Annotated in this window: 97 protein-coding genes (1 of these 97 only partly in view); 40 read left to right on the forward strand and 57 right to left on the reverse strand. The window is 72.2% G+C overall.

Annotated elements, in window-relative coordinates; translation table 11 throughout:
- The first annotated feature begins 634 nt into the window (after positions 1-634).
- The gene (locus ACIBG4_RS28875) at positions 635-2,554 is read left to right on the forward strand and encodes an exo-alpha-sialidase (RefSeq protein ID WP_397204494.1); all 1,920 of its coding nucleotides are present in this window, start codon (positions 635-637) and stop codon (positions 2,552-2,554) included.
- A 103-nt stretch (positions 2,555-2,657) separates the two neighbouring features.
- Here ACIBG4_RS28875 and ACIBG4_RS28880 read toward each other — a convergent pair whose 3' ends face one another.
- Entirely contained in the window at positions 2,658-3,590 is a 933-nt protein-coding gene (locus tag ACIBG4_RS28880; protein WP_397204495.1) for a dihydrodipicolinate synthase family protein, read from the reverse strand.
- Positions 3,591-3,771: 181 nt separating this feature from the next.
- On the opposite strand from ACIBG4_RS28880, the gene ACIBG4_RS28885 reads away from it, so the two are divergent.
- Positions 3,772-4,461 carry a FadR/GntR family transcriptional regulator gene (locus tag ACIBG4_RS28885; protein ID WP_397204496.1) on the forward strand — a complete coding sequence of 230 codons (690 nt, stop codon included), beginning with the start codon at positions 3,772-3,774 and terminating at the stop codon, positions 4,459-4,461.
- Positions 4,462-4,546: 85 nt separating this feature from the next.
- On the opposite strand, the gene ACIBG4_RS28890 is transcribed toward ACIBG4_RS28885, so the two are convergent.
- Together ACIBG4_RS28890 and ACIBG4_RS28895 are read right to left on the reverse strand one after the other, a co-directional pair.
- Positions 4,547-5,527, reverse strand: a complete 981-nt coding sequence (locus ACIBG4_RS28890) for a hypothetical protein (RefSeq protein ID WP_397204497.1) — start codon at positions 5,525-5,527, stop codon at positions 4,547-4,549.
- Between the two features lie 74 nt (positions 5,528-5,601).
- Positions 5,602-6,924: a hypothetical protein gene (locus ACIBG4_RS28895; RefSeq protein ID WP_397204498.1), complete on the reverse strand. Its 1,323-nt coding sequence runs from the start codon at positions 6,922-6,924 to the stop codon at positions 5,602-5,604.
- A 244-nt stretch (positions 6,925-7,168) separates the two neighbouring features.
- On the opposite strand from ACIBG4_RS28895, the gene ACIBG4_RS28900 reads away from it, so the two are divergent.
- Together ACIBG4_RS28900 and ACIBG4_RS28905 are read left to right on the forward strand one after the other, a co-directional pair.
- Positions 7,169-7,684, forward strand: coding sequence for a hypothetical protein (locus tag ACIBG4_RS28900; protein WP_397204499.1), 516 nt, complete (start codon positions 7,169-7,171; stop codon positions 7,682-7,684).
- A 285-nt stretch (positions 7,685-7,969) separates the two neighbouring features.
- Positions 7,970-9,127 carry a hypothetical protein gene (locus tag ACIBG4_RS28905; protein WP_397204500.1) on the forward strand — a complete coding sequence of 386 codons (1,158 nt, stop codon included), beginning with the start codon at positions 7,970-7,972 and terminating at the stop codon, positions 9,125-9,127.
- 52 nt (positions 9,128-9,179) lie between these two features.
- On the opposite strand, the gene ACIBG4_RS28910 is transcribed toward ACIBG4_RS28905, so the two are convergent.
- Complete coding sequence (locus ACIBG4_RS28910; RefSeq protein ID WP_397204501.1) at positions 9,180-10,112, reverse strand: hypothetical protein; 933 nt, start codon at positions 10,110-10,112, stop codon at positions 9,180-9,182.
- Between the two features lie 196 nt (positions 10,113-10,308).
- On the opposite strand from ACIBG4_RS28910, the gene ACIBG4_RS28915 reads away from it, so the two are divergent.
- Complete coding sequence (locus ACIBG4_RS28915; protein WP_397204502.1) at positions 10,309-11,064, forward strand: glycosyltransferase; 756 nt, start codon at positions 10,309-10,311, stop codon at positions 11,062-11,064.
- A gap of 6 nt (positions 11,065-11,070) precedes the next feature.
- On the opposite strand, the gene ACIBG4_RS28920 is transcribed toward ACIBG4_RS28915, so the two are convergent.
- Positions 11,071-11,718 carry a TetR/AcrR family transcriptional regulator gene (locus ACIBG4_RS28920; RefSeq protein WP_397204503.1) on the reverse strand — a complete coding sequence of 216 codons (648 nt, stop codon included), beginning with the start codon at positions 11,716-11,718 and terminating at the stop codon, positions 11,071-11,073.
- Positions 11,719-11,870: 152 nt separating this feature from the next.
- On the opposite strand from ACIBG4_RS28920, the gene ACIBG4_RS28925 reads away from it, so the two are divergent.
- Positions 11,871-12,902 (forward strand): medium chain dehydrogenase/reductase family protein, encoded by a 1,032-nt coding sequence (locus tag ACIBG4_RS28925; RefSeq protein ID WP_397204504.1) that lies wholly within the window; start codon positions 11,871-11,873, stop codon positions 12,900-12,902.
- Here the strand turns inward: ACIBG4_RS28925 and ACIBG4_RS28930 are convergent.
- Positions 12,892-13,527 (reverse strand): TetR/AcrR family transcriptional regulator, encoded by a 636-nt coding sequence (locus ACIBG4_RS28930; RefSeq protein ID WP_397204505.1) that lies wholly within the window; start codon positions 13,525-13,527, stop codon positions 12,892-12,894. The two genes, ACIBG4_RS28925 and ACIBG4_RS28930, sit on opposite strands and share 11 nt — an antisense overlap.
- Before the next feature lie 83 nt (positions 13,528-13,610).
- Here ACIBG4_RS28930 and ACIBG4_RS28935 point away from each other — a divergent pair, with 83 nt between their 5' ends.
- Positions 13,611-14,813 carry a cytochrome P450 gene (locus ACIBG4_RS28935; RefSeq protein WP_397204506.1) on the forward strand — a complete coding sequence of 401 codons (1,203 nt, stop codon included), beginning with the start codon at positions 13,611-13,613 and terminating at the stop codon, positions 14,811-14,813.
- A gap of 16 nt (positions 14,814-14,829) precedes the next feature.
- Here ACIBG4_RS28935 and ACIBG4_RS28940 read toward each other — a convergent pair whose 3' ends face one another.
- Positions 14,830-16,101: a M1 family metallopeptidase gene (locus tag ACIBG4_RS28940; RefSeq protein WP_397204630.1), complete on the reverse strand. Its 1,272-nt coding sequence runs from the start codon at positions 16,099-16,101 to the stop codon at positions 14,830-14,832.
- Positions 16,098-19,940 (reverse strand): Pls/PosA family non-ribosomal peptide synthetase, encoded by a 3,843-nt coding sequence (locus ACIBG4_RS28945; RefSeq protein ID WP_397204507.1) that lies wholly within the window; start codon positions 19,938-19,940, stop codon positions 16,098-16,100. The genes ACIBG4_RS28940 and ACIBG4_RS28945 overlap by 4 nt, the downstream gene beginning before the upstream one ends.
- A 123-nt stretch (positions 19,941-20,063) precedes the next feature.
- On the opposite strand from ACIBG4_RS28945, the gene ACIBG4_RS28950 reads away from it, so the two are divergent.
- Complete coding sequence (locus ACIBG4_RS28950) at positions 20,064-21,302, forward strand: FAD-dependent oxidoreductase (RefSeq protein ID WP_397204508.1); 1,239 nt, start codon at positions 20,064-20,066, stop codon at positions 21,300-21,302.
- A gap of 114 nt (positions 21,303-21,416) precedes the next feature.
- Here ACIBG4_RS28950 and ACIBG4_RS28955 read toward each other — a convergent pair whose 3' ends face one another.
- Entirely contained in the window at positions 21,417-22,259 is an 843-nt protein-coding gene (locus ACIBG4_RS28955) for an oxidoreductase (protein WP_397204509.1), read from the reverse strand.
- A gap of 67 nt (positions 22,260-22,326) precedes the next feature.
- Between ACIBG4_RS28955 and ACIBG4_RS28960 the strand changes: the two genes are divergently transcribed.
- Positions 22,327-22,998, forward strand: a complete 672-nt coding sequence (locus tag ACIBG4_RS28960; RefSeq protein ID WP_397204510.1) for a DNA-binding response regulator — start codon at positions 22,327-22,329, stop codon at positions 22,996-22,998.
- A 16-nt stretch (positions 22,999-23,014) separates the two neighbouring features.
- On the opposite strand, the gene ACIBG4_RS28965 is transcribed toward ACIBG4_RS28960, so the two are convergent.
- The 5 genes from ACIBG4_RS28965 to ACIBG4_RS28985 all read right to left on the reverse strand — a co-directional run bounded on the left by ACIBG4_RS28965 (position 23,015) and on the right by ACIBG4_RS28985 (position 26,063).
- Entirely contained in the window at positions 23,015-23,401 is a 387-nt protein-coding gene (locus tag ACIBG4_RS28965) for a DoxX family protein (protein WP_397204511.1), read from the reverse strand.
- 8 nt (positions 23,402-23,409) lie between these two features.
- A complete protein-coding gene (locus ACIBG4_RS28970) occupies positions 23,410-24,270 on the reverse strand; it encodes an NAD(P)H-binding protein (protein ID WP_397204512.1) in 861 nt (286 codons plus the stop codon).
- A gap of 93 nt (positions 24,271-24,363) precedes the next feature.
- On the reverse strand, positions 24,364-24,789 hold the full coding sequence (locus ACIBG4_RS28975; protein WP_397204513.1) for a hypothetical protein: 426 nt from the start codon (positions 24,787-24,789) through the stop codon (positions 24,364-24,366).
- Between the two features lie 5 nt (positions 24,790-24,794).
- Complete coding sequence (locus ACIBG4_RS28980) at positions 24,795-25,037, reverse strand: hypothetical protein (RefSeq protein WP_397204514.1); 243 nt, start codon at positions 25,035-25,037, stop codon at positions 24,795-24,797.
- A gap of 132 nt (positions 25,038-25,169) precedes the next feature.
- Entirely contained in the window at positions 25,170-26,063 is an 894-nt protein-coding gene (locus tag ACIBG4_RS28985) for an LLM class flavin-dependent oxidoreductase (RefSeq protein WP_397204515.1), read from the reverse strand.
- A gap of 85 nt (positions 26,064-26,148) precedes the next feature.
- Between ACIBG4_RS28985 and ACIBG4_RS28990 the strand changes: the two genes are divergently transcribed.
- Entirely contained in the window at positions 26,149-26,634 is a 486-nt protein-coding gene (locus ACIBG4_RS28990) for an SRPBCC domain-containing protein (RefSeq protein ID WP_310713603.1), read from the forward strand.
- Here the strand turns inward: ACIBG4_RS28990 and ACIBG4_RS28995 are convergent.
- The 7 genes from ACIBG4_RS28995 to ACIBG4_RS29025 all read right to left on the reverse strand — a co-directional run bounded on the left by ACIBG4_RS28995 (position 26,622) and on the right by ACIBG4_RS29025 (position 32,432).
- A complete protein-coding gene (locus tag ACIBG4_RS28995) occupies positions 26,622-26,993 on the reverse strand; it encodes a metalloregulator ArsR/SmtB family transcription factor (protein ID WP_310713601.1) in 372 nt (123 codons plus the stop codon). The genes ACIBG4_RS28990 and ACIBG4_RS28995 overlap by 13 nt on opposite strands.
- Positions 26,994-27,152: 159 nt before the next feature.
- Complete coding sequence (locus ACIBG4_RS29000; protein ID WP_397204516.1) at positions 27,153-28,352, reverse strand: cytochrome P450; 1,200 nt, start codon at positions 28,350-28,352, stop codon at positions 27,153-27,155.
- Positions 28,352-29,416: a methyltransferase gene (locus ACIBG4_RS29005; protein ID WP_397204517.1), complete on the reverse strand. Its 1,065-nt coding sequence runs from the start codon at positions 29,414-29,416 to the stop codon at positions 28,352-28,354. The genes ACIBG4_RS29000 and ACIBG4_RS29005 overlap by 1 nt, the downstream gene beginning before the upstream one ends.
- Positions 29,417-29,450: 34 nt before the next feature.
- Positions 29,451-30,467 carry a Rieske 2Fe-2S domain-containing protein gene (locus ACIBG4_RS29010; RefSeq protein ID WP_397204518.1) on the reverse strand — a complete coding sequence of 339 codons (1,017 nt, stop codon included), beginning with the start codon at positions 30,465-30,467 and terminating at the stop codon, positions 29,451-29,453.
- A 46-nt stretch (positions 30,468-30,513) separates the two neighbouring features.
- Complete coding sequence (locus ACIBG4_RS29015) at positions 30,514-31,404, reverse strand: helix-turn-helix domain-containing protein (protein ID WP_310713592.1); 891 nt, start codon at positions 31,402-31,404, stop codon at positions 30,514-30,516.
- A 76-nt stretch (positions 31,405-31,480) separates the two neighbouring features.
- Positions 31,481-31,969 carry an ester cyclase gene (locus ACIBG4_RS29020; protein WP_310713590.1) on the reverse strand — a complete coding sequence of 163 codons (489 nt, stop codon included), beginning with the start codon at positions 31,967-31,969 and terminating at the stop codon, positions 31,481-31,483.
- A 19-nt stretch (positions 31,970-31,988) separates the two neighbouring features.
- On the reverse strand, positions 31,989-32,432 hold the full coding sequence (locus tag ACIBG4_RS29025; RefSeq protein ID WP_310713587.1) for an ester cyclase: 444 nt from the start codon (positions 32,430-32,432) through the stop codon (positions 31,989-31,991).
- A 168-nt stretch (positions 32,433-32,600) separates the two neighbouring features.
- Between ACIBG4_RS29025 and ACIBG4_RS29030 the strand changes: the two genes are divergently transcribed.
- Entirely contained in the window at positions 32,601-33,605 is a 1,005-nt protein-coding gene (locus tag ACIBG4_RS29030; protein ID WP_310713585.1) for a Rieske 2Fe-2S domain-containing protein, read from the forward strand.
- Positions 33,606-33,660: 55 nt separating this feature from the next.
- Here ACIBG4_RS29030 and ACIBG4_RS29035 read toward each other — a convergent pair whose 3' ends face one another.
- From ACIBG4_RS29035 to ACIBG4_RS29045, 3 genes are all read right to left on the reverse strand, one after another.
- On the reverse strand, positions 33,661-34,230 hold the full coding sequence (locus ACIBG4_RS29035) for a DUF5655 domain-containing protein (RefSeq protein ID WP_397204519.1): 570 nt from the start codon (positions 34,228-34,230) through the stop codon (positions 33,661-33,663).
- 40 nt (positions 34,231-34,270) lie between these two features.
- Complete coding sequence (locus tag ACIBG4_RS29040) at positions 34,271-35,782, reverse strand: MFS transporter (RefSeq protein ID WP_310713581.1); 1,512 nt, start codon at positions 35,780-35,782, stop codon at positions 34,271-34,273.
- A 147-nt stretch (positions 35,783-35,929) separates the two neighbouring features.
- Positions 35,930-36,301 (reverse strand): VOC family protein, encoded by a 372-nt coding sequence (locus tag ACIBG4_RS29045; protein ID WP_310713579.1) that lies wholly within the window; start codon positions 36,299-36,301, stop codon positions 35,930-35,932.
- 148 nt (positions 36,302-36,449) lie between these two features.
- On the opposite strand from ACIBG4_RS29045, the gene ACIBG4_RS29050 reads away from it, so the two are divergent.
- The gene (locus tag ACIBG4_RS29050; RefSeq protein WP_397204520.1) at positions 36,450-37,739 is read left to right on the forward strand and encodes an FAD-dependent monooxygenase; all 1,290 of its coding nucleotides are present in this window, start codon (positions 36,450-36,452) and stop codon (positions 37,737-37,739) included.
- 21 nt (positions 37,740-37,760) lie between these two features.
- Here ACIBG4_RS29050 and ACIBG4_RS29055 read toward each other — a convergent pair whose 3' ends face one another.
- The 8 genes from ACIBG4_RS29055 to ACIBG4_RS29090 all read right to left on the reverse strand — a co-directional run bounded on the left by ACIBG4_RS29055 (position 37,761) and on the right by ACIBG4_RS29090 (position 46,868).
- Complete coding sequence (locus tag ACIBG4_RS29055; RefSeq protein ID WP_397204521.1) at positions 37,761-38,351, reverse strand: hypothetical protein; 591 nt, start codon at positions 38,349-38,351, stop codon at positions 37,761-37,763.
- 26 nt (positions 38,352-38,377) lie between these two features.
- Complete coding sequence (locus ACIBG4_RS29060; protein WP_397204522.1) at positions 38,378-39,829, reverse strand: alpha/beta fold hydrolase; 1,452 nt, start codon at positions 39,827-39,829, stop codon at positions 38,378-38,380.
- A gap of 11 nt (positions 39,830-39,840) precedes the next feature.
- On the reverse strand, positions 39,841-41,274 hold the full coding sequence (locus ACIBG4_RS29065; RefSeq protein ID WP_310713570.1) for an alpha/beta fold hydrolase: 1,434 nt from the start codon (positions 41,272-41,274) through the stop codon (positions 39,841-39,843).
- Positions 41,271-42,362, reverse strand: coding sequence for a class I SAM-dependent methyltransferase (locus tag ACIBG4_RS29070; RefSeq protein ID WP_310713568.1), 1,092 nt, complete (start codon positions 42,360-42,362; stop codon positions 41,271-41,273). The genes ACIBG4_RS29065 and ACIBG4_RS29070 overlap by 4 nt, the downstream gene beginning before the upstream one ends.
- Positions 42,363-42,523: 161 nt before the next feature.
- On the reverse strand, positions 42,524-43,792 hold the full coding sequence (locus tag ACIBG4_RS29075; RefSeq protein WP_355435416.1) for a cytochrome P450: 1,269 nt from the start codon (positions 43,790-43,792) through the stop codon (positions 42,524-42,526).
- 51 nt (positions 43,793-43,843) lie between these two features.
- On the reverse strand, positions 43,844-44,857 hold the full coding sequence (locus ACIBG4_RS29080) for an SRPBCC domain-containing protein (RefSeq protein ID WP_355435419.1): 1,014 nt from the start codon (positions 44,855-44,857) through the stop codon (positions 43,844-43,846).
- Positions 44,858-44,904: 47 nt separating this feature from the next.
- Positions 44,905-45,546 carry a DUF6073 family protein gene (locus ACIBG4_RS29085; RefSeq protein ID WP_310713562.1) on the reverse strand — a complete coding sequence of 214 codons (642 nt, stop codon included), beginning with the start codon at positions 45,544-45,546 and terminating at the stop codon, positions 44,905-44,907.
- Positions 45,547-45,596: 50 nt separating this feature from the next.
- Positions 45,597-46,868, reverse strand: coding sequence for a HEAT repeat domain-containing protein (locus ACIBG4_RS29090; RefSeq protein ID WP_310713559.1), 1,272 nt, complete (start codon positions 46,866-46,868; stop codon positions 45,597-45,599).
- A gap of 352 nt (positions 46,869-47,220) precedes the next feature.
- On the opposite strand from ACIBG4_RS29090, the gene ACIBG4_RS29095 reads away from it, so the two are divergent.
- Positions 47,221-48,384, forward strand: coding sequence for a KR domain-containing protein (locus tag ACIBG4_RS29095; protein WP_397204523.1), 1,164 nt, complete (start codon positions 47,221-47,223; stop codon positions 48,382-48,384).
- Positions 48,381-49,214: an SRPBCC domain-containing protein gene (locus ACIBG4_RS29100; protein WP_397204524.1), complete on the forward strand. Its 834-nt coding sequence runs from the start codon at positions 48,381-48,383 to the stop codon at positions 49,212-49,214. The genes ACIBG4_RS29095 and ACIBG4_RS29100 overlap by 4 nt, the downstream gene beginning before the upstream one ends.
- Positions 49,215-49,220: 6 nt before the next feature.
- On the opposite strand, the gene ACIBG4_RS29105 is transcribed toward ACIBG4_RS29100, so the two are convergent.
- Positions 49,221-51,620, reverse strand: a complete 2,400-nt coding sequence (locus tag ACIBG4_RS29105) for an AarF/UbiB family protein (RefSeq protein ID WP_397204525.1) — start codon at positions 51,618-51,620, stop codon at positions 49,221-49,223.
- 338 nt (positions 51,621-51,958) lie between these two features.
- Here ACIBG4_RS29105 and ACIBG4_RS29110 point away from each other — a divergent pair, with 338 nt between their 5' ends.
- From ACIBG4_RS29110 to ACIBG4_RS29120, 3 genes are read left to right on the forward strand one after another with little or no spacing between them, the layout of a single operon-like run.
- The gene (locus ACIBG4_RS29110) at positions 51,959-52,246 is read left to right on the forward strand and encodes a hypothetical protein (protein ID WP_397204526.1); all 288 of its coding nucleotides are present in this window, start codon (positions 51,959-51,961) and stop codon (positions 52,244-52,246) included.
- Entirely contained in the window at positions 52,243-53,469 is a 1,227-nt protein-coding gene (locus tag ACIBG4_RS29115) for an AarF/UbiB family protein (protein WP_355435437.1), read from the forward strand. Before ACIBG4_RS29110 ends, ACIBG4_RS29115 begins: the two co-directional genes overlap by 4 nt.
- 58 nt (positions 53,470-53,527) lie before the next feature.
- Positions 53,528-54,250, forward strand: a complete 723-nt coding sequence (locus ACIBG4_RS29120) for a winged helix-turn-helix transcriptional regulator (protein ID WP_397204527.1) — start codon at positions 53,528-53,530, stop codon at positions 54,248-54,250.
- Here the strand turns inward: ACIBG4_RS29120 and ACIBG4_RS29125 are convergent.
- Positions 54,219-55,151, reverse strand: coding sequence for a hypothetical protein (locus tag ACIBG4_RS29125; protein WP_310713546.1), 933 nt, complete (start codon positions 55,149-55,151; stop codon positions 54,219-54,221). The two genes, ACIBG4_RS29120 and ACIBG4_RS29125, sit on opposite strands and share 32 nt — an antisense overlap.
- A gap of 603 nt (positions 55,152-55,754) precedes the next feature.
- Positions 55,755-56,165, reverse strand: coding sequence for an SRPBCC domain-containing protein (locus tag ACIBG4_RS29130; RefSeq protein WP_310713544.1), 411 nt, complete (start codon positions 56,163-56,165; stop codon positions 55,755-55,757).
- Between the two features lie 621 nt (positions 56,166-56,786).
- Here ACIBG4_RS29130 and ACIBG4_RS29135 point away from each other — a divergent pair.
- The 8 genes from ACIBG4_RS29135 to ACIBG4_RS29170 are packed head-to-tail and all read left to right on the forward strand — an operon-like array spanning position 56,787 to position 68,093.
- Positions 56,787-57,638: a DUF1702 family protein gene (locus ACIBG4_RS29135; RefSeq protein ID WP_397204528.1), complete on the forward strand. Its 852-nt coding sequence runs from the start codon at positions 56,787-56,789 to the stop codon at positions 57,636-57,638.
- Positions 57,635-59,539 (forward strand): FG-GAP repeat domain-containing protein, encoded by a 1,905-nt coding sequence (locus ACIBG4_RS29140; protein WP_397204529.1) that lies wholly within the window; start codon positions 57,635-57,637, stop codon positions 59,537-59,539. Before ACIBG4_RS29135 ends, ACIBG4_RS29140 begins: the two co-directional genes overlap by 4 nt.
- Positions 59,536-60,456: an enediyne biosynthesis protein UnbU gene (locus tag ACIBG4_RS29145; RefSeq protein WP_397204530.1), complete on the forward strand. Its 921-nt coding sequence runs from the start codon at positions 59,536-59,538 to the stop codon at positions 60,454-60,456. Before ACIBG4_RS29140 ends, ACIBG4_RS29145 begins: the two co-directional genes overlap by 4 nt.
- 5 nt (positions 60,457-60,461) lie before the next feature.
- Positions 60,462-65,723: an SDR family NAD(P)-dependent oxidoreductase gene (locus ACIBG4_RS29150; RefSeq protein ID WP_397204531.1), complete on the forward strand. Its 5,262-nt coding sequence runs from the start codon at positions 60,462-60,464 to the stop codon at positions 65,721-65,723.
- A complete protein-coding gene (locus ACIBG4_RS29155; protein ID WP_397204532.1) occupies positions 65,720-66,160 on the forward strand; it encodes an acyl-CoA thioesterase in 441 nt (146 codons plus the stop codon). The genes ACIBG4_RS29150 and ACIBG4_RS29155 overlap by 4 nt, the downstream gene beginning before the upstream one ends.
- 39 nt (positions 66,161-66,199) lie before the next feature.
- The gene (locus tag ACIBG4_RS29160) at positions 66,200-66,742 is read left to right on the forward strand and encodes a hypothetical protein (protein WP_397204533.1); all 543 of its coding nucleotides are present in this window, start codon (positions 66,200-66,202) and stop codon (positions 66,740-66,742) included.
- Entirely contained in the window at positions 66,739-67,248 is a 510-nt protein-coding gene (locus tag ACIBG4_RS29165) for a hypothetical protein (protein WP_397204534.1), read from the forward strand. The genes ACIBG4_RS29160 and ACIBG4_RS29165 overlap by 4 nt, the downstream gene beginning before the upstream one ends.
- Positions 67,245-68,093: a hypothetical protein gene (locus ACIBG4_RS29170; protein ID WP_397204535.1), complete on the forward strand. Its 849-nt coding sequence runs from the start codon at positions 67,245-67,247 to the stop codon at positions 68,091-68,093. Before ACIBG4_RS29165 ends, ACIBG4_RS29170 begins: the two co-directional genes overlap by 4 nt.
- Positions 68,094-68,398: 305 nt before the next feature.
- On the opposite strand, the gene ACIBG4_RS29175 is transcribed toward ACIBG4_RS29170, so the two are convergent.
- Complete coding sequence (locus ACIBG4_RS29175; protein ID WP_397204536.1) at positions 68,399-68,866, reverse strand: hypothetical protein; 468 nt, start codon at positions 68,864-68,866, stop codon at positions 68,399-68,401.
- Positions 68,867-69,138: 272 nt separating this feature from the next.
- The gene (locus tag ACIBG4_RS29180) at positions 69,139-69,723 is read right to left on the reverse strand and encodes a TetR/AcrR family transcriptional regulator (RefSeq protein ID WP_397204537.1); all 585 of its coding nucleotides are present in this window, start codon (positions 69,721-69,723) and stop codon (positions 69,139-69,141) included.
- 75 nt (positions 69,724-69,798) lie between these two features.
- Between ACIBG4_RS29180 and ACIBG4_RS29185 the strand changes: the two genes are divergently transcribed.
- Positions 69,799-70,215: a VOC family protein gene (locus ACIBG4_RS29185; protein ID WP_397204538.1), complete on the forward strand. Its 417-nt coding sequence runs from the start codon at positions 69,799-69,801 to the stop codon at positions 70,213-70,215.
- Here ACIBG4_RS29185 and ACIBG4_RS29190 read toward each other — a convergent pair.
- The 5 genes from ACIBG4_RS29190 to ACIBG4_RS29210 form a co-directional block, all read right to left on the reverse strand.
- A complete protein-coding gene (locus ACIBG4_RS29190; RefSeq protein WP_397204539.1) occupies positions 70,212-72,167 on the reverse strand; it encodes an ABC transporter ATP-binding protein in 1,956 nt (651 codons plus the stop codon). The two genes, ACIBG4_RS29185 and ACIBG4_RS29190, sit on opposite strands and share 4 nt — an antisense overlap.
- A complete protein-coding gene (locus tag ACIBG4_RS29195) occupies positions 72,164-73,900 on the reverse strand; it encodes an ABC transporter ATP-binding protein (protein ID WP_397204631.1) in 1,737 nt (578 codons plus the stop codon). Before ACIBG4_RS29195 ends, ACIBG4_RS29190 begins: the two co-directional genes overlap by 4 nt.
- Complete coding sequence (locus ACIBG4_RS29200; RefSeq protein WP_397204540.1) at positions 73,900-74,496, reverse strand: TetR/AcrR family transcriptional regulator; 597 nt, start codon at positions 74,494-74,496, stop codon at positions 73,900-73,902. The genes ACIBG4_RS29195 and ACIBG4_RS29200 overlap by 1 nt, the downstream gene beginning before the upstream one ends.
- Positions 74,497-74,894: 398 nt before the next feature.
- A complete protein-coding gene (locus ACIBG4_RS29205) occupies positions 74,895-75,659 on the reverse strand; it encodes an SDR family NAD(P)-dependent oxidoreductase (protein WP_397204541.1) in 765 nt (254 codons plus the stop codon).
- Between the two features lie 24 nt (positions 75,660-75,683).
- A complete protein-coding gene (locus ACIBG4_RS29210) occupies positions 75,684-76,766 on the reverse strand; it encodes an alanine racemase (protein WP_397204542.1) in 1,083 nt (360 codons plus the stop codon).
- Between the two features lie 269 nt (positions 76,767-77,035).
- Here ACIBG4_RS29210 and ACIBG4_RS29215 point away from each other — a divergent pair, with 269 nt between their 5' ends.
- A complete protein-coding gene (locus ACIBG4_RS29215) occupies positions 77,036-77,977 on the forward strand; it encodes a zinc-binding dehydrogenase (RefSeq protein WP_397204543.1) in 942 nt (313 codons plus the stop codon).
- Positions 77,978-78,057: 80 nt separating this feature from the next.
- Here ACIBG4_RS29215 and ACIBG4_RS29220 read toward each other — a convergent pair whose 3' ends face one another.
- The 7 genes from ACIBG4_RS29220 to ACIBG4_RS29250 form a co-directional block, all read right to left on the reverse strand.
- The gene (locus tag ACIBG4_RS29220) at positions 78,058-78,897 is read right to left on the reverse strand and encodes an SMP-30/gluconolactonase/LRE family protein (protein ID WP_397204544.1); all 840 of its coding nucleotides are present in this window, start codon (positions 78,895-78,897) and stop codon (positions 78,058-78,060) included.
- A 40-nt stretch (positions 78,898-78,937) separates the two neighbouring features.
- Complete coding sequence (locus tag ACIBG4_RS29225; RefSeq protein WP_397204545.1) at positions 78,938-79,696, reverse strand: IclR family transcriptional regulator; 759 nt, start codon at positions 79,694-79,696, stop codon at positions 78,938-78,940.
- Positions 79,697-79,811: 115 nt separating this feature from the next.
- On the reverse strand, positions 79,812-81,404 hold the full coding sequence (locus tag ACIBG4_RS29230; RefSeq protein ID WP_397204546.1) for a glycoside hydrolase family 43 protein: 1,593 nt from the start codon (positions 81,402-81,404) through the stop codon (positions 79,812-79,814).
- A complete protein-coding gene (locus ACIBG4_RS29235; protein ID WP_397204547.1) occupies positions 81,401-83,728 on the reverse strand; it encodes a beta-glucosidase in 2,328 nt (775 codons plus the stop codon). Before ACIBG4_RS29235 ends, ACIBG4_RS29230 begins: the two co-directional genes overlap by 4 nt.
- Before the next feature lie 21 nt (positions 83,729-83,749).
- Positions 83,750-84,595: a carbohydrate ABC transporter permease gene (locus tag ACIBG4_RS29240; RefSeq protein ID WP_310713489.1), complete on the reverse strand. Its 846-nt coding sequence runs from the start codon at positions 84,593-84,595 to the stop codon at positions 83,750-83,752.
- Positions 84,592-85,554 (reverse strand): carbohydrate ABC transporter permease, encoded by a 963-nt coding sequence (locus ACIBG4_RS29245; RefSeq protein WP_397204548.1) that lies wholly within the window; start codon positions 85,552-85,554, stop codon positions 84,592-84,594. Before ACIBG4_RS29245 ends, ACIBG4_RS29240 begins: the two co-directional genes overlap by 4 nt.
- Positions 85,555-85,561: 7 nt before the next feature.
- A complete protein-coding gene (locus tag ACIBG4_RS29250; protein WP_397204549.1) occupies positions 85,562-86,836 on the reverse strand; it encodes an ABC transporter substrate-binding protein in 1,275 nt (424 codons plus the stop codon).
- A 270-nt stretch (positions 86,837-87,106) separates the two neighbouring features.
- Here ACIBG4_RS29250 and ACIBG4_RS29255 point away from each other — a divergent pair, with 270 nt between their 5' ends.
- Both ACIBG4_RS29255 and ACIBG4_RS29260 read left to right on the forward strand, forming a co-directional pair.
- A complete protein-coding gene (locus ACIBG4_RS29255) occupies positions 87,107-88,144 on the forward strand; it encodes a LacI family DNA-binding transcriptional regulator (protein WP_397204550.1) in 1,038 nt (345 codons plus the stop codon).
- Between the two features lie 196 nt (positions 88,145-88,340).
- Positions 88,341-89,615, forward strand: coding sequence for a hypothetical protein (locus ACIBG4_RS29260; protein WP_397204551.1), 1,275 nt, complete (start codon positions 88,341-88,343; stop codon positions 89,613-89,615).
- A gap of 114 nt (positions 89,616-89,729) precedes the next feature.
- On the opposite strand, the gene ACIBG4_RS29265 is transcribed toward ACIBG4_RS29260, so the two are convergent.
- Both ACIBG4_RS29265 and ACIBG4_RS29270 read right to left on the reverse strand, forming a co-directional pair.
- Positions 89,730-91,004, reverse strand: coding sequence for a phytase (locus ACIBG4_RS29265; protein ID WP_397204552.1), 1,275 nt, complete (start codon positions 91,002-91,004; stop codon positions 89,730-89,732).
- A gap of 122 nt (positions 91,005-91,126) precedes the next feature.
- A complete protein-coding gene (locus tag ACIBG4_RS29270) occupies positions 91,127-92,293 on the reverse strand; it encodes an ABC transporter substrate-binding protein (protein WP_397204553.1) in 1,167 nt (388 codons plus the stop codon).
- 305 nt (positions 92,294-92,598) lie between these two features.
- Here ACIBG4_RS29270 and ACIBG4_RS29275 point away from each other — a divergent pair, with 305 nt between their 5' ends.
- Genes ACIBG4_RS29275 through ACIBG4_RS29305 form a run of 7 tightly spaced genes read left to right on the forward strand, consistent with a single transcriptional unit; the run spans position 92,599 to position 99,517 of the window.
- Positions 92,599-93,579, forward strand: a complete 981-nt coding sequence (locus tag ACIBG4_RS29275) for an inorganic phosphate transporter (protein ID WP_397204632.1) — start codon at positions 92,599-92,601, stop codon at positions 93,577-93,579.
- On the forward strand, positions 93,576-94,235 hold the full coding sequence (locus ACIBG4_RS29280) for a DUF47 domain-containing protein (RefSeq protein ID WP_397204554.1): 660 nt from the start codon (positions 93,576-93,578) through the stop codon (positions 94,233-94,235). Before ACIBG4_RS29275 ends, ACIBG4_RS29280 begins: the two co-directional genes overlap by 4 nt.
- 29 nt (positions 94,236-94,264) lie before the next feature.
- Entirely contained in the window at positions 94,265-96,088 is a 1,824-nt protein-coding gene (locus ACIBG4_RS29285) for an ABC transporter permease (protein ID WP_397204555.1), read from the forward strand.
- Positions 96,089-97,189, forward strand: a complete 1,101-nt coding sequence (locus ACIBG4_RS29290; RefSeq protein WP_397204556.1) for an ABC transporter ATP-binding protein — start codon at positions 96,089-96,091, stop codon at positions 97,187-97,189.
- On the forward strand, positions 97,186-97,950 hold the full coding sequence (locus ACIBG4_RS29295) for an HAD family hydrolase (RefSeq protein ID WP_397204557.1): 765 nt from the start codon (positions 97,186-97,188) through the stop codon (positions 97,948-97,950). The genes ACIBG4_RS29290 and ACIBG4_RS29295 overlap by 4 nt, the downstream gene beginning before the upstream one ends.
- Positions 97,941-98,744 carry an inositol monophosphatase family protein gene (locus ACIBG4_RS29300; RefSeq protein ID WP_397204558.1) on the forward strand — a complete coding sequence of 268 codons (804 nt, stop codon included), beginning with the start codon at positions 97,941-97,943 and terminating at the stop codon, positions 98,742-98,744. Before ACIBG4_RS29295 ends, ACIBG4_RS29300 begins: the two co-directional genes overlap by 10 nt.
- The gene (locus tag ACIBG4_RS29305) at positions 98,741-99,517 is read left to right on the forward strand and encodes an HAD family hydrolase (protein ID WP_397204559.1); all 777 of its coding nucleotides are present in this window, start codon (positions 98,741-98,743) and stop codon (positions 99,515-99,517) included. Before ACIBG4_RS29300 ends, ACIBG4_RS29305 begins: the two co-directional genes overlap by 4 nt.
- 179 nt (positions 99,518-99,696) lie before the next feature.
- Here the strand turns inward: ACIBG4_RS29305 and ACIBG4_RS29310 are convergent, their stop codons facing one another.
- Entirely contained in the window at positions 99,697-100,860 is a 1,164-nt protein-coding gene (locus ACIBG4_RS29310; RefSeq protein WP_397204560.1) for an NAD(P)/FAD-dependent oxidoreductase, read from the reverse strand.
- 337 nt (positions 100,861-101,197) lie between these two features.
- Between ACIBG4_RS29310 and ACIBG4_RS29315 the strand changes: the two genes are divergently transcribed.
- The gene (locus ACIBG4_RS29315; RefSeq protein WP_397204561.1) at positions 101,198-101,725 is read left to right on the forward strand and encodes an RICIN domain-containing protein; all 528 of its coding nucleotides are present in this window, start codon (positions 101,198-101,200) and stop codon (positions 101,723-101,725) included.
- 160 nt (positions 101,726-101,885) lie between these two features.
- Entirely contained in the window at positions 101,886-102,131 is a 246-nt protein-coding gene (locus ACIBG4_RS29320; protein ID WP_397204562.1) for a hypothetical protein, read from the forward strand.
- A 221-nt stretch (positions 102,132-102,352) separates the two neighbouring features.
- Here ACIBG4_RS29320 and ACIBG4_RS29325 read toward each other — a convergent pair whose 3' ends face one another.
- Positions 102,353-102,964 carry an RICIN domain-containing protein gene (locus ACIBG4_RS29325; RefSeq protein ID WP_397204563.1) on the reverse strand — a complete coding sequence of 204 codons (612 nt, stop codon included), beginning with the start codon at positions 102,962-102,964 and terminating at the stop codon, positions 102,353-102,355.
- Between the two features lie 278 nt (positions 102,965-103,242).
- Here ACIBG4_RS29325 and ACIBG4_RS29330 point away from each other — a divergent pair, with 278 nt between their 5' ends.
- Together ACIBG4_RS29330 and ACIBG4_RS29335 are read left to right on the forward strand one after the other, a co-directional pair.
- Positions 103,243-104,610: an SWIM zinc finger family protein gene (locus ACIBG4_RS29330; RefSeq protein ID WP_355435552.1), complete on the forward strand. Its 1,368-nt coding sequence runs from the start codon at positions 103,243-103,245 to the stop codon at positions 104,608-104,610.
- Positions 104,611-104,676: 66 nt separating this feature from the next.
- Entirely contained in the window at positions 104,677-106,365 is a 1,689-nt protein-coding gene (locus ACIBG4_RS29335) for an acyltransferase (protein WP_397204564.1), read from the forward strand.
- 7 nt (positions 106,366-106,372) lie between these two features.
- Here the strand turns inward: ACIBG4_RS29335 and ACIBG4_RS29340 are convergent, their stop codons facing one another.
- The 4 genes from ACIBG4_RS29340 to ACIBG4_RS29355 form a co-directional block, all read right to left on the reverse strand.
- Positions 106,373-107,290 (reverse strand): DUF72 domain-containing protein, encoded by a 918-nt coding sequence (locus tag ACIBG4_RS29340; RefSeq protein WP_397204565.1) that lies wholly within the window; start codon positions 107,288-107,290, stop codon positions 106,373-106,375.
- Between the two features lie 24 nt (positions 107,291-107,314).
- Positions 107,315-109,948, reverse strand: a complete 2,634-nt coding sequence (locus tag ACIBG4_RS29345; RefSeq protein ID WP_397204566.1) for a DUF6493 family protein — start codon at positions 109,946-109,948, stop codon at positions 107,315-107,317.
- 69 nt (positions 109,949-110,017) lie between these two features.
- Complete coding sequence (locus ACIBG4_RS29350; protein WP_397204567.1) at positions 110,018-111,067, reverse strand: LacI family DNA-binding transcriptional regulator; 1,050 nt, start codon at positions 111,065-111,067, stop codon at positions 110,018-110,020.
- Positions 111,068-111,089: 22 nt separating this feature from the next.
- Positions 111,090-114,512: the 3' portion of a cadherin-like beta sandwich domain-containing protein gene (locus ACIBG4_RS29355; protein WP_397204568.1), read on the reverse strand. The gene runs 600 nt beyond the window's last position; the window shows 3,423 of its 4,023 coding nt (coding positions 601-4,023); its start codon lies beyond the right edge, outside the window; its stop codon occupies positions 111,090-111,092.

Here is a 114,512-nt window from a genome sequence, read left to right on the forward strand (position 1 = left end):
CATGCATCCGGCGCCTTTCTCGAAAGAGGTCGGCGCTTATTGCCCGATGCCGGCTTCCTTGTTCGCGGTTGTTCTCCGGTATCGCTCATGGGAGCTCTTCGCGTGCTCGTACTGGCTGAACGGTACAGATCCCGCCTCTCGGGCAGCGGCTCCATGCCGGCCGACCGGTAGGCGGCCACTCCCCCGACGTTGGACCTCTCGCAGCACACCTCCACCACCACGCTGGACGAACCCAGCTCCCGCAGCGCGCGCACCCCGCCGACCGTGATCGCCCGACCGCGGTGTGCCGGCTGCATCCCCAACGGCTCGATCAGCCCCGGCCTGCCTTCACCCGCTCTCCGTCCCCCGAAGGTTTCCGCGGGGGGCAGACCCGTCGAAGCCCAGCTCAGAGCCATCGTGGCCGCGTTTCGACGTGACACAGGCCGCCGCGCTGCCGTCCGTGCAGAGGAGCGGGGCTTCCAGAGGCCCGGCGCGGCCGGGAGAACCAGGGCAATGCCGTGGAAGCGGACACGCCGTAACAAGTCAGCAACATATCCGTCCGCTACCGACATTCCAGGTTCACACCCTGTTTAACATCCGACGTGGGACGTAGGACGTCTCCTCTTCACTTTCTCCTTCCAGGAAGGGCGAGGACATGCACGACAGATATCTCCCGGGGGGCCGTACCGGGAGCTCCTGGCGCCGCCGGGCGGGCGCCGTGATGGTGCTCGCCGGCTTACTCGTCAGCGCGTTCGGCGCGCCGGCGACCGCGGCGCCGGCGCGGACCTTCGAGGCCGCCACGACCGGCGACACCGCACCGTTCGTGGACGAGCAGGTGCTCTACAAGCAGGGCGACTTCGGATACGGCTGCTTCCGGATCCCCGCCGTGGTGCGGGCCACGAACGGCATGCTCCTGGCGTTCGCCGAGGGACGGGTGAAGGACTGCGGCGACGACGAGGACATCGACCTCGTGCTGCGCCGTTCCGCCGACGGCGGGCGGACCTGGGGACCCCTGCAGGTGGTCTCGGAGGGCAACGGCACGACCCACGGCAACCCGGTGCCGATCGTCGACGAGCGCACCGGGCGGATCGTGCTGGTGAGCACCCACAACGGCGGGGAGCCGTGCCCGAACGGCTGTGACCGCGACCCCTGGGTGCAGTTCAGTGACGACCACGGGGCGACCTGGTCGGCCGCCAGGGAGATGACCGAGGGCAAGCGTCCGGAGTGGAACTTCTGGTACGCCACCGGCCCGATGCACGGCATCCAGCTCAAGCTCGGCCCGCACGCCGGGCGGCTGGTCGTCGGGGCGAGTTTCGAGAGCTGGGACCGGGTCGGCAAGCACGTCTACGGCACGCACCTGCTCTACAGCGACGACAGCGGCGTGACCTGGAACATCGGCGCCGAGACGTCCCGCGACGACGGCACGGTCATCGCCCAGGAGGTCACCGTCATCGAGCTCACCGACGGGCGGATCTACGCCTCGGCCCGCGAGCGCGGGACCGACGAGGGCAGCCGGGCGTACGCGACCAGCAGCGACGGCGGCCAGACGTGGGACGAGCCGTTCCGCACCATGCCGGCCCTGGCGACGACCGACATCCAGGCGTCGCTGCTGCGCTTCGGCGACAAGCGCATCCTCTTCTCCGCGCCGATGCACCCGAGCGCCCGGGAGGCGATGGGGATCCGCTCGTCCTACGACGAGGGGCGCAGCTTCGAGACCTGGAACGAGGGCAAGGTCTTCTACTGGGGGCCGTCGGCGTACTCGGACATGGTGCGCCTGGACGGCGACGAGGCGGCCCTGATGTACGAGGCCGGCACCGTCACACCGTACGAGCAGATCCGGTTCGCGCGGTTCAACGAGGCGTACCTGGAGACGCCCAACGGCACCCCGCCCGGCATCCCGGGGCCCCCGGCGCCCGGTCCGACGACGCCGGACAAGTCGCCGAACCGCAACACGGCCTACGTCCGCGGCGGTGCGCAGCCCACCGAGGGGCGGTTCGGCAACGGGCTGGCCCTGGACCGGGTGGACGACCGGGTGGAGGTGCCGTTCGACGACTCCGTCGACCTCGGCGCGAAGGACTTCACGCTGACCTCCTGGATCCGGTACTCGGAGAAGACCGGCGCGCACACGATTCTCTGGTTCCACCGGGTGAACCGGGGCACCAACCCGCCGGCGCTGTGGCTGCGGGCCGAACCGGCCAGCAACCGCATCCGGGCGGTCCTCTCCGTCGACCGGTTCAACGTGACCGTGCAGTCGCCGAGCGCGTACAACGACGGGCAGTGGCACTTCGTGGCGCTCCAGCGGGCGCAGGGCGAGCTCCGGCTCCTGGTGGACGGCGTACAGGTCTCGGCGGCGGCGGCGCCGGCCGGTTCGCTGACCCTGGGCAAGGAGTTCGGGATCGAGGGAATCCACGTCGGACAGCGGCTGGACGGTGTGGACCGCTTCCGCGGGACGCTGGACGAGGTCCGCGTCTACCGGCGCGCCCTCACCGGCACCGAGCTGGACCTGATCCGGCGGGCGAACCTGCCGATCGGCGGTCAGCTCGGGCTGCGCCTGCCGTTCGACCACGTCGGTTGAGAAGACAGGAACCGCTTGGCGACGGCGCTCACCGGGCCCCGGTGGGCGCCGTCGCCGCGCCCTGACCGGCATCCGGATGCCGGTCATGAACCGGAGGACCCCGCTACGCCCCTGGGAAGAGCTCGGGCAGGTGCGCCCGGGCCAGTGGCCTGAGCCGTACGGCGAGCGAGGCGGCGACCGAGTCGTACGGCCACCGGACCCGGGTGCCGATGTCGGCCCAGCCACCGAGGTGGGCCAGGAACTTGTCCAGCGCGGGGTTGGCGTACCCGCTGCGCTGGAGCGGCTGGACGTGCGCGGCGAAGAACTCGTGGATCCGTCGCTCCACGTCGAGCGCGGCATCGGGTCGCGCGACCATCATCCGCTGCCATGCCATGGCGCCGGCCGGGCTGAGGGCGGCGATGTTCGAGTAGGAGCCGGCGGCACCGTGCCGCCGTCCGGTGGCCAGGTCGTGGCCGGCGACGAAGACGGCGAGGCCGGCCGCGTGGCGCTCCATCTCCGCGTACCACCGCGCGTCACCGCCGGCCACCTTGATCCCGATGACCGCGGGAACCTCGCGGCGGATCACCGGATACAGCTCGGCCGGCACCTGCGTCTTGGCGTGCGGCGGGTTGTACAGCACGAGCGGCACCGGGTCGGCGGCGGCCGCGACGCGGGCCAGGAAGCGCACCACCTCGCCGCGCGAGAGCGGCACCCAGTCCGGCAGCGTCACCTGGATCGCACCGGGCCGGAGCTCCCGTGCGCGGGCCACCCGCGCCAGGCCGGTCTGCGCGCTCATGTGGCCGGCGCCGATCTGGAACGGCAGCCGGTGCCGTTCGCACCGCTCGGCCAGCAGCGCGTTGACGCGGTCGTACTCGTCCTCGGCGAGCGCGTGGAACTCGCCGGCGGTACCGTGCGCGTACAGGCCGTCGAGCCCCACGGCGACGAGCACGTCCAGTTCCGCCTCAAGGCGGTCCCAGTCGATCGAGTCGTCGTCCCGGACGGGCAGCAGGACCGTACCCCAGGTGCCGCCGAGCGTCTCCGGCGTCAATCTCTCCACGACACCTCGCAAGCTGTTCCATACACATGGGACATCCTACGTTTTGACCGTATGGTGACCAAGTCATGTCCGTCCGGTGGCCGTCCGTGGCGTCGGCGTAGAATTCTCTGCCTCGCCCGCCCTTCCGGGACCGAGAGGTGGGATGTTCGACACAGAGTCTTTCGACGAATCTGGGGGCAGCATGCGTACGCGTGACGGCGCGTCGCTTCAGGAGCGCATCGTCGCCCTGATCCACGAGCGCGGACTGGCCCCCGGGTCACCGATGCCGACCGAAGTGCAGTTGATGGAGCTGCTCGGGGCGAGCCGCAACAGCGTCCGCGAGGCCGTGCGGGCCCTGCGGGCCTTGGGCATCGTGGAGATCCGGCACGGACATGGGACGTTCGTCGGGCACGCCTCGCTCGACGTCCTCACCCCCTCGCTCGCCTTCCAGGTGCGTTCCGGGCCGGGCGGCGTTATCCGCGCGCTGCACGATCTCGTCGAGGTCCGCGAGCTGCTCGAGACGGGGCTGATCGGCCAGGTGGCCCGGAGCACCAGCGCCACCCGGCTCGCCGCGCTGGCCGCCCTGGTCAACGGCATGGACCGGGACCGGGAAGCCGACCGGGCATTCCACGCGCTGCTGTACGAGTCGTGCGGCAACGAGCTGGTGCTGCAGCTGATCGGCCTGTTCTGGGACGTCTACCACGAGGTCGAGCCGACGCTCGGCCCGCCGGAGGAGCGGACGGCGGAGATCGTCGGCAACCACCGCCGGATCGTGGCGGCGCTTCGCGCCCGGGACGCCGAGGCCGCCCGGGAAGCGATGCGGCTGCACTTCCGCGACGTCAAGGCGCGCATCGCGCGGGCGGCGGCCCAGGCGGTGTCCCCGCCGGCCTGACCAGGGCCACCCGGCCGTATCCGGTCACACCAGGCGCGCACCGAGGCGGAGATGCGCGCCTGGCCCGAGGGCGACCCCTGTGGAGTCAGAACGTGATGAATCCGTACAGCGCCAGATGGTTCGACTTCGTGCTGCTCACCGTGTGATCGATGCTCGACGGCTGCACGGCGCCCTTGACGAACAGGTAGTCGATCTTTCTGGAACCCATGGTCGCTTTCGCCCCGTAGCCGGTCATGCCGAAGCCTCCGAGTGTGGTGGAGGCGATGTTCGCGCGATTCGCGTCGATTCCGATCACGCGGATCGTCGACGCGTTCATCAGGCTCGTGGCGTCCGCGCCGACCCGGATGCCGGACTTGGCGATGCCCGGGTCGCCCGGACCCGCGCAGGCATTCGCTCCGTTCTGTTCCGGCAGGTGCATGGTGGCGGCGAAAACCGTGGTCCCCGTTTCCCTGATCGTGAACCTCGCCGCGATGGCGCTCGTGCGCTTCCACTTGTATGCGTTGGTGGCGCCGTCGTCGTTGTCCGGCGGCTTGTACAGCGTGCACCCGGCCCCGCCGTCGTACGGTGTTCCAGGCTTCAGCCAGCCCGCGCTCCAGTATTTCGAGATGTCGCCCGCGGCCAGGCTCAGCGTCCTGGTGTTGTAGATGATCCCGTTGGTCTGCCTCTTCTTCAGGTCGCCGAGCGCCTGATCACTGCAGTTGTGGGAGCCGCCCCACTCCTCGGGGTCGTCCCAGGCCACGTGCGCCTTGTACGTGCCGGCCGGGTAGCCGAACTTGGCCGAGAGCTGGTCGGCGTAGGCCGTGGCCTGTCCGGTGCCACGCACCTGCTGCACGATGAGGAGATCGGGAGCCCGTACGCCGGAGGTGCCCGTCGCACCGTGGTCGTCGACCAGCATCGACGTGAGGTGGTCCGGGCCGGAGATCCGGGTGCAAGAGCCGTCGGCGTTGTTCCTCACCAGGTTCTCGATGTTGTCGCTGTAGACCCGTAAGACGCGATCCGCCGCGGCCGTGGGCGCTTCGTGCGCCTGGGCGGTCGCGGGGGTGCTTGTGGCGAGCGCGGCGACCACCGCGAGCGCCGTCGCGCCGGATGATCGATGAGTGAGTGACATTGCCGCAGCGTAGCGATGATCGCGGAGCGGCATCATCCCGCTGTCAGCGTCTGGGCGGGGCCGCCGATACGCTGCCAGGCGCCGGAGTCGCGGGACCAGCGGAGGATCTGGGAGCGATCTCCGGTCAGGACGTACACCGCCTCCCGGCCGACCGCCACCTCCGCGCCCGCCGCGCCGATGTCCTGCCAGGTCTGGCCGGTGACACGGGTCGCCGGCCCCGCCAGGACGCGCAGCCGCTCATGCGACGGGTCCGTGGCGAAGAGCCCGGCGGGGCCCCCGTACAGCTCCGCCGCCGGACCTGCCGCGTAGATCCAGGGCGGCCATGGGTGCGGCTGGTCGTCGGCGAGCCAGCGGTTGACCACGGAGCGGTCCGGGGTGAGGCCGTACAGATCGCTGTCGGTGAGCGCGAACGAGGCTCCGGCCGAGCCGACGGGCTTCCAGTCCGCGGGGCGGCCGGAGTACCGGAAGATCCAGCCGTCCTCCGGGCTCGTCGCGAACAGCCCCAACGCACCGCCGTACAACCGCACCGCCGGGCCGCCGATCTCGGTCCACGACATGCCCTGCCCGTTCCACACGTCGACGGAGTGACGGTCGGCGGGCATCCGGTAGACGTGTGCGCCACTGACCGCGAAGTCACTGACCGGCTCACTGATGCGTGACCACAGGCCGGGACGGCCCCCGTACTTGTAGAGGCGGTCGTCCAGTCCGATCGCGAACAGACCGGCGGGTCCGGAGTGGAGGCGCTTCGCGCCGTCGCCGATCCTGGTCCATCCGCTCGCGTCCGAGCCGTCCCATCGGAAGACGCCATGGCCACCCGGCCCCACGGCGAACACGTCGCCCCCGCCCGCGGGGCCCGGCCGGAGCAGCAGGGCGAGCACGGTGAGGACCGCGATCGCGGCGGCACCACCGGCGAGAATCAGGGCGCGTGGACGGGGTCTCCGCGCGGGCGCCTCGTCGGGGTTCGCGGCGGGCCCTTCCCGCGCGGCTGCCGGCTCAGCGAACGTAGGCGCAGGTCCGGGTGCAGGCGCAGGTGCAGGCGGCGGAGCCACTGGCGCCGGTGCCTGGTGTGCTCCTTCGAGGGCCGCGGCGTGCAGCCGGGCGGCGCTCTCCGCGCGAAGGTCACCGGTGTGCCCGTCCGGCGCGTGGTCCCGCACCAGCCGCATCAGCAGGTCCAACGGGATGATCTTCTGGCCCGAGCGGTACTCGCCCCAGAGCGTCTTCCCGACGTGGTAGCGGGCGGCGAGCTCGCGGACGGTCAGCCCGGCCGTGAGCGTCAGCAGGAACTCCGCCAGCTCGTTGGCCTGCGGCGTGCGGCCACGAGGGCCGCCCTGGGGCCTGCCCACCTTGCGGTTCATCGCAGCGGCCTCCTCCTGCGCCCCTTTCGCCCGATGATCAAGTCAACAGAACCCATTGTCCGCGGACAACCCCTTGTCCGGACTTCCTCGGCTCTTTCGCGCCGCTGCTTCCGGACAACCGCCGGCGCCGTCAGCCTTCGAGAAAGCCGGTGATCACCACCCGGGCCGCCTCGTCGCCCCGGGCTCCGTCAGGCCACCGGCCGTCAACCCGGCGAAGAACGCGCCACTGGATCTGGAGGATTTCGTGAACGGTAACCTCTTCCCGCGACTCGCCTCGGCGGCCCTGATCGCCGCCGCCATCGCCGCGTTGCCCGCACCCGCCGGCGCCGCGACCAACGGGTACACGCCCGAGCAGGTGTGCGGCGGTGGCTTCGCCAGGGTGAGCTCAGGCACCCGACCGGTGACCGACCACACGAACACCGTCCGGGGCTACGCGTACCTGCTCCACAACGCCCGCACCGGAGAGCACTGCGCCGTCACCGTCAAATCGGATTTCGTCGGCACCCCCACCATGACCAGGGCGACCCTCGTCGTGGAGACCAACACCATCTTCGGTCCCGCGAGATACACCGATCAGGGAGCCTTCAAGTTCTACGCGGGCCCGGTGAAAGCACGAACCAACGGCAAGTGCGTCTCCTTCGGAGGAGCGGTGAGCAGCGGGGCCGACGAGAGCGCGTCCGGCATCCGGGCCTCCGGCAGTTGGGGTGGCTACGGCGACTGCCCCAGGGACGCCATGCGCCAGAGGGGCAGCGCCCGATGATCTCCCGCCAGTCAACTTACGGACGGGGATGACAACGGCGGTGCGGCACGGTAAAACAGCACACAGCCCCTGGCGGAGATCGTCGATCTTGGTCGACGGCCTCTCCACCAGGGGCCTTCCTGCTGCTGGAAGCAAGAACGATGATCGCCGACGAAGCCGTGACCAGCGACGTCACGGTGGAATGAGCCCACTGCCTCGTGCCGAAGCACCGCCTCTGCCGCTGGACGGCATGAGCGGGTATCGACCCTCCAGGAGGACGACATCAAGACTTTTCCTCGTCAGGGAATGGACGACCGGCCCCGCTTACCGCTCGTCCGTGCGCTCGCCCGCAGTTCCTTCTCCGCCGCCGTCGCCCTCGCGGTCCTCGCCGCCGCCCTGTCCACGAGCGTCGTCACCGGCGCCGAATTCCGTACCCGCGGGTCGGAAGAGGTCGTCAGGGCCATCGACGCCCGGCCCAACGACGGCTCCGGCTACTGGCCGGACTTCTCGAACACCGGCTACGCCAACACGCCGGCCAACGCCGGCGGGCTGGGCCTGGGCGCGTACCCGGGGAAGCTCACCGACTACACGTCGGGCATGAGCGCCGACAAACCGTTGACGCTCAGGTTCCCCGACAACAGCGTCATCTCGTACAAGCGGTTCCTGAGCCTGAAGGTACTGATCTACGGCGACAATCTCACCTTCGTCGGTTGCCTGTTCGAGGGCACCAACCCCAACGACAATCTCGTCCAGATCTACTCGGACAACAACATCAAGTTCCTCTACTCGACGTTCAAGCCGAGCTCCTACGCGATGCCTCCCGGCAACGACGGGACCGTCTCGTCCTCCCCCACCAAGCCCGGAACGCCCTTCGACAAGTCCTGGCAGCTGGCCACGACGATGAAGGAAGCCGTGGCCGTCATGGACCACAATGACATCTGGGGCAACGCGGGCATGATCATGGTGACGGGCTTCCCGGGCCGCCCGTCGACCTGGACGAACAATTACATCCACGACATGGCCGACACCTCGCATGACGTCTACCACCACGACGGCATCGGCCCGCAGAGCGAGGGCGACGGCGGCCCCATGATCGTCGACCACAACACCCTGGCCTCCGTGGGGAACACCAACGCCCTGGCCCTGCAGGGAAGTGGCGTGTACGACCACATCTCGTTCACGAACAACTACGTCTCCGGCTGGGGCTATGCGGTCTCCATAGGCGTCGTGAACAACGCCACCAACATCACCGTCACCGACAACGTCTTCTCGGCAGAGCTCGAGCAGTTGTACGGCTTCCTGTACGGCAACATCTGGGGCGGCTCGGCGCGCGGCTCCACCTGGCGCCGCAACCTCATCCAGGCCCGTGCGGGAGACGACAACACCAGCTATTCGACAGCCGACAACGGCAGGTATCTCTGGCCGACCGGCACCGCGACCCATGCCACCGACTACACGGGCTGAGTCCCGTCACCTGTGACAACCGGAGTGCTGAGCGTGCCGCTTGACGGCGCCGCTACGAGAACCAGTCGGCGCCCAGCTCCTGGATGGTCCTACTACCCTTGGGCACCATCAACGCTTCGCTCAGCACCTGGTTGACGCTCTTCGGGTCGTTGACCATGGCGAACAGGAAGAAAGAACCGCCGTCCGCGGTACGGAAGCCGAAGACGGAGCCGTGGCCCGCGAAGGCGACGTACATCCCCTTGTTGACCGCGGGGAACGCCTTGCGGCTGAAGCTGTCCTTGGCCAGGCGGTAACCGGAGGCGCCCTCCTTCTTCTCGTTGTTCCAGAAGTTCTGGTACTCCTTGGCCACGGCGCGCGCCACGGCGTCGTCCATGTCGGTGATGTAACCGTCGGCGTCGAGCAGCGGCGCGGGCATCCGCCGGCCCCAGTGGATCGGGGTCGCGACGGCCAGCTTGAAGGGCTGACCTGGGGCGCGGAAGAACGCGAGCACGTGCGGGCGGGCATGACCCTTGGTGTCCTTGTAGGTGGCCTGCGCGATGAACCACTCACCGATCGGCGGCTGCCGCTCCGGTCTGGGCAGGTAGACCGTCGGGGCGCCGATCAGGTGGATCGGCTTGTGCCCCGGCTTCCACCCGAAGCTCTCATGGTTGCGTTCGAGCACGCCCTGGTGCAGCGCCCCCTCGACGAACAGCGCTTCCAGCAGGGCGTTCTGCCGCCACCACTTCCGCGTCTCCAGCATCGCGTCGTACTTGGCCACCCACTGCCGCACGGCCTGCCCGGCCTGCGGGATGGTCAGCGCCGCCTTGGCCGCGGAGGGAGTGGCGGAGGGAGTGGGAGCGGCGCTCGCGGAGGGCGTGGCGCCGGACGGCGGTGACGCGACCGGGGCCGGCGTGGGGTGGCCGGCGGGCCGGGCGGCCGGCCCGGGGATCACCCCACAGCCGCACAGGCTCAGGACAAGGGCCAGGATCAACAGCGTTCCACGCACCAGCGACTACTCCAGGACGATCTGCGTGGCACGGAGCAGGTAGCGCTCGCCGTGCCGGTGCAGCACCGTATCCGGCCGCGGGACAAGCCGCCAACTGGCACTTACGGGTGGAAATGGATCAGTGCTCGGAAGTGGTTCTTCCAGGGGACCCGACAGAGATCACGCACAGACGAAGCTCGAAAGGTGGGCCGACCAGGTGCCCTTGCTCTCCATCGTCACGCCGAGCCACCAGCCCGTGCGCGAACAACTCCTGGAGGCCTACGAATCCGTCCGCTCGCAGAAACTGCCCGCGGACTGGGAGGTCGAGTGGGTCATCCAGGAGGACGGTGACACCGGAGCGGTCAGGGACATTCTGCCCGGCGATCCCATGGTGAAGTTCGCCACAGGGCGCCGAGGCGGGGTCGCGCTGACGCGGAACATCGCCCTCGCCCGCGCCGGTGGTGAGCTGGTGCGGAATCTCGACCAGGACGACGTGCTCACCCCCGGCGCGCTCGCCCGCGACATCGACGTCCTGTCGTCGGACCCCCTCGTCCAGTGGACCACCTCCCCGGCTCTCGACCTGATGCCCGACGGCTCGACGGTCGGGTTCGACACCGACCCGGCGCCGGGACGGATAGAACCGGGATTCGTGCTCGAACACTGGCGCACTCACGACTACCGGCTTCCGGTGCACCCCACCACCATCTGCATCCGGCGGGAGTTAGCCGTCGCCCTCGGTGGCTGGATGGGGGTTCCGGGGTCGGACGACACCGGCCTGCTCGTACCGGCCAGCGTCGTCAGCTACGGCTACTTCCACAGCGAGGTGGGCCTGCTCTACCGGAAGTGGCCGGGGCAGGAGACGGCGGCCACCGGCCACTACGCGCCGGCCGAGTGGACCCTGCGCATGCGGCTCATCGAGCAGCGCGCCGAGACGGTGCGCAGACTGTGGCCGCAGATCATCGGAACCCGGTGATCGTGGTCAGCGCGCCGCCAGGTCGTCCAGTTCGGCCTGGAAGAGCAGCGCGGGGTCGAATCCCATCCCGGTGAAGTGGCCGGCGAGCTCCAGCGACAGGACGCCGTGCAGCCGGGTCCAGAAACGCAGGGCCCGGTGGAGGGCCGCCGGCGAGGCGGGGTGGCCCTCCGCCCACTGGCGGTGCTCGTCGAGGTGGGCGTCGAACGGCGTCGCGGGGCCGTCGGAGGGCAGCGCGGCGCAGGCGTCGAGCAGCGTCGCCATGATCTCGGACGCGATCGCGGTGATGTCGTCGGGCGCGTGGTAGCCGGGGACGGGTGTGCCGTAGATGAGGAAGTACCGCTGAGGGTCGTCGAGCGCCCACGCGCGCAGCGCGCGGGCCAGCGCGGCGGCGTCCGGGCCGGTTTCGGAGGCCGCGCGGAAGGTGTCGGCGAGGCTCCGGTACGCGTCCCTGATGAGCTCGGTGATCAGCTCGTCGCGACCGGCGAAGTACCGGTAGAGCGCGGGCCCGCTCATGCCCATGTGCTTGGCGATCGCGTTGAGGGACAGCGCGGACGCCCCCGCCGTGGCGATCTGCTCCCACGCGCGCTCCTTGATCTCCGCCCGCACCTGAGTGCGGTAGCGCTCACGCGGGGCCTTCGTGCCTGTCTGCGCCATGACCTGCCGTCGCCGCCTTCCTTACCCGATTGGTTACATCCTCAAGGATTGGTTAGAAGGTATCACGCTGCCCGTTGACATCGCCCATCTGCGTGCGTTAGAACCTATAACGAACGAGAGAGCACGTAACGCGCAACGCAGTGGAGGTCGTCATGAGCACCGAAGGACTCGTCGAGGTCGTCCTGCCGGGCAAGGTGGAGCCGGAAGGGCTGCGGATCAGGCACGGAGCCGTCCCCTCCGCCGGACCGGGCCAGGTCCTGATCCGGATGGAGGCGACCGGGGTCTCCTTCGCCGAGCAGCAGATGCGCCGCGGCCGCTACTACGACCAGCCGCCGTTCCCGTTCGTGCCCGGCTACGACCTGGTCGGCACGGTGCTGGCGACCGGTGCGGGTGTCGACCCGGGCCTGGCCGGCACCCGGGTGGCCGCGCTGGTCAAGGTCGGCGGCTGGGCCAGCCATGTGATCGTCGACGCGGCCGACGTGGTGGAGGTGCCCGAGGGGGTCGGCGCGGCGGAGGCGGAGACCGTGGTGGTCAACGGCATCACCGCCTGGCAGATGCTGCACCGCAAGGCACGGGTCCGCGCGGGTCAGACCGTTCTGGTCCACGGTGCCAACGGCGGCGTCGGCTCGGTCCTGGTCCAGCTGGCGCGGGCCGCGGGCGTGAAGGTGATCGGCACGGCGTCCGCGCGCCACCACGACGCCCTGCGGCAGCGCGGCGTGCTCCCCGTCGACTACCGCACCGAGGACGTCGCCAAGCGCGTCCGCGAGCTCGCCCCCGGCGGGGTGGACGCCGTCTTCGACCACGTCGGCGGCCGCGGTGTCGTCGACTCCTGGCGCCTCCTCGCGCCCGGCGGCACGCTCGTCTCGTACGGCAGCGCCTCCACCCGCGACGACGAGGGGTCCAAGCAGTGGCCCGTGTTCAAGCTGCTCGGCCGGGTGTGGCTGTGGAACGCCCTGCCCAACCGCCGACGCGCCTACTTCTTCAACGTCTGGGCCGGCCGGGCGCTGGCCAGGAACCGGTTCCGGGCCCGGCTGCGCGCCGACCTCACCCAGGTCTTCGCCGCCCTCCAGCGCGGCGACGTCACCGCCCAGATCGCCGCCCAGCTCCCGCTCGCCCGCGTCAGCGAAGCCGTGCGGCTGGCCGAGTCCGGCACCGTCGCCGGAAAGGTCGTCCTCAATCCGTAGAGCCGTCTCCCCGGTACAGGGCCATCAGCAGCGGCCGGGTCAGGGCGGCCATCTCGTCGGGTGGGCTCGGGCATCCACGCTGAAGCCAGTCCGTGGCGACGCCGATGAGCGCTCCCGCGGTGAACGCGGCGGGCACGTCGTGCGGGGTCTGAGCCGGGTAGTCCGCGGGGGCGTCGTCGCCGGTGGCGGTCCGGTGGGCGCCGACGTGCGCGGCGACGGTGGCGCGGCGGCGCACGTGGTCGACGACGCGCGCGCTCCCCTCGGGCCCCAGCACCCCGCGGTAGAGACGGGCGTGCTCGGCGAGGTGGGCGAAGAAGGTCAGCAGGGTGCCGGTCGTCGTGTCCGGGACGTCGCCGGCCCCGGGGTTGGGGATGGCCTCGATCAGGTCGTCGATCATGGCGGTGCAGGCCGCGTCGGCCAGCTCGTGCACGTCACGGAAGTGGTCGTAGAACGTGGAGCGGCTCACCCCGGCGCGTTCGGCGACGTCGGCCACGCTGATCCGGGACAGCTCGCGGTCCTGGACGAGGTCGATCAGCGCGTGCCGCAGGGCCGCCTGCGTGCGGCGCACCCGCGGGTCGCCCAGGTCACCGCCTCTGTCCCGGTCTCTGTCTCTGGTGAGGGCCACGCCTCAGTGTACTGACGCCTACATCTGTAGGTTAGCCTGCACTTGTAGGGAAGTTGGATTGGCATGTCTGATGGGGGACACCCGTGACCACTGACTCCGCTGAGACGCTCCAGATCACCCGCACCTGCCCTTACGCTCCGCCGGAGCAGCACCTTCGATTCCTGCGCGAGGAGTCGGTCGCCAAGGTCGAGCTGCCCGGTGGTTCGAGCGCCTGGATCGCCACTCGCTACCAGGACATCCGCACGGTCCTGAGCGACCCGCGCTTCAGCGCCGACCGCCGCCATCCCAACGCCCCCAGGCTGAACGGCGAGACGGAGGCCGGCCAGTCGCCGCTGCCCAAGATGATGCTGGAGATGGACCCGCCCGAGCACGGCCCGGCGCGGCGCGCGGTGGTCGGGGAGTTCACGGTCAGGCGCATGGCGGCGCTGCGCCCGCGCATCCAGCAGATCGTGGACGAGCACCTCGACGCCATGCTGGCCGGCCCGCGCCCGGCCGACCTGGTGCAGGCGCTGGCCCTGCCGGTGCCCTCGCTGGTGATCTGTGAGCTGCTCGGCGTGCCGTACGAGGAGCACGAGTTCTTCCAGACGCACTCCGCGCAGCTGCTCGACCGCACCATCACGGCGCAGGAGCGGCAGCACGCGGCCCTCGAACTGGCCGTCTACCTGGACAAGCTGATCAGGGTCAAGGAGGAGAACCCCACCGACGACCTGCTCAGCCGCCAGGTGGTCAAGCAGCGCGAGAGCGGCCAGGTGGACCATGGAGCGCTGCTCAGCCTGGCGTTCCTGCTGCTGATCGCCGGGCACGAGACCACGGCGAACATGATCTCGCTGGGCACGTACATGCTGCTGCGGCATCCCGACGCGCTCGCCGCGCTGCGCGAGGACCCGGCCAAGACGCCGGGCGCGGTGGAGGAGCTCCTGCGGCACTTCACCATCGCGGAGTTCGCGATCATGCGGATCGCGGTCGAGGACGTGGAGCTCGGCGGCACGGTCATCCCGGCGGGGGAAGGCGTGCTCACGCTCGCCAACGCCGGCAACCGCGATCCGGAGGTGTTCGCCGACCCGGACGCCTTCGACATCGAGCGCGACGCCCGCAGCCACCTGGCCTTCGGCTACGGCCCGCACCAGTGCCTGGGCCAGAACCTGGCCCGCGTGGAGCTGGAGATCGTCTTCAACACCCTGTTCCGGCGGGTCCCCGGCCTGCGGCTGGCCGTCCCCGCCGAGCAGCTCTCGTTCAAGGACGAGGCCACCGTCTACGGGATGCACGAGCTGCCCGTCACCTGGTGACGGCGGCGCCGTGACCTCAGGCGGCCGGTGGGAGGGGCTTGTCGTGCAGCCAGGCGGACAGCAGCGGACCCACCGGCCGCGTGGTGTGCCGCTGGACGTGCTCGGCGAAGTCCCGCGTGCTGACGTTGCCGTACCGGCGCGCCGCGGTCCAGGCGCGCAGGACGGCGAAGAAGTCCCCGTCGCCCAGCGTCCGCCGCAGCGCGTGCACGGTCAGCGCGCCCCGCTTGTACACCCGGTCGTCGAACAGCAGATCCACGCCGGGATCGGCCAGCACGAAGTCCTGCGGCAGCCCGGCCAGCCGCTGATGCCAGCGCCGGGCGTGCTCGGCGGCGGGCGGGCCGCCGGACGCCTCGGACCAGAGCCACTCGGCGTACGTGGCGAAGCCCTCCTGCAGCCAGATGTCGCTCCAGCAGGACACCGTGAGGCTGTTGCCGAACCACTGGTGCGCCAGCTCGTGCGCGACCAGCCGCTCGAACCCGCGCCGGCCGTCCACGTGGTTCCGGCCGAAGATCGACATGCCCTGCGCCTCGACCGGGATGTCCAGGTCGTCATCGGCCACGACGGCGACGTAGCCGCTGAACGGGTAGGGGCCGAACCGGTCGGCGAACACCGCCATCATCTCGCCCTGCCGGCCGAAGTCGTGCCGGACGCGGGCGCCCAGGCGCGCCGGGTGGGCCAGCCGGGTGCCCGCGACCTCGGCGAGCTCGTACCGCCCGATCTGCACGCTGGCCAGGTAGCCGGCCATGGGCTCCGGCTGGTCGTAGATCCAGGTCGTGGTCCCGGCCCCGCGGCGCCGGCCGGTGAGCACGCCGTTCGCGACGACCAGGTACGGCGACGCGGTCGTCACGGTCATCCGGTACGACGCCTTGTCGTCGGGCCGGTCGTTGCACGGGAACCAGGAGGGCGCGCCGATCGGCTGGCCGGCCACCAGCGCGCCGTCGGTCAGCTCCTCCCATCCCACGCCGCCCCAGGGACTCGGCACCGGCACGGGGTTGCCCGAGTAGCGGACCTCGACGACCGCGCCGCCTCCAGCGGGCAGCGGCCTGGGCAGGGTGACCCGCAGCTTGCCCCGGCCGTGCTGGTGGCGGGCCTGGACCCCGTCCACGGTGACGCCCGAGACCCGGAACCGGCCGAGGTCCAGGTCGAGCACGCCGAGGGGCTCGGCGGCCGACACGGTCAGCCGGGCCGTGCCGTCGAGCCGGTTGCCCACCACCCGGTACTTCAGCGTCAGGTCGTAGTGCGACACCCCGTACCGATGGTCGCCGTGCGCGGGGAAGTACGACGTCATCGCCACGCCGAGATGGGATTGCCGAACCAGCGCGTACGAGCGGGCACCGCCTCACCGCGCATGACCAGCGACGCGGGCCCGACCGTGGTGTCGGCCCCCACCCGCGCGGCGGGTAGCACCACACCGTGCGGGCCCAGCGTCGCGCCGGCCTCCAGGGTCACCGTGTCCATGCTCATGACCCGGTCGTGGAACAGGTGGGTCTGCAGGACGCAGCCCCGGTTGACGCAGGCGCCGTCCCCGAGCGTCACCAGATCCGCCTCCGGCAGCCAGTACGTGTCACAGGTGACCCCATGCCCGATGCGCGCCCCGAGCGAACGCAACCACGCGTTCAACGGCGCCGTCCCCAGCCACGGCCGCGCGAACCAGGGCGCCGCCAGCACCTCCACGAAGTTGTCCGCGAGCTCGTTGCGCCACACGAACGAGCTCCACAGCGGCCGGCTGCCCGCTCTGATCCGGCCGACCAGCGCCCACTTCGCGGCCGTCGCCACCGTCGCGGCGGCCACGCCCGCGAGCGCCAGCACCACGCCGCCCAGCGCGAGCGCCGCGGCGAAGCCGTAGCCGGCCGCCAGCCACTCGAAGGCGGCCGCGACCAGGACCGCGAGCGCGACCGCGCACATCGCGGGCACCACCCGGAACGCCTCGACCAGCGCCCTGGCCGCCTTGTACCGGGCGGGCGGGTCATAGGTGCGGCTCCGGTCGCCCTCCTCGGCGGTACGGCGCAGCTCCATGGGCGGCATGCCCACGTACGACGAGCCGGACCTGGCCTTCTTCGGCGTCGCCGACAGCACCCCGACCAGGCCGTCCTTGGGCACCTTGCGGCCGGGCGCGGTCATCCCCGAGTTGCCGAGGAAGGCGCGCTTGCCGATGCGGGCCGAGGCGATGCGCATCCAGCCGCCGTCCAGCTCGTACGGGGCGACCATCGTGTCGTCGGCCAGGAAGGCGCCGTCGCCGACGGACGTCATCGAGGGCAGCGCCAGGACCGTGGACAGCTCGGCGCCGCGGCCCACCTTCATGCCGAGCGCCCGCAGCCACGCGGGCGTCAGGACGCTGGCGTACAGGGGGAACAGCCAGACGCGCGCCGAGGCCATCAGCCGGCCCGTCGCCCACGCCTGCCAGGCCTGGCGGCTGTGCACGGGATGGCGTCCCGCGCGCAGGCCCATGCCGAGCAGCCGCACGCTGACCAGCGTGACCAGCGCGTAGGCGGCCATGCCGGCGATCGTCGCCGGCGGCACGCCCGGCAGGGCGGCTGCCACGGCCTGGCCGAGCGTGCGCGCGTCGCCGGCGAACCCGGCCAGCACCGCGAGCCCGGCTCCGGCCGCGACCACTGGCAGCAGGCTGAGCACGACGGCGGTCAGCCCGTACAGCGCGGCCCAGAACCGGGAGCGGGCGGGCCGCTCCGCCGGCCGCGACCTGCGCGACTTGCCCTGCCTGAACGCGGGGGCGCCGGCCCAGAGCCGCCCTGCCGGCACGCTCCCGGTGACCGCCGATCCGGGGGCGATCTCGGCGTTCTTCCCGATTCTCGTGCCGGGCAGCAGCGTCGAGCGGGAGCCGACCCTCGCGCCGGCGCCGATCCTGATCTCGCCGATGTGCAGCCGGTCGCCGTCGTACCAGTGGCCGCAGAGATCGACCTCCTGCTCGACCGACGCGCCCCTGCCCAGCTTGAGCAGCCCGGTGACGGGGGGTGGCGAGTGCAGGTCGGCGTCGTCCCCCACCTGCGCGCCCAGCAGCCGGGCGTACCACGTCAGGTAGGGGGCGCCGGCCAGGTCGGGAACGCCGAGCCGCTCGGCGAACCGCTCCGCGAACCACAACCTCAGGTGTACGGCGCCGCCGCGCGGATGACTACCCGGCCGCACGCCGCGCAGCAGGAGCCGGGCCACGGCCGCCGACAGTCCCATCCGCCCGGGAGGGGTGACGAACAGCAGCGCGCCCAGTGTCACCCACCACCACGACAGGGCGGGGGCCCACGCGGGCGCCAGGACGTTGCCGACCGCGGCGAGCAGCACGATCCAGCGGATCGCGCCCACGCCCAGCAGCGGGATCATGAGCGCCGACTGCGCCAGCGCGGCCCGTCGGGGCATCGGCGTCACGGGCCGCCGGCCCGGCTCCGCCTCGCCCCGGCCGTCCAGCAACCGCGCCAGCCCGCCGAGCGTCGGCCGCGCGTACACGTCGCCCACGGCCACGTCGGGATGGTCGGCGCGCAGCACCGACACCAGCCGGGCCGCCGCCAGGCTCGTGCCGCCGTCGGCGAAGAAGTCGGCGTCCCGTCCGCTCGGCGCCACGCCGAGGACGGCGGTCCACCGCTCGGCCAGCGACGCCTCGGCCGGGCTCAGCCCGCCCTCCGGCGGGACGGGCGGCGTGGCCAGCGGCCAGGGCAGCGCGTCACGGTCGATCTTCCCCGAGGTCCGGACCGGGAGCGCGTCGATCGGCGCCAGGCGCGGCACCAGGGCCGCGGGCAGCGAGTCGGCGAGCAGCTCCCGCGCCCGGCGGAGGTCGAAACCGGGCTCGGCGACGACGTAGCCGACCAGCACCTGGTGGCCGCCGCCGGCGGTGCGGACGGCCGCGGCCGCGCCCGCGACCCCGGGCAGCGCCCGCAGCGCGGCGTCCACCTCGCCCAGCTCGATCCGGCGCCCGCCCAGCTTCACCTGGTCGTCGGCGCGGCCGGCGAAGACGAGGCCCTCGGGGTCGGCCCGTACCAGGTCGCCGCTGCGGTAGGCGCGCCCCCAGCCCAGCGACGGCAGCGGCGCGTACTTCTCGGCGTCCTTGACCGGGTCCAGGTAGCGGGCCAGGCCCACGCCGCCGATCACCAGCTCGCCGGTCTCCCCCATCGCGACCGGCTCGCCCGCGCCGTCGACCACCGCCAGGTCCCACCCGTCGAGCGGCAGGCCGATGCGTACCGGGCCGTCGCCGGTGAGCCGGGCCGCGGAGGCCACCACCGTCGCCTCGGTGGGCCCGTAGGTGTTCCACACCTCACGCCCCGGTACGGCGAGCCGCTCGGCCAGCTCGGGCGGGCAGGCCTCCCCGCCGAAGATGAGCAGCCGGATGCCGTCGAGGTGCTCGGCGGGCCACAGAGCGGCCAGCGTGGGCACGGTCGAGACGGCGGTGATCCGCTGCTCCGCCAGCCAGGGGCCGAGGTCCATCCCGGTGCGTACGAGGGCTCGGGGCGCGGGCACCAGGCAGGCGCCGTGCCGCCACGCCAGCCACATCTCCTCGCAGGAGGCGTCGAAGGCCACCGACAACCCGGCGAGCACCCGGTCGCCGGGGCCCAGCGGCCGCTCCCCCAGGAAGAGCCCGGCCTCGGCGTCCACGAACGCGGCCGCCGACCGGTGCGTCACCGCGACGCCCTTCGGCCGGCCGGTCGAGCCGGAGGTGAAGATGATCCACGCGTCGTCGTCGAGGGCGGGCGGCGCGGGGGCCGACGCGGCGCTGCCGCTCACCGTCAGCTCGCCCGAGATGACCGCGCCCACCTCGGCCTCGGCGAAGACCAGCGCGGCCCGTTCCGCCGGGTCGTCGGCGTCGACGGGCACGTACGCGGCGCCGGCGGCGAGCACGGCGAGGATGGACAGGTACAGCTCGGCTGTTCCCGACGCGACGCGCACGCCGACCCGGTCGCCGTGGCCGACCCCTGCCGCGCCCAGCTCGGCGACGAGCCGGTCCACCTCGGCGCGCAGCGAGCGGTAGTCGAGGCGCACGGTGCCGTCGTCGATCGCGAGCGCGTGCGGGTGCCGGCGCGTGGTGTCGTCGAGGACGTCGACGAGGGTACGGGGCGGCGTCGCGAGCACGCCCGCGGGGTAGATCGCGGTCGCCGTTCTGGCGCGTAACTCGGCCGGGTTGCTGGGCAAGCAGTGCTCCCTCGGATCGGCGACCGCTGACATTGAAGGGTACGCGCCGTGCCCGCGTGATCGGCCCCCTACTCTTTCCCGGCATTTCATCGTACGATGAATTAAAGCCTGGAAGGGAGAGCCATGATCACGCGAAACACCGGCGTCCTGGTGTGCGGCGGCGGACCGGCGGGCATGATGCTGGGCCTGCTGCTGGCCAGGGCGGGGATCGAGGTCACCGTGCTGGAGAAGCACGGCGACTTCCTGCGCGACTTCCGGGGGGACACCGTCCATCCCTCCACCGTCCGCCTCATGGACGAGCTCGGCCTCGGCGAGGGCTTCCGCGCCCTGCCGCAGAGCCGCCTGGGCAACCTGTCGTTCCCCGCCTCCGACGGCAGCATGATCGCCTTCGCCGACTTCGGGATGCTGCCCGCGCCGTACGACTACGTCGCGATGGTGCCCCAGTGGGACCTGCTCGCCTTCCTCGCCAAGGCGGCCGCCGACGAGCCGGGCTTCTCGCTGCGCATGAACACCGAGGCGACCGCGCTGGTCAGAGACGGCGAGAAGGTCGTCGGAGTCAGGTACCGCACGGCGGACGGCGAGGAAGGGGAGATCCGCGCCGAGCTGACGGTGGGGTGCGACGGCAGGCACTCCACCCTCCGGCGGGCCGCGGGCCTGGTGCCGGAGGAGTTCCGGGTGCCGTTCGACGTCTGGTGGTTCCGCCTGCCCAAGTGGGAGAGCGACGCGGGCGTGCCCGCCGGCATCGTGCCGGTCGCGCGGGGCTCCGAGGCGCTGATCTCCCTGACTCGCGAGGACTTCTACCAGGTGGCGTACTTCACCGCCAAAGGCTCCGACGCGCGGCTGCGGGCGGAGGGGATCGAGCGGTTCCGTGAGCGGGTCGCCCGCCTGCGGCCGGACTTCGCCGGCCACGTGGACCACCTCAGGAGCATGGACGAGGTGTTCGTGCTCGACGTGAAGCTGAACCGGCTCGAACGCTGGCACCTCGACGGGCTGCTGCTCATCGGCGACGCCGCGCACGCCATGTCGCCCGCCGGCGGCGTGGGCATCAACCTCGCCGTCCAGGACGCGGTGGCCGCCGCCGCCATCCTCGCCGAGCCCCTGCGGCGGCACGCCGTCACGCCGGCCGACCTGGCCGCCGTGCAGCGGCGCAGGCACCGGCCCACCGTGATCGTCCAGGCGTTCCAGCGGATGCTCCAGCGGGTCGTCTTCGAGCCGCTGTTCGCGGGCAGGTTCTCCGGGCCGCCCAGGACGCTCCTGCTTCTCAGCCGCCTGGTTCCCCGGCTTCGCGCGATACCGGCGCGGTTCGTGGGCTTCGGCCCGCGGCCGGAGCACGCGCCGGCCTTCGCGCGCAGGCGTCCCTAGCGGTCCGGCCCGTCAGCCGCACAGGCGTCCTTGGCGGTCCGGCCCGTCAGCCGCGCACGCGTCCTTGGCGGCCCGGCCCGTCAGCCGCGCACGCGTCCTTGGCGGCCCGGCCCGTCAGCCGCGCAGGTCGGACAGGTCCTCCTCGCTGAGACTGAGCTCGTTCGCCGCGAGGTTCTCCGCCAGGTGGTCGAGAGCACCGGTGCCCGGGATCGCCAGCACCGACGGTGACGTCGCCAGCAGCAGGGCGATCTGCACCTGCGCGGTGGTGGCGCCCAGGCGTGCCGCGACCTTGCCGAGCCGTTCGACGTCGAGAGGGTCGCGGCCACCGCCGAGCAGGAAGAACGGCACGTACGCGATACCCGCCTCCTCGCATTCCGCCAGCAGCCCCATGTCGTCGCTGTAGGCGTTCTGCACCGCCGCGACGGGCGCGATCGCCCGGGCCTCGGCGAGCTGGGCGGCGTCGACGTTGCTGACGCCCAGGTGCCGGATCAGCCCTTCCGCCCGCAGCTCGGCCAGCACCGCGAACCGTTCGGCGATCGACTCGCCACCCGGCCCGGTGATCCCGCCCACCCGCAGGTAGACCAGGTCGAGCCGGTCCAGCCCGAGGGAGCGCAGATCCGCCTCGACCAGGCCGCGCAGCTGATCAGGGGTCGCCTGCCCGCTCGGCACACCGTCCGGCGCGAGCAGCGGCCCGACCTTCGTCGCGATCACCAGGTCGTCACGGTAGGGGGTCAACGCCGTACGGATCAGCTCGTTGGCCCACACCCCTTCCCGGCCGTAGAAGCCGGCCGTGTCGATGTGGTTCACGCCCAGCTCCACGGCGCGCCGGAGCACCGCGACGCCGTTCTCGGGGGCTCGCGTCGGACCGTCGAAGGTGCCCATGGCCAGGCGCATCGCGCCGAAGCCGAGCCGGTTGACCGTCAGGTCTCCGCCGAGGGAGAAAGTCTTCGTCGTCATGAGGCTCATGGTGTCCGCCGCCACCTCGCCCGGCGAGCTGGTGGCAGCTTGCTGCCAGACTGGCAGGATGCGCAATGAACAGGTGTTCTCCGTCCAAGGGGACGCGGAGTTGCTCGCGCGTGCCGGCCATCTCTTCGAGTCCGCGTACACCGAGTTCCTGTGCGCCGCCCGGGACCTCAGGACCTGGTCGCAACCGGAGGCCAGGGCGGCGATCCGGCACCGGATGCGGGCCCCGGACTCCCCCGGCTTCACCTCCCGCAAGCTGCTCAGCCCGGTGGCGCTCGCCGAGGAGGAGGCCCGCGCGCACCTGCGGCAGGTGCAGAGCCAGGGGGCCGTCGTCCGGATCAGCAGCTCGCCGCTGCCGCACGAGACGATCATCATCGACCGGCGGGTGATGATCCTCGCCGGCAAGGACACCCCCGCCGGCCGCGAGTACACCGTGACGACGTCGCAGATCCTGGTCGACGGTGTCTACTCCCTGTTCTCGGCGATCTGGGACAACTCCCTTGACCTCGACACCTATCTGCGCGGCGACCTCCCCCATCTCGACGCCGACGGCCGCACCATCCTCGAAGCCCTCGGCTCGGGACTCACCGACGAGGCGGCGGCCAGACGGCTCGGCGTCTCGCTGCGCACCTACCGGCGGCGCGTCGCCGAGCTGATGGCCAAGCTGGAGGCCGACTCCCGCTTCCAGGCCGGGCTGCGCGCGGGCGAGCTGGGTCTGCCCCGCCGGGCGTAGGGCTCGACCAGGGCTCTCAGCGTGTCGTGTCCAGGACGAGCGCGGGGTCGAGGGCCAGGGTGCCGACCGCCAGGCCGAGGAACCCGATCGCCAGGTAGAACTGCGGGGAGAAGTCGCTGACGCGCAGGTGGGTGTACAGCGCGCAGACGAAGTACAGGACGAGCCCGGCCGCGGCCGCCGTGCCGATGAGCGGCACGCCGAGCAGTCCCAGCGCCAGCCCGAGCGCGCCCAGGGCCTTGAGCGCGCCGATCGGCCAGAACAGCCACGACTGCGGCACGCCGGCCCGGTCGAGTGCCGGGCCGAGGGTACGCATGATCGGCGCCAGCCGGGTCATGGCCGCGAATCCGGAGAACGTGTTGACGGCGACGGTCACCAGAGCCGTGACGACGTAGGCGGTCGACATGGGCCGATTCATCCGTTCCGGAAGGCGGAGAGGTGGTGGGCCACCCAGTCGGCGTAGGTCCGGGCCGGACGGCCGAGGGCCCTGTCCACGTCCCCGGTCACGGGATTCTGGTCCCGGCCCAGGTAGTGGGCATACCTGGCCATCAGGGCGCCGGCCCATGGCTCGGGAAACCCGTTGCCGGCCAGGCGCCGGGCGGCGACCTGCGCCGGGATCTCCTCGAAGCGCAGCGGCCTGCCGAGCGCGGAGGCGATCACACCGACCATCTCCTCGTGCGACAGCGACTGCGGCCCGGTGAGCTCCAGCCTGCGGCCCACGAGCTCGTCGGTGAGCAGCGCGCGAACCGCGACCTCGGCCAGGTCCCGCTCGTCGATCGGGGACTCCCGGAACGTGGCGTACACGTAGCGGACGACGTCGCCCGCGCGGATCTGGGCGCCCCACGCCTGCGCGGTGTTGCCGGCGAAGCTGCCGGCCCGGAGGCTGGTCCAGGCCAGGCCGCTGGCGACGGCCGCCTCCTCGGCCTCCTTGTTGCGATCGCCCCGCCAGCGGGACGGCTGCAGGTCGAACGGGTCGTCGATGTTCATGGCGGAGAGGGCCACCACCTTGCTCACGCCCCGCTCGGCGGCCAGGGCGAGCAGCCGGTCGGCGGTGTCGCCGAAGGTGCGCGGGTGCAGGAAGACGGCCTCGACGCCGTCGAAGTGGGCGGTCATCGTGTCCGGCCGGGCCGGGTCGCCCCGGACGATCTCCACCTCGGCCGGAAGGCCGGCGTGCTCGGGTGAGCGGCTGACGGCGCGCACGGGGACGCCTTCGGCGGAGAGCCGCTCGGTGATGAGACGTCCGATGGTGCCGGTCGCACCGGTTATGAGGATCATGGGGTTCTCTCTCGTGGGCAGGAGTTCGTTGGCGCATATGAGAGAGAAACCAGGGCTTGTGGTGTGACGCCGAGGGCGGGGATGTGACTCAGATCACGATGGCGCGGGCTTGTCGAGGAGGAGAGGTTTGAGCTGGCGGAAGAACTCGGTCGCGTCGGCCAGCGAGTCCCGGCCGGGGGCGTGCTCGATGATGTTGACGGTGAGAAGACGCTGGTGGTCGGGCGTCCATCCGTAGACGAAAGCGATGGTCTTGTCCTTGGCGTTCTTGCGCCGCGCTGCGAAGCCTGGCCCCAATGCCTCGGGCAGATCACTCCCCCGAGTGGACAGCTTGGTGTTCTCCAGGTCTTCCGCGTCATCCGGCGACGGGTCGAAGACTTCGATCAGGAGGCCCAGACTGCTGTCGGACGCACCTCTCTCACGCACCGTGCATGACGCGAAACGCCGGCCCATATCCATTTTCGTGCCAGAGGCCATGCCGTTGATCAGTTGCGTCATCAGCGCGGGGTTGATGCCGACCATGGGGCTCACCGGGGGGCCGCCCCCTCGGACGGCCGCACGGAGTCCAGCACCGACAGGGCCCGGGTGAACAGGTCCTTGAAGCCCCGGTCCCACGCGCGCAGATCGGCGGCCAGCCTGTCCCCGGCCTCGCCTTTCAGCGCGCCGTCATCGACCAGCCGGACGAGCGCGATCACGTCGTTCGCATGCTCGTCGCGTAATCGCTCGATATGACGCCGGGCGGCGTCGATCTCTTCCTGCGTCGCCATCATCGCCCGATCTCGTGGAAGTGGGAGATCCCGGGGTCGATGAGATGGTAACCACAGCGAAGGCGGGGTTGAAGTGGAATGTCGCCAACTCGGCGATATGACGATGGATAAGCGGGATTTCGGCGGCCGAATTCGTCATGAGTTCGTGTGCTGATGATGGCCGGGGTTGTCGGCGGTGTATCGGTCGACGAGCTCGGCGAGCCGGGCCACCTGGCCGACCTCGGGCGACCAGCAGTAGAGGATGACCTCGTCCGCCCCGAGCTCCTCGAAGCCTCGCAGCGCCGTACGGATCTGGTCCTCGGTGGTGAGCATGCCCTCCACCATCCAGTGGGAGGCGCCGACGATGGCGTAGCACTCGCTGATCGCCGCCTTGGCCGTGGCGACCGTCTCGTCCGAGCCGAAGGCGACGTTGAGCTGGCCGACGTTGCGCGGGCGGTCGGCCCGGCCCGCCTGCGACCATTCCTTGTCGACGGCGCGGAAAAGGTCGCCGGCCCACGGCGGAGGCGCGGCGCACAGCAGTCCGTGTCCGAACCGGGCCACCCGGGCCAGCGCCGCCGGCGCGAACGCCCCGAACAGGATCTCCGGGCCCCCCGGACTCACCGGCGCGGGCCCGACCGGCCCGAGTCCGCACGGGGTACGCTCCCCCGCCCACAGCTGCCGCAGCGCGATCAGCTGGTCGTCGAGCCGGCGTCCACGCCCCTTGAGCGGCATCCCGGCCGCGGCGAAGTCGTCGGTCCGGCTGCCGACGCCCATGCCCAGCGTGAACCGGCCGTGGGCCAGCCGGTCGAGCGTGGCCACCTGCTTGGCCAGCAGGGCGGTGTCGCGCAGCGGGCCGATCAGCACCTCGGTCTGGATGCGGACCCGTCGTGTGGTGGCGGCGACGGCGGCCAGCATCACCAGCGGCTCCGGGTTGCGCCAGATGAAGCGGTCGAGCAGTCCGAGCGTGCTGAACGGCCCCGCCTCCACCTGCCGCGCCCAGTCCAGCAACAGGTCCGGCTCGTCACCCGGCAACCCGATTCCGATCTTCATGGGTGTCCCCTTCGTCAGTGCGCCGTCTTGGCTGTGGCGATAGACTCGCTGTGGTCATTCAGTCCCTGATCGAGAGCTGACGGATATGACGGACGACCCCCAGGCGATCAGACTGGATGAGTTCCTGCCGTATCCCCCCGATCGCGTGTGGCGGGCGTTCGCGGAGCCCCGGCTGGTGATGAAATGGCTCGGGCCGGAGGATTTCCGGCCGATCGTCGGCCACCGGTTCACGATCGTGGCGCAGGCCGTTCCGACGACGAAGTTCGGCGGCGTCATCCACTGCCAGGTGCTGGCCGTCGAGCCGGAGCGGATGCTGCGGATCAGCTGGGACGACCACGGTCCCAGCGGGGCGCGGTGCACGGCGACCTGGCGGCTGGTGGCCGAGGGCCACGGCACCCGCCTGTTCTTCGACCACGAGGGCTTCGACCCGGACAACGAGCTGCAGCAGCGGGCGCGCCGGATCATGGGCGGCGGCTGGCGCTCGTGGCTGTTCAGCCGACTGGCAGCGGTCCTCGCGGACAAGGTCGCCGGGCAGGACGTCGCCCGTGAGGGGCGGCCCTACCCGCCCTGATGGTCGCCTTCCTCCTCCACCACGGTGTCGCGGAGGAGCCTCAGCCGATCTCTCCAGTAGGCCTCGTACGGGTGCAGCCAGTCGGAGATCTCCTGCATGGGCGCCTGACACAGTGAGTAGTGGCGTTCCCGGCCGACCCTGCGCTCCGTCACCAGGCCGGAGTCCCGCAGCACCTTGAGGTGCTCCGACACGCTGGGACGGGCCATGTCGAAGTGCGCGGCGAGGCTGTTGACCGACTGCGGGCCCTGCAGCAGGAGCTGGAGGATGCGGCGCCGGACCGGGTTGGCCAGCGCCGGGAACACGTCGTCGAGCAGGGTGGGGACACCGTCCGGCGTCGTCGTCTTCCCGCTCCGCGGCATGGTTCGCAGCCCCTGATCGCACTGTCGTCGGCGGCCCGATATCCGTCGACTCCAGTACATTATCAGTAGGGGCTATCCTACCTGTCAACGCGGCATGCCGATCCGCCCGGCGCCGGTGGGCGGCTGGATCACCCCCCGGCCGCCCTGTCGCCGGCCGGCTCACCACGTCACCGGCAGCGCCTCAGGCCCTCGTACCAGCCGGTCAGCCTTCCAGGTGATCTGCTGCGGGTCGACGGCGAGCCGCAGACCGGGGAACCTGCGCAGCAGGGCCTCGACGGCCAGCTCGATCTCCACCTTGGCCAGTGCCGCGCCCATGCACCGGTGCGGCCCGAAACCGAAGGTCAGGTGCTGCTCCCTGGCCGCCTCGGCGTCGATCTCGTCGGGGTCGGAGAAGACCCGCGGGTCGCGGTTGGCCGCCGAGAGCTGGGTGTAGACGGCCTCCCCCTTGGCGATGAGGGTGTCGCCGATGGTGACGTCCTCGGTGGCGACGCGGGCGAACCCTCCCGGGCTCTCCAGCGGGATGAAGCGCAGCAGCTCCTCGACCACCCGCGGCAGCGGCGCGCCGCGGCCCTCGGCCAGCTCCGTGTAGAGGCCGTCGCGGAGCATGACGAACATCATGTCGGCGAGCTCGTTGACGGTGGTCTCGTGGCCGACCACGAGCAGGGTGACGCCGAACGTCACCAGCTCCTGCTCGCTCATCACCGCCTCGGTGTCGCGGGCCCGGACCATCACGCTGAACAGGTCGTCGGCCGGCGCGACCCGGCGCTGCCTGACCAGCCACTGCAGGTACGCGGTGAGGCTCTGGAACGCGGCGAAGATCTCCTCGGGGGTGAACGCCGTGACCGACATGACGATGTCCGACCACACCCGGAACTTCTCCCGGTCCGCGAACGGAACGCCCAGGATCTCGCAGATCACCGAGATGGGAAGGGGCAGCGCGAGGTCCCTCATCAGATCGGCCGGCGGCCCCTTCGCGGCCATCTGGCCGAGCAGGCCGTCGATCCGGTCGGCGATCCACGGCCGGAGTCTCTCCACCCGGCGGGGCGTGAACGCCCGGGCGGCGACCTGGCGGACCCGCGTGTGGTCGGGCGGATCCATGCTCATGATCATGTCGGGGCTCTGGACGATCTGCGGCTGCAGCCGGGGCAGGTCCATCGTCAGCGTGACGGCACGGCTGAACCGGGGGTCCGAGAGCACGAACTTGGTGTCCTCGTACCCGGTGACCAGCCACGCGTCCCCGCCGAACGGCATGCGGACCCGGGCCACCCGCTCGGACTCCTGCAGCTTGCGGTACTTGCCGTCCAGCTCCAGCGCGGTGGTGGGCCCGAACGGGAACGGGTGAACGGGGCGCTCGTCCATCACCGGCTCCCGGCGGGGCGCAGCTCCAGGATCTCCAGGCCGAAGGAGGTCGGGTACGACTCGGCCACGGTCAGCCCGGCTCGTGCCGCGAGCTCGTCGTACTGCGGGCGGCTGCGTTCCTTGCCGCCGCAGAACAGCAGCATCATGATGTCCAGCCGGGCCAGGCTCCGCTGGTCACCGCCGCCGCCGACGATCGTCTCGACAACCAGCAGCCGGCCGGTGGACCCGAGCGCCTCGGCGCCGCGCCGCAGCACCGCCACGGCCTGGTCGTCGGACCAGTTGTGCAGGACGTTCATCAGGACGTAGGTGTCCGCGCCGGTGGGCCAGGCGGCGAAGAAGTCACCTTCGACGAAGCCGGCGCGGTCGGCGACCGGCGATCCGGCCAGGTGCGCCCGTGCGGTCGCGACCCCGGCCGGAGTGTCGAACACGATGCCGCGGGCGTCCGGGGATGCGCGCAGGACGGCCTCCAGCAACAGCCCGTGGCCGCCGCCCACGTCCACGACGTCGCCGCGGGCCGACCAGTCGATGGCCGCGATGACGCTGTCCAGCGAGATGCGGGTCTTGTGGGCCATCGCCTTCTCGAACGACGCCGCCAGATGCGGGTGCTCCGCGAGGTCCGCCCAGACGTCCTGGCCGAAGATCCGCTCGTACACCGGCCCGCCGGTCCGCACCGCGTCGATCATGTGCACGGGTGTCTGGTCGAGCCGGGTCATCGCGCCGCCCATGTCCCACCAGTCGCGCATGCTGACCGGGTTGTCCTCGGACATCAGCGCCGACAGCCTCGTCGGCCGGTACACCTCGGAGCGCTCGTCGTGGTCGAAGACGCCCAGGTGCGCCAGGTACCGCAGCAGCCGGCGCACCGCCTCCGGATCGACGCTCTCCCCGGCGACCTCCAGCCCCTTCAGGATCGAGTCGGCGGACGCGCCGTCGGGCGTGACCAGATCGGCCAGCCGGAGCGTCGCCGCCGCGCGGATGGCCCAGGGCGCCACGGTGTCGGTCAGGTTGAGCATGGTGATGAACGCGTTGTCGGCCTGGACATCGCGGGGGGCACGTGCGTCGGACACCTTGTACTCCGTTCGAGAGCGGGACACGGGGTGGTCAGCTGAGGAACTCGCGTGCCGGATTGGCGCGGGGACAGGTCCGCATGTAGTCCAGGAACATCGCCAGGGTCCTGTCACGGGAGGTGAGCAGGCCGGGCTGGAAATGGATGGTGTCGAAGATGTCGGAGTCGTCGGAGTAGAACTGCATCTGCGCCTCGAACACCTGCTGCAGCGCCTTCTCCGCCGACTCCTCGGTCTCCGACTCGCCCTTGCGGACGCCGTAGACGAAGAAGGAGTCCGTCCGGCCCGGGGCAGGCAGGCTCGGCGAGGTCATCCAGAAGTACCAGCGGCCGTTGAGCAGGCCCGTCTGCAGGAACAGGTTGGGGCCGTGGATGTCGATCTGGACGTCGTACGAGGTGCCGTCCGGCAGGGAGCCGACAAGGTCGTACCCATGGCTGTGCGCGCTGTGCCGGACGGTGTCGGCGGGCGGCGTCTTCAGGTCGAACCCGTGCGGCAGCGACAGGTGCTGCAGGTCCAGGGTGTGCGCCGACACCATCCAGGGCTCCATGGCCAGGTGCCCGAACCGTCCCCGTCGCGCCCGGACCTCGTCCTCCGGGCAGGGCAGATCGGGGATCTGGAAGATCGGCTCGGTGCCGTTGAACGCCCACACCACGCCGAACCTCTCCGCGGTGGGGAAGCGGAACAACCGCGCGCCGTCCGGCACCGGGTCGCCGCTGCCGGTCCGGCGGCACACCCCCTGCTCGTCGTAGACCCAGCCGTGGAAACGGCATCGCAGCATGCCGTCGGACACGGTTCCCACGCTGAGGTCGGCGCCGAGATGCAGGCAGTAGGCCGACACCACCGACGGCCGGCCCGAGCTGTCGCGGAACGCGACGACGCGCCCGCCCAGGAACTCCGCGCCGACGACCTTGCCGGCCGTCAGGTCGGCGGCCATGCAGATCGGATACCAGCTCTGTGTGTAGAGTCCGTCGTCCCCCTCGTGTGGCAGGTGCTCGCCCATCGGGCGGGGAACCGGATCGTCCTGGCCGGTCGCCGGGGCCGGGGGTGTGGTCACGGGTCACCTCCGCTTGTTCGGTTCGCGCGGTGGCCCAAACGCTAGATCAGGCCAGGTCCCGGAACTTCTTCGATCCTGCGCAAGCTCGCTCGCGGCCGACCGGCAGGCTTTTCGGCGTCGGATCAAAGCCGCTCTCCTGGGCGGCCAGCAGCGGGGAGGCGAAGACGATGGGCGGATCGCTGGGCCGGCGCGGGCGCAGATCGATGACGATGTCGCTCTCGGCGACGTGGCCGTCCTCGACGTGGACGTGCCCGTACGAGCCGACCAGGTACTGGTTCGGCAGGTCGCCGGTCATCATGGCCTCGATGTCGGCGTCCGGCGAGAAGCTCATCGCCAGCGCCATGTAGGCGCCGTCGGGGCCGACCGCCATGTCCACCTCGGCGGACTCCCGGGCCATGGCGCAGGCGGCCGGCCAGCCCTGCGGGATGCCGGACTCGAACAGCCCGACCAGCGCGATGCGGCCCGGCTCCAGGCCGTTGAACCGTACCCGGAGCTTGCGGGCCCGCCCGGCACGGAGCGGGGGCGGCGCCACCGCGTCCAGCACCGCGTCCCAGGACTGGTCGGACATCTCGGTGATCAGCCGCCGGAACTTCCGCGGCGAGACCCCGACGTGCCGGGCGAACTGGTGGGAGAAGGTGCCGAGGCTCGTGTACCCGACCTGCATGCAGATCGTGGTGATGTCCAGGTCGGTGGCCGCGAGCAGCCGCTTGGCCTCGGCGATCCGCAGCGCCGCCAGGAACCGCGCCGGGGTGGTGGCGGTGATGAGCCGGAACACGCGAAGGAAGTGGAACGGGCTGAAGCACGCGGTCTGCGCCAGGTCGTCGAGCGAGTGCGCGCGGGACAGGTCGCGGCGGATCTTGCCGAGGACCTCCTCCACCGCCCGGAGCCGGTGATCGTCGTGGACGTCGACCCTGCCCGTTGCGCCGTTCTCGCGCATCCGCACTCCTACCTCCAGGTCCCTGCAGCATCCATCGATACGTCCCCCAGGTCCACCCGCCGCCCGCGACGGTCGTTCAGGGCCGGTTGGAGGGCTCCGGGTTCGGCCACATCGACGCCCAGCCGCCCTGCGCGCCGTGCGTCTCCCGCAGCAGATCCGGGATCTTGGCCACGTCGAAGACCCCCCAGTGCTCCACGATCTGGGCGCCGTCGAAGCGGAAGGTGTTCGATCCGCCGATCGCGAACGTCCTGCCGGTGGCGGGGACGCCCATGAACTCGCCGGTGTGCGCGAAGTGCAGCTCGATGGCCTGCGACAGGTACTCCCCCTCGCACACCGAGACGAGCACCTCCACCTTGGTGGTGGTGAGCGCGTCGGCGGCCTGGCCGAACCGGTGCGCGACGCCGTCGCGGCCGGGCGGGTCCCACGGGGGCGCGAAGTGGTCCACGAACTCCGGGGCCAGCACCTCCTGTATCGCCGTGAAGTCCTTCGAGAACAGCACGGCTCCGCGGAAACGCCGTACGATCTCTTCCCGTTCGGCCTTGATCTTGGCCAGTTCGTCGTTCACGCGCCCTCCCAGGTCGCTGTCAGGCCGTCGCCTCCAGCAGCTCGCTGTCGATCAGCCCGAGCTGCTCAAGAAGATGCACGGTGTCGGCCACGCCCCAGTGCTCGACCACCTTGCCGTCCACGATGCGCAGCTGGCCCATCAGCGCGCAGCGGACGGCCCGGCCCGTCGGCTCCATGTTCAGATAGGGGCCGGAGTGGGTCGCCGAGACCGTGAGCCGGGTGCTGACGAGGTCACGCTCGGCGACCATGTCCTCGACGTCGATCCGGATGTCCGGGAACGCGGCGATGAACCGCTGCATCTCGCTGCCCACCAGGCCGGCCGGCATGGTCCCGTCGCGGCCGTGATGCACCATGTCCGGTGCCCAGTACCGCATCATCGCGGAGACGTCCCGGACGTTCCACGCGTCGACGAGCTTCTGTACGACGGCCTTGTTGGCGGCCAGCTGGTCCGTTTCCACGGTCACGGTTCCTCCCCGTCGGCCCCTCCACGGATGACACCCTCATAGGCAAACACATCGGCATATGTCGGGTTTCTTCGAGATTGTCGTTCTGCCGGGTGCGATTGACCGGGCCGTCAAGCCGCGGAGACACTGAACGCGGTCCAGCGCCTGCCGGGAAGGACGGCATTCACCATGACCATCTCGGATGACGTACGACCTCGGCCCCGCGCCGAGAGCATCCCGTCCGAGGGTGCGGACGGCCTGTTCACGCAGACCTGGTTCCCGGTGTGCCTGAGCACCGCCCTGCCGGCGGACGGCGGCATCGTCGGCGTGAACCTGCTCGGCGGCCGGGTGGTGGCCGTGCGCTCCCGCTCCGGCGAGGTCGCCGTGTTCAGCGCCTACTGCGTCCACCTGGGCGCCGACCTGTCGGTGGGCCGCCTCGAACGTGACGCGATCCGCTGCGCCTTCCACGGCTGGCGCTACGGCATGGACGGCCGCTGCCTGTCGGCCAACGGCACGCCGGTCGATCCCCGGGCGCGCCTGTTCCGCTTCCCCACCGTCGAGTCGCACGGCATCGTCTGGGCGTTCAACGGCTCGGCCCCGCTGTTCGCACTCCCCCAGCCGGAGCCGCCGATGCCCGGGACACCCGTCGCGACGCGGGCGCTGGCGTTCGACCAGGAGCTGGCGGTCGATCCCTGGGTGGTCGCGGCCCAGACGATGGACCTGCAGCACTTCGCGCTCCCCCATGAGGGGAAGTTCGTCGAGGACCCCAACGACTCGGTCACCTGGGACCGGTTCTCGGTGGGATACCGCTACCACGCGCTGATGCCCGGCGGAGAGGAGTACCGGGTCTGGGCGTCGATCCACGGCAGCAACATCTTCTGGCAGCAGGGAACGCTCGACGGCCGCTGGTTCTACTGGATCACCGGCATGGCGGCGCCCCGGGAGCGGACCACCGCCTCATTCTTCGGCTGGGGCACCCATGTGCTGCCCGGCGAGCCGCCGGAGGCGGCCGAGGAGTTCCTCACCAGGGTGCAGGCGTTCATGTTCAACCTGCTGGCGGAGGACGCGCCCGTGCTGATGACGATCCACTACACCCCCGGGTTGCTGACCCACGGCGACGCCGCCCTCGCCGACTTCTTCTCGTACCTGCGCCGCTACCCGCGGGCCAACCCGGCCCGGGACTATCTGCGCTGACCCGCGCCCCGCCGGCCCCGCCACCAGGGCGGGCCGGCGGAGACAGCAGGTCGCGTCAGTTCTGCTCGTACGCCTGCCGCAGCAGCGCCTTGATGCCGTCGTCCACCTGCTCGACGGCGGTCAGGCCGACCTTGTGGGTGGACTGGCCCGGGGCCTTGGCCGGCTTGAGCCGCTCGTCGGCCGGCGGGTCGACGAACCGCAGCCCGAGGTCGATCCGGCTGCCGGTGGCGGGTTGCACCGCGGCGAACTGGCGCTTGCGGTTCACCGCGACGAAGGTGGCACGCACCTCGACGGCCACGTCGTCGCCCAGCTCGGTGGCCGCCGCGACGAGCGCCTCGTAGATCGGCTTCAGGCTCTGCTGAGGTCCGGCGTACTGGGCGGCGAGATGGTCGTCGGCGGTGGGCTCGGCCCACCCGGCGTCCTTGGCCGCGGCGATGGCGACCGCCTCCTGCTGCGGCTTGGTCAGGCCGTGCTCGGACTTGAGCCACTGCCGCACCGCGCGCTGGTCGAGCGGGTCGGTCCCGGACTTGCGGACCTCGGCCACCCACTCATCGAGCGACTTGCCGGTCTTGTCGGGAAGGGACGCCGAGACGCGGACGAGCATCTCCGCTCCGGAGAGCGCCATTCCAGGTTCCTTTCGTCGGATTGCGGAAGGGGGGAGCTGCTCAGCCCCAGGACGCGCCCGCCCCCTGAGGGGGCGCCTTGACCCGGCTCGCGATCACGGCGGCCACGACCATCAGCACGGCGCCCACGATCAGCGCGGTGTTGAGGCCACTGGTGAAGCTCTGGCCGACCGCGGTCCTGATCTGCGCACCGACATCCGGCGCCACCCCGGTGACGTGCGGCAGGACGCCCTGAGCCGCCACGGCCGCCTGGTCCGTCGCCTTGTCGACGGCGTCCGGCGGAACGCCCGCGGCCCTGAGGCGCCCGGGAAGGTCCGCGGCGACGCGCACGCTGATGATCGCCCCGAGGATGGCCGTGCCCAGCACGGCGCCCAGCATCAGGCCGGTCTGCTGCATGCCCGACGCCGTCCCCGCGAGGTTGGCCGGACTGTGTCCCAGGATCACCCCGACGGCCACCGGGACGATCGCGCCGATCCCGATGCCCATCAGCCCCAGCGACGGACCGAGCAGGGCGTACGACGAGTCGGCCTGCAGCAGCGTGATCCCCACCGAGCCCAGGGCGACCAGGACCGCGCCGAGCATCATCGGCACGCGAGGGCCCCGGTCGTTGCCCAGTTTGCCGCCGACCGCGGCGCCGACCCCGAACAGGACGGTCTGCGGCAGCAACAGCACCCCGGCGAGCAGCGGCGTGGCCCCCTGCACCTGCTCCAGGTAGAGGCCGAAGTAGAAATAGCTGCCGAAGGCCACGAACGCGGCCATCGTGAGGACCACGACCGCGGCCGAGAGGGACGCGGAGCGGAACAGGCGCAGCGGCAGGACCGCGTTCGCCGACGCCTGCTGCCGCCAGAGGAACAGCGCCCCCAGCACGACGAAGCCCAGGAAACACAGCCCGGTGTACAGGTCGAGACCGTCCACGGGGATGCGGACGACCCCCCACACCAGCGCCAGCAACGCGGCCGACAGCAGGATCACGCCGGGGATGTCGATCGGCGCGGCCAGTCGCTCCTCGCGCCCCTTGTCCATCAGCACCAGCCCGGCGATCACGACGATCGCGCAGATCGGGACGTTGAGGAAGAAGATCCCCCGCCACCCGAACTGGCCGACCACCAGGCCGCCGATGAACGGCCCCGCCGCCATGGCCAGCGCGCCGAACCCGGCCCAGACGCCGATGGCCGTCTTCATCCGGTCGAACGGGAACAGGTTGCGGATGATCGCCAGCGAGTTGGGCGCGAGCACGGCCCCGAACAGGCCCTGCACGACGCGGGCGGCGATCAGCACCTCGACGGAGCCGGCCAGTCCCGCGGCCACCGAGCTCGCGGCGAACCCCACCATCCCCACGAGGAAGGTGGTGCGGTGGCCGAACCTGTCGCCCATCTTCCCGGCCGTGATCAGGAAGACGACCACCGCGAACATGTAGCCGTTGCTGACCCACTGGAGCTGGCTGAGCTCCGTCCCCAGCTCGACGGCGATCTTCGGGTTCCCGAGCGCCATCACGGTGGAGTCGAGCGCCTCCATCATGGCCCCGAGAGAGACGAGCACCAGGGTGATCCACATCCGGGACGAGACGGTGCTCGCGGGCGCGGCATCGTCGGCACCGGATGGTGACCACGTTTCGTCACGAGGGGGTTGGGTCATGGCTTCTCCCACGGAGGGACGACTGGGTGGATCACCGCGGGCACGCCGCGCGGTGGTGACGAACGATCAGGCGCCGCCGCCGTCGACGAGGATGAAGCGGTTGCCGTCGGGGTCGGTGACGGCCGCCTGCTTGCCCCACGGAGTCTGGTTGGGGTCGTCGACGGTGACGCCGGCGTCGCGCAGGGCGGCGACGGCCTCGTCGGTGTCCTTGGTCTCGAGCATGGCGTTCTGCAGCTTGGGGAGGTCCGGCATCCAGTTGCACAGGACCAGCGTCGTCTGCCCGCCCCTGGGCGCCACCTCGATCCAGCGCAGGTTGTCGCCCATCGGCATCGGCGTCTCGCTGCGGACCTCGAAGCCGAGCTTGTCGACGTAGAACGCCTTGGCGGCGTCCTGGTCGGTGACGGGAATGGTCAACTTCTGCAGATGCGTGATTTCCATGCGGCAATCCTAGGTAGGGAAGATCCTACCCGTCAAGGGTCGGCTACATCCTACGCGTTTCATGTCGCGAGGCGCCGAAGGGCCGTTACGGACCGGTGGCAGCAATGTCGGAGAAGGGTTCGCGACCCGCCTCGGGCATGCTCGGGACATGCACCCGACGAGGCGAGGCCGCGTACTCGTGGCAGGCGGCGGCGTCACCGGGCTGGCGCTGGGCATCGCGCTGCGCCACCGCGGGTTCGCCGCCGTCGTCCTGGAGCGCTCGGCCGGACCCGACCCGGGCGGTGGCGGGCTGGTGCTGGCCCCCAACGCCGTCAAGGCGCTCTCCGCGATCGCGCCCGGTCTGGCCGGCCGGGTCCGCGCGGCCGGTCAGACCGCCGGCGGCCGCGGCGCGCCCCCGCATCGCAGCGCGTTCCTGGACGAGCGCGGCCGGCTGCTCGGGTCGGTGTCGTTCGACGGGTACGAGGACCGCTACGGCATGCCGGCGGTCACCATCCTGCGCGCCGGTCTCCACGCGCTGCTCTGGGAGGCGGCCGCCGACGCCGGGGTGGAGCTGGCCGGCGGACGCGCCGCCGCCCGGTACCTCGACCACGGCTCGCACGTCGAGCTGGTCACCGACGCCGGCGAGGTGCTGCGCGGCGACCTGCTGGTCGGGGCCGACGGCGTCAACTCGGCCGTACGCGCGCGACTGCTGGGCGACGGCGAGCCGCGCTACCGGGGGTTCACCGCGGTGCGCGGGATCGGGCCCGCCCCCGCTGCCCACCCCGACGGGTTCATCGCCTACGGACGGGGCCTGGTGCTCTTCGCCGCCGCGCTCGGCGGGGGCGAGCTGTACTGGGTGGCGTCGATGACCGCGCCGCGCGGCGTCTGGCCGCGCCGGCCGGTCGCCGAGGCGCTGGCCCACGTGATCGACCGCACCAGCTCCTGGCATCCGGACCTGCGCAAGGTGCCGGCCTCGGCCGATCCGGCCGGCTGTGTCGTCCACGACGTCTTCGACCGGCCGCCGCCGCGCACGTGGAGCCGGGGCCGCGTCGTGCTCGCCGGCGACGCCGCGCACCCAATGGTGTACACCCTCGGGCAGGGGGCCGGGATGGCCCTGGAGGACGCGGCCGTCCTCGCCGCCGCGCTCACCGGAACCTGCACCGCCATGCCGGACGCGAGCGACGGCGCCGGGGTGGGCGGGACCGACGGCGCCACGCCGGACCTGACCGACGGCGCCGGGGTGGAGCGGGCGTTGCGGCGCTACGCGGCCGAGCGGGGCCCACGCGTGCGCCGGATCGTCCGCCAGTCACGGCTGCTGGGCCGGGTCGGTCACGTGCGCTCGCCGTTGCTGGTCGCGATCCGCAGGGCGATCCTGATCGCCACGACCCGTGGGGACGGCGCCGGCGAGCAGAGCGCGGACGTGTTCGGCTGGACTCCCCCCGAGGAGGCCCCGCGCTGAGCGGCCGCCGGCCGCGGGGCCTCACCGCTCGCGTGCCCGGCCCGCCAGGTAGGCCGCGCCCCGCGCGGAGATCCGGTAGCCGGTGCCGAGGCTGACGGTCAGCCCGAGGTTCTTGAGCTTGCGCACGTCCAGCTTGAACTGCGCGGCGTCACGTCCCAGCTCGTCGGCCAGGTCGCCGGCCCGGACCTCCGGCCGGCGGCTGATGATCTCCAACGTCGCCTCGGTCCACGGGCCGGTCCTGCTCCCCCGGTCCAGCCGGGCGAGCCTGGCCGCGATGGTCTCCCGCTCCCCCGCCGACAGGTCGCCGGAGGCCGCCGCCTCGTCGCGCGGGTCGGGCTCGTCGACGAACCGGACGCGGAGCCGGTAGACGGGGTCGCCGGGATGCCCGCGAAGATCCTCGACCACGGCGGCGGCCGACGGATAGCCGGCGGCCTCCGCGTCGGCGTCGGTGATCCGCCCGGCCTCCACGACGTCGATCGCGTCGACCGCCACCCGGCCCAGCGCGGTGCGGTACACGTTGCCCGCGGTCGCCTGCCGCTGCCGCCAGCGGCGGAACAACACGGTGATGGCGCCGCTGCGAATGCCGTCATGCCGTTCTTTCTCGATCAGCATGAGGGGAGGCTACCGCCCGCGGCCCGTCATTCCCGGCCGGACGCGGGCGGCTCCAGCATCCTGTCGGGGTTGGGGCAGACGTGGTCGGGGCCCGGCGTCCTGCCGGTCAGCAGGAAGTCGCTGACCAGCTCGTTCAGGCCGGCGTTCCCGTAGAAGGGGAAGACGCGATGGTGGGCCGTGTCCGCGACGGTCACGAAGCTCGACCGGTCGCCCAGCACCTCGTGCATGCGGCGGGCGGCCACCCACGGGGTGGACATGTCCTCGTCGGCGGCCACCAGCAGGTACCGTCCGCCCCCTGCCTCCGTGCCGAGCCGGGTGGCGGGCTCCGCCGGCGGGACGGGCCAGAACGCCGGCGCCTTGATCCCGTTGAGCGCCGCGCCGGTCCAGGGGAACTCCTCGGCCGCCTTGAGCATGTCCTGCTCGTAGAGGGCGGGGCTGCGGGGCCATGACGCGTCGCCGGCCAGGATCGCGAGCTGGGCGACCGTGCCGCTCTCCTCCTTCGGCTGCCCGAACATCCGGGTGAGGAAGTCGACGCTGTCCGCGTCGAGGTCCGCTCCGGTGAGCAGGTGCCGGACGATGCCGGCGAGGACCGGGTACGCCTTCTCGCTGTTGAGCATCCCCACGGGGATCAGCCTGGCCAGGGTGCGATCGAGCGGGAACCCCATCAGCGTGACCTGGTCCCCCCGGTCGACCGCGGCGAGCACGCCGTCGTAGGCGGCCCGCACGTCGGGGCCGGTGGAGCCGAGCCGGTACGTGGCGTCCCGGGTGGCGGCCCAGCGGCACCACCGGTTCAGCGCGCGCTCCCCGTTCTCGGGGAAGTCGGTGAACAGCCCGCGCCACACCCAGTCCGGGCTGCAGATGGCGTCCAGGACCGCGCGGTTCAGGCGGTCGCCGAACATCTCGCCGTAGACGGCGCCCAGATAGGTCCCGTACGAGTAGCCCAGGTAGTCGATCCGGTCGGCGGCGAGCACGCCGCGGATCACGTCCATGTCGCGGCAGATGTTGCGGGAGTTGGCGTGGGCGAGCAGGTCGAGCGAGCCGGCCGAGCACTTGGCGGCCACCGTGGCCTGGTAGCGGATCTCGGCGTCGAACGACTCGGGGTAGTGGAAGACCCAGAAGCGCTCGGACGGTTCGAGGTCGCAGTAGATCGGTGTGCTCGCCCCCATGAACCGGTGGTCGAAGCCGACGACGTCGAACGCCTCGATCAGCGCATCGGGCAGGCTGCCGAGCAGCGCGGTGAGCAGGTTCAGGCCGCTGTTGCCCAGGTCGTCGCCCGGGCCGATCATCAGCACGCCCCGGCGGCGGCCGGTCGCCTCGTGCCTGGCGACGCCGATCTCGATGTCGCGGTCACCCGGGCGCCGGTAGTCGAGGGGAACCCGCAGCGTCGCGCGGCGGGCGCCGCCCAGCGCGGGGTCCGGGGCGCTCCATTCGACCTGCTGGTCGTAGTAGGCGGCCAGGTCGGTGTTCGGCTGGTTCATCGTCGGCCCCCTCAGAGCTCTCGCGTCCGGTCGCCGTCCAGGACGACGTCGGCGTCCGGCAGCCGTCCCGTCGTCAGGAACTCCCCGGCCAGCGCGTCGACCCGGGCGTCGCCGGCGAAGGGGAAGACGCGGTGCTCCGTCATGCCGCGCACCATGACCAGCCGGGCCCGCTCGCCCAGCAGGCCCCGCAGCTGCGTCGCGCCGACGGAGGAGGTGAACATGTCCTGCTCGGCCTGGACGAGCAGCACCCCGTCCGCGGCGGCGGGGCCGAACTCCGTCGGCGGTTCGAGCGGCTGGACCGGCCAGAACGCGCCCGCCTTGACCCCGAGCAGCGCCCGGTCCATGAACCCCGTCCCCTCCTCGCTCGCCGCCTCGTACTCCTCCAGCTCCCGCGGCCAGGCCGCGTCCCCGCACAGGATCGCCATCTGCGCGGCGGAGGTGGCGGCGTCGCGCGGGACGGCGAACATCGAGCCGATGAGCTGCTGGGTCTCCGCCCGCAGGGCCGCGCCGGTCCTGGCCGACCGCACGACGTCCGCCAGGGCGGGGTGCGAGCGTTGCGAGCTCAGCATCATCATCGCCAGCACCCGCAGGAACTGGTCGTCCAACGGCACCGGCACGCCGGGGAGCATGATCCCGCCGGCGCCCGCCTTGCGCAGCACCTCGTCGAAGGCGTCGCGCACCCGCTGCGGGGTGTCGCCGAGCGGTCCTCCGGGCCGGGCGGTCCGCGCGCACCACTGCCGCAGGGTGGCCTCGCAGTTGCGCGCGAAGTTGCCGAACAGGCCGCGCCACACCCAGTCGGGGCTGAGCACGCTGTCGAGGATCACCCGGTCGGCGCGGTCGCCGAACAGCCGGCAGTACACGGCGGCGACGTAGGAGCCGTAGTTGTGCCCGATCAGGCAGATGCGCTCCTCACCGAGGCCGCGCCGGATGACGTCGATGTCCCGGGCGATGTTGCGGGTGGTGATGTGCGGCAGGACGGCCAGGGAGCGGTCGGCCGCCTTGGCCGCGATCTCGGCCTGGAAGCGGACCTCGGCGGCGAACGACTCGGACTGGTGGAACACCCAGAAGATCTCCCGCTGGTCCAGCCCCCACTGCAGCGGCGCGCTCTCACCGCTGAAGCGATGGTCGAACCCGATCACGTCGAAGACGTCGGTGACCGACGGGGGCAGCGCCTTCCTCAGCTCGGCGGCCAGCGCGATGCCGGAGCTGCCGGGATCGTCGGGCGCGACGACCAGCACGCCCTGCCGGGTGCCGCGCCCGCCCGCCGGGTGACGGACCACGGCGAGGTCGATCGTCGGCCCGTCCGGGTCGCGGTGGTCCACGGGTACGGGCACCCGCGCCCGCTGCGAGCCGTCGCCGGCCTGGGGCGCCGCCTCCGTCCAGCGGATCGGCGCGGCCGGTGACGGGGCGCCGGTGACCGGACGGGCACTGGGGGCGGGGCTCATGACGCCCTCCTGATCTGGTAGAGGACGTTGAAGGGGGTGGGGGCGGCGACCTGCTGAGGAGCCGTCAGCCCGGCGTCGGCGCACATGGCCGCGAGCACCGGGTGCGGGAGCCCCATCATGCCCGCCACCGTCTCTCCCGTCCGGGACAGCGGAACCGAGTACAGGGTGCTGGTGCCGTAGAGGAAGGCGGGGACCTCCCCCACGTTCTCGTGCGGGTCGGTCGAGCAGTGGGTCTCCAGCAGGAGGAGGACGCCGGTCGTCGTCAGCGCCCCGGCGACCCTGCGCAGGACCTCGCCGGGGTCCGTGGCCAGGTGCAGCGCGTCGAACGTCATGATCAGGTCGAAGGAGCCGGACAGGCCGTCCGCGAACTCCGCCACCCTGGTGAGCGTCACGCGGTCGGTGACGCCGAGCTCGGCGATCTCCCGGCGGGCCCGCTCGACGTTGAGGTCGTGCCGGTCGACCCCGACGAACCGCGACGCCGGGAACCGCTGGGCGAGCAGGGCGAGCGCGGTGCCCGAGCCGCAGGCCAGATGGGCGACCCGCGCGCCGGCCGTCAGCTTCTCCTCCAGGCCGGGGACGAGCGGCAGCCACTGGTCGAGCAGCATCGCCCTGAGCCACTTGGCGCTCATCCGCCAGGTGGCCTCGTACATCGCGGGCGGATAGTCGGCCGGGGTCAGTCCGGCGCCGCTGCGGAAGCAGCCCGCCACCTGCTCGACCATCGCGGCCAGCGGCGGGACCAGCCGGGCGATGCCGCCGACGTAGAAGGGTGATTCGGGGTCGGCCAGCAGGGCGGCGTGGGCCGGCGACAGCCGGAACTCCTGCCCGGAGGGGTCCATCTCCAGGTAGCCGCCCGCGACCATCGTCCGCGCCCACTCACTCACGTAGCGGGCGTCGACGCCGGCCTTGCCGGCGATGGCGTCGGCGCTGCGGGGGGCGCCGTCGGCCAGCACCTGGAACAGCCCGAGCTGGTCCCCGAGGGCGCACGACAGGGTCACCATGGCGCGGCTCAGGTCCGCCATGAACTGTGCCCCGGCCGCGAGCGTCTGCTCGATGTCGGCTCCACGGTCGGAAACGATGGGGTTGCCCATGTGCGCCGCCTGTCATCGGTTGCCTGTCCGGTTCCGCCAGCGTAGGCATCGCCTCGGCCGGGCGGCTTCTTCGAGATTGCGCCCGCGCACGATCGCGGGCAGAGCGAAACCGGCACGCCGGTCCGCGTCGCTGCGCGGGGTCGGCGTGCCGGTCCGGGCCGCTAACGCGCGGCGCCGTCTCCCGTCCGGGTGAACCAGACCGGCAGCTCGCCGAGTCCGCGGAGGACGCCCGTCTCGCGGTACTCCAGCTTCTCGACCGGCAGGGCCAGCGTCATCTCGGAGAACTCGTTGAGCAGCGAGGTGAACGCGATCTCCGTCTCCAGGCGGGACAGCGGCGCCCCGATGCAGTAGTGGATGCCGTAGCCGAACGCCAGGTGGTTGCGGTCGCCGCGGCTCACGTCGAGCCGCTCGCCCTCGTCGAACCTGCGCTCGTCGCGGTTGGCCGACGCGTTGGCGATCGTCACCAGCGCTCCGGCCGGGATCGTCACCTCGCCGATCGTGATGGGCTCGGTGGCCACCCGCAGCATCGCCCGCTCCACGGGGCCGTCGTAACGGGCCAGCTCCTCCACGGCCGACGGCATCAGCGACATGTCGGCGCGCAGCCGGTCGATCTCGCCGGGGTTCTGCAGCAGCGCCAGCATGCCGTTGCCGATGAGGTTCACGGTCGTCTTGTAGCCCGCGATGAGCAGCAGGTTGGCCGTGGAGACGACCTCCTTCTCGGTGAACGTGCTGCCCGAGTCGGAGGCCACGATCAGGGCGCTGAGCAGGTCGGGCTGCTCCTCCTCGTGCCCGGAGCCGGGCTTGAGCTCGGCGCGCTTACGGGCGACCAGGTCGACGAAGTAGTCCCGCAGCAGCCGGTTGGCCTCGTACGGGCGGATCCGCTCACCCTTGACGTAGGTCGGGGTCAGGGCCGCCAGCACCCAGTTGGTGAAGCTCACGGCGTCCTGGAACGGGACGCCCAGCAGCTCGCAGATGACCTTGATCGGCATCGGCGCGGCGAACGAGCTCATGAAGTCGAACTGCCTGGAGGTGTCGATCTCGGCGAGCAGCTCGTCGGTGATCTGCTGGATGCGCGGGCGGAGCCGCTGCACCCGCTCGGCGCTGAACGCCTTGTTCGCCAGCTGCCGGAGCCGGGTGTGCTCGGGCGGGTCGGCGTTGAGCATGTGCGGCTCGGAGTCCTCCTCGCCCTCGTCGTACAGCTCGGTCTGCCGCATGACGTCCCACATGTTCCGGGGGTCGCGGGAGAGCCGGCGGTCAGCGAGCGCGGCCCGCGCCTCGTCGTACCGGGTGATCACCCAGTGTTCGATGCCGCGCGGCTCCTTGACGAGCTGGACCGGTCCCTCCTCCCGCATCTGCGCGTAGACGGGGAAGGGGTCGTGGCGGAGGTGCGGTTGATACAGCGGGTGAAGCTCGTCCTCGGCGTGTGCCATATCGCCGGTCCTTCCGTGGTGGATGGGTGGGGAACTTGCGCGAGGTGACCGTCATCCGGGCATGCCGTCCGGCATGTCCGGCGGGGACATCCGCCGGACGAGATTGCCGAGACGGTCGAAGGCGGCGGCCCAGAACTGGGTGAGCAGGGTGCGGTCGTGCGGGGCGGTCTCCGTCGAGCCGAACATCTCCCACCCGTAGTGGAAGACCTGCAGCAGGCTGCCGCCGAGGTGCGTCGGCTCGATCCACAGGTGGCCGGACAGCTGGTCCGGCCATCCGCCCCGGTCGAGCCGGAAGTGCAGGCTCGGCAGGTACGACGGGAACCGCTGGCCGGCCTCGATGTGCTCGGTGACCGTCAGGACGCAGCTTCCGCTGGCGTCGCCGATCACGAACGTCATCGGGTCGTCGACGTTCAGCGAGCCCGACGTGCGGCCCGTCCAGTACTGCAACGCCGGGACGGCGGTCAGCGCCGCCCACGCCTCGTAGGCCGGGACGGGCAGCTCGGTCTGCACGTAGGGCCCCATGCGCCGCCAGGTCCAGCGCACGTCACGTCCGGTCTGGACGTGGTCGGACAGCTGGTCGAGGATGCCCGGCCAGCCCGTGCCGTTCCAGCTCCGCCAGTCCGACGGCCCGTTCGAGCTGATCTCCGTGACGGTCACCGTGGTGGCGGCGCCCATGGCGGTGAGCTGCCACGTCACGCGCGTGGCCGGGCCCACGCCCACCCACCGCCATCGATAGCCCAGCCTGGCCGAGTGACCGTCCGCGCCGGGCGGCTCGACGACGTCGGTGTGACACCAGAAGAACTCGCCGTCACGGAAGTCGAGCATGCTCCGCTCGCCCTCGCGGGCCCAGGTCGCCCCGGTCCTCGCGAGCCACTTCCCGACCCGGTCGGGGTCGGTCAGCGCCGTCCACGCGGCGTCCAGGTCGGCCGGGACGGTCACCGACGCGACCACCCGTTCCCACCGGTCGTGCGCGACCGGCTGGGCCGACGACCGGAAGGGCGGGAAGGGCGACGGCTCCATGAGCGGGACGGTGAGATCGTCGGGCAGTGATTCGACAGCGGTCATGGCTCCTCGGCTCGATCAGCAGGGGCTGGGGACTGGTCTCGCCCGGGTCAGGCGAACCGCTCCGGGGCCAGGTAGCCGCCCATGTTGAAGCGCAGGCTGGTCAGGTACCCGACCGGCATGCCGTCGGGGTCCGTGAGGTCCATCAGCGGCAGCATCCGGTAGATCTGCCCCTTGCCCGGGGCCCCCGCCGGCGGGATCGAGCGGACATCGTCGATGGTGAGGATGACCGGCTCCTTGTTGAAGAGCGTCTTGCCCAGCTTGGGCATGTCGAACAGGCAGCCGACCGCCATCCGGCACGCCTTGGCCGCGGGGCCCTCACCGGCGTACGGGTCGAAGGGGGTGCGGATCTGGCCGGCGGACAGGCAGGTCGGGTTGAGGCTGACGGTGATGGTCCCCAGCTCTTCCGACTCCCCGGTCATCTTCATCTCGATGAGGTTGGTGTAGACCTCGGCGTCGGCCCATTCGTTGTCGGTGGGCTGGGACCGGACCACCCGGACGTAACCATCGAACTCGACGTCGAATTCGCCGACCCCGGGAATGGCGAACGTGTCCCAGCTGTGGAGCCCGAGATTGTCGATCCCGGCCTCGGGCGTCGCCCACCTGACGACCGGCGTGCCCTCGTACAGGTTGGGCACCCCGTCGGTCGTGACCGGCCGGCCGAAGACGGTGGTCTTTGCGGGAGTGGTCATTATGGTTGTTCCTTTCGGGGAGTGTGAGATCGGCCTGTGGTGACGGCGGGCTAGAGGCCCACGGCGCGGTGGTCGCAGCAGGTACGCCCCGGCTCGTCGGCGATGCCGTCCTGGTCGCTGTCGACCTCGCCGTCGACCGTGCTGTAGACGTCGCGGGAGTTGAGGTCGATCCGGCCGTCGCCGTCCCAGTCGTTCAGCTTCCCCTTGAAGGTGCCGAGGATGAAGACGTTGGTCAGGTCCCTGACCTCGGGGTCGTGCATGGTCGACAGGATCCCGTTGCCGGGCTGCAGGATCTCCTCGAGGGACTTGCCGGCGACGCCGGCGACGTTCGTGTAGCCCCAGCCCTGGAAGCGGCCGCGCACGTACCTGATGGCGTCCTCGCCGCGGACCTTCAGCGTCGGGTCCAGGTGCCAGGTGCCGTAGCGGGCGAAGCCGATCCGCGTGTCGTGGGTGCCCATCGAGTCGTCGTCGGCCCGGCCGGACTTGAAGAACGTCCGCGGGACCTGCGACTCGAAGAAGAAGTTGCCGCGGTCGCGCCTGGACCGGTCGGTGAAGCCGCGGAACAGGTAGTTGTCCATGTGCGGCGAGCCGTCGGCGTGCAGGCCGCTGATGGTCTTGGCCATGAGCAGCTGCTTCTCGCGGGTGGCCACGTTCGGGCACGCGTGCGCCTGCCCGTAGATCCGGGCCAGGCCGAGGGGGCCGAGCGAGACCTTGCCCCAGTGCCGGTTGGTGTCGTCCAGCCGGACGTACAGGTCGCAGTGGATGAGCAGGTAGATCGTCTCGTCGAAGGTCCGGCCCTCGGTGAAGACGCCGCTGCGGCCGTCGAAGGCGGGGTCACCGGTGGTGAGCTCGCTGGCGAACAGCTTGGACCACTCGGCGATCTCGGGGTCGGAGTCCGTGGCGAAGCGGCGCAGCGCCGCGATCGCGTGCGGGCCGCCGAGCTTCTCCATGGCCCAGAGCGTGTCCCAGCGGACCTCGCGGTGCTTCTCGTGCCTGATGACCTCGGTGAGCAGCTCGAACGCGTCGGGCAGGTCGCGGTCGGCGTACTCGAAGACGGCCTGCTCGCGCATGACCGGGTCGGGGTGGTGCAGCGCGTCGTGCTGCAGCTCCTCGTCGGTGCGGTTGTCGACGCGGACGGCGGCCCGGTTCAGGGCGTAGCCGAAGTCGCTGCACCAGGCGGCGGGGTCGCCGGCCACGAAGCGCGGGTCCATGCTGAGCGTCGTGCGGTAGGCGAAGTTGAGCGCGTCGCGCTGCTCGTCGCGCAGCGACTCAAGCGGCGGAGCCTCGACCGGAAGCGATGACTGAGGATCGGGATTGCCCACCGATTCCGGGGACTTATTGCATAGATCAATTGCCATCTGTTGCCTCCGAAGGGCGAAGTTGTGGCTACGGAATTCACGTTAGGAGCGGCCGGGTGACAAAACTTCTCCCACCTTGCCCACCCCTGTGATCGGCGGTATCGGAGCTGGCGGACGCTCTGGTGATCGGATACCGTCGGCATGACTCGGGAAAGCCGATTCGCCGATCATGGGAGTCCACGGAAGGGCCGCGATGGGCAACCTAATCGCACCGAGCACGGATTTGACATTCGTTCCCCGACCCTGCCCGCCGCTCCGTTGCGCCCCGGTGGCGATGTCGAATTCTGATTCAAGAATTCACTCGGGTGACGACGGGGTGGTCGTCGAGCTGGGGAGCCGCTGGCGTCCCGGCGACGCCACGCTCCTCCTCGACGGGATCAGGCGGGCGGTGGCCCGCGACGTCCCGCTCACCCTCGCCCACCGCGGCGCCGGCGGCGGCAGCCTGCTCCAGGCGGCGTCGGGCGAATGGCCCCGGTTGCGCTGCCGCGAGGTCGTGCAGGGCCGCCACGCGTCCTTCCATCCGCGCCCGCCGCGCTGGATGCAGTACCGGCTCCCCGGCGCCGCCCCGGACCGCGAGCCGGCCGGGGTGGCGATCAGCGGCGGGCTCGGCGGGATCGGCCTGGTGCTGGCCTCGCGGCTGGCCGCCGCCGGGCACCCGCTGTGGCTGCTGGACAGGCGCCCCGCCGAGAGCCTGCCGCCGGCGGCCCGGCGGCGGCTGGCCGCCCTCGTCACGCGCACCCGCGTGATCGTCGACCGGACGGATGTCACCGCGGACGTTCCGGCGGCCCCGTTCCCGATCACGCGGCTCGTGCACGCCGCGGGCGAGCTGCACCTGAGCCCGCTGGCCGAGCTGGCCGGCGACGAGCTGGAACGGCAGGCCGACGGCAAGGCGAGAGCGCTGCGGACCCTGGTGGGCGCGCTGGCCCCGGCCGGGCTGCGCTCGGTGGTGGCGTTCGGCTCGACCGAGTCCCGCCGGCCGCACCGGCTGTTCGGCGCGTACGCGCTGGCCAACGAGCTCCTGCGGCGCGAGGCGGCCCGGCTGCGCCAGGAGCATCCCGGGATGCGCGTCGTCACCGCCGAGTGGTCCCTCTGGTCGGCGGTCGGGATGGGCGCGGCCGCCGCGGCCATGGCGGGCCGGGCCGGGTTCGCGATCGTGCCGCCGGCCTGGGGCGTCCAGATCACCGAGCACCTCCTGGACGAGCGGCACCCGGCTCCCGACGAGATCGCGCTCGGCGGGCCCCAGCCCATGCCCGATCGCCCGGTGGCGGCGATCGGCGGGATCGGCGGCAGCTCCCTGGCCCTGGACGACGCGTCCGTGCGGCGTCTGGTGGAGCTCTGCCGGCCCGGCCGGGCCGCGCGGCATCAGCCGGTCGGCCGGCGGGACCGCGTCGTCCGCGCCCAGGTGGCCGACCACACCGTCTACACCTGGGGTTCCGGCTGTCAGGACTGGACCACACGGACACCGCGGAGGCAGGGGTGAGGGGCTTCACCGTCGAGCACTCGGTAGAGCTGCCGTCCGACGCCGCGACCGTCTGGCGGATGCTGGTGGACGCCGGGCGCGCCCAGGCGTGGTGGGGGCGGCTGGAGAGGGACATCACCCACATCGCCCAGGAGCTGACCGTCTCCACGGGCTCGTCGTCGGTGTACCGCGTCTGGATCGAGTCGATCGTCCCGGGCCGGACCCTCGAGTTCACCTCCGCGTACCTCGGGGTGAGTCCTCTCAGCGCCGTCCGGCTGGAGGTGCTCGGCTCCGGGCCGGTGCGGCTGCGCGTCACCGAGGCCCTGGACGCGGCGGACCCGGCGACCGTCTACCAGGTCAGGCTGCTGTGGCAGCATCGGTTCGACCGCCTGGCGGCGGCCCTGCCGGTCGCGCCGGCGGGGCCGGGGGCCGAGGTCGCGGGAGCCGCGGGCGGCGGCCCGATCCCCGACATCAGCGTGCGCTGCACGCTCGACAGGCCGGGCTGGCGGCCGCTGCACCGGGCCGTGCTGGGCGAGTGGCTGCCGCTGTCCGGTCCCGCATGGCCGCCGCGCTGGTTCTACGTCGTCGACTCCGAGGGGCCGCGGCCGTTCCCCATCCTCCGCTGGCGCGTGCACTTCGACGACCTGATCGCCCTCGGCATCGAGGCCGTCCGCGGGTCCCCGCCCACCGAGGCCGAGGTCGCCGTCACGGCGAACGCGTCGTCGCTGGAGCTTCGGGTGCGGCACACGGGGTGGTCGGCGCTGGACCTGGACACGGAGACGCGCGAGGTGCTCCGCGACCGGTTCCTGGCCACCTGGCAGCACACGCTCCAGCGGGCCGCCCACGTCTGACGGCGCTCACCCCACTCCCGCGGCGGCGGGGATCTGCAGGCCGGGCCACCAGCGCCGGAGCGTCCCCTCCACGATCATCAAGGACATCAGCGGGAAGGCGAAGTCGGCCGGCGGGTGCACGCCGAACCTGTTCTGCGACTCGAAGACGCGGGGGCCGAAGTCCGTCATGTCGAACCGTCCGCCCGGCTCCGTCGCCGTCCGGACCAGCTCGGCGATCTCGCCCGCGAACGCGCGCCGATCGGCCGCGGTGTGCCGGGCGGGAGGCCCGCCGGGGAACGCCGAGTCGTACATGATCTCTCCGCACCGGACGCCGTTGCGCAGGGCCAGGTTGATGAAGAAGTCCCGCAGCGCGTGCTGGACCGCCTCGGGCATCTCCACGCAGTAACCGGCGTCCAGGATGACGACCGTGCCGTCAGAGCGGATGTAGATGTTGCCCGGGTGCAGGTCGCAGTGGACGAAACCGTCCTTGAAGATCATCGAGCCGACGGCGTCGAGCACCCGCGCGGCGACCCGGTCGCCCGTCGCGGGGTCCACACCGGCCGGGGCGCCGTCGGTCAGGCCGGGGACCAGGTCGGTCACCAGGGCCGTGGCGCAGGTGTACTCCTCGTGCAGCCGCGGCACGAGGATCTCGTCGTACCGGGCGAGGTTGGTGGCCAGGCGCCGCAGGTACGCCGCCTCGCGGAAGAAGTCGATCTGCCCGTAGAGGGCCCGCGACATGTAGCCGACGAGGTCGGCCATGGGCGCGCCGCCCGCGGCGGGCAGCCGCTCGGCGACCCGGGTGAGCGCGGTCAGCAGCGTGAGGTCGATCGACATCGACTCGGCCACGCCTTCGCGCTGCAGCTTCACGGCCAACGGGCGGCCGTCCGCGTCCAGGGCCTCGTACACGCAGGCGATGCTGCCGCTGCCGATGCAGCGATCCATCACCTTGAGCCGGCTCAGGCGCGGCTCCTGCCGCACCGCGCGGGCGAGCTGCCGGGCGAACTCCCCGGCGCCCATCGGGGTGACGTCGTCGTGCAGGGCGGCCAGCCGCGCGGTGACGTGGGCGGGGAACAGGTCGGCGCGGCTGGCCAGCATCTGACCGAACTTCACGTAGGTCGGCCCCATGCGTTCCAGGTGCAGGACGAGACGCCGGGTCCCGCGCGCCTGCGCCTTCGCCTTCCCCGAGACGAGCCGGTCGAGGGCCCACATCGAGACGATGTGCAGTGACGCGGCGGCCACCCGCGCGGCCAGCCCGGCGGCCCGGCCGGCCAGGCGGAGCCGGCCGACCCGCGGGAGGCGGTCCGGGACGGCCTGCTCCTCCCGCGCCCCAACCGGCTCGGCGTCGCCCGGCGGCCGCGCTCCCGCCTTGCCGAACGCGTACGCCGACACGAGGGGGTGCACGGCGGGAAGGGTCGTGACCGGCGCCAGACCCGCGTCGGCGGCCATGGGCACCAGCACGTCGGGGGTGAGCCCCATGGTGCCCAGCGCCTGGCCGCCCCGGGCGGCGGTGGCGGGGACGCAGTACAGCACGCTGGTCGCCAGCAGCATCGCCGCCGCCGGGCCCGTCAGCGGCGGGGACTCCACCACCAGCAGGCTGCCGCCGGGGCGCAGCGCGGACGCCGCCGCGCGCAGCAGCCGCGGCAGGTCGCTCACGTCGTGCAGCACGCTGAGGGCGACGATCAGGTCGTACTCGCCGTTCAGGGCCGTCGTCGCGTCCAGGGGGCTGAGCGTGACCCGGCCGGCCAGGCCCCTGTCGGCCAGCCGGGCGTTGCCCGCGCTGGTCAGCCGCTCGTCGAGGTCGAACCCGTCGGCCGTGATCCGGGGGAACGCCGTCGCCAGCGTCTCCAGCGTCTCCCCGGACGCGCAGCCGATCTCGGCCACCCGTCCGCCGTCCCGCAGGGTGTCGGTGAGCCCCGGAACGGCGGGCAGCCAGACGTCCGGCAGGATGACCTTGGTCCACTGGGCGCTCATCCGCTGCATGGCGTCGGCGAGCTCGCGCGGGTACCACACGTCCGCGAAGGCTCCCCCGGCGCGGTACGCCTCCGCGACCTGGGGGACGGACCGGGTCAGGGCGCCGAACAGCGCCACACCCGGCCCGACGTCCATCATGCCGCCGATGTACGGCCGGACCTCCGGCAGCCAGGCGTAGCGGGAGCCGTCATGGGCGGCCAGTCCGGCGGCGACCATGCCGCGCAGCCACTCCTCCGCCAGCCGCGCGTCGCCGCCGGTGGCCTCGGCGAGCTCGGCCGCCTGTGACGGGCCCTCGGCCAGTGCCGCGCTCAGTCCCGTGCGCGAGCCGAATTCCAGCATGGCGGCGACCATCGCGGTGGCCACGACGGCCATCGGCCGCGGCAATTCGAGGCCGACGTCGCCGACGTCGCTGTCGTCGCGGGCCGTCCCGGCGGATGGCGTGGATTTCCTGCTCATTCGGACGCCCCCGTATTCCGGCAGCAAATGACCAGATTCTAGCCGCGCCCGTCCCGCCGCACTTCTCCGAAATTGCTGCCCTGCACGCGTGATATGCCGGGGCCGACGCCGTTCCGTCGCCGATATCGCCGTGTTACCGTGACCTCATGCCCGCGGACAGAGATTCGGGAGCCGATTCCGCCACCGTATCCCTCCGTCGCCATTTCGACTGCGATTTCACCGACCTGTGGGAAGCCGTGTCCTCACCCGGGTCCGTCTCCGTCTGGTTCACACCGTGTCGCCTGGAACCGGACCGGCGCTATTCTCTGCGATTCACCGAGGATTCCGGGGAGACGCATGTGAAATACGCGACGGTGCTCGATTGCCGCCGGCGCGGGAGCGTCGGCGAATACCGTGTCCTTCTGCAGGACGAGGGATATTCGGACAGCACGGTCGAGGTGCGGGTCGGCGCGGCCGCGCGGACAGGGTCCACTCTGGAGCTGCGGCACCTGCATCCACCGCCGGAGCTGGCCGACGGCTACGCGCGCGGCTGGGCCGACTACCTGGACTGTCTGCGGCGGCACCTGGCCGCCGCTCCCCCGGTCCCCGCGGACGCCGCGACCCGGCGGGCGGGGAGCCCGAAGTGAGTGCCGCCGACCGGCACCCGCTGCGCGACCTCGCCTGGCCGGTGGTCCGGACCGCTCAGATCGCCGTCGTTCTGTGCGGGGTGGCGGCGTCGATGGCCGGGTCCCTGGTGCGGCACGCCGGGCGTGGCCGCCGTGAGCGGATCCTCCGGGACGCGGGCGCCGTCGTGAGCGCGGCCCTGTGGCGGCTGGGCCCGGCGTTCATCAAGGTCGGTCAGATGCTGTCCAGCCGCAGGGACCTCTTCGCGGCCGCGTTCTGCGAGGAGCTGGAGTCGGGCCTGGCCCGCGGCCGGGCCGGCGGCGCCGAGGAGGGCGTGGAGATCGGGTCGGTCGCCTCGGTGGAGCGACGCCTCGTCGGCGGCGTCGACGCCGCCGTGAAGACGATCCACCCCACCGCCGCCGAGCGGCTGCGGGTCGACCTCGGCCTCATCACGGCGATGACCGGGATCGCCGGCGCGCTGCTCCGGCGCTCGGGGCCGACGCTGCGGCATGTGGTGCACGAGATGTGCGCGTCGGTGCGCCGGCAGACCGACCTGGTCGCCGAGGCCGCGGCCCTGCGCCGGCTCGAAGACCTCGAACTGGTCCTGCCCGTCGTCTTCCCCCGGGTCCTGGACGACGCGAGCGGGCCCGACGTGCTGACGATGACCTGGCTCCCCGGGCAGGCCGGCGGCAGGCGGTTCGCCGATCCCCGGCGGACCGCCAAGCGGCTGGTCCTGACCCTGTACGAGATGCTCTTCGTCAACGGCGTCGTCCACTGCGACCTCCACCCCGGGAACTGGTGGGAGCTGCCCGACGGGCGGCTGGCGATCGTCGACGCCGGGTTCACCTATGAGCTGGACGACGAGATGCGGACGCACTTCGCCGAGTTCTTCCTCGGGATGTCCAGCGGCAACGCCGAGGTCTGCGCCACCCACGCCCTGGCCGCGGCCGCCCAGCCCGTTTCGCCGGAGCACGAGAAGGCGTTCCGCCGCGACATGGAGCACCTGATCGGCTCCATCACGGGGCTGACCGCGGGGAGCTTCTCCCTGACCGGGTTCGCCGCCCGCTTCTTCGCCGTCCAGCGGCGGCACCGGGCCTTCTCCCGCGCCGAGTTCATCTTCCCGCTCATGGCGCTGCTGGCCATCGAAGGGCAGGTCAAACAGCTCGACCCGGGGATCAACTTCCAGTCGCTGGCGGGCCCTGTGGTCCTTCGCTCCATCGTCGCCCGCGCCCGCGCCGGGCGCTGAGCCCCTCCGTCACATCCGTCACCGGGAGAACCGGCTCGCCGCTATAGAGTTTATTAGTATGGCAAACGAGCCGGCGGTCCGCGCCGGCGAACGCAGACGCTACGGCCAGTACTGCGGCCTCGCCGCGGGCCTGGACGTGATCGGCGAGCGATGGACACTCCTGATCGTCCGGGAGCTGCTCATCGGCCCGCAGCGCTACAACGAGCTGCTGCACAATCTTCCCGGCATCGGCACCAACCTGCTCGCCGAACGGCTCCGCTGGCTCACCCGTCAGGGCGTGATCCGGCAGCATCCCCGCTCCAACGGCAAGGGCCACTCCTACGAGCTGACCCGTTTCGGCGAAGGACTGCGTGAGCCGATTCTCGGCCTGGCCCGCTGGGGCCTGAACGTCCCGCACCCGTTCGACGCCGAGGACGAGGTGCGGCCCCAGTGGGGGGTGCTGGCCGTCGAAGCGCTGATCAGGAGGGACCAGATCCCCGAGGTGGACGAGTCCTACGAGTTCCTCGTCGACGATCAGGTCTTCCACATCGCCGTGAAGGACCGGCGGATCTCGGTCCACCAGGAGGGCGCCGAACGGGCGGCCCTGCGGGTGTCCACCGACGCCAAGACGTTCGTGGACATCGGCTCGGGCCGGATCTCGCCGTTCGAGGCGGTGGCGACCAGGCGGCTGACCCTGGAGGGGGAGCAGGAGGCCCTGACCCGCTGCTCCCGCCTGCTGGGGCTGCTGCCCGGCGACGGCCCCGGCGGGGCTACCAGGGAATCATCGGGTACCAGGGGATGATCTCGCGCCGGGCGAGCACCCGTACGTCCCAGTAGAGGAAGGTGAAGACGCCGACGACGATGAACGCCGCCCCGGTGATCAGGGCCAGGCGGCCGGGGCGGGCGGCGAGCCAGCGCTGCACCCGGCTGCCCATGACCACGGCCAGCAGCACGAAGAGCACCGTGAGGATCACGATGTTGCCGACGGACTGCAGCATGAAGGCCAGCGCCCCGTACACCGGGTTGTGGCTCTCGGCCGCGTCCCGGAAGAGCTGCCGGAACAGCCCGTACGGCCGGCCGATGAGGAAGCCGCCGATCAGCGCCCCCATGACGACCAGCGGCGCGTTGGGGAAGCGCCGGGTGAGCCGGGCGAGCGGGTCGCGCACGACGCCGAGCGAGGCGAGCCCGAGCCAGAGGAAGGCCAGCCCGATCAGCCCGAAGGCCACCATGGACTGGACGCTCCTGGCCGACAGCTCCCCGGGGGCGGAGGGCTCGGTGGAGAACTGCGGCATGGCGGTCCCGACGAGTCCGACGACGATCCCGTACAGGCCGGAGACGGTGAGCATGCCCGCCGCCAGCCAGCCGAGCGGTTTGAAGACGGCCCCGACCCGGGTGGCGAGCGAGCGAGGCTGCCCGACGACCGGGCAGAGCGCGCCGAGGACGGCGATGTTGCAGGCGGTGAAGGTGCCGCCCAGCCCGGTGGCGAAGGCGTAGACGATGCCCGGCAGGACGCCGCCGATGACCGTGCCCTCGGCCTCGCGGCCGAGCAGGGCGCTGGCGACGTTCTCCCCGATGACCTGGTCGACGAACTCGGCCGACCAGACGACGGTGAGCAGGAACCCGATCAGCACGCTGACGACGACGGCCGGCCAGGGGCGGCTGACCCCGGTCCGTTCAGCGGACTGTTGCTGGGTGAGCGTCACGTGAGTCTCCCTTGCGCGCGAGCTGAACGGACAGGGCGGAGCCGGTGAGGTCGGTGGCGGGCCCGGAGGCACAGGTGGTCGCCTTCCGGATCGCGGTGGATCGCGCATCGGCCGTGCCGATGTTCACCCTCGGCCGGTCCACCTTGCCGCCGGCTCCGGGGCGGCGTCGAGGGTGCTGCTACTTGAAACAGCTATATCAATCGTCCCGGTACAGGTCTAGGTCTCCCTATTTTCGGGCGCACTGACTATGGGTTAGTGAAGTGGATGCGAAAGTGAGGGGGCGTGCGGCGTCCATCGACGCCCGGCTGCCCGCGATCGAGCACGCCGACCCGCGCAGGGCATGGGCGCGGACCGGCCGGCGAGGGGCTGCGAGCCGGGGCTGCGAGCGGGGGGCCGGGGCGCTGCGGCGGCGGCGATTGCGGCGTCGGCAGCGGCAGCGGTTGCGGCGGTTGCGGCGGTTGCGGCGGTTGCGGGACATTCTTCGCGACCAGCCGGCCGTGCGGGTGCCGGGCGCGCTGGAGGAGCTCAGCCGGCCGGACGGGCCGGTGACGGAGTGCGGGCCGGGTCTGGCGGGCCCAGGTCAGGGACCGGGCCGGCGCCCGTTCAGGACGGCTCGGCGACGAGCTCCACGAGCCGGGGCAGGACCGAGCTCTCCCAGCCGCGGCCCATGCGCTCGAAGGCGGCGCGGTCGCGCTTGTCGTCCAGGTCGAAGCCCGAGTGTTCGAGCAGCAGCCGGGTGCCCTTGCCCTCGGCGACCAGCCGCCAGGTCAGGACCCAGGTGGTGTTGAAGGTGTAGACGAGCCGCTCGTACGGCTCGACCTCCAGCACCTCGCACGGCACCGAGTCGCGGCCGGGCATCTGCAGATGGAACCGGTGACCGACGACCGCGCTGATGTCACCGGGAACCCACCAGCGAGCGAGCAGTTCGGGTTCGGTCAGGGAGCTCCACACCTTCGCCGGCGGCGCGGGGATGTACTGGTCGACCGAGATGGCGGCGGGACTGGCGTCGTGCACGGTGCTCCTTGTTCAGCGGAGAGCGACCCACCAGATCCTAGGACATCGACCGGGCCGGCCAGGGGAGGCGGGCGTGACGGCGCGGACGAATTTACGATCATGGCGCCGGATGGTCTCCACATGACCTGCCGCCATGAATATGCCGTCAAGATCTGCCATTGCGGCGCCTCCTGACGATCGCGCCCGCCCCGACGGCCCGCACCCAGGCGTGCTAACGCATGGGAGACAATCCTCGACCCTTTCTGTCGGACGAATGTAAACCCCGGGTCACTTGAGGTGGCCGGCGATATTCGAAGGGCGTCGGTGATCGTCTCCGCTCTGTAACCATTGCGGATGTCTGATTACCCCGCCGAAAAGTGCTCTTATCCGGATCGGGCCCGTGCGCACTCCGTCACGGCGCCGCACGAAACGGCCGCCGACCTCGCTGGTCAAACATTCAAATTCCGCCCGGCCGGGGTCGCCGAATTCGCATTCGCCGCTCCGGTCCGGCCGATCCGAGCCGCCTTGACCCTTGCTTGAAAAATGCTTAGTTTCACCGTGAAGGTCGCCCAGATCAGAACGGGAACAGCCATGGAGCCTACCCGGCTATTTCGCCTGCCCGAAAATCGGCTGACAGGCTTCGTGCCAAAATCAAGCCCGGTCGGAGAAAAACTGCTGGAGGTTGTCGCCGCATTTGGAAAAGGTTATAACAGCGCCCTGACCGGGGATCCGGACGTCGGCGACCTGCCGCGCCGCCTGCATGGGTTCGCCTTCGAGGGCGCCGCCATGAGCTGCACCCTGCTGGACACGATCACCCTGAGCGGGAACCGGCGGCTACGAGCCCTGGAGGAGGGCACGGGAGGGGCGTACACCCACCTGATCCACGTCGGCGCCGGCTGGGCGCTGGCCCGGCTGCGCCGCACCCGCTGGCGAGGCATCGGCCATCCCATGCTCACCTGGCTGGCCTGGGACGGCTGGGGATTCCACCAGGCGTACTTCAACGCCCGCAAGGTCTTCCACGATCACTGGGTCGAGCGCGGCGCCCGCGGCGCCACCCGGTCCATCAGGGACCAGGGAACCGGCCGCGCCCTGTGGTTCTACACCGGCGCCGACCCGGACCTGATCGCCCGGCTCATCGGCGCGTATCCCCGGCACCGCCAAGGCGATCTGTGGGCCGGCATCGGCCTGGCCGCGGCCTACACCGGAGTGGTCCACGAGCTGGACGACCTGCTCGCCGCCGGCGCCGGCCACCGCGCGGACCTCGCCCAGGGCGCCGCCTTCGCGGCCAAGGCGCACGTGCTCGGCGGCCATGTCCCGTCAGGTTCGGCCCGCGCCGTCGGCCTGCTGACCGGGGTCAGCCCGCACCAGGCCGCCGAGTGGACCGACCAGGCCCTCGCCCGCATCCCCCGGCCGGCCTCGCCCCGCGACTACGAACGCTGGCGTGCCGAGATCCGAGGAGCCTACGAACGACACGCGGAGGACGTTCTCCGATGAGCAGATGGCCGGCCCCCGCGGTCAAGTTCGGCGCCCTCCTCACGATCCTCGTCACCGGCTGGGCGGCCGCCCTGCCCGCCATCCCCCCTGCCGAGGCACAACGGGTCGCCGCGTCGTTCTCCTTCACCCAGCAGCCGCTCAACGCGCCGACCGGCGGGCGCACCGTCCGCCAGGTCGCCCCCGCCTACCAGGGCATCCGGCACTGGATCTCCTCGGTCGGGGCCGCGGTCGGGCTCGCCGACCTGGACGGCAACTCCCGTCCGGACGACGTGTGCCTGGTCGATCCGCGAGCCGACACCGTGACCCTCCAGCCGGCCCCCCAGACGCAGAACCGGTACCAGCCGATCCCGCTGACCCCCGCCGGGCTGCCGTACGACGCGACGATGGCGCCGATGGGCTGCGTGCCCGGCGACTACGACGACAACGGCTCCATCGACGTCCTGGTCTACTACTGGGGACGCTCACCCGTGCTGTTCCTGCGTGGCACCGGGCCGCTCACCGGCCCGGCGGCCTTCACCGCGCGGGAGCTGGTCCAGCCCTACCAGCTGTGGAACACCGAGGCGCTGGCGCTGGCCGACGTGGACGGCGACGGCCGCACCGATGTGGTCGTCGGCAACTACTTCCCCGACGGCGCCCGGGTCCTGGACCCGAAGGCCCCGGCGCGGCCCGAGCTGCGGATGCAGGCGTCCATGTCGAACGCCGCCAACGGCGGCACGAACCGCGTCCTGCTGTCCCGGGGCGGCGGGACGTTCGCCGAGGCCGCCGGCGCCTTCGGCAAGGAGATAGCGGACGGCTGGACCCTGGCCATCGGCGCCCAGGACCTCGACGGCGACGGGCTTCCCGAGCTGTACCTGGCCAACGACTTCGCCCCGGACCACCTGCTGCGCAACCGGTCCCGGCCCGGCAAGGTCGCCTTCGAGGAGGTTCTCGGCCCGCGCCACCTCACCACCCCCAAGTCCAAGGTGCTGGGCAAGGACTCCTTCAAGGGCATGGGCGTCGCGTTCACCGACCTGAACGGCGACGACGTCTCCGACATCGTGGTCAGCAACATCACCCAGCAGTACGGGCTGCTGGAGAGCAACTTCGCGTGGATCAGCGGCCAGAAGCGGATCTTCGACGGCGACGGCACCGCCCTCTACACCGACGAGAGCGAGAGCCTCGGCCTGTCGCGCAGCGGATGGGGCTGGGACATCAAGGCCGGCGACTTCAACGGCGACGGCGTCTCGGAGATCATCCAGGCGACCGGGTTCCTGCGCGGCGACGTCAACCGCTGGGCCGACCTGCAGGAGCTCGCCATGACCAACGACGATCTGCTCGCCAACCCCGCGATGTGGCCCCGCTTCCAGCCGGACGCCGACATCTCCGGGGAGAACACCAACGCGTTCTTCGCCCGGGTCCCCGACGGCCGGTTCGCCGACATCGCCGGCGACCTCGGCGTGGCCGATCCGGGGCCGTCCCGCGGCATCGCCACGGCCGACGTCGACCACGACGGCCGGCTGGACTTCGCGGTCGCCAACCAGTGGCGGCAGAGCTACTTCTACCGCAACACCGCGCCGGCACGCGCGCCGTTCCTGGGGCTGCAGCTGATGCGCCCGGCGGGTGGCTGCTCCGCCGGCACGGGCGCCCTCTCCCCCGCCATCGGCGCGACCGTACGGCTGAAGGCCGGCGCCCAGGGCCTGCGGACCGGTCAGCTCTACCCCGCCAACGGGCACGCCGGCGTCACCGCCGCGGAGCTGATGTTCGCCCTTCGCCCGAACACGCCGTCCGTGCCCGTCGAGGTGAGCTGGCGTGACACCTGCGGCCGGCCGCGCACCGCCGCCGCCGACCTCGCGCCCGGCTGGCAACGCCTCCGTCTCGGAGACGACGGTTCGATCACATCCCTCACGGAGGAGACGCCATGACCTCTGCTCAGCGCAACCCGAGAACGGCCGCGCTCCGCAGATTCGCTCTCTCGATCACCGTGTTCACGGTGCTCGGACACGCCTGGCTCGGGTTCGAGCAGGCGTTCGTCACCCCCGTCGCCGCCGTGGCGTTCGCCTACCTGCTCGACCTCGCGCTGGAGACGGCGGAGGCGTGGGCCGAGCGGCGAGAGCCGAAGTACCGGACCGAGAAGATGGTCGACTTCCTCCTGCCCGCCCACATCACCGGCCTGGCCTGTGCCATGCTGCTGTACGCCAACGACCGCCTCCTGCCTGTGCTGTTCGCCGTCGCGGTCGCGATCGGCACCAAGTACCTCATCCGCGTGCGGGTCGCCGGCAGAAGGCGTCACGTCCTCAACCCGTCCAACGCCGGCATCGCGATCACGCTGCTGGTGTTCCCGTGGGTCGGCATCGCGCCGCCCTACCACTTCACCGAGTGGGTCACCAGCCCGATCGACTGGCTGATCCCCGGCTTCATCCTCGTCGCCGGCACCCTGCTCAACGCCGGGCTCACCAAGAAGATGCCACTCATCCTCGGCTGGGTCGGCGCGTTCTTCGCCCAGGCCCTCATCCGTACCTGGATCGACGGCACGGCGACGACGAGCGCGCTGGTGGTCATGACGGGCGTCGCCTTCGTCCTGTTCACCAACTACATGATCACCGACCCTGGTACGACGCCGACGCGCCCCCGCAACCAGGTCGTGTTCGGCGTCGCCACCGCGGCGGTCTACAGCCTGCTCGTCCACCTGCACATCGTGTACGGCCTGTTCTTCGCGCTGGTCATCGTGTGCGCCGCCCGCGGAGTGCTGCTCGCGGCGCTGGCCGCCCGCGCGGCCGCCGCGCAGCACGGCGACGTGTCGGCTCCCGCCACCTCGGTGGCCGTCCCCACCTCCAGGTGAGCGCCATGACAGACGGCATCGCCATCGTCGGCATGGGCTGCCGCTATCCCGACGCCTCCGGCCCGGACCGGCTGTGGGAGCTGGTCATGGCCCGCAGGCGGGCGTTCCGGCCGCTCCCCGTGGCCCGGCTGAACCCCGCCGACTACGACACCGACGACCTGGACTCGACCTACGTCCGCTACGCGGCGGTCCTGGAGGGCTGGTCGTTCGACCGGGCCCGCCACCGCGTCCCCGGCGCCACCTATCGCGTCACCGACCCGGCACACTGGCTGGCCCTGGACGTGGCCGCCGACACCCTGGCCATGGCGGGCTTCGCCGACGCCGGCGGGATGAACCGCGACAAGGCCGGGGTCATCATCGGCAACACGCTGACCGGCGACTACACCAGGGCCACCGCGATGCGGCTGCGGTGGCCGTACGTCCGCCGCGTCCTGCAGGAGACCCTGGCCCGCGAGGACCTCCCCGAGGACGTCCGCGACCGGCTGCTCCTGCGGTCCGAGGAGCTCTACAAGGCGCCGTTCCCGGAGCCCACCGACGAGACCCTCGCCGGAGCGCTGGCCAACACCATCGCCGGGCGGATCTGCAACCACTTCGACCTGCACGGCGGCGGTTTCACCGTCGACGGCGCGTGCGCCTCGTCGCTGCTCGCGGTCGCGCACGCCTGCGCGGCGCTGACCGCCGGGGACCTGGACTTCGCCCTCGCCGGAGGCGTCGACCTCAGCCTCGACCCCTTCGAGCTGGTCGGGTTCGCCCGGACCGGCGCGCTCGCCCGTACCGACATGCGGATCTACGACGCCTCCCCCACCGGCTTCTGGCCGGGCGAGGGATGCGGCATGGTCGCGCTGATGCGCCTCGGCGACGCGCTGGCCACGGGACGGCGGCCCATCGCGGTCATCCGCGGCTGGGGGGTCTCGTCCGACGGCCGCGGCGGCATCAGCAGGCCCGAGGCCGGCGGGCAGCTGCTGGCCCTGCGGCGCGCGTACGAGCGAGCCGGGTTCGGCCCGGAGACGGTCGGCTACTTCGAGGGGCACGGCACCGGGACCGCGGTGGGCGACCACGCCGAGCTGGAGGCCATGCGGGCCGTCCGGGGGCCGCACCGGAGCCCCGCGTTCGTGGGGTCCGTCAAGGCCAACATCGGGCACACCAAGGCGGCGGCCGGCGCGGCCGGCCTGATCAAGGCGGCGCTGGCCGTGCACCACCAGATCATCCCGCCCACCACCGGCTCGCACACGCCGCACGAACTGCTCGGAGACGGCCTGGCGACCGCCGAGCGGCCCGTCCCCTGGCCTGCCGCCCCGGTACGCGCCGCGGTCAGCGCGATGGGCTTCGGCGGCATCAACACCCATCTGGTGATCGAGGCCGCCGGCCCGGCCCGGCGCAGCCGGTTGTCCGCCGTACAGGAGCGGATGGCGCGGGCGCCGCTGGAGGCGGAGGTGTTCGCCGTGACGGCCGGCACACCCGACGAGCTCACCGGCAAGCTGCGGCGGATCGCCCGCCGCGCGGAGTCCATCTCCTTCGCCGAGCTCACCGACCTGGCCGCCCGGCTGGCCGACGAGCCGCCCGGCGCCTGCCGGGTGGCCTTCACCGCCCACCACCCGGCCCAGCTGGCCCGCCGGGCCGGACAGGCCATGGCCATGGCCGGCCGCGACGCCGCCGAGTCCGGGATCTACAGCGGGACCGGACCGGCCCGCAGGATCGGCCTGATGTTCACCGGCCAGGGCGTCCCGGCGCGCGGCGGCGCCGGCGCTCTGGGCCGGCTGTTCGAGGAGGCACGGCCCTACTTCACCGGGCAGGAAGGCGTCGACACCGGCATCGTCCAGCCGGCCGTCTTCCGGGCCTCGATGGCCGCCCTGAGGTGGCTGGACAGCCTCGGCGTGACGGCCGTCGCGGCACTGGGCCACAGCGTCGGCGAGATCGCCGCGCTGACCTGGGCCGGAGCCGTGGACGAGGAGGACGCGCTCGACCTGGTCGCCGAGCGCGGCCGGATCATGAGCGAGGTGGGGGCCGCCGGCACCGGCATGGCGTCCATCGCCGCCCCGGCGGACCGCGCCGCCGCCCTGATCGAGGGCCTGGACCTGGTCGTCGCCGCCGACAACGGCGCCTCCACGGTGGTCGCCGGACCGCTGACCGCGATCGCGGCCGCGCTGGGCCGGGCCGGCTCGGCGGGCCTCCCGGCCAAGGAGCTGGAGGTCAGTCACGCCTTCCACTCGCCCGCCGTGGCTGAGGCCACCTCGCCGTTCGCCGCCTGCCTGGACAAGGTGCCGTTCACCGCGCCGGTGGGACGGGTCTTCTCGACGGTGACCGGTGCGGAGCTGGGCGCGGCCACCGACCTGCGGCAGCACCTGGCCGCGCAGATCACCGACCCGGTGCGGTTCCGCCAGGCCCTGGAGCTGCTGGCCGCCGAGTGCGACCTGCTCGTCGAGGTGGGACCCGGCCGGACGCTGGCGGCCCTGGCCGGCGCCCACCTCGGCGCCTCGCCGCCCGCCGTGTCCGTCGACGCCGGCGAGCGCAGCGGGCAGGGCCTGCTGGAGAGCGCCGCCGCCCTGTTCGCGGCGGGCGCGACGGACTCGCTGCTGCCCCTGTTCAGCCATCGCTTCCATCGGCCGTACGACCTGGACCGGGAGCCGGTGTTCCTCACCAACCCGTGCGAGCTGGCGCCGTCCCACGAACCGGCGCGGCGGGAGACGCCGGAACCGGCGCGGGCGGGCACCCCCGAGCCGGCCCGGCCGGGCGGCGGCAGCGTGGCCGGGACCGTCCGCGCCCTGGTCGCGGCCGCCCTGGAGCTGGAGCCGGACGCGATCGGCGACGACGACCACCTCCTGGCCGACCTGCACCTGAACTCCCTGCGCGTCATACAGCTCGCCGTCGAGTGCGCGTCGGCGTGCGGGAGGGCGCTTCCGGCCGAGCTGCCCCGGATCGCCGAGGCCACGGTCGGCGATCTGATCGCCGCCGTCGAGACGTTCCCCCCGGCCGGCGAGCGCCGGCCCGACGCGCCGGAATGGTTCCGGCTGTTCGCCGAGCACCCCGTGCCGGTCCAGCCTCCCGAACCGGAGGGCGCGCTGCGGGTGCGCGTCCCCGCCGGACCCGCCGACGCGGACGTGGGCCGCCTGCTCGCCGCAGCCCGGCAGGCCATCGCCGAAGGGCGGCCCCTGGTCGTCGCCGACGAGGCCGACTGCGCGTCCGGGTTCGTCGCCGCGCTGCGCCAGGAGCACCCGGAGCTCGACGCCCACTGGCACGGCGTGGACAGCGCCGGGCAGGCGTACGCCGTCCGGCACCTGCCGTTGCCCCCCGGGGACGGCGCGGCTCCCCTCCACCGGGACGAGGTGGTCCTCGTCACCGGAGGGGGCAAGGGGATCGGGCTGCACGCCGGGCTCACCCTGGCCGGGGCGTACGGGGTGCGGCTGGCGTTGATCGGCAGGTCCGATCCCGCGGCCGACCCCGAGCTGGCCGAAGGGCTGGAGCGGCTGCGCGCCGCCGGGGTCGTCGCGGCCTACCGCAGCGCCGACGTCACCGACGCGAGCGCCGTCGGGCGGGCCGTGGCCGAGCTGTCCGGGCTCGGCCCGATCACCGGCGTCGTGCACGCCGGCGGGGTCAACCGGCCGGCCCGCTTCGGCGAGCTCACCGAGGAGGACTTCGCCGAGCACGCCCGTACCAAGTGCGAGGGCCTGGCCAACGTGCTGGCGGCCCTGGACACCGACCGGCTGCGCCTCGTGCTGGCCTACGGCTCGGTCATCGGGCGGTTCGGGCTGGCCGGCGAGACCCACTACGCGCTGGCCAACGGGCGGCTCCAGGCCATGGTCCGCGCCCTGGCCGGCGAGCTGCCCCCCGGCTGCGTCACCGCGACGCTCGCCTGGACCGCCTGGGCCGGGGCCGGGATGGCCGAACGGCTCGGCGTGGTCCGGCAGCTCACCGGCGCCGGCATCGGCACGCTGCCCGTGGAGCGGGGGGCGGAGCTGCTGCTGGAGGCGATCGCGGCGCGCCCGGCCGGCGAGACCATCGTCATCAGCGGCCGGCTGCCCCAGCTCGACCGCGCGGAGGACACCCCGTCACGGCATTCGCTGCTGCACCGGGTCCGCAGCTTCGTCCCCGGGGTCGAGCTGGCGGCCGAGTGCGAGCTCGACCCGGCGAGCAGGTACCTCGCCGACCACCGGCTCGACGGGGTGCGGCTGCTGCCCGCGGTCTGCGCCCTGGAGGCCATGGCCCAGGCCGCGGAGCTGCTCGGCACCCCCGCTCGTACGATCACGGACGCGCGGTTCGAGCGGCCGGTCATCGTGCCCGACGACGGCACCCGTACGCTGCGCATCCACGCCCTCCGCCACCCCGGCGGCGACGTGGAGGTCACCATCCGCAGCGCGGAGACCGACTTCTCCGCCGTGCACTTCGCCGGCCGGGTCGCCGCCACGTCCGCCGGCCCCCCGGACGTCGCCGTCCCGGCCGATGATCCCCCCGCCCACGATCCGGCCGACCTGTACGGGCCGCTGTTCTTCCACGGGCCCGCGTTCCGGCGGCTGGCCCGCTTCGAGTCGCTCTTCCCCACCGGCTGCCGCGCCGTCCTGTCGGCCACCGGCGACGACCTCGACATGGGGTCACCGGTCCTGGGGGAGGCCGCCCTGCACGACGCGGCCATCCACGTGCTCCAGGCGTGCGTGCCGCACCGGCGGCTCCTGCCGGTCGGCTGCGACCGGTTCCAGGCGCACGGCCGCGCGGCCCCGCCCGCGGAGGTGGTCGTCGAGGCGGTCGAACGGTCGCATCACGGCGCCGACTACGTCTACGACGTCGTGGCGCGGTCAGCGGACGGGCGGCCGGTGTTCAGCTGGACGGGGCTGCGGCTCCTCGACACCGGGCCGCTGCGCATGGACGCCATGCCTGCGCTGCTGACCGGCCCGTACCTGGAGCGGATGGTCGGAGACCTGTGTCCGGGGGCGTCGGCCGTGACCGACGAGTGGCTGGAGCTGGGCGAGCCGCCGCTCCGGCCCGAGCCGCCGTTCCAGCCCGAGCCGGGGTGGGCCCGGCAGGCCGAGCAGCTCGCGCGGTTGACGGGCGAGTCCCGGCTCACCCTCGACTCCCGGCTGAGAACGGCTCACAAGTGCCTGCCCGAGGCCGGTCAGGCGGAGGCGCTGCAGGTCGAGGCGGCCTACGAGCACGGCTGGATCAAGCTGACCGGCCCGTCCGGGCTGGCGGTCCTGTCCGGACTGCTCACGTTGGACAGCTCCGACGGCCCGCCGCGATCCATGGTCGTGGCCGTGCTCACCCAGGAGACGCGATGACTCCCTTCTACGAACACCGCCAGGTCGTCACCTTCGCCGACACCAACGTCGTCGGGAACGTGTACTTCTCCCACTATTTCGAGTGGCAGGGCCGCTGCCGGGAACGCTTCCTCGCCGACCAGGCGCCGGAGGTCCTCCAGGCGCTCGCCGGCGACCTCGTCCTGGTCACAGCCGACTGCTCGTGCGAGTTCTTCGCCGAGCTGTACGCCCTCGACGAGGTGTCGATCCGCATGTCCCTGGGCGGCATCGAGGCGAACCGGGTGACCATGGACTTCCGCTACTACCGGCTGGGCGCCGGCCCGGCCCGGCTCGTCGCCGGCGGACGGCAGACGATCGCGTGCATGCGCCGCGACCCCGCAGGCGCCCTCACCCCGGCCGAGATCCCCGCCCCGCTCAGACGAGCCCTCGACCGCTACTCCCCCGTCACGACGCCCTGAGCATCCACCACCGGAAAGTCCGACGTCAGGAGCTCGACCATGTCCACCCCCGTCACCACTCGGCGGCAGCTCAACGAGCGACACCACAAGGCCGCCCTCGGCGTCTTCCTGGTGATCGTCCTCGCCCACTGGGCGGAACACATCGTGCAGGCGATCCAGATCTACGCGCTCGGATGGCCGATCCCGGAGGCGCGCGGCGTGCTCGGGCTGCCGTTCCCCTGGCTCGTCACCTCCGAATGGATGCACTACGGCTACGCCCTGGTCATGCTCGTCGGGCTGATCCTGCTGCGGCCCGGCTTCACCGGCCGCTCCCGGACGTGGTGGACAATCGCGCTGGCCATCCAGTTCTGGCACCACATCGAGCACCTGCTCCTGCTGCTCCAGGCGATCACCGGCACGCACCTGGCCGGACGGCCCGTTCCGACCAGCATCATCCAGCTCGTGATCCCCCGCGTGGAGCTGCACCTGTTCTACAACGCCGTGGTCTTCGTCCCGATGGTGGTCGCGATGCTGCTGCACCGCCGGCCGCGCGAGGCCGAGCGCAGCGTCATGCGCTGTGGCTGCGCGCTCGGAGCGGCATGAGACGAAGGCGCCCGTCCCCGCCGCTGACCGTGGCCCTCCTGCTCGTCACCGCCCTCCTGCTGTCCTGGACGGTCCCCGGGATCGGCCCGGCGCTGCGGCTCGCCGCCGGGGCCGGCCGGTCCGGGACCTTCACCGCGCAACGCCTGGACTGCGTGCGGCACCCCGGCCACGAGAGCTGCGCGTGGACCGGCGACTTCCGCTCCCACGACGGCGTCGTCCGCCGCACGGGAGTCACCCTCGCCGGCAGCGACCGGGACACCGGCCAGGTGGGCCGGCAGACCGAGGCGATCGACGTCGGGCTGCCCAACCGGGTCTACGGGCCGCACGGGTCCAACGAATGGATCTTCACCGTCTTCCTGTTCCTGGCCGAGCTCGCGCTGCTGGCCTTCGCCCTCGCGCCGGTCGTGGGGGCGGTACGCCGGGGACTGGCCTCCCGCCGGGGCTCCGGCGGGAGCTCCCGTGGAACCTCCGGTGGGGGCGTGGAACTGGAGAGTGAACGAACATGATCGTCGCGATCACGGACGACGCGTGGCGGACGACGCGCGCCGCACTGGCGACAACAGGCGATCGTTTCACCGACCTGCTCTCGGCGGCTGAAGCACCGTCCGCTCAGGCGACCCGGCACTGGTCGGTGGCCGACACCGCCGCGCACGTGGCCACCCTCACCCAGGCGTGCGCCTCCATGTTCGGAGTCGCCCCGCCACCGGTCCACGGCCTCGGCGAGCTGATGAGGGAGACCACCATCGACACCGTCGCAGACCTCAACGAGGTCGTCCTGGGACGGTTCACGGAGCGGGACCCGGAGGCGCTGGCCGGTCAGATCCGCTCGGACATCAAGCTGCTCCTCGACGCGACGGACGGCGAGGACCCGGCCGCCGCCGTGCCGTGGCTCGGCGGCTCCGCGGTCCCCCTGGCCGGGCTGCTCGCCCACCTGCTCAACGAGCTGCAGATCCACGGCCGGGACATCGCCCGGCCGGTGGGCGCGCGGTGGTGGGTGCCCCGGCGCGAGGCCGCCCTGTTCTTCGAGCTGTTCCTCATCGGTGTCATCCACCACGGCTACGGCCGGCTGCTCGACGGTCACGGCCCCTGGCCGAGGCGGCGGGTCGCGGTGGAGTTCGCCTCCCCGTACACGACCACCCGGTCCATCGTGATCGACGACGGCCGGGTGACCGTCGAACCGCCGGGCGGGCCGACGGATGTCCGCCTCGCCTTCGACCCGGTGGCGCTCAACCTGATGCTGTTCGGCCGGGTCAGCAGGGCCCGGGCGGTGCTCGCCGGCGACGTCGTCGTCCGGGGCAGGCGGCCGTGGCTGCTCCCCGCCTTCCTCCGCATCATGCGGCTGCCGTCCTGACAGTCCCGTTCCGTCCTCTGCTCGCCGCGGTCCTGGGCTGCGTACGGGCCACGCCCGGCCACGTGCGAACCCGCTCCGAACTCGACTCCAGCTACGGCACCAGCTCCTCGGCGCCGACCTGCGGCGTCACCAGGAGGAGCACGGGGAGTTCACTGTCGCTCGCGGCCACCGCACGATCTTCGGTTGTCTTCACGAACTCCGAATGATCACGCGGTGGCCGTCTCCATGCGACCCCAACGCCTCAGGATCCGGAAGCGTCACTGGAGTACTGGATGGTCACCCCACGGGATGGCGGACGGAGCGCGTCACGGGCACTTCGCGCGCATCTTGGGGCTCCAGCCGTTGTGGACGACGTACTTGCTTCCCGCGTAGTAGCTGACCTGGCCCTGCAGGCGGTAGGTGAAGGTGGTCCCCCGCTTGCAGCCCTTGTACAAGGTCTTCTTGCCGGCCCCGTACCAGGAGGCGCTGGAGATGTTCTGCCAGCCCCACCAGCGCTTGCGCTGAAGCATGATCTTGGTGCGCTGGTTGCTGGAGCAGCCGATCGCCCAGCCGGTCGCGGCCACGTGTCCCTTGCGCATCTCCGGACGGTACACACGCACCTCACGGCAGGACATCGCCGTCGAGCCGGCCGCCGCGGCGGCCGCGGCGGCCGTGGTGACGGTGGTGGGGGAGGTCTGGGCGCCGGCCTGGACGGAGGCCTGCGCGGGGGCGCTCGCGGTCAGAGCCGCGGCGGCGACCGCCGCACCGAGGACCATCGTGTTGAGCGTTCGCATCGGGTTCTCCTTGGTGCTCGTCGTAGTGGACACCGCGAAGGTAGCCAGGCCGATGTTGAGAATCTGTGTAGCGCCTGTTGAGCGAACGATGGGCCAGTACTTCAGTGACACATCGCGATCATGGTGGGGATCTGCGCTGGCAGTGGCGATGTCGGGCGGTTGCCTGATGGCGCGGATCGAAGCTGCTGGCCCCGCGGCTCGGCCCGCTCCTCGACGTTGTGGTGAAAGGCTGCTCCGAGCGGGCTCGTACGTGGCCTGTGCGCCCGCCTCGCTCACGTGGTGCGGAGGGACTCCAGGATCTGGGTCAGGGCGGCCATGGTGTCGGGGAGGTCCTGGGGGTCGCTCGATCCGGCCAGGAAGAGCGCGGCCTCGTTCATCGCTCCCGACAACAGATGAGTCAACGGCCTCACGGGCCGGCGCGCGATGACGCCCTCGTCCATCAGGCTCGTGAGTGCCTCCGTCAGGTGGCGGGCGGAGGCGGCCTCGTCCATGGCTCTCCACTCGTTCCAGCCCAGGACTGCCGGGCCGTCGATGAGCATGATCCGCTGAACGTCCGGATGGGTGCTGGCGGACAGGAAGCACCGGCAGCCGGCCGTGAACCGCGTCCACGGATCGTCGTGCGCGTCGGCGGCGGCCGCCACCTTCCTGCCGACCTCGTCCTGGACCTCCTGGAGGACGGCTCGGAAGAGGTCTGCCTTGCTGTCGAAGTGGTGGTACAGCGCGCCCTTGGTGACTTCGGCGGCACGGACGATCTCTGACAGGCCCACCGCGCCGTAGCCCTTGGTCGCGAAGAGCCGCCGTCCGGCCGCCACGAGGATTCGCCGGGTCTGCTCGCGCTGCTCCGCTCTGCTGGTCATCCGCGCTCCGTTGACATACCGATGGTACGTCAATAGCGTATCCGACATACCATCGGTATGTGAATGGGGATTCTGATGAGGTTGACCAGCTTCTATCCCGTCATCGGTGTCACACGTCTGCGGGAGTCACGCGACTTCTACACCCGGCTGTTCGAGTTCGAGGTGACGTTCGAGGCGGACTGGTACGTCAGCCTGCGACGGCGGGGTGACCAGTGGTACGAGCTCGCCCTGCTCGACCACGGTCACCCCACCGTGCCCCACGCCTACCGCAGGCCGGTCCAGGGCCTGCTGCTCAACTTCGAGGTCGAGGACGTCGACGCCGAGTGGGAGCGCCTCGTCCTCGGCGAGGGCCTGAAGCCCGAGCTGGATCTGCGCACCGAGGAGTTCGGCCAGCGACACTTCATCGTGGCCGACCCCAACGGCGTCCTCATCGATGTGATCGAAGAGGTCCCACCGTCCGCCGCCTACGCGGACAACTATGTCGCGCCCTAGTCCACCTCCACCACGGCCTGGGCGAACTGGGCGGAGTACAGCCGGGCGTAGGCGCCGTCCGCCGCCAGGAGCGACTCGTGCGTGCCCTGCTCGACGATCCGCCCGTTCTCCATGACCAGGATCAGGCTGGCGTCGCGGATCGTGGACAGCCGGTGGGCGATCACGAAGCTGGTGCGGCCCTCGCGCAGCGAGCTCATCGCCCGCTGGATGAGCACCTCGGTGCGGGTGTCGACCGAGCTGGTGGCCTCGTCCAGAATGAGGATCGCCGGCTCCGACAGGAACGCCCGGGCGATCGTGATCAGCTGCTTCTCCCCCGCGCTGACCGTGGCGCCCTCCTCGTCGATCACCGTGTCGTAGCCGTCGGGCAGCGTGTGCGCGATGCGGTCCACGTGGGCGGCCTCCGCGGCGGCCTCGATGCGTTCCCGCGTGGCGCCTTCGGCGCCGTAGCCGATGTTCTCCGCGATCGTCCCGCCGAACAGCCACGTGTCCTGCAGCACCATGCCGATGCCGGCGCGCAGCTCCTCCCGGGACATCTCGGCGATGTCGACGCCGTCGAGCGTGATCCGGCCGCCGGTCACCTCGTAGAAGCGCATGATGAGGTTGACCAGCGTCGTCTTGCCCGCTCCGGTCGGGCCGACGATGGCCACGGTCTGACCGGGCTCGACGGTCAGCGACAGGTTCTCGATCAGCGGCCGGTCCGGCGCGTAGCGGAAGGACACGTTCTCGAACGCCACCCGGCCCCTGACCTGCGCCGGCCGGGCGGGCTGGTCCGGCTCCGGGGACTGCTCCGGGGCCTCCAGCAGCTCGAAGACCCGCTCGGCGGAGGCGACGCCCGACTGCACCAGGTTCGCCATGCCGGCCACCTGGGTCAGCGGCTGGCTGAACTGCCGCGAGTACTGGATGAACGCCTGCACGTCGCCCAGCGAGATCGAGCCCGAGGCGACCTTGAACCCGCCCACCACGGCGACCAGCACGTAGTTGAGGTTGCCGATGAACATCATCGCCGGCTGGATCATCCCGGAGATGAACTGGGCGCGGAAGCTGGAGGTGAACAGGGCCTCGTTGTGCCGGTCGAAGGTCTCGGCGGCCTCCTTCTGCCGGCCGAACACCTTGACCAGGGTGTGCCCGCCGTACATCTCCTCGATGTGGCCGTTGAGCTTGCCCGTCGAGGACCACTGCTTGATGAACTGCGGCTGCGACCGCTTGCCGACGACCGTGGTGACGTAGACCGACACCGGCACCGTGACCAGCGCGATGAGCGCCAGGATCGGCGAGATCCAGAACATCATCACCAGCACCGCCACGACCGTCAGCGCCGACGAGATGAGCTGGCTCATCGTCTGCTGGAGCGTCTGGGCGACGTTGTCGGTGTCGTTGGTGGCGCGGCTGAGGATCTCACCGCGCGGCTGGCCGTCGAAGTAGCTCAGCGGCAGCCGGGACAGCTTGGCCTCGATCCGCCCGCGCAGCCGGGACGCCGCGCGCTGCACGACGATCGTGGTCAGCCGGAACTGCACGATCCCGAGCAGCGCCGCCACCACGTAGATGGCCAGCACCCAGCCCAGCACCTGGGCCAGCGCGGTGAAGTCGATGCCGTGGCCGGGCACCACGTTCATCGACGACACCATGTCGGCGAACGTGCCCTGGCCCCGGGCGCGCAGCCCCGCCACGGCCTGCTCCTTGGTGCTCCCCGCGGGGAGCTGGGCTCCGATGATGCCGGAGAAGATCAGGTCCGTGGCGTGGCCGAGGATCTTGGGGCCCGTCACGGTCAGCGCGACGCTGGCCGTGCCGAGGGCCAGGACGACGACGAGCATCGCGCGCTCGGGCCGCAGCAGGTGCAGCAGCCGGCGGAGCGAGCCGCCGAAGTCGAGGGCTTTCTCGGCGGGCCCGGACATCATGCGGCCGGGGCCGAAGCTGGGCTGAGGGCGCCGCGGGGGCGCTTGGGGGGTGCTCATGCGGCCGCCTCCTGTTCGGTGAGCTGGGACAGCACGATCTCCCGGTACGTCGGGCAGGTGGTCATGAGCTCGGCGTGGTCGCCGCTGCCGACCACGCGGCCCTCCTCCAGGACGAGGATGCGGTCGGCGTCACGGATCGTGTTGACGCGCTGGGCCACGATGACGATCGTGGCGTCGGTGATCTCCTCGGCCAGCGCGGCCCGCAGCCGGGCGTCGGTGGCGAAGTCGAGGGCGGAGAAGGAGTCGTCGAACAGGTAGATCTCGGGCCGGTGCACCAATGTCCTGGCGATGGCCAGGCGCTGGCGCTGCCCGCCGGAGACGTTCGTGCCGCCCTGGGAGATCGGCTCCTCCAGGCCGCCGGGCATCGCCTCGACGAACTCGCGGGCCTGGGCCACCTCCAGGGCCCGCCACAGCTCCTCGTCGGTGGCGTCCGGCCTGCCGTACCTCAGGTTGGAGGCGACGGTGCCGGAGAAGAGGTAGGGCGACTGCGGGACCAGGCCGACCGCCCGGGAGAGCACGGCCGGGTCGAGGTCGCGGACACCGACGCCGTCGACCAGCACCTCGCCGGCGGTCGCGTCGAACAGGCGCGGGATGAGGTTGAGCAGCGTGGTCTTGCCGCTGCCCGTGCTGCCGATGATCGCGGTGGTACGGCCCGGCCGCGCCGTGAAGCTCACGTCGCACAGCACCGGCTGCTCGGCGCCCGGGTACCGGAAGTCCACGGAGCGCAGCTCCAGCTCGCCGATGCGTCGCTCGGGGGTGACGGGGTCGGCCGGCGGGTGGACGGTCGGCTCGGTGTCGAGCACCTCCTCGATGCGCTCGGCGCAGACCTCGGCCCGCGGGATCATCATGAACATGAACATGGCCATCATCACCGACATGAGGATCTGCATCAGGTAGGAGATGACCGCGGTCAGCGCGCCCACCTGCATGGCCCCGTCGGCGATGCGGTGGCCGCCGAACCACACCACGGCGACGCTGGACAGGTTCACCACCAGCATGACCGTGGGGAACATCAGCGCCATCAGCCGCCCGACCCGCAGCGACACGTCGGTCAGCTGGTCGTTGGCCACGCCGAAGCGCTCGCGCTCGTGCCGGTCGCGGACGAAGGCCCTGATGACCCGGATGCCGGTGATCTGCTCGCGCAGCACCTGGTTGATCCGGTCGATGCGCTCCTGCATGGTGCGGAAGTGCGGGCGCATCCGCATGACGACCACGCCCACGACGACGATCATCACGGGCAGCGCGACGAGCAGCAGCGACGACAGCGCCGCGTCCTGGCGCAGCGCCAGGACGATGCCGCCGACGCACATGATCGGCGCGGCCACCACCATCGTGAACGTCATCAGCACGAGCAGCTGCACCTGCTGCACGTCGTTGGTGGTCCGGGTGATGAGGGACGGCGGGCCGAACCTGTTGACCTCCTGGGCCGAGAAGTTCTGCACCCGGTGGAAGATCGCGGCCCGCAGGTCCCGGCCCAGCGCCATCGAGGTCCGGGCGCCGTAGTACACGGCCACGACGGAGCAGACGATCTGGACGAGCGTCACACCGAGCATCACCAGCCCGATGCGGGCGATGTAGCCGGTGTCGCCCTTGACGACGCCATCGTCGATGATGTCGGCGTTCAGTGTGGGGAGATAGAGCGTGGCCAGCGTCTGCACGAACTGGAAGAGGACCACGAGCGTGATCTCTTTCCCGTACGGCCTGAGCTGGACCCGCAGCAGACGGAGCAGCATCAAGAAGGGCTTTCTGTCGAAGGGTCGGGGGAAGGCCGCACGAGCAGCCCGTCGAGCAGCACGGAGACGATCTCCGCGTCGTCCATGTCTCCGAGATCGCCGCCCTGACCGAAGCCGCGGTGCACCCGCACCGTGATCAGCATGAGCAGCAGGTGTGCCGTGGCCTCGGGAGAGCGGCGCAGCCGGTCGCGATCGGGCTCCATCAGGGCGGCCAGTGCGGCCGCTATCCGCTGCCGGCCGCCGAACATCCGCTCGCGGAACTCGGCGTCCTCGCTCATCAGCTCCTTGGGAGCGGCGATGAGGTTGGCGTTGGCGCTCATCCCGGTCCGCAGCTTCGTGACGGCGGCGAGCAGTCGCGCGCGCAGCTCGACCTGGGTGCCGATGGCCGCCAGGGCGTCCACGGCCGGCTGCGGGTCGAACGCGCTCATCAGCGCGGCCCGCAGCAGCGAGGCCTTGTCGGGGAAGACGCCGAAGATCGTGCCCTCGGCCACTCCCGCGGCCTCGGCGATCTGACGGGTGCTGACGGCGGTGCCGTACTCGCGCAGCAGGGGAAGCGTGGCGGCGATGAGCGCGGCACGGCGATCTTCTGGTGCCATGGCCGGCACCCTTCTCCTTCTGGCCATGGCGCAGAGCATAATGAGCGAGTACTCACTCGTTCAAATGGTTTTGTCCCGAAGGTCCGTGAACGGACGTGAGCCCGCCCCCCCAGAGGGACGGGCTCACGTGCTGCGGGGCGGGGTCAGTGGTGGGTCAGCGTGACCAGGTTCGAGTAGTCGTTCCTGGTCCCGTCCGTGCCGTGGAACAGGATGTTGTGGGGTGGTGCCGGCGCCTGTGAGCGACGACAGCGGGACCGACCACTTGTAGAGCCCGCCGGCGTTGGACACCAGCGGGTTCACGCCGGTCACGGCGATCCAAACGCGTTCCGTATGACGGAATGTCATTCCGAATCAGGGAGAGGACACCACCCGAGCGGAGAGCGTGTCAAGGGGTGGATCTACATGACGGCCAGCTGACCTCCGTCGATGACCAGCTCGGTGCCGTGGATGAAGGCCGCGTCGTCACTGGCGAGGAAGGCGTAGCCGGCGGCCACCTCCTCGGCCAGACCGGCCCGGCCGAGCGGGATCAGCTCGCTCTCGTACGACGAGACGAAGTCGTCGGCCAGCCCGGCCGAGATCGAGGCGTTGAGCGGGGTCCTGATGTAGCCGGGACAGAGCGCGTTGACCCGGATGCCGTGCCTGCCGAGCTCCACGGCCATGGTCCTGGTGAGCAGCAGCACCCCGCCCTTGGAGGCGTTGTAGTGGGCGTAGTCCGCCTCGCCGCCCAGGCCGTTGGTGGAGGACATGTTGAGGATCACCCCGCCCGTGCCCTGGTCCACGAGCCGCCTGGCCACGGCCTGGGCGACGAGGAACATGCCGCGCAGGTTCACGGCCATGATCCGGTCCCAGTGCTCCGGCGTGATCTCCAGGAACGGCTCGCGCCAGGCCGTTCCGGCATTGTTGATCAGGACGTCCAGCCCGCCGAGCGCCGCGATCGCGCCCTCGACCAGCCGGGAGACGTCCGCCTCCGCCGACACGTCGGCCGCCAGGCCGCTCACCTCGCCCAGCGCCGACAGCTCTGACGCGGTCGCCGCCACCTCGGCCGGGTCCAGCCCGCCGATGACGACCCTGGCGCCCTCCTCCAGGAACCTGCGTGCCGTGGCGGCGCCGATCCCGCTGCTGCCGCCGCTGATCAGCACCCTCTTGCCGGCCAGTCCCCTCATGCGATCTCCTCCTTCGTCAGCATGTCAGCGCACGGCGCCGCGGGCCGCGACGCGCAGTTCGGTGGTGACCCGGCCGCCCTCGACCCCGTACGCGGAGTCGAACATGTTCACGGCCGAGCAGGCGTGACCGGGGATGAGCTGGACCCGCGTGCCGACCGGCAGCGCGTCGTGGTGGCCCGGCTCCAGCAGCGCCACGCCGTGCTCCTCGTTGAGGAAGTCCATGTGCGCGTACGGATGCCCGACCACCCTGATCCAGTCGGGCGTGCCGGTGCCGTCGGAGGTGAGGCACTTGGTGCCGGCGTCGAACACGACCCGTTCGGGCGTCGGCCGGGCGATGACCGTGGAGTGCACGCGGGCGCCGGCGGTCCGCTCGTTGGCGACCCCCAGCCGGATCATCGCGGTGTCGTTGAAGACATAGGTGCCCGGCCTGATCTCGGTCACCCCGGCCACCCCCGCGACGTGCCTGGCGGTGGGCGTGGAGCCCACGCTGATCTCGCGCAGGGCGATGCCCTCGCGGGCGCACAGCTCGGCGGTGGCCACCAGGTCGGCGCCCTCGCGCCGGGAGGTCTCGGCCAGCTCCTCCGCGGTGCGGGAGTGGTAGGCGTGCCCGGCCAGCGTGAGGAGGCCGACGACCTCGACGCCGGGGATCGCGGCGATCTCGGCCACCAGGTCGGCGGTGGGCCGCCCCGGCGGGCGTCCGAGCCGGTGCTGACCGGTGTCCACCTCGACCAGGACCTCCACCGGCGGCCCGCCCAGCCGGCCGAGCCCCTCCGCCACCTCGGGCGAGTCGAGGCTGACGCGGACCCTGGCCCGCTCGCGCAGCGCCGCCAGCCGGCGCAGCTTGGGCTCGCCCCAGATCGGGAAGGCGAGCAGGATGTCGTCGATCCCGGCGTCGGCCATCACCTCGGCCTCGCCGAGCTTGGCGCAGGTGATGCCGGTCGCCCCGGCGTCGAGCTGCATGCGCGCCAGCTCGGGCATCTTGTGGGTCTTGATGTGCGGGCGCAGGCGGACGCCGTTGCTCGCCGCCGCCTTCGCCATCTCGCTCACGTTGGCCCTGACCACGTCCAGGTCGATGACGAGAGCCGGCGTGTCGATCTCGGGGTACATGCGTGGGACCGCCCCTCTGGTAGTTCCCGGCGAAAATAGCACCAATTCCGCATGGCGCACTAGCGTTCCGTTTAGCGGAACCCTTGACATCGATGTGTGGTGCTGATGTTCTGTCGTGGTTTCGGAACTACATTCTGCATAGCGGAATCAGGAGCACATATGAGGCTTGGCACCGTACGCGCCGGCACCGGTGATCCCCCGGCGGCCGCCGTCCAGGTGGGCGTCTCCGGCATCGGCACCCTGACCAACCCTGTGATCGGAGCGACGCCGTGAAGGCACTGGTGTTCACCGGACCCGCGACGGTGGAGCTGCGGGAGGTCGACGAGCCCGTGGTCGGCCGGGACGAGGTGCTGGTCCACGTGGTCGCCTCCGGCATCTGCGGGAGCGAGCTGCACGGCGTCAGGACGCCCGGCTTCCGGGTGCCGCCGCTGGTGATGGGGCACGAGTTCGCGGGCCGCACCGACGACGGGCGGCCGGTGCTGGTCAACCCGATCCTGTCGTGCGGGTCGTGCGACGTGTGCGCGCTCGGGCTGCGGAACGTGTGCCGGAACCGGCGGATCGTCGGGGTGCACCGGCCCGGCGGGTTCGCCGAGCGCGTGTCCGTGCCCGCCGCCGCGCTGGTCGCCCTGCCCGAGGGACTCGGCTGGACGGCCGCGGGCGTCGTGGAGCCCGTGGCGAACGCCGTGCACGCCTGGGAGCTGGCCGGAGCCCCGGCCGGGGCGCGGGTGGGTGTCATCGGCGCGGGCGCGATCGGGCTGGCGTGCCTGCAGGTCGCCCGTACGGGCGGGGCCGCCGGGGTGGACGTCGCCGACCGGTCGGAGAGCCGCCTGGCCCTCGCCGGCCGCCTCGGGGCGGACGCCGCGACCGGCGAGCTGACCGGCGAGTACGACGTGATCTTCGACGCGGTGGGCGCGGCGGCCACCCGTCGCGCGTCGGCCGCCCTGCTGCGGCCGGGCGGGACGGCGGTCTGGCTGGGGCTGGCCGACACCGAGCCCGGCTTCGACGCGGCCGGGCTGGTGCGCGGCGAGCAGCGGGTGCTGGGCTCGTTCGCCTACTCCGGCGCCGACTTCGCCGCCGCCGCCGCGATGGTCGGGAGCTGGGACCTGAGCTGGGTGGACACGTTCCCGCTGAGCAAGGGGGCGGAGGTCTTCACCAGGCTCATGAACGGCGACCCGAACCCGGTCAAGGCCCTCCTGTCCCCCGGCGCCTGACCTTCCCGGCCTTCCTCCGGCGCCCGAACTCCTCGGGCGCCCGAACTCCTCGGGCGCCCGTTCTCCGTGCGTGCCGGCCGTCAGGAGCGGGGCAGGTCGCGGTAGGGATTGGCGGGCAGGCCCGTGTACGGGGTGGGGCAGCGCCACAGCTCCCCGCCGCCGCTGCCGTCCCAGGCGGTGGTCACGTACAGCACGTCCAGATCGGGCCCGCCGAACGCGCAGCTCGTCACGTTGGCGGCGGGGACGGGGACGGTCAGGTCCGTCGAGCCGTCGGGCCGCAGCCGCACGACCGACGCGCCGCCCCACAGCGCGACCCACACGTGCCCGGCGGCGTCCACCGTGATGCCGTCGGGCTGCGGGAGCCCGGCGAAGCGCCGCCGGTTCGCCATCTCGCCGCTCGACGGGTCGTAGTCGAAGACGTCCACCTGGTCGGTGGCCGTGTCCACGTAGTACAGCAGCCGCTCGTCCGGGCTCCACGCGATGCCGTTCGAGATCGTCACCCCGGCCAGCACCCGCGCGCAGCTCCGGTCGGTGTCCAGCCGGTAGAGCGAGCCCGCGCCCGGGGTGTCGTCCTCGGCCTTGGTGCCCGCGAAGAACCGTCCGGCGCGGTCGCAGGCGCCGTCGTTCATCCGGTTGCCGGGCGGCTCGGCGGCGGTCACGGGGGCGACCACCTCCAGCCGTCCCCCCTCGTGGACGGCGAAGCCGTCCCTGACCGCGAGCGCCAGGCCGCCCGAGGCCCGGGGCAGCGCCACGCCGACCGGCCGGCCCACGTCGATGGACTCCAGGGCGTCGTCGGCGGGGTCCAGCCGGTGCACCAGGCCGGCCGGGATGTCCACCCACAGCAGCGTCTCCGTGCCGTCGTCCCAGCGTGGCCCCTCGCCGAGCCGGGCCGCGGGAACCGGTACCGGTTTCAGGTCCATCCCCAACCCCTTCAATCCACCATGCAGAACGGCATTCCGGTCAGAGCTGCTCGGAGATCGCGCGACGGAGGCCCGCCCCGACCTCTTCCAGCCGGGCCGGCGACATCCGGTCCTTGATCGCGGTCACGCTCACCGCGGCGACCGGCACGGTCCTGCCCAGGAAGATCGGCGCCGCGACGCAGCGCACGCCCGGCTCGTTCTCCTCCAGGTCGAGCGCGTAGCCGCGGTCGCGCACCTGCTCCAGGTGGGCGGCGAGCTTGGCCGGGGCGGTGATGGTGTTCCTGGTCCGCACGCCGAGGGGGCCGTACTTCTCGGCCCACGCCTTGACGGCCTCGTCGGTCGGGTACGTCCAGGCCAGCAGCGCCTTGCCGACACCCGTGCAGTGCGCGGCGTTGCGCCCGCCCACCACCGAGCTCATCGTGATCGACCGCACGGCCTCGACCTTGTCGAGGTAGACGATCTCGCCGCCGTCGAGCACGGCCATGTGCACGGTCTCGTCGAACTCCTCGCGCAGCCGCAGCAACAGCGGACGCACGAGGGTGCGCAGGTCCATGGACTCGTAGTATCGGAAGGCCGTGGCCAGCAGCTCGGTGCCCAGGAAGTAGGGGCCGCTCGGCTCGGGCTGCGCGGCGAAGCCACGGTGCTTCAGCGCGCCGAGCAGGCGGTGCAGCGAGCTCTTGGGCAGGGCGAGCCGGGTGGCGAGCTCGTCGAGCGTAACGCCCCGGCTGCGCTTGCCGATCTCCTGCAGGATCAGCAGGGCGCGGTCGACGCTCCCCACCGGGGACTGGGCCTCACCCACGGGGCTCTCCTCCAGAAGATTCCATGAGATGGAATGCTAGCGCGCCATCCGGAATCTCGCCTCACATCCGCCCTCCAGAACGGGTACTTGCCGGAAGGAGCCGTGCCCCTGATGCCTAGCCGGTCGCCTGGTAGTCGAACCAGTCGAAGCACGCGCTGCCCTCGGTGGCGTACATGCCGATGACCCGGCCGGTGAAGCCGGTGGCGACCTCGGTGGACAGGTAGCGGCCGTCCAGCTCGGCCAGCAGCGTGTCCCCCGCGGAGAAGGAGATGGTGTCCGGGCCCCTGGCCGCCACGCCGGTCGGCTGCGTGGGCGACCCGGCGACCGGCCCGATGACGGACGGCGGCAGGATGTCGCGGGTGCGGACGTCGATGGTGAGAGTGAGCGGGCCGGGCGGCACCGGCCGATCGGCCACGCACTGGCGCAGCGGCCCGATCCGGGCGATCACCCGGGCCCGCCCGCCGCTCACCTCCAGGTCGTAGTGGTGGGCCTCGTCCATCCGGATGGACAGCCCCGCCCTGCCCGGCTCCGATCCGGGCGGTTCCGATCCGGCCGGTTCCGATCCGGGCGGTTCCGATCCGGCCGGTTCCGATCCGGGCGGGGCCGGTTCGAGCCGGGCGGTGACGCGGCAGCCGTGGTGCTGCTGGCGGCGGCCGACGAAGGTGTGGCCGGGCCGGTCGAGGGTCGGGCCGGTGGCGTGCAGCGTGAGCCGGCCGGGGCGCTCGGTCAGCGACCACGAGCCGTCCGGGCGCTCGCGCGGGGAGATCCAGTACGGAGCCAGGGCGTCACCGTCGAAGTCGTCGCGGGACGGCTCCGGCGCGAGCGGGTGCCAGGCGGCGGGCGCGGGGTGGCGCTCCTCGACGGGCCCCACGACCGGCCAGCCGTCCTCCCACCGCACCGGGGTGAGGAAGGTCTCCCGGCCCAGGACCTGGAACTCCGGGGTGTAGCCGCGCGGGCGGGTGCCGAGCAGCACCATCCACCAGGAGCCGTCGGCGGCCTGGACCAGGTCGGCGTGGCCGGTGCTCTGGATCGGCCGGTCGGTGCCGCGGTGGGTGAGGATCGGGTTGGCCGGGCCGGGCTCGAACGGGCCGCGCGGCGAGCTGGCGCGGGCGATCGACACGGCGTGGCCGCGCTCGGTGCCGCCCTCCGACATCAGCAGGTACCACCAGCCGTCCACCTGGAACAGGTGCGGCGCCTCCGGGTACTTCCCGCCGGTGCCGGACCAGACCTCGTACGGGCCCTCCAGCACCTGGCCCGCCGCGGGGTCGATCCGCGCGACCTGGGTGCCGGAGAAGGCGCACCAGCAGGAGCCGTTCTCGTCCCAGGTCAGGTCGGGGTCGATGCCGGGCAGGTCGATCCAGACCGGGTCCGACCACGGCCCCTCGGGGCGCTCGGCGGTGACGATGAAGTTGCCCCGCCCTCCCACGTTCGTGGTGATCAGGTAGAAGGTGCCGTCGTGGTGGCGGATCGTCGGCGCGTAGATCCCGCCGGAGGCGGGGATGTCCGGGGGCAGGTGGAGTTGCGAGGGCCGGTCCAGGACGTTGCCGATCTGCCGCCAGTGCACCAGGTCACGGCTGTGGAAGATCGGCACGCCGGGGAAGTACTCGAAGCTGGAGCACACCAGGTAGTAGTCGTCGCCGGCCCGGCACACGCTCGGGTCGGGGTGGAACCCGGCCACCACCGGGTTGTCGTAGGTCCGCGTGTTCACTGGTTCCTCTCCTGGAGACGGGCACGGGTGGTGAGCCGGCGCGCGGCACCGAGCACGTCCGGGGCTCCGGTGAGCCGGATCCGGGCGCTCAGCGGCAGGTCGCCCGCCGACGGTCCGGACGACAGCACGATCTCCCCCGGCTCCACGAGCCGGCGGCCGTCGACGCCGGTGAACGAGAACGCGGCGGCGGGCACGTCGAAGGCGACCTCGCGGGACTCCCCGGGCTCCAGCGGCACCCGGGCGAAGCCGACCAGCCACACCACGGGCCGGGTGACCTGCGCCACCGGGTCCGAGGCGTACAGCTGCACGACCTCCTCCACGGGACGCTCGCCCGCGTTGCGGACTGTCACCCGCGCCTCGATCTCGCCGTCCGTACGACATTCCGGCTGCGACGTGCCCATGGCCTCGTACGCGACCGGCGCGTACGACAGCCCGTGGCCGAACGGGAAGGCGGGAGTGGGGTCCAGCACCGTGATCCCGTCGGCCCTGCCGCCGAGCGGCGGTTGCAGGTAGGTGGACGGGTTGATGGACGGCGAGCGCGGGATCTGCACGGGCAGCCGCCCGGACGGGTTCACCCGGCCGCTCAGCACCCCGGCGAGCGCCGCTCCTCCCTCCACCCCGGGGAAGAACGCCTGGATCGCGGCGGCCACCCGGTCCTCGTACGCGCCGAGGGCGTAGGGACGGCCGGACACCACGACGAGCACGACGGGTGTCCCCGTCTCCAGCACCGCCTCCACCAGCTCCGCCTGCACGCCGGGCAGCCGCAGGTCGGCCGCGTCGCAGCCCTCGCCCGAGGTGCCGCCGCCGAACATCCCGGCCCGGTCGCCGACGAGCAGCAGCGCGACATCCGAGCCCGCGGCCAGGTCGGCCGCCGCGGCGAAGCCCGACGTGTCCCCGCCGGAGACGTCCGCTCCGGGGGCGTACCGCACGGCGGCGCCGGGGAACTCCGCCTCGACGCGGCTCAGGACGGTCTCGACCGGCAGGCCCATGCCGCGGGAGGGATACCGGTCGAGCACGTGGTTGGGGAAGGAGTAGCAGCCCATCAGGGTGCGCGGGTCGTCGGCGCAGGGCCCGATGACGGCGATCCTGGCGGTCGTCCGCGGGTCGAGGGGCAGCAGCCGGCCGGCGTTGCGCAGCAGCACGATGGACCGTTCCGCGACGGCGGCGGCCAGCTCGCGGTTGGCCGCGCTGTCCGGGTCGGCGTCCGCCGCGCCCTCCGGGACGAGCGGGCCGCCGTCCAGCAGGCCCAGCTCGGCCTTCTGCCGCAGCACCCGGCGCACCGCCTCGTCCACGACCGACTCCTCCACCCGGCCGGCCTTCACCTGCCCGACCAGGTTGCGGCCGTAGCTCCGGGTCTCGGGCAGCTCCACGTCGATGCCGGCGCGCAGCGCGAGCGCGCCCGCGGCGGCGTCGTCCTCGGCGACGCGGTGCATCGTGGCCAGGAACGGGATCGACCAGTAGTCGGACACCACGGTCCCGTCGAACCCCCACTCCTCGCGCAGCAGCCGCCGCAGCAGGTCGGCGCTCGCCGCGACCGGCACGCCGTCGACGTCGGTGTAGGAGTTCATGACCGAGCGCGCCCCGCCCTCCCGCAGCGCCGTCTCGAACGGCGGCAGGATCACGTCGGCGAACTCGCGCGGGCCCATGCCGACCGGCGCGTGGTTGCGGGCCGCGCGGGAGGCGGCGTACCCGGCGAAGTGCTTCAACGTGGCGATGATCCCGGTCTGCTCCAGACCGCGCACGTAGGCGGCGCCGAGCTGCCCGACCAGGTACGGGTCCTCGCCGAGGGTCTCCTCGACGCGCCCCCAGCGGTAGTCGCGCACCACGTCGAGCACCGGCGACAGTCCCTGGTGCACGCCGGCGGCGCGCAGGTCGCGGCCGATCGCGGCGGCCATGCGCTCCACCAGGGCGGGGTCGAAGGTCGCGGCCCAGGCCAGCGGCGTGGGGTACGCGGTCGCGCCGAAGGCGGCGAACCCGGTCAGGCACTCCTCGTGCGCGATCGCCGGGATGCCGAGCCGGCTGGCCGCCACCACCCGCTCCTGGAGCAGCCGCAGGCGTTCGGCCCCCTCGGCGGGGCTCAGCGGCTCGGTGCCGTGGACGCGGGTGAGGTGGCCGATGCCGTCGCGCAGCCGGTCGTCCAGGTCGGTGCCGGGCACGGCGAAGAAGTCCTGCATGGGCGCGACCTCGCCGCCGTCGTCCACGCGGATCCACACCGAGCCGAGCTGAGCGACCTTCTCCTCCAGGGTCAGCTCCGCCAGCAGGGATTCCGCCCGCTCGGCGGGGGTGCGGCCCTGGTCCCGCCACGGGACGTTCACATATGTCATGACTTCCTCAGAGTGAGTGCTTCAGCCCTTGAAGGCGCCGTCCATGATCCCGGCCACCATGCGCCGGCCCACGAAGACGAACAGCACGAGCAGCGGGAGCGTGGTCAGGAACGAGCCCGCCATGGCCAGGCCGAGGTCGACGGTGTAGCTGTTCTGCAGAGCCTTGATGGCGATCTGCGCGGTGTACATCTCCGGCGACTTCAGCACGATGAACGGCCACAGGAAGTCGTTCCACGCGGTGACGAAGCCGAGCAGCCCGAGCACGAACGCGGCCGGGCGCACCAGCGGGAAGGCGATGCGCCAGAAGATCTGCCAGGTCGTCGCACCGTCGATGCGGGCGGCCTGCAGGATCTCGTCGCTGATCGTGGTGGACAGGTGCTGGCGCATCCAGAAGATGCCGAACGCGCTGGCCAGTCCCGGCACGATCAGCGCCTGCAGGGTGTCCACCCAGCCCAGCGACGAAATGATCATGTACTGCGGGATGACGGCGAGCTGCGTCGGCACGGTCATGGTCAGCACGACCACCAGGAACAGCGCGTTGCGGCCGGGGAAGCGCAGCTTGGCGAAGGCGAAGCCGGCCAGCGAGCACAGCACGGCGTGCCCGACGCCGATCGTCCCGGCCACGATCAGGCTGTTGACGATCGAGCGGACGAACGGCACGGTCGTGAACACCAGCCCGGCCAGGTGGAAGAAGTTGCCGCCGGGCACGATCTCGGGCGGCAGCCGGGTGGCGGTCGCGGTGTCGGTGGTGGCCACCACGAACATCCAGTACAACGGGAAAACGCAGCCCAGCACCGCCAGGGCCAGCAGGAGGTAGGTCCACCAGCGCACGCGCTCGGCGGAACGCCGCTTCGGCTCGGTCATCATCGCTCCGGACGGATGCGGGTGGACAGGACGTAGTTGAGCGATGCCACGGCGACGACCAGCACGAACAGGGCCACACCGATGGCCGCGCCGTAGCCGAACTGGAACTGGCCGAAGCCCTGCTCGTACAGGAAGAGCGTGAGCGTCTGGCACTGCCGGATCGGCCCGCAGGTGAGCGGCGCGCTGCGGGAGACCAGCAGCGGCTCGGTGAAGATCTGCAGGCCCCCGATCGTCGAGGTCACGATCGTGAACACGATGACGGGCCGCAGCGACGGCACGGAGATGTGCCGGAACTGCTTCCAGCCGCCGGCGCCGTCCACCGCGGCCGCCTCGTAGACCGCGCGCGGGATCGCCTGCAGGGAGGCCAGGTACAGCAGCGTCGTGTAGCCGAACCAGCGCCAGGTCACCATGACCGCGATCAGCACGTGGCTGCCCCACACCGACTGGACGAAGTCGATCGGCTGGACGCCGAACCATCCGAGCACCCAGTTGAGCAGGCCGTAGTCGCGGTCGAACATCTGGGCGAACACGATCGTGGTGGCGGCGACCGAGGTGATGTACGGGACCAGCATCGACATGCGGAAGAACACCGCCATCCGCAGCCGCGCGTGGTTGAGCAGGTGCGCCAGCCCGAGGGCCAGCACCAACTGCGGCACGGTGGACAGCAGCCAGATGCTGATGGTGTTCCAGGCGGCGTTCCAGAACCGGGTGTCGGCGAACAGGCGGCTGAAGTTGTCGAAGCCGATGAAGACGTGCTCACCGATCGGGTTCCAGTCGAACAGCGCCACATAGAACGTGAAAAGCAGCGGCACCAGCCCGAACACCCCGAAGATCAGGAAGAACGGTGCGATGTAGGCGTAGGGGGCGATCCGCTCGCTGATGCGCTCTCGCGCGCTCGTGGGGGGCGCGGGCGCGGCGGGCGGCCTGCCGGCCGCCCGTCTCGTGCCGAGGCTCGTCGTCACGCTCGTCCTACTTGCCGATGGCGGTCTTGATGTTGCCCAGCGCCGCGTCCCACGCCTTGGCCGGGTCGCCCTTGCCCTGCTCGACGTTGGTGATGGCGTTCTGGAACTCCTGGCCGATGGCGGAGCTGTCGGGGCCGATGTGGAACGGCTTCAGCCCGAGCAGCGACGTGGTGTAGATAGCGCCGGTCGGCGCGTCGGAGAAGAACGGATCCTTCAGCCCGGTCAGCTTCGGGTCCTTGTAGACCGACGGGGTGGTGGGCAGCGCGCCCGAGTCCACGAAGTGGTCCAGCTGGCCCTGCGGCGACTGCGTCTTGGCGATGTAGTCCCAGGCGGCCTTGGGGTTCTTGGCGTTCTTGGGGATGGCCAGGTAGCTGCCGCCCCAGTTGCCCGCCCCACCGGGGATGACGGCGACGTCCCACTTGCCCTTGGTGCCGGGGGCGTTGGTGCGGATGCCGTTCAGCATCCAGGACGGCGCGGAGATCACGGCGAACTGGTCCTTGCCCATGCCCGCGCTCCAGCCGTCGGTGAAGGAGCTCTGCTTGGCCGTGATCCCGGCCTGCGCCGCCTTGATGGCCAGGTCGAAGGCGGCCTTGACCTGCGGGCTGGTGCTGTAGACGACGTTGCCGGAGGGGTCGTAGTACTTCTGCGGGCCCTGGTTGACCGCCTGGTAGAACACGCTGGTGGCGGCGTTGTCCACGAACGCCTTGCCGGTCGCCGCCGTGTACTTCTTGCCCGTCTCGATGAAGGCGTCCCAGGTGGGCCAGAGCTTGCCGACCTCCTCCCGGTCCGTGGGCAGCCCGGCCTTCTTGAACAGGTCGGTGCGGTAGGCGACGGCCATGCCGCCCACGTCGGTGGGGATGCCGATGATCTCGCCGCCCTTGGCGGTGCTCTGGCTCATCACCCAGTCGAGGTAGTCGCCCTTGACCTTGTCCGCGCCGTACTGGCGCAGGTCCTGGAAGTTCTGCGGCTGCTGCACGAACTTGGGCAGGTCGTCGCCCTGGATGAGCACCAGGTCGGGCACCTTGCCCCCGGCCAGCGCGGTGGTGAGCGCCTGCGCCGTCTCCACCGAGGTGCCCACCTCGGTGAGCTTCACCTGCACACCCGGGTTCTGCTTCTGGTAGCCCTCGACGGAGACCTTCTGGTTGATCCCGGTGAACGACCAGAACTCGAAGGACTTGCCGTCGCCGGCCGGCTGGGACGAGGTGCTCCCGCCTCCGCAGGCGGCCGTGGCCAGGGCGAGTGCCGCGGTGAGCGCGGCCGAGGGGATGATGCGAGACTTCACGGCGATCTCTTCCGATGGTGGTTTCAGTGCTGGCACGGGCCGCCGGGCGCGGCGGCGGTGGAGTCGAAGGGGGTGGGCACGGGAGTTCTCGTCGACCGGCAGCGCGGCGCCCTCGCCGGGAAGGACGCCGGGGTCCTGAAAGTTTCGGCAATATGGCCGATCGTTAAGCCGCGACTTTAGGCGGATGTCCCGAAACCCGTCAAGAACCTGCCCGTAAGATCGCCGAAACAGTCGGGTCAACGGCCGAAACGCTCTGGTTAGACTGCCGCCATGACCGCGACCAGGGAGCCGTACGGCTCCGCGCCCGCCCAGCCGCTGACCATCGCGCAGCTCGCCGAGCTGGCCGGGGTGTCCACGGCGACGGTCTCCAAGGTGGTCAACGGCCGGTCGGAGGTCGCGCCCGAGACCCGCGCCCTGGTCGAGGGCCTCATCCGCGAGCACGGCTACCGCAGGCAGCGGCGGCGCGTCAGCCAGGCCCCCCTGGTGGAGCTGGTCTTCCACGCGCTGGAGGGTGACTACGCGATAGAGATCATCAAAGGGGTCCAGCAGGTGGCCCGCGAGCACCACCTGGCCGTGGTCGTCTCGGAGCTGCGGCATCGCCCCGTCGCCGGCCGCGAGTGGATCGACGACGTGCTGACCCGCCGCCCGATGGGGGTGATCCCGGTGTTCTCCGGCCTGACCGACGACCAGTGCGCCCAGCTCGCGGCCCGCGACATCCCCCTCGTCCTCCTGGACCCGACCGGCGACGCGGGGAGCGGACTCCCCTCGGTGGGCGCGGGCAACTGGAGCGGGGGCATCGCGGCGACCCGCCATCTCCTGCAGCTCGGGCACCGGCGCATCGCGATCATCACCGGCCCCGGCTACGCCCTGTGCAACCGGGCGCGACTCGACGGCTACCGCGCCGCCCTGGACATGGCCGGTGTGCCCGTCGACCCGGACCTGATCCGCCAGGGCGACTTCCTCGTCGAGGGCGGCCTCGCCCAGGCCGGCGCGCTGCTGCGGCTGCCCGACCCGCCGACCGCGATCTTCGCCGGCAACGACGGCCAGGCCATCGGCGTCTACCAGGCGGCCCACGCGATGGGGCTGCGGGTCCCTGACGACCTGAGCGTGGTCGGCTTCGACGACCTGCCGTCGATGCGCTGGGCACTGCCGCCGCTGACCACGATCCGCCAGCCGCTGACCGAGATGGCCGCAGCGGCGGCCACCATGCTGGTGACGCTCGCCCGGGGCGGCCCGCTGCCCCAGGGCCGGGTCGAGCTGGGCACCGAGCTCGTCGTCCGGGGCAGCACCGCTCCCCCCGCTCGCTGACCGAAACTTTCTGTGGTTTCTCCGTACGTACGGCTTCGGCGAACCCTTGACAGTGCGTCGCGGACCCGCCTAACGTGACGCGGACCACAGGCGTGAGCACCCAGCGTCAGCTGTTAGCGCTATCACAGGAACGCGCGCCTCCCCCACGACTCCCGGCCGACGACCGCGCGGCACGCGCCCTGACCACGGAGGCGACATGATCGTCGACCGCATCGTCATCGACATGGCGACCCACGGCGGAGCTCCCACGTATCGGGCGTCCGGCTTCCTCTACGGCCTCTCCCCTGACGCCTCCCAGCCCCCGCCGCCCATGACGGACGAGATCAAGGTCAGGCAGCTCCGGGCGGGCGGCTCGCAGCTCCCCGCTCCCGACGGCGGCTGGGTCACCGGCGGGTACGCCGCACGGTGGGAGCTCGTGAAGGCGTACCGCGCGCGGGCCGGGCGGACCGGCGCCCACCTCGAGGTGCTGCTCTCCGATCTGTGGGGCGCCGACGGGGCCGACATCCCGCGTTATCCGGGGGACGACGGCGACTGGAGCGGCTACACCGCCTTCCTCGACCGGATCGTCGGCGACGCCAAGGCCGACGGGATGACCGGGCAGGACATCCGCTGGGACGTGTGGAACGAGGCGGACTACGACGCCTTCTGGCGCGGTCGCGGCCAGGACCAGTACCTGGAGATGTTCCGCCGCGGCACCCTGGCCATCAGGGCCGCCCTCCCGGGCGCCGTGATCGTGGGCCCGAGCTCGGCGTGCTCGCCCGGGGACCCCTGGTTCGCCGCCTACCTCGACTACGTGAAGGCGAACGACGTCGTCCCCGACGTGCTGAGCTGGCACACCCTGCCCGGCGACCCGGCCGCCGAGGCCGCCGAGGCGCGCGCCCTGCTGGCCGCTCGCGACATGAGCGTCTCCGGGTTCTCGGTCAACGAGTACGGGGCCGCCGGGGACGACCAGCAGCCGGGTCCCTCCGCGTGGTACGTCGCGCGGCTGGAGCGCGGCGGCTGCGACGGGTCGCGGGCGAACTGGGGCATGGTCGGCCGGACGCCGTCGCTGCACGACACGCTGGGCGAGCTCACCACCGCGGGAACCGGGCTGCCCATGGGCCAGTGGTGGGTGTACAAGCGCTACGCCGAGCAGAGCGGCGTCCGCGCCGGCCTCACGCCCGGGGCGGCCGAGGCCCGCGACGGCGTGGTCTTCCAGGATCCCGCCGCCCGCAGGTCGATCGCCGTGCTGGGAGCCACGCCGGCGGCCGAGCCGGGCCACGTGGCCGTCCGGTACGACGACGTCCCGCCCTACCTGCTGCGCGGCGGATCGACGAACATCCGGGTGGAGCGCCTTCCCGCGACCGGCTCCCACGTCGGCGCGCCGGTGACGGTCTCCGACAGCCGGGCCGAGGTGGGCGGCGGCTCCGTCACGGTGACCATCGACTGGGCGGACCCTCTCGACGCGTACGCCGTCACGCTCACACCATGAGGCCCCCGCGTGGCCGGTGATCCCCGCGAGGAGGCGCACGGTGGCCTCCGCCGCGTCGAGAGGGGCACCACCGCCTGAAGCGGTGGTGCCCCGGGGCGCGTAACGGCAGGTGCGTCAGCCGCGCGGGTTCCAGCCGTCGGTGTCCACGTCCAGGTCCAGCTCGTCGGCGATGTCGTCCCAGCCGGTGAACTTGAAGTTCGTGTTCTCCCGGTCGGCCTCGGCAGGGGTGTTGAGGCCGTCGTGGGAGACGAACAGGCCCTCGTCGAAGTCGCCCAGCGGCGCGTTCAGCACGGTCGAGCCGTCGCTGTTCTCGACGCCATCGATGCCGTCGTGCTGGCCGATCCGGAACTGGCCCAGGTAGGGGTTGGTCCCTTCCCTGCGGTAGACGGCGAAGGTGCTGTCGCCCTGGCTGGAGGCCAGCAGGTAGCCCTTGCCGTTGTCCCGGTAGTAGATGGTCAGGCCCTCGGCGTCCGCGGTCAGGTGCCGGCCGCCGTAGCCGGGGTCCGCGCCGGGGGTGCACTCCTCGGTCGCCGGGTCGTAGGTGCCCGGGACGCCGTACTCGCGGACCTTGTCCACCAGGACGGGGGTTCCGGTGAGGTCGGCCCGCACCCGCCAGATGCCGACGTCCTCCTGGGCGGCGTAGAGGACGTCCTTGTCCTGGTCCACGACCATGCCCTCGACCTGGGCCTGCTCGCCGGGCTCCAGGCAGGGCGCCCAGGTCCGTCCGTTCGGCAGCGTGAACGACGCGGGCAGGTCCAGCGTCCTGACGACCTGGTAGCCGACCGTGCCGCCCGGCTTGGCGAGCAGCTTGACCAGGCCGACGGAGGTCCGGTGCCGGCGGCTGACCAGCGCGTAGGTGCCGGTGGAGTCCTTCCAGGCGGCCAGGCCGTACGCCGTCTCGGCGTCGTTGACCTGCTGCTGGGTGGTGTTGAAGACGAACGGCGCGGCCGGGTCGGTCACGTCGGTGAGGTGTCCGCCGGAGACGGCGTAGACGCGCAGGGTGTCGCGGCCGCGGTCGGAGACGATCGCGAGGTCCCTGCCGCCGAAGCCGTAGGTGACGTCCACATTGTTGAACCGGCCGGCCTCGTCGTCGGGGCCGGGGGCGGCGGGCGCCGGGAGATGCTGGAGCTGCCGTCCGCGGAGGTCGTAGACGTAGAGCCCGCCCTTCTTGGCGGTGGTGATCACGACGCTCGCGCCCGAGTCGGACGGGTGGACCCAGATCGCCGGGTCGTCGCCGTTGGCGTTGCCGCCGGCCTCGTCGTCGAACAGGGCGGGGGTCTCGACGTCCGGGTCGATCGATGCCACGTCGGAGCCGGCCGCGGGCACGGCCAGCCCTCCTATCAGGGTGAACGTCAGGGCTGCCAGGAGAAGCCTGGGCAGGGGACGCATCGCGCCTCCTCGTTTCTTTCGGGGGTGATGGAGCCGTGGAGCTACGGGAGCCGGCACAGGGACACGGGCGAGTGTCGCCGGGCCGGGTGACGGGGCGGTGAACGCCGGGGACCCTCCACGGGTCAGCCGTGGTTGACCCGCCAGAAGTCGGAGACGGTCTGGCGGTCGCGCAGGTCCCCGAGGAGGCCCTTGGGGTCGGTGTGGAAGAGCTGGCCCTGCCAGTCCGACAGGCCGGGCGCGGTGACGAGCGGCTTGACGGTGGTGTTGCCCGACACGCCGCCCTCGCCGATCTCGTGCTTGACGCCTTCCTCGGTCATGATGAAGCGGACGTACAGCTTGGCCGCGTTGGGGTGCTTGCTCTTGGCGGCGACCGCGACGTACTTGGGGTAGCTGAAGCCGGCGAACGGCGTCATCCCCTCGCAGGTGGCCTGCTTGTACCCCTTGTCCTCGTTGTTGCGGAACTTGGAGATCGACATGAAGCCGATCTTCTTGTCGGTGGCGTTCGGCGCGCCGACCGCGGCGGAGATGTCCTCGTCGGAGCCGGTCAGCACCGGCCTGTTGCGGGATATCCGCTTGATCCACTCGTAGGCGGCGCTCTTCTCCTCGGTCTTCAGCGCCTTGCCGTACTTCGCCTGGTACGCCTGCTCCAGGGCCTGGTTGCCATGTGCGTCGAGTTGGGTGAAGAACGACAGCACGGTGGGCTTGCCGAGGGGGTCCTGCATCACCAGCTTGCCGGCCCACTCCGGCTCGGTCAGGTCCCAGACGTTCTTGACCGGGCATCCGCCGGGAGAGAGCCTGCCGTTGTAGGCGAAGACCGTGGCCTTCGACAGGGCGAGCAGGGGGTTCTGGTTCTCGGCGGGGATCTGGTCCGTCAGGTCGGAGGGGATCCACGTCCGCGCCACGCCCTGCGGCATGAGCTGGCCGACCAGCACGCCGCCGTCCTCGTACATGGCCGCGTCGATGGTGACGTTGTCCGCGGCGTGCTCCCTGATCATCTTCTCCGCGGTCTGCGGAGTGTCGGACTTCACCCCTTCCATGGCGATGCCGTACTTGGCGGTGAACGCCTTCGCCACCTCCTCGATGTCGCCGCTGGAGTCGTAGACCAGCAGGCTGCCCTCCTTCTTCGCGGCGGCGACCAGGGCGTCCAGGTCCAGGCCGGCGTCGAGGGACGGGGCGGGCAACGCCCCGGCGGTCGCCGCCGGGGATGGAGCGCCGCTGGTGGACGGCGCGCAGGCGGCCGCCGCGACCGCCAGCAGCGCCACAGAAATGATCTTCCTGGTACGCCTCATGGGTGGCGTCACTCCTTGCCTCTCGGGTCACCGGCGCCCGCAGAGCCCCGAGCCGCCGCCGGTGGGGACAACGATGAACATCAGGTGAATAATTTGTCAAGACATACTTACGTGGAAGTGAACAAGCCCTACCGGATCTGTTCACCCGGCAAGACGACAGGTAGTGAGAATGTCAAGACAAAGTATTGACTGTTCATCTCCCGTTCATCTAATACTGAAGGCCCCTGACGAGGAGCCGACATGCGTGTGAGTCCGCCGGACATCGGTCCAACAGGCGCCACCGGCGCCGCCGCCGACACCACGTGATGGGCTGGACGGCGGCGTTCGCCGTGGTCGCGGTCCTCTTCGTCCTCATCAGCGGCGCCAACGACGGAGCCACCCTGATCGGGCTGGGGCTGCGCTTCCCCCGGACACCGGGGTGGGCCGCCGCGGCACTGCTCACGGTGGTCCTGTTCGCCGGGCCGTACGTGCTGGGGCTGGCCGTCGCGCGCACGTTCACCGAGGGCCTGGCGGGGCTGGGCACCCACGGCGGCGCGGCGGTGTTCCTGGCCGGAGTGGTCACCGCGGTGGCCGTGGTCGCCGCCCTCACCGGCAAAGGGCTGCCGACCAGCCTGACGCTGGCCGTCATCGGCGGCATCGCCGGCGCCGGGCTGGGCGCCGGGCTGCCGGTGTCGTGGCACGGCGTGGCCGTCGTCCTCGGGGTCGGCGCCTGCGCACCGCTGGCCGGTCTGGTCCTGGGCTACCTGCTGGGCGCCCTCTCGCGCCGCGTGCCGTCCTACCGCCGGATGCCCCGGCTGGTGCTGGCCGCCCACCTGCTGGCCTACGCCGCCCAGTGCACGGCGTACGCGGTCAACGACGGCCAGAAGATGGTGGCGGTGGTGAGCGTCGCGGTGGACGTGGGCCGGGACGGTCTCGGCGGGGTCGGCCCCGTCGGCCTCTCCCCCGGCTGGATGGCCTGCCTGGCCCTGCTGTTCCTCGCCGGCGCCCTGGCCGGCCTGACCCGCGTGGGCGAGCGCCTCGGCCGCGGCCTGGTCATCGCCCGGCCCCTGCACGTCCTCTCGGCCGAGACGGCCGCCACCGGCGCCGTCCTCGGCAGCTCGGCCCTGGGCAGCCCGGTCAGCATGACCCAGTCCGTGCTCGCCGGCGTCGTCGGCGTGGTGGCGAGCGAGGGTTCCCGGCGGGTGCGCTGGCAGGCGGTGGCCAACGTGGGCACGGCCTGGCTGGTCACCCTGCCGTCGTCCCTGGCGCTCGGTTGCGTGGCCGGCCTCGCGCTGAGGCTGCTGTGAGCGGCGGCACCGGCCGCAGGTGGCGCTTCGGGCGGGCCTGGGACGAGCTGCGCGGCCGGTCGGGACGGCGGGTCGTCGATCTCGTCCGCGGCCAGGTCGCCGTGGCGCGGGCCGGGGCCGTCCTGGCCTGCTCGGCCGCCTCCGGCGCCATCGAGCGCCCGGCCGCGCGGACCCGGATGACCGAGATCGAGCACGAGGGCGACGAGGCGCGGGCCGAGCTCGTCCGCGCCCTGCGGCGGATCCTGGCCACCCCGCTCGACCGGGAGGACCTGTTCCGGCTCTCCCGCTCCATCGACGACGTCCTCGACCACCTGCGCGACTTCGTGCGCGAGGCGGACCTGTTCGGGCCGGCCGGCCTGGACTTCGCCGTCGAGCCGCTGCGGGCCGTGGTCGACGGCCTCGACGAGCTGGAGGAGGCCCTGCTCAAGGTCTTCGACGACCCCGGCTCGGTCACCGTGGCCGTGCTGGCCACCCGCAAGTGCTGCAGCCGGGTCCGTCAGCTCCACCAGGCACGGCTCACCGAGCTGTTCGCCGGGTCGCTGAGGATGGACACCCTGCGCGAGCGCGAGCTGCTGGGCCGCCTGGACGCGGTGGGCCGCCGGCTCGGGGAGTCCGCCGACGCGCTCGCCGACGCGATGCTCAAACGAAGCCACTGAACGTCCCTCATCCCCCCGGAGGAGAACCCATGGCCGTAACGACCAGGACGCAGCCGCCGCGCCGGCCGCCCCGGCGGCGCCGGCTGCTGTACCGGCTGCGCGTGCTGCGCCACGACCCGACGGCCCTGCTCGGCCTGGTCCTCGTCGTCCTGCTCGCCTACCTCGTCGTCGCTCCGCTGGTCGCCGTGCTGTCGGACGCCTTCCGCCTGCAGTACGGCGACGAGGTCCACGCCGGGCAGCAGCCGGGCGAATGGACCGGCTACTACCTGTGGCGGGTCTTCCGCTCGCCGATCAGCGGCCTGCTGTTCTGGGAGCCGCTGGTCAACACGATCGTGGTGGCGGTCGGCACCACGCTGTTCGCGCTGCTGCTCGGAGGCGGGACGGCCTGGCTGCTGACCCGGACCAACGTCCCGGGGCGCGGCTGGCTGGCGGGCGCGCTCGTGGTCCCGTACATGCTGCCCTCGTGGACGTTCTCGCTGGCGTGGCTCACGCTGTTCAAGAACGAGCGCTCCGGCGGGCAGCCCGGTTTCCTGCAGGCGCAGGGCGTCCGCACGCCGGACTGGCTGGCCTACGGCGCCCTGCCGATCATCGTCACGCTGGGGCTGCACTACTACCCGTTCGTCCTGCTGCTCGTCGGGAACGCGCTGCGCCGCATCGACGCCCAGCTGGAGGACTCCGCCAGGGTCCTCGGCGCCCCACGGCGGACCGTCGTGCGGCGGATCGTGGCGCCGTTGATGCTGCCGGCGCTGTCCTCGGCCGTCCTGCTCGTGGTCGGCCGGGTGCTGGGCACGTTCGGCACGCCGTACGTGCTGGGCCTGCCCGCGGACTACCGGGTGCTGTCCACCGGCCTCTTCCAGTCGATCCGCGACCGCGGCACCGGGGTGGCCTCCGTCCTCGCCACCGTCATCGTGGTCATCGGCGTGCTGATCGTCTTCACCGACATGCGGCTGGTGCGCGAGCACCGCCGGTTCGTCACCGTGGGCGGCAAGGGGGCGATGGACCGGCTGGGTGACCTGCGCCGCCGCTGGCCCGCCTTCGCGCTCGGCCTGCTGGTCTTCGCGGTGAGCGTGCTCGTCCCGGTGCTCACGCTGCTGCTGTCCACGCTCACCCGCACGCCTCTCGACCTGTCCACCCTCACCCTCGACTACTGGCTCGCCGAGCGGCTGCCCGGCGCCGTCGGGTTCCCCCACGGCGTCCTGCGCGGCCCGGAGCTGTGGGAGGCGGCGTGGAACTCGCTGCGCGTCGTCGGCGTGGCCGCGCTGATCTGCGCCGTCGTCGGCCTGCTCATCGGGTACGTCGTGGTCCGGGGGACGGCGCCGCGCATAGGCGGCTTCCTCCGGCAGGTGTCCTTCCTGCCCTACCTCGTCCCCGGCATCGCGTTCGCGGCGGCCTCACTGTCGCTGTTCGCCGTCGCCAGGGGCCCCGTCCCCGCGCTGTACGGCACCACGTTCCTGCTCATCCTCGTGATGGCCGTGACCCACCTGCCCTACAGCTCCCGCTCGGGCATCGCGGCGATGACGCAGCTCGGCCGGGAGCCGGAGGAGGCCGCGCAGATCGCCGGCGCCTCCTGGTGGCAGCGGATGCGGCGGATCGTCTTCCCCATCCAGAAGGGCGCCCTCGTCACCGGGATCACGCTGCCGTTCGTGTCCGGGCTCAAGGAGCTCAGCATCGTCATCATGCTGACCACCACCGGCACCGAGCTCCTCACGACCCTGTCCATCGGCCTCGTCGACTACGGATACACCCAGCTCGCCAACGCGGTCGTCCTCGTGATCGCCCTGCTCTCCTTCACCATGACGTCCCTGACCCAGCGCCTGACCAAGAGCGGCCTGGCGTCCGGCCTAGGAGGATAGATGCCGACCATCACCCTGAGCGGAGTCGCCAAGAGCTACGGCGGCGGCGACCGCGCGGTGAACAACCTCGACCTCGTCGTCCCCGACGGCGCGTTCATGTGCCTGCTCGGCCCCTCCGGCTGCGGCAAGACCACCACCCTGCGGATGATCGCCGGTCTCGAACAGCCGACCGCGGGCACCATCACCGTCGGCGACCGGGTCCTCGACTCCGTGGAGCAGGGCCTGTACGTGCCGCCGGAGAAGCGCGGCATGGGGCTGGTCTTCCAGAACTACGCGCTCTGGCCGCACATGTCCGTGCGCGAGAACGTCGAATTCGGCCTGCGCATGCGCAAGGTCCCCGGCCCGGAGCGGCGGGCCCGCGCCGAGACGGCGCTCAAGATGGTCCACGTCGACGCCGCCATGGACCGCTATCCGTCGCAGCTCTCCGGCGGGCAGCAGCAGCGCGTCGCCCTGGCCAGGATGCTCGCCGTCAACCCGTCCGTGCTGCTGCTGGACGAGCCGCTGTCCAACCTCGACGCCCGGCTGCGCCTGGAGATGCGCGCCGAGCTCAAGCGCATCCACGAGGAGTCGGGAGCCACGATCGTCTTCGTCACCCACGACCAGCTGGAGGCCCTGACCATGGCCACCGACATCGCGGTCATGAACGAGGGCGAGCTGCAGCAGCTCGCCGCGCCCATGGAGATGTACGCCAGGCCCGCCAACCGGTTCGTCGCCGAGTTCGTCGGCAGCCCGCCCATGGCCATCGTGGACGTCGGCCCCTCACCCGCCGGCCTGGCCGGGTCCCTGTTGCGCCACGTCGAGCAGCGCATGCCGCGCCCGGAGCCGCCCGCCGCCGTCGGCGTCCGCCCCGAGGCGCTGCGGCTGGACCCGCCGCCCGGCTCCGCCTGGCGCGAGGAGGCGGTCGTCGAGGCCGTCCTGCCGGCGGGCTCCTCCTGGACCGTACGACTGCGCGTCCTCGACGCCGAGCTGTACGCCGTGTCCTACACGCCGGTCCTGGCCGAGCCCGGCGACGTGCTGACCGTCTGGACCGAGCGGCTGCACCTGTTCGGCGCGGACGGGACCCGGATCTCCTCCTGGGACGCCGAGGGGGTGGGCGCGTGATCCGTCCCAGAGCGCTGCTGCTGGACTTCGGCGGCGTGATCGTGCAGACGGGCAAGCGCCCGTCATGGGCGGCCGAGCTGGCCGCCGAGGTGCACGGCCTGCTGGCCGGGGCCGGCTTCGACGCACTCACGGCCGAGGAGGTCGAGGGCGACATCCGGGCCGGGGCGCGGGCCGACTCGTCCTGGAAGAACGCCGCCTCGCGGCGGATCGCGCCCGAGGAGCTCACCCACCGCCGCTTCTGGGCGGAGTTCGTCGCGGCCGACTGGCCGGACCAGGCGCGAACGCTAGTGACCGTCGAGGCGACGGCCCTGTGCAAGCGCATGGGCGAGCTGCGCAGCGACCGGAAGATCCGCCCGGGGACGGAGGAACTGCTGGCCGCCTGCCGCGAGCACGCCGTCACGCCCGCGGTCGTCAGCAACGCGCTGTGCGGCGCCGTGCACCGCGACTTCCTGGCCCGCACCGGCATCGACCGCCAGGTGGCGGCGCAGGTCTACAGCGACGAGGTCGGCGTCCGCAAGCCGAACCCCGAGATGATCCTGCTCGCCTGCCGCGCCCTCGGAGTCGATCCGGCCGACGTCTGGTACGTCGGCGACACCCACGACCGGGACGTGGTGTGCGGCGCGCGAGCCGGGGTGGGGGCCACCGTCCTCATGGTCTCCCCCAGCACCGACAAGATGCCGTACCCCGTGCGGCAGAGCCCGCAGGCCACCGTCGAGGACCCGCGCGGCCTGCTGAACCTTCTGGAGGCGACATGGACGTGAACACCTCACGCGAGCTGGCGGCCATCGCGGCCGAGGCGGCGAGGGCGGTCGGCGACCGGCTCAGGAACGCCTTCCGCTCCAGGCCCGAAGTGCGCACCAAGCGCGACTTCCACGACCCGGTCACCGAGCACGACAAGGCGGCCGAGGACCACATCAGGCAGGTCCTGGCGCGGCGCTCCCCCGGCAGCGTCGTGGTGGGCGAGGAGGGCGGCACCCACGGCGAGGGCGCCGTCCACTGGTACGTCGACCCCATCGACGGCACCGCGAACTTCGCCGCCGGTCTGCCGTTCTTCTGCACCTCGATCGGGGCGGCCGTGGACGGCGAGGTGGTGGCCGGCGTGGTCTACGACCCCGTCCGCGACGACGAGTTCACCGCCTGGCTCGGCGGCGCCGCGTACAACGGGGAGCCGATCCGCAGCTCCGGCGCCCGCACGGACCGGGACGCGGTGCTGCTGTCCAGCTATCCCAGCCCCCGCGACCTGGAGGCGGAGGGCGAGGAGGCGCTGCACCGCTTCGCCCGCATGGTCAACGCCTTCGCCTCCACCCGGCGGCCGGGCAGCGCCGCGCTGAAGCTCGCGCACGTGGCCGCGGGATGGTCGGACGTCGCCTACGGCACCCACGTCAACGCCTGGGACGTGGCGGCCGGGTCGCTGCTGGTCCGGCAGGCCGGGGGCGTCTACATCCCGCTGTCCGGCGACGTCCTCGCCCCCGGCGGCTACCTCGCCTGCGTGGGCGGTTACGACCTGGCCGGCTCCGTCATGGCCGAGGTCGCCGGGCCGGGGACGACCGCGTGATCCGCTGGATCGTCACCGACCTGGACGGCACGCTCGTGGGACGCGACCTGGCCATGGTGCCCGCCAGCCGCGACGCGCTGCGCCGCTTCCGCGAGGCGGGCGGAGAGGTCGTCATCGCGACCGGGCGGATGGAGGCGTCGGCCCGCCGCTACTACGACGAGCTGGGCCTGGACGGGCCGGCGATCCTCTACAACGGCGCCCGGACCGTCAACCTGGCCACCGGAGCGGTCCTGCGCTCGCGCCACCTGCCGGCACCGGCGTGGAAGACGCTGCTCGGCGGGTTCGACGAGCTCGCCCGGCAGGGCGTCCACCCGGTCGCCTTCTGCGGTGAGGAGGCGCTGGCGGTGCACGACGTGCCCGAGCTGCGGGACTTCGCGCGGCGCGACGGGATCGAGCTGCGCGACCCGGGCGACTGGACGGCGCTGCCGCCCGGCGGCATCACCAAGTGCATGCTGATCGGCGACCGGCTGCCGCACCTGGACATCCCCGGGACGGTCACGGTCCGGTCGGAGGCGACCTACCTGGAGGTGCTGCCCGCGGGGGCGACCAAGGGCAGCGCGCTGCGCGAGCTGGCCGCGTCCCGGGGCGTGCCCCTGGAACAGGTCGCGGCCGTCGGCGACAACCCCAACGACCTCGACATGATCATGGCGGCCGGGGTGGGAGTCGCGGTCGGCGACGGCCACCCCGAGGTCCGCGCGGCCGCCGACGTCGTCGCCGGGGCCTGCGCGGACGGCGCGGTCGCCGAGGTGGTGGAGCTCGCGCTCCGGCCCTGACGGCCGCCCCGAGGTCGAGGGTGTCAGGCGGAGGCGACCCGGCTGCGCGCCGGAGCGCGGGCTCCGGCCGCATGCCGTGGACGACCACCGCTCCCCCGCCGATCAGCGTGGCGGTGACGGCGGCGACCGCGACGGGCATGGCGGCCGGCGAGGAGCAACAGCGCCGGCGCCGCGCCCCGCTAGACGATGTTCAGCTCGGGGCGCGCCCCCGCGCGGGCGAAGCGGCGGGCGTCCAGGCCGCTGACGTCCACGAACGGCTCCCGGCCCAGGTACAGGTCGCGGACCACCTCCCCGACGGCCGGGCTCATCAGGAACCCGTGGCCGGAGAAGCCGGTGGCGTAGATGAAGCGGTCCACGTCCGGGGCCACCCCGATGAGGGCGTTGTGGTCGGGCGTCACCTCGTACAGGCCGGCCCAGCCGGTGGCGATGCCGGTCTCCATGAGCGCCGGGACACGGCGGGCCATGGCCTCGCCCAGCCTCGGCAGCCACGCGTCGGACCGGTCGAGCTTGAAGCCGGGGGTCTCGTCGGGGTCGGACATGCCGAGCAGCAGGCCGGGCCCCTCCCGGTGGAAGTAGAACGTGGTGGCGAAGTCGATGGTGAACGCCGTCGGCGGCAGGTCCGGCATCGGCTCGGTGACCAGAACCTGCCTGCGCAGCGGGGTGACCGGCAGGTCGACGCCCACCCAGCCGCCGACCGGGGCCGACCAGGCGCCGGCCGCGCAGACCACGGTGTCGGTCTCGATGCGCCCGCCCTCGGTGAGGACGGCGACGATGCGGCCGTCCACGGTCTCGATGCCGGTCGCGGCGCAGTTCGGCAGCAGCCGCGCGCCGAGCCGCCGGGCCGCGCCCGCGTACCCGAGGACCACCGACTCGGGCGTGCAGTGGCCGTCGGTCGGCGAGTAGGCGGCGGCGAGCAGCCCTTCGGTGTCGATGAGCGGCGACAGCTCGGCGGCCTCGCGCAGCGAGATCATCCGGCTGGGCACGCCGAGGTCGTTCTGGACGGCGACGTTCTTCTCGAACTCGGCGACGGCCGCCGGCGAGTCCAGCAGGAACAGGTAGCCGGGCTTGTGCAGGTCGATCTCCTGCCCGAAGCGCTCGGCGAAGGCGTCGAACGTCTCCAGGCTGCGGACGGCGAGCTCGATGTTGACCCGGTCGGAGAACTGCGCGCGCACTCCCCCGGCGGCCTTCGAGGTCGAGCCGGAGCCCAGCGGCCCCTTGTCGAGCAGGACCACGTCGGGGACCCCGGCCGCGGCCAGCGCGTGGGCCGAGCTGACGCCCATGGCGCCACCCCCGATGATTACGGCCGAGGCCCGCGCGGGCAGCTCGCGCCCGGACTCCTGCATCAGACGACTCCTTTCGGCGACGGTAGGTCCAGCATCGCGGACCGGGTGACGCGGGAGGAAGCGGGCGAGCCCGGCCATCTGCGGGCGTGGCGGAAGAACTTCTTGTGCTGCGTCGCCGCCGGCCCCGTACGAGAGGCCGGGATGGCCGCTCTCGCCCAGCCGGGCCGCGGCCTGGCGCAGGGCACCCCCTGTTGCCTGGTAAGGGTGCGGCCGGAGTGCGTCGGAAGGGGACACGCCCCTTCGCAGGGAACGGCCGACACGTACGAACAGTTATTGATCAACTACTGTCGGTTACGACAGGATGTTCGGGTCTAAGTGATCTCTTCCAGGAGGCCCCATGCTGCTCACCCGCCGTCTGCTGGCCGGCACCGCCGCCATCACCGCCGCGAGCGCGCTCACCGCCCTGCCCGCCGCGGCCTCCACCCCGCACCACGCCGATCCTTCCCCCCAGGCCGCGTCCCCGGTGTGCGTCGACGCCACGAACAACCGCGCCGACGGCACCGAGATCCAGCTGTGGCGCTGCATGAACCACACCAACCTGCGCTTCGTCCTCCACAACGACGCCATCAAGGTCGAGGACACCGTCGGCACCGCCCGGGAGGTATGCCTGGACGCCGGCAACACCCGCGCCAACAACGCCCACATCCGCCTGTGGCAGTGCATGGGCCACGCCAACCAGAAGTGGGTCGTCAAGCGAGGACAGATCATCCTCGCCGACACCTTCGCCGCCGGCGCCCCCGTGTGCCTGGACGCCGGCAACACCCGCAACAACGGTGACAAGGTCCGCCTGTGGAACTGCATGGACCACACCAACCAGCGCTTCGTCCTCGACAACGGCCAGATCCAGGTCAAGGACACCCTGTAAGCACCCGGAGCCGCCATCCTTCGGCCGCCGGACGCGTCGGCAGGAACCCATCGAGGCCCCGCGCACTCCACCAGCATCGCCACCCGGCGCAAAGACGCCTGGCAACCAGTCAGCACCGGGCGGGATGTCTCCCGCTCAAGCACCAGAAAGGAATACCGGCATGAAAGCCATCAAGAAAGCCCTCATCGCAGGTCTAGGCGCCGCCGCCATCAGCGGCGCGCTCCTGGCCGGCGCCCTTCCGGCTCAGGCCGAATCGTGGCACCGCGTCGACACCGCCAACTCGATCGTGACCTGCAACGCCTTCCTCCTCCTCAACTATCCCGCCTGGCATCCCAGCCGGGTGAAGTGCGAGCTCGACGGCACCTGGCACCCGTTCCAGACCTACGGCGCCTACATCTGGTACTGAGCCACCTCGCCCATCCAGGCTCCCAGTTTCCGGGCGGTGCGTGACCCGAAGCTGACCGCTCCGGTTCCGCGCGAAGGCGCCCTTCCCGCGGAACCGGGTCTGTCACGTGGCGATACGCCGCTCGCTGCGGGCAACTTCCTGCTCGACGAGGACACCCCCGTAGGTAAGCGGCGGGGGCGGGCCCCGCAACCACGCATCGGAGGTCAGGATTTGTCAGCCGCTTAGAGGACGTTCCTCCACTTGGACAAATCCGTGCCCGGCGGGCTCATTTCGTAGATGCCCTTTCTGCGGGTGGGCACGGCTTCGCCGGACAGTTCGACCTGGTCGAAGCGCCACTGCTGGTTGTCGCCACCCTGGGCCGCCAGCACGGCCCGGTGGTTGCCGTGGCCGTCGGACAGGACGGTGGCGACCTTGTCCTCATGCGGGCGCGGCCAGATCATCCCCCCGCCGGAGTTCCACTGGGTCTGGCCCTGCACACCCCAGCCGATCAGGCCCAGCCCGACCGGCTGGGAGAAGCCGTCCAGGGGGCCGACGTGGAGGGTGAAGGTGCTGCGGATGTCCTTGTTGACGTTGACCAGGTGCCAGTCCTCGTCGCCGTAGGTGTTCTTGATCTCGCTGAAGAACCACACCTCGCCCCGGTGGCCCGTAGGCGTGCGGAGGGTGAGGACCTGGTCGTTGGTGTGGGAGTAGGGGATGTAGCCCTCCTCGCCGGTCCAGCGGTCCTGTGCCTTCTGGGCGCCGTGGGTGGTGCCCCCGTGTGCGGCGGCCAGGCACAGCCCGGTGCCCTCGTTGACGATGCGGAAGAACTTGCCGGATGGGAACGCGTCGCTCACTTCACTCCTTGAAAATGATCCATAACTCATAGTGACGAATCGGGGGCGGCTGACCCACTCGCCAATGTTACCTAGAGTGACATCTTATCTACATACAGTTCATGTTGTGAGGGAGGAGCATGCGAGTTCCGATTCGCGAGGGGGCCCGCCCCACACCGGGGCGGGCGGGCAGGTCAGATGTGGGTGGGGGCGAGCAGCGCGAGGAACAGCCGCCACCCACATGCCGGACAGGCCGCGCCCGCGCTCTTTTGTCAGTGATGATCTCTACTGTCCCGCCCATGACCCAAGCGACGCAGACCTACAGCTACGCCGCGCCCTCCGCGATGGTGGACGGGCGTCTGGGACTGTCCACCTCCGGTGGCCGGGCCCTCAGCGGCCCCTCCCTGGCGCCCCGGTTCTTCAGCGGCGTGGTGACCCAGGCCGCGCCCGCAGCCGCGGCGCTGCTGGGCGTGGCCGACGTGGCCCTCACCCGCTACCACCAGCCGCGTCCCGGCTGGACCCGCGACCCGGTCGTCACCTGCGGCGGCGACCGGCTGCGCTTCGAGTCGTTCTCCGCCTGCGGCGGCGTCTACTCCCGGCTCGACCTGCTCGGCGGCGCCCTGGACGGCGAGGTGTTCGACCGGGGCACCACCAACGTCGACGTCAACGGCCCCCTGCGCGAGGCGCTGGCCAGGGTGGGCGGACGCGACCCGCTCCACCTGGGCGTCGGCGCCGACGAGCTGACCGTGACGACACTCGACGGCGCGGTCGTGGAGAAGAAGGTGCCCCTGCCGGAGCGGTGGCTGCGGGGCTTCGCCGAGGTCCAGGTCATCGCGGCGGGCATGGACCTGCGGGCCGAGCTGCCCGGCATGAGCGCCGTGCGCTTCCTGCGGTCCCTGCCCAAGCGGGCGACGGCCGACCTCTGGGTCGCCCCCGCGGGCCGCGACCTGCGCGTCACCGACCGGCCCGCCGCGGGCGCGGTGTGCCTGTCCGGCGTGGGCCGCCTGGCCACGCTGCTCCCCCTGCTCCGCTTCGCCAAGAGTCTCAAGGTGTACGGCCCGGCCGGGACCGGCGGCCCGGCATCCAGCGCCTGGGAGCTGGAGCTGCCCGGCATGCGGTACACGCTGGTCCTGTCGCCGGAGCGCTGGCGCGGCTTCTCCGGTGAGGGCGCGGTGCTGGCCGACCTCGCCACCGACGAGGCCGAGGCCGACGCCGACGTGGTGGGCATGCTGCTCAACTTCGAGCCGGAGGTGGAGATCGGCCTGCTCGCCGACCGTGCGGGCCTGCCCACCGACCGGGTCCGGGCCGCCCTGACCCAGCTCGGCACGGCCGGCCGCGTCGGCTACGACCTGTCCGAGGCCGCGCACTTCCACCGCGAGCTGCCGTACGACCGCGAGCACGTCCAGCACCTCAACCCGCGCCTGGCCTCGGCGAAGGCGCTGGTCGAGGCCGGGGCCGTGCGGCTCGACGGCGACACGGCGCGGGTGCGCACCGATGGCGGCGTGCGCGAGGTCGGGCTGGCCGACGGCTCCTGCACGTGCCCGTGGTGGTGGGACCACCGTGGGTCGCGCGGCCCGTGCAAGCACGTGCTGGCCGCCCGCATCGCCGCCCGCGCCACCGCGGACGAGCTCGCGGACGCGTCACCTCTTCCCGGCGGTCCGGCGTAGACGTCGTACACTCTTGGACGCTCATGTCCGATCTGCCCGATCCTGGCAGCGACCGCGAGGAGCCGCATGGAGCACGACGCCAAACTGCTGGACTACAACGCCTGGCTGTTCTGGCAGGAGGCGGACGAGGAGCAGCGGAAGGCGCAGCTCGAACGGCAGCGCGGGCTCGTCGAGCTGACCGGCGGCTCCATCGGGGAGCGGACGTTCGTCTCCGAGCTGGCCATGGTGCACCCGGCCGACCTGCGCATGGGCGACGACTGCTACATCGCCGCCCACGCCTACGTCACCGGCAGCCTGCGCACCGGTGACGACTGCACCGTCAACCCGTTCACCGTCGTACGCGGCAAGGTCACCCTCGGCGACGGCGTCCGGATCGGCGCGCACACGTCCATCCTGGGCTTCAACCACTCCATGGAGCCCGACCGCCCCGTCCACCGGCAGCCGCACAGCGAGCGCGGCATCACCGTCGGCGACGACGTGTGGATCGGCTCGAACGCGGTGATCGTGGACGGGGTGACCATCGGCTCCCACGCCGTCGTCGGCGCCGGCTCGGTCGTCACCAAGGACGTGCCCGAGTGGGCCGTCGTGGCGGGCAACCCGGCCCGGTTCATCCGGGACCGGCGCCACCGCAAGGCGTCCCGCCACGCCGACGCCGCGCACGCCCTGGCCGAGCTGGCGGACCGCGCGCGGGAGCAGTGCGCGCGGATCGTCGAACGGAGCTGGGAGGACAGCGCCGACGCGCCCGACGGCACCCCGTCCGGCCGCTACGTCAACGCCCCCGGCGACGCCCCGACCCTGCGCGCGCACGCCGACGCCGTCGAGCTGTCCTTCCTGCTGACCGGCGAGCCACCGCGCCGGCTTCCGCGCGAGGAGCACATCCGCAGGCTGCGGCAGAACCAGGACCCCGTCTCGGGCCTGACCCCGCTGCTCGGCCCCGACGGCCGGCACGCCCCGCCGCCCGCCGGCTACGAGGACGGCACCGCGCACTACCACGTCCTCAGCCTCGGCTACGCCCTGGACCTGCTCGGATCCCGGTTCGAGCACCCGATCCGCGCGGTGGAGCGCATGACCCCGGCGGACATCTCGGCCGTGCTCGACGGGCAGCCGTGGCGCGATGCCGGCTGGCAGGCCGGGGCGGGCGTCGACACGCTGGGCACGGCCCTGATGTGGAACCTCCGCCACGGCGAGGTCTCCCCCGCCCAGCTCGACGCCTTCTTCGGCGGCCTGCTCACCCGCTGCCGCCCCGACAACGGCATGTGGAGCCGCGAACGCCCCAGCGACGGGCTGCTCCAGCCGGTCAACGGCTTCTACCGGGCGACGCGGGGATCGTTCGCCCAGTTCGGGCTGCCGCTGCCGTACCCGGAGCGCGCCGTCGACACCGTGCTCACGCACGCCGCCGACAGCAGGCACTTCGGCCCGGGACGCACCACCGCCTGCAACGGGCTCGACGTGGCGCACCCCCTCTGGCTGGCCCGGCGGCAGAGCGCGCACCGCGCCGACGAGATCACCGCGTGGGCGTCCGCCCAGGTCGCGCTCATCGCCGCGCAGTGGGTGGACGGCGAGGGCTTCCCCTTCGCGCACCCGCCGCTGAGCGGCCCGAACCACCGCGACCACCGCCCGGGACTCCAGGGCACGGAGATGTGGCTGGCCACGCTCTGGTACGTCGCCGACCTGCTCGGCCTGGCCGAGTCCCTCGGCTACCGCCCCCGGGGCGTCCACCGCCCGGAACCGGCCGTCGACCTCCCCGCCCGGTAGGGCTCGTTCACGATGCGGCCGGGCCGGCGGGGTGGACGACGTCGGCGCCGTGTTCCGCCAGCAGGTCGGCCAGGCGCGCGGCGTTGCGCTGGGAGTTGTCGGCGCAGCAGTTGTTCGTGAGCACGTGCGTGGTAGCGGCCTCACCCGACAGCTTCGCGATCCGGCCGGCCCAGTCCCGCAGCTCCTCCTCCGCGTACAGGTAGCCGAACCGCTCCTCGATGACCCGGCTCGTCCACTTGTCCGAGTGGCCGTGCAGGCGTACCACGGCCAGGTCGGAGGTGGCGGCCAGCACGGGCGGGACCGACGACGGGTGCCCCTGCGGCATGTCCACCCCCACGTACGGCAGGTCGTGGGCCTCCAGGAAGGCGAGCGTCTTACGGCGGTGCCGCTCGTCCAGCCAGGCGGCGTTGCGGAACTCGACGCAAATGCGCGCCGGCCGGCAGCGGTCGCGGCACTCCAGGATGTGGCGGCGGCTCGCGGCGCCGGGGGTGAACCACTGCGGGAACTGGAACAGCAGCGCCCCCAGCTTGCCCGCCTCGCGTAACGGCCGCAGCGCGCTCAGGAACCGCGCCCACACCTGCTCGGCCACCTCCGGCGGCACGTCACGCAGGTAGAGCGTGCGCCGGGGCTCGCCGAGCGCGGCCCGTAAGTCCTTGTACAGCGCCGCCGGGCGGGTCGGGTGATGGGTCAGCAGCGAGAACGCCTTGACGTTGAACGTGAAGCCCGGCGGGGTGCGGTCCCGCCACAGCTCGGCGGTGCGCTCGGCGGGCGGGTGGTAGTAGGTGGCGTCCACCTCCACCAGGGGGAACCGGCTCGCGTAGTACCCCAGCCTGGCCTCCGGCGTGGCGGCATCCGGGGGATACCAGCCGGAGGCGAGAAGTGACTTGTCCGTCCAGGAGGCCGTACCGACAAGGATCTTCCCCATGCCTTCACCGTACGCTCCGCGAGGTCAGCTCGTCGCCGGGGATTCGTCCGGCTGGGGCGCGATGAGCCGCTGGAGCCTGCGCGCCTCCTGGAGCAGCCGGCTGGACCCCTTTCGGGATGCCAGCTCCGCGAGCCCCGGCAGGTCGGCGCGGGCGGCCGTGAGGCGGGCGGCCGCGGCGGCGACGGCCAGCAGGTCGGCGAGTCCGGCGCGGGGCCTGTCGCCGTCTGCCGGGAGGAGCCCGGGAACGAGTTCCGGAAGGAGCTCCGGGACGAGTCCTGGCTGGACGCCCAGGAGGAGTCCCGGCACGAGCCGCGCCGACAGCTCCCACACCGCCTCGTGGGCGCCCGCCCGCGTGGCGTCGCCGAGGACCGCCGCCACGCGGTTGAGCTTGGCGTAGCCGTTCGTGATCCGTTCGGTGAGCGCGTCGGCCATGGCCTCGACGGGCACCTCGCCGCGGGCGGCCAGGATGAGCAGGGCGTCCGTGGCGCTCGCCCGCGCGGCCGGGCCGGCGTGGCTCATGCCGCAGGCCAGCGCGTACGCCGTCGCCGTACCGGCGGGCCCGTCGCAGCGCGCGAGGTCCGTCAGGACGGCCGCGCCGCCGTCGCGCGCCTCCATGGAGGCGGCCAGGTGCGGCACGAGGTGGGCGGCGGCGAGCTCCCGGTGCGAGGGAAGGCCGAGCGGCCACCATCCCAGCGTGTGCCTGTGCCCCGGCGCCGGCTCGAACAGCCCAGCGACCGGCTCGGGCAGAGCGGCGTCACGACCGGTCACGACGACGTCCACGCTCGCGCGGACGGAGCCGGGCATGCCGGAGACGCGCGGCCGGCAGGACACCTCGGGATCGGCCAGGCGGTCGCCGGCCATCCAGGAGGCGCAGGCCCGGCCGGCGTCCGAGGTGAACGTCCTGACCCGGCGGACGGTCGCCTCGTCGATCTCCCGGGGCAGTCTGAGCAGGGCCTGCGTCAGGTCGGCGGGCAGGGCCCGCGCCCCGGCTGCCTCCAGGCGTTCGAGGCGGTCGAGCAGCACGCCGGGGTCGACGTGGCCGGTGCCGGAGGTGGGCGTGGCCAGCAGGACGGGATGGACCACGCCCCTCTCGAACGGGGCGACGAGCTCGAAGGCGCGTCGCCGGGAGAGGTGGTCGATCGCGCCCGCGGCGACGGCCCACCGATCTCGGGCCCGTTCGGGGTCGTGCGGCAGCTCGCGGCTGACCTTCGGCATGGCGAACGCGAAGAACGCCCGGCCGAGGACCTCGTCCAGGGCGTCGTCGACGTCCCGGACGAAATAGTCGAAAGCGTACGCGCGGTGCGGCTGCCACCAGGGGCGCAGCGCCTCGCGTAGCGCGTCGGGCTCCCGGTGCGACCACTCGGCGAGCCCCGCGAGGAGGCGTTCGAAGGTGAGGGGGTCGTACGGCCAGCGGAAGCCGGTGAGCTCACGGACGAGCTCACGGGGCGAGGCGATGGGCGGCAGCGGCTGCGGAGCGGGGACGGCGACGAGGACCGGCACCTCTGGCGGGGCCTCACCGCCGACCTCGCCGTACGCCGCGCGGATCCGATCGCGCAGGTCGGCCGGCAGCGCGGCCGCCGCTTCCCTGACCGCCTCACGGCCCTCCTCCCCCGCCGCTGGGGCGAGCTTCACGGCCAGCCGTACGGCCCGCTCCTGCAGGACCAGAGAGTCGTGCCCGGCGACCTGCGAGAGGACGCGGAGCGCGACGTCCGCCCGTCCGCCGCCGGGACCGGACGTGGCGGCACCCGCGGCCGTGGCGCCGAGCCAGGACAGGAGCGACCGCAGCAGCCTGGGCTCCGGCCGGAAGGCCAGGGACTCCACCGCCTCGGCGAACAGCTCCCCGTTCAGCCGCCCGGCCTCGTCCAGCGCCCGCAGCCGTGCCACGGCCGTCTCGGCCACCGCGACGGGAGCGGCGGGCAGCAGGCGGGCGTAGTCCTTGGCCCGCTCGGCGGTCTCGCCGAGGCTGGGAGCGAGCCGGTCGTGCAGGGTCGCGAGCAGGGGCAGCCCGTTCTGGCCGTCGCGCAGGAGGCGTCCGACGACGCCGTCGAGCACGGCCCGGCGCTCCAGCAGCCCGGAGTCGGTCAGCGCCGCGAGGGTGGGGACGGCGCCGGGCAGCACCTCGCTCAGGCCGTCGGCCTCGAAGATGCGCGGGGCCATCGCGGGGAGCAGCGGGTCGGCGGCCGCCGAAGCGGGGGTGAGGGCACGCAGCCAGCCGATCGTGAACGCCGCGCCGTCCGGCGGCTCGACGCCGGTCTCGCGGACGAGGGCGGCGGTCAGTTCCCAGTGCTGCAGGTCGGGGAGGCGCAGCCGCGCGGCGAGGCGGCGGGCCAGGTCGGCGCGCCACGGCTCGGGCCGGTCGCGCAGCAGGCCGAGGAGGCGTTCCACGTCACGGGGGTCCTGCCTGCGCCGCCGGAAGTCGCGCCGGAACAGCCACGAGGCCACGGCCGCGGAGCCGCCGAGGCAGCCGGCGCCCGCCAGCATCAGGGGCCGTACCTCGTGCCGCCACCTCCCTTCCCATCTGGGGCGCCGGCGGACGTGCTCGGCCAGCTCGGCCGCGACGGTCCTGCGGTCGGCGGCGCCGAGCCCGGCGACGTAGGCGACCGTGCCGGCGACGTCGCCGCCGATGATGAGCTTGTGCAGGTCGTGCCAGGCGGCCATGCGGGCCCCTTCCAGGACGGCGTCACTGGATCCGGGACACTAGCGGTGGCTTACGACAATCTTGATCGCCTACCGGGGCGGGGTGCTGTCGCGCAGGACGACCGTGGCGGGGACGGTGGTGACGGCCGGTCCCGGGTCGCCGGACAGGGCGAGGCGCATCGCGGTCAGGCCGGCCTCCTCCAGCGGCACCGACACCGAGGTGAGGGCGGGCGCCACGTCGAGGGCCGGCGCGATGTCGTCGAAGCCGGCGATCGCGATGTCCCGGCCGGGCACGAGCCCCTCGTCGCGCAGGGCCGTCATGGCGCCGATGGCCATCACGTCGTTGACGGCGAAGACCAGCTCGACGCCGCGCAGGCCGCGCCGGGCGAGGCGGCGGGCCGCGTCGTAGCCGCCCGCGCGGGTGAACTCGGTCTCGAACACGTCAGCCTGGTCCAGGGCGACCCCCGCCTCGGCGAGGCCGGCCGCGAACCCGGCGCAGCGGTCGTGGGAGGTACGGACCCGGTCGGGGGCGCGCAGCACGGCGAAGCGCCGGTAGCCCGCCCCGGTGAGGGCGCGGGCGAGCCGGTGGGCGCCGCCCGCGTTGTCGACGGTGACGGTCGGGAAGGGCAGGTCGTGCTGGCTGACCAGCACCACCCGTCCCCCGGCCGTGCGGTACGCCTCCAGCTCCTCGATCAGCGCCTCGCGCGTGGCGGCGCCGGCGATGCGGGTGCCGGCGACGATGACGGCGCGGGGCCGCTGGCCGCGCAGCGTCCTGACGATCTCCAGCTCGCGCGCCGGCGAGCGGTCGGCGACGGCCACCGTGACGATGAGCCCGGCGGCGTCGGCCGCCAGCGTGACGCCGGCGGCGATCGAGGAGAAGTACGGGTCGGCGATGTCGCTGACGACCAGGGCGGCCGTCCTGGTCGAGCCCCGGGCGATGGCCTGCGCCGACAGGTGCGGCTCGTAGTTGAGCTTGGCCGCGGCGGCCCGCACGCGGGAGACGTTCTCGGCGCGGACGTTGCGCGCGCTGCCGTTGAGCGCGCGCGACGCCGTGGCGATCGAGACGCCCGCCTCCCGGGCGACGTCGTGCAGGGTCGGCGCCGCGGCGGGCGTGCCCCGCCCCTGCCCGTCGTCGGTCATGGCGGTCATTGTGCCATCAGGATCACCGGGTCACCTTGACGGTCAGCGGGCCGCTCCTGGTGACCCCGGCGGCGTTCTCCAGCTCCGCCACGTACGTGTGCGTGCCGGCCGCCCGGCCGGTGAGGACGGTCGCGGCGCTCTGGGCGGCGGGGGTGGCCGCGTCGAGGCGCTGCGTGTCGACGAGGACGCCGTCCTCGTAGAGTCGGTACGCGGTGGCGTTGGTGCCCCACCACAGGTTCGTCCGGACGGTGTAGGAGCCGTCGCCGTCCCAGTTGTCCGAGCTGAGCACGGGCTCGCCGGGGGCGGCGTCGGTCACCACGGCCTTGACGGAGGTGGTGGCGGTGCGGCCGGCCTGGTTCAGCAGCTCGCCGGTGTAGACGTAGCCGCCGTTGGGGCGGCCGGTGACGGACACCGTGGCCCGCTGGGCCGAGGGCGTCTTCGGCGTGAGGTCGCGGCGGGCGATCTCCTTGCCGTTCTCGTACAGGACGAAGACGCTGCCGTTGACGCCCCACCACAGGTTCACGGTGACGTCGTAGGTGCCGTCGCGCAGGCCGTTCGCCTGGCCGAGGGTGGTCGACAGCTCGGCGCGGGCGGGCGGCTCGGTGGCGCCGTCCTGCGGGAGCTCGGGCGCCGGACGAGTGACCTCGACCGTGTACGTGGCGCCGGCCGTGCCGTCCTCCGACACCACCTTGACGGCGACGTCGGTGTCGCCCACGGCGACGGGGACGGCGGGTGACGTGGCGCCGCTGGTGACCTGCCGGTCAGCGACCGTGATGCCGGCCTTGGGGTTGAGCGCGGTGGGCGTGAACGCGACCGAGGCGCGGGAGGAGGGCACGGTCAGCGTGTACGCGTGGACGTCGGGGTCGAAGGCCGGGTCGAGCGTCCCGGCGTCGGGGACCAGGGCGGTCAGGGTGGTGTCCTGGGCGAGCGGCCCGCGCCTGATCCTCAGGATGCGCGTCGCGTCGGTGCCGTCCTCGGCGGTGACGGTGACGCGCACGTCGGCGCCGGTGCCGCCGAGCGTGATCCGGCGCGTGGCCTGCGCCCCGGCGGTCGGCTCGCCGTCGATGGCGACCGAGCGGGCGAACGGGCTGCGCGCCACGGCGGTCACGTCCACCTGGGCGACGCGCGCCGGCACGTCCAGCAGGTAGTTGCCGTCGTCGCCGGGCCCGGGGGTGCCCTGTCCGGTCTCGACGCTGAGCAGGCCGGCGTCGTCGCGGGCCAGGCCGACGCCCTGGGCGACGCGGAGGTCGTCGAGGTTCAGGGTGCCGTAGTTGGTGCTGTTGGCGTAGTAGTCGATCTGGGCGACGCCGTCGAGGGCGGTCCTGAACGTGGCTCCCTCCAGCACCCGCCTGCCGTCGATCAGCAGGTCGAAGCGCTGGTTGACCGTGTCGATCACGGCCGCGACGTGGTACCAGCGGCCGGGCTCGTACGTGCCGACGGTGCGGGTGGTGGTGCCCTGGTAGGCGACGACGGTGTTCTTGGTGAAGGCGAGGCTGACGGCGTTCTGGCCGGTCGAGCCGCGCACGTACGGCACGGAGAACCAGTGGTTGCCGGAGGAGTACGCCGCCTCGCTCATGACCCGCGCCTCCACGGTGACGACGCCCTTGAGCGGCGGCGAGAAGGAGCGGGACAGGCTGGTGCTGCCGCTGCTGGTCGTCCGGGTGAGCTTGACGCCCCTGCCGGTGGCGCCGGGCGTCTCGATGACGTCCACGCGCCCGCCCGCGCTGCTCACCACGAGCCCGTCGCCGCTGGTCAGCGGCCCGGCGGGGAGGGCGTCGAAGTCGTGCACGGCCAGGTAGCCGGGGATCGGGCGGGTGAGGAGCAGCGCGCCGGCGTCGGTGGCCGTCGCCGCGTCGACCTTCACGCCCGTCCGGGTGGCGGCGGTGTGGCCGCCGAGCTCGGCGCGGACGGTGAACCCGTCGCCCGCCGGCACGTCCTCGACCGTGAAGGCGCCGTCGTCGCCGCTCGTGGCGGTGCCGAGGCCCTGGTCGCCGTCCTTGACGGTGACGGTGGCGCCGGCCAGCGGCTGGGCGGCCTGGTCGAGCACCCGGCCGGTGACGGTGCCGACCACGCTGGTCGGGGCCATGGTGAGGTCGGCGACGGTGACGTTGCCGGGCCGGACGTTCACGGCGCGGGTGGCCTGCCGGTAGCCGTTGCGGGTGGCGGTGACCGTGACGCCGTCGGCGAAGGGCACCCTGCCGACCGCGTACCGCCCGTCGGCGCCGGTGGTCGCGCCGGCGGGCGCGCCCTGGACGGTCACGGCCGCTCCGGACACGGGCGCGCCGGCCGGGGTGCGGACGACGCCGGTGACGGACTCGGTCGTGGCGCCGTCCGCGGTGGCGTACTCGAACGCGCCGCGGTCGGGGGCGCCGTTGTAGAGGGCGGCGCCGGCGTAGTCGCGGCCGCCGTTGTCCTCGGCCGCGACGCCGGTGTCGACGGCCGGCGAGCCGGAGACGACGCGCAGGCCGTGGGCGGTGTCGAGGCGCGGGCCGCTCTCGGGCGTGCCGTACGGGCCGGTGACCGGGGCGGCGGCGAAGCGCGGGTCGCCGACGATCGCGTGCTCGTCGGTCGCGGGCACCGCGAGGTCGGCGCCGCCGTACAGGTTGTGGCTGTAGGTGATGGTCGGGCTGGTCGTCAGCGCCGCGCCGGCCCTCGTGGAGTAGAGGATGTTGTCGCGGATGTCGTACGTCGCCTCCAGGGAGGTGCCGTACCCGTAGACGAGGTACGCGCTGCGGTCGTTGTAGATCGTGTTGTTGTGCACCTTGGCGGTGGCGGCACGGTCGGAGTGCAGGTAGACCTGGTACCTGGTGTTGCCCGCGATCACGTTGTAGCGCACGACCGCGTCGCCGAAGGCGAACTGGCAGAGCAGGATGCCGTCGCCGTTGCCGTGCAGGTAGTTGTACTGGACGACCTGCCGGGTGGTGCCCTTGTCCGGGTCGATGCCGTTGGAGTCGGCGCCGCCGGCCTTCTGCTGGGTCTCGTACACCTCGTTGAACTGGAGCGTCACGTCGTCGGCGTAGTACGTCTCGATGCCGGAGGTGCCGGCGCGGTACACGACGTTGTGCTCGATGAGCGCGCCGCGGACGTTGGTGATGTACATGCCGTTGCAGCCGTACGCGGTGCCGCCCTGCGTGACGTGGTTGTTCCGGATGACGATCTTCGTGTGCGGGGTGAACTTGGGGTCGTCCGCGCTGGTGCGGGTGCCCCAGCCGGTGGCGGTGGCGATGGTCTCGCCCGCGTCGTCCTTGCCGTCGCCGGTGTACTGCTTGACGACGATGCCGGCGAACGACGTGTCGCGGACGGTGGAGTTCTGGACGACCACGTCGTTGAGCACGGTGGCCCGCTCCGGCGGGGCCTTGATGTCGGGCACCGTCGTGTCGAACACGATGCCGCCGGTCCTCTTCGAGCCGTCCCAGCCGGTCTTGAACCGCACACCGGGCGCGTT

Source organism: Nonomuraea sp. NPDC050383 (assembly GCF_044459125.1).
Lineage (GTDB): Bacteria > Actinomycetota > Actinomycetes > Streptosporangiales > Streptosporangiaceae > Nonomuraea.

Bases quoted from the DNA above. Each gene is read 5' to 3' on its own strand.
- ACIBG4_RS28875 (WP_397204494.1), top strand. From the start codon at position 635: ATGCACGACAGATATCTCCCGGGGGGCCGTACCGGGAGCTCCTGGCGC.
- ACIBG4_RS28885 (WP_397204496.1), top strand. From the start codon at position 3,772: ATGCGTACGCGTGACGGCGCGTCGCTTCAGGAGCGCATCGTCGCCCTG.
- ACIBG4_RS28895 (WP_397204498.1), bottom strand. From the start codon at position 6,924: ATGAACCGCAAGGTGGGCAGGCCCCAGGGCGGCCCTCGTGGCCGCACG.
- ACIBG4_RS28905 (WP_397204500.1), top strand. From the start codon at position 7,970: ATGGACGACCGGCCCCGCTTACCGCTCGTCCGTGCGCTCGCCCGCAGT.
- ACIBG4_RS28920 (WP_397204503.1), bottom strand. From the start codon at position 11,718: ATGGCGCAGACAGGCACGAAGGCCCCGCGTGAGCGCTACCGCACTCAG.
- ACIBG4_RS28925 (WP_397204504.1), top strand. From the start codon at position 11,871: ATGAGCACCGAAGGACTCGTCGAGGTCGTCCTGCCGGGCAAGGTGGAG.
- ACIBG4_RS28940 (WP_397204630.1), bottom strand. From the start codon at position 16,101: ATGACGTCGTACTTCCCCGCGCACGGCGACCATCGGTACGGGGTGTCG.
- ACIBG4_RS28950 (WP_397204508.1), top strand. From the start codon at position 20,064: ATGATCACGCGAAACACCGGCGTCCTGGTGTGCGGCGGCGGACCGGCG.
- ACIBG4_RS28955 (WP_397204509.1), bottom strand. From the start codon at position 22,259: ATGACGACGAAGACTTTCTCCCTCGGCGGAGACCTGACGGTCAACCGG.
- ACIBG4_RS28960 (WP_397204510.1), top strand. From the start codon at position 22,327: ATGCGCAATGAACAGGTGTTCTCCGTCCAAGGGGACGCGGAGTTGCTC.
- ACIBG4_RS28965 (WP_397204511.1), bottom strand. From the start codon at position 23,401: ATGTCGACCGCCTACGTCGTCACGGCTCTGGTGACCGTCGCCGTCAAC.
- ACIBG4_RS28970 (WP_397204512.1), bottom strand. From the start codon at position 24,270: ATGATCCTCATAACCGGTGCGACCGGCACCATCGGACGTCTCATCACC.
- ACIBG4_RS28975 (WP_397204513.1), bottom strand. From the start codon at position 24,789: ATGGTCGGCATCAACCCCGCGCTGATGACGCAACTGATCAACGGCATG.
- ACIBG4_RS28980 (WP_397204514.1), bottom strand. From the start codon at position 25,037: ATGATGGCGACGCAGGAAGAGATCGACGCCGCCCGGCGTCATATCGAG.
- ACIBG4_RS28985 (WP_397204515.1), bottom strand. From the start codon at position 26,063: ATGAAGATCGGAATCGGGTTGCCGGGTGACGAGCCGGACCTGTTGCTG.
- ACIBG4_RS28990 (WP_310713603.1), top strand. From the start codon at position 26,149: ATGACGGACGACCCCCAGGCGATCAGACTGGATGAGTTCCTGCCGTAT.
- ACIBG4_RS28995 (WP_310713601.1), bottom strand. From the start codon at position 26,993: ATGCCGCGGAGCGGGAAGACGACGACGCCGGACGGTGTCCCCACCCTG.
- ACIBG4_RS29000 (WP_397204516.1), bottom strand. From the start codon at position 28,352: ATGGACGAGCGCCCCGTTCACCCGTTCCCGTTCGGGCCCACCACCGCG.
- ACIBG4_RS29015 (WP_310713592.1), bottom strand. From the start codon at position 31,404: ATGCGCGAGAACGGCGCAACGGGCAGGGTCGACGTCCACGACGATCAC.
- ACIBG4_RS29030 (WP_310713585.1), top strand. From the start codon at position 32,601: ATGACCATCTCGGATGACGTACGACCTCGGCCCCGCGCCGAGAGCATC.
- ACIBG4_RS29035 (WP_397204519.1), bottom strand. From the start codon at position 34,230: ATGGCGCTCTCCGGAGCGGAGATGCTCGTCCGCGTCTCGGCGTCCCTT.
- ACIBG4_RS29040 (WP_310713581.1), bottom strand. From the start codon at position 35,782: ATGTGGATCACCCTGGTGCTCGTCTCTCTCGGGGCCATGATGGAGGCG.
- ACIBG4_RS29045 (WP_310713579.1), bottom strand. From the start codon at position 36,301: ATGGAAATCACGCATCTGCAGAAGTTGACCATTCCCGTCACCGACCAG.
- ACIBG4_RS29050 (WP_397204520.1), top strand. From the start codon at position 36,450: ATGCACCCGACGAGGCGAGGCCGCGTACTCGTGGCAGGCGGCGGCGTC.
- ACIBG4_RS29055 (WP_397204521.1), bottom strand. From the start codon at position 38,351: ATGCTGATCGAGAAAGAACGGCATGACGGCATTCGCAGCGGCGCCATC.
- ACIBG4_RS29060 (WP_397204522.1), bottom strand. From the start codon at position 39,829: ATGAACCAGCCGAACACCGACCTGGCCGCCTACTACGACCAGCAGGTC.
- ACIBG4_RS29065 (WP_310713570.1), bottom strand. From the start codon at position 41,274: ATGAGCCCCGCCCCCAGTGCCCGTCCGGTCACCGGCGCCCCGTCACCG.
- ACIBG4_RS29070 (WP_310713568.1), bottom strand. From the start codon at position 42,362: ATGGGCAACCCCATCGTTTCCGACCGTGGAGCCGACATCGAGCAGACG.
- ACIBG4_RS29075 (WP_355435416.1), bottom strand. From the start codon at position 43,792: ATGGCACACGCCGAGGACGAGCTTCACCCGCTGTATCAACCGCACCTC.
- ACIBG4_RS29080 (WP_355435419.1), bottom strand. From the start codon at position 44,857: ATGACCGCTGTCGAATCACTGCCCGACGATCTCACCGTCCCGCTCATG.
- ACIBG4_RS29085 (WP_310713562.1), bottom strand. From the start codon at position 45,546: ATGACCACTCCCGCAAAGACCACCGTCTTCGGCCGGCCGGTCACGACC.
- ACIBG4_RS29105 (WP_397204525.1), bottom strand. From the start codon at position 51,620: ATGAGCAGGAAATCCACGCCATCCGCCGGGACGGCCCGCGACGACAGC.
- ACIBG4_RS29120 (WP_397204527.1), top strand. From the start codon at position 53,528: ATGGCAAACGAGCCGGCGGTCCGCGCCGGCGAACGCAGACGCTACGGC.
- ACIBG4_RS29140 (WP_397204529.1), top strand. From the start codon at position 57,635: ATGAGCAGATGGCCGGCCCCCGCGGTCAAGTTCGGCGCCCTCCTCACG.
- ACIBG4_RS29145 (WP_397204530.1), top strand. From the start codon at position 59,536: ATGACCTCTGCTCAGCGCAACCCGAGAACGGCCGCGCTCCGCAGATTC.
- ACIBG4_RS29150 (WP_397204531.1), top strand. From the start codon at position 60,462: ATGACAGACGGCATCGCCATCGTCGGCATGGGCTGCCGCTATCCCGAC.
- ACIBG4_RS29155 (WP_397204532.1), top strand. From the start codon at position 65,720: ATGACTCCCTTCTACGAACACCGCCAGGTCGTCACCTTCGCCGACACC.
- ACIBG4_RS29160 (WP_397204533.1), top strand. From the start codon at position 66,200: ATGTCCACCCCCGTCACCACTCGGCGGCAGCTCAACGAGCGACACCAC.
- ACIBG4_RS29165 (WP_397204534.1), top strand. From the start codon at position 66,739: ATGAGACGAAGGCGCCCGTCCCCGCCGCTGACCGTGGCCCTCCTGCTC.
- ACIBG4_RS29170 (WP_397204535.1), top strand. From the start codon at position 67,245: ATGATCGTCGCGATCACGGACGACGCGTGGCGGACGACGCGCGCCGCA.
- ACIBG4_RS29175 (WP_397204536.1), bottom strand. From the start codon at position 68,866: ATGCGAACGCTCAACACGATGGTCCTCGGTGCGGCGGTCGCCGCCGCG.
- ACIBG4_RS29180 (WP_397204537.1), bottom strand. From the start codon at position 69,723: ATGACCAGCAGAGCGGAGCAGCGCGAGCAGACCCGGCGAATCCTCGTG.
- ACIBG4_RS29185 (WP_397204538.1), top strand. From the start codon at position 69,799: ATGAGGTTGACCAGCTTCTATCCCGTCATCGGTGTCACACGTCTGCGG.
- ACIBG4_RS29190 (WP_397204539.1), bottom strand. From the start codon at position 72,167: ATGAGCACCCCCCAAGCGCCCCCGCGGCGCCCTCAGCCCAGCTTCGGC.
- ACIBG4_RS29195 (WP_397204631.1), bottom strand. From the start codon at position 73,900: ATGCTGCTCCGTCTGCTGCGGGTCCAGCTCAGGCCGTACGGGAAAGAG.
- ACIBG4_RS29200 (WP_397204540.1), bottom strand. From the start codon at position 74,496: ATGGCACCAGAAGATCGCCGTGCCGCGCTCATCGCCGCCACGCTTCCC.
- ACIBG4_RS29205 (WP_397204541.1), bottom strand. From the start codon at position 75,659: ATGAGGGGACTGGCCGGCAAGAGGGTGCTGATCAGCGGCGGCAGCAGC.
- ACIBG4_RS29210 (WP_397204542.1), bottom strand. From the start codon at position 76,766: ATGTACCCCGAGATCGACACGCCGGCTCTCGTCATCGACCTGGACGTG.
- ACIBG4_RS29220 (WP_397204544.1), bottom strand. From the start codon at position 78,897: ATGGACCTGAAACCGGTACCGGTTCCCGCGGCCCGGCTCGGCGAGGGG.
- ACIBG4_RS29235 (WP_397204547.1), bottom strand. From the start codon at position 83,728: ATGACATATGTGAACGTCCCGTGGCGGGACCAGGGCCGCACCCCCGCC.
- ACIBG4_RS29240 (WP_310713489.1), bottom strand. From the start codon at position 84,595: ATGATGACCGAGCCGAAGCGGCGTTCCGCCGAGCGCGTGCGCTGGTGG.
- ACIBG4_RS29255 (WP_397204550.1), top strand. From the start codon at position 87,107: ATGACCGCGACCAGGGAGCCGTACGGCTCCGCGCCCGCCCAGCCGCTG.
- ACIBG4_RS29260 (WP_397204551.1), top strand. From the start codon at position 88,341: ATGATCGTCGACCGCATCGTCATCGACATGGCGACCCACGGCGGAGCT.
- ACIBG4_RS29265 (WP_397204552.1), bottom strand. From the start codon at position 91,004: ATGCGTCCCCTGCCCAGGCTTCTCCTGGCAGCCCTGACGTTCACCCTG.
- ACIBG4_RS29270 (WP_397204553.1), bottom strand. From the start codon at position 92,293: ATGAGGCGTACCAGGAAGATCATTTCTGTGGCGCTGCTGGCGGTCGCG.
- ACIBG4_RS29275 (WP_397204632.1), top strand. From the start codon at position 92,599: ATGGGCTGGACGGCGGCGTTCGCCGTGGTCGCGGTCCTCTTCGTCCTC.
- ACIBG4_RS29285 (WP_397204555.1), top strand. From the start codon at position 94,265: ATGGCCGTAACGACCAGGACGCAGCCGCCGCGCCGGCCGCCCCGGCGG.
- ACIBG4_RS29290 (WP_397204556.1), top strand. From the start codon at position 96,089: ATGCCGACCATCACCCTGAGCGGAGTCGCCAAGAGCTACGGCGGCGGC.
- ACIBG4_RS29300 (WP_397204558.1), top strand. From the start codon at position 97,941: ATGGACGTGAACACCTCACGCGAGCTGGCGGCCATCGCGGCCGAGGCG.
- ACIBG4_RS29310 (WP_397204560.1), bottom strand. From the start codon at position 100,860: ATGCAGGAGTCCGGGCGCGAGCTGCCCGCGCGGGCCTCGGCCGTAATC.
- ACIBG4_RS29315 (WP_397204561.1), top strand. From the start codon at position 101,198: ATGCTGCTCACCCGCCGTCTGCTGGCCGGCACCGCCGCCATCACCGCC.
- ACIBG4_RS29320 (WP_397204562.1), top strand. From the start codon at position 101,886: ATGAAAGCCATCAAGAAAGCCCTCATCGCAGGTCTAGGCGCCGCCGCC.
- ACIBG4_RS29330 (WP_355435552.1), top strand. From the start codon at position 103,243: ATGACCCAAGCGACGCAGACCTACAGCTACGCCGCGCCCTCCGCGATG.
- ACIBG4_RS29335 (WP_397204564.1), top strand. From the start codon at position 104,677: ATGGAGCACGACGCCAAACTGCTGGACTACAACGCCTGGCTGTTCTGG.
- ACIBG4_RS29340 (WP_397204565.1), bottom strand. From the start codon at position 107,290: ATGGGGAAGATCCTTGTCGGTACGGCCTCCTGGACGGACAAGTCACTT.
- ACIBG4_RS29345 (WP_397204566.1), bottom strand. From the start codon at position 109,948: ATGGCCGCCTGGCACGACCTGCACAAGCTCATCATCGGCGGCGACGTC.
- ACIBG4_RS29350 (WP_397204567.1), bottom strand. From the start codon at position 111,067: ATGACCGACGACGGGCAGGGGCGGGGCACGCCCGCCGCGGCGCCGACC.